The 114,177-nt window shown below is 71.5% G+C and carries 94 protein-coding genes and 1 pseudogene (2 of these 95 running past the window's edge); 34 read left to right on the forward strand and 61 right to left on the reverse strand.

What is annotated here, in order from left to right:
- On the forward strand, positions 1–404 hold the 3' portion of the coding sequence (locus JN22_RS07420) for a GntR family transcriptional regulator (RefSeq protein ID WP_085553273.1). It extends 613 nt beyond the left edge of the window; only the last 404 of its 1,017 coding nucleotides appear in the window; the start codon falls outside the window, past its left edge; its stop codon occupies positions 402–404.
- Positions 405–409: 5 nt separating this feature from the next.
- Here the strand turns inward: JN22_RS07420 and JN22_RS07425 are convergent, their stop codons facing one another.
- The 5 genes from JN22_RS07425 to JN22_RS07445 all read right to left on the reverse strand — a co-directional run bounded on the left by JN22_RS07425 (position 410) and on the right by JN22_RS07445 (position 5,420).
- On the reverse strand, positions 410–1,258 hold the full coding sequence (locus JN22_RS07425) for a fumarylacetoacetate hydrolase family protein (protein ID WP_085553475.1): 849 nt from the start codon (positions 1,256–1,258) through the stop codon (positions 410–412).
- Positions 1,259–1,346: 88 nt separating this feature from the next.
- Positions 1,347–2,084, reverse strand: coding sequence for an SDR family NAD(P)-dependent oxidoreductase (locus tag JN22_RS07430; protein WP_085553274.1), 738 nt, complete (start codon positions 2,082–2,084; stop codon positions 1,347–1,349).
- On the reverse strand, positions 2,081–3,343 hold the full coding sequence (locus tag JN22_RS07435) for an ABC transporter substrate-binding protein (RefSeq protein ID WP_223677609.1): 1,263 nt from the start codon (positions 3,341–3,343) through the stop codon (positions 2,081–2,083). Before JN22_RS07435 ends, JN22_RS07430 begins: the two co-directional genes overlap by 4 nt.
- A 79-nt stretch (positions 3,344–3,422) precedes the next feature.
- A complete protein-coding gene (locus tag JN22_RS07440; protein WP_085553275.1) occupies positions 3,423–4,187 on the reverse strand; it encodes an acetoacetate decarboxylase family protein in 765 nt (254 codons plus the stop codon).
- A gap of 66 nt (positions 4,188–4,253) precedes the next feature.
- Positions 4,254–5,420 carry an alpha-hydroxy acid oxidase gene (locus JN22_RS07445; RefSeq protein WP_085553276.1) on the reverse strand — a complete coding sequence of 389 codons (1,167 nt, stop codon included), beginning with the start codon at positions 5,418–5,420 and terminating at the stop codon, positions 4,254–4,256.
- 201 nt (positions 5,421–5,621) lie between these two features.
- Between JN22_RS07445 and JN22_RS07450 the strand changes: the two genes are divergently transcribed.
- The 8 genes from JN22_RS07450 to JN22_RS07485 all read left to right on the forward strand — a co-directional run bounded on the left by JN22_RS07450 (position 5,622) and on the right by JN22_RS07485 (position 16,685).
- Positions 5,622–7,130 carry an ABC transporter substrate-binding protein gene (locus JN22_RS07450; protein ID WP_223677610.1) on the forward strand — a complete coding sequence of 503 codons (1,509 nt, stop codon included), beginning with the start codon at positions 5,622–5,624 and terminating at the stop codon, positions 7,128–7,130.
- A complete protein-coding gene (locus JN22_RS07455; protein WP_223677611.1) occupies positions 7,127–9,619 on the forward strand; it encodes an ATP-binding protein in 2,493 nt (830 codons plus the stop codon). The genes JN22_RS07450 and JN22_RS07455 overlap by 4 nt, the downstream gene beginning before the upstream one ends.
- An 11-nt stretch (positions 9,620–9,630) precedes the next feature.
- Entirely contained in the window at positions 9,631–10,968 is a 1,338-nt protein-coding gene (locus tag JN22_RS07460; protein WP_085553278.1) for a sigma-54-dependent transcriptional regulator, read from the forward strand.
- 165 nt (positions 10,969–11,133) lie between these two features.
- Positions 11,134–12,489: an extracellular solute-binding protein gene (locus tag JN22_RS07465; RefSeq protein ID WP_085553279.1), complete on the forward strand. Its 1,356-nt coding sequence runs from the start codon at positions 11,134–11,136 to the stop codon at positions 12,487–12,489.
- Between the two features lie 100 nt (positions 12,490–12,589).
- The gene (locus tag JN22_RS07470; protein ID WP_085553280.1) at positions 12,590–14,302 is read left to right on the forward strand and encodes an ABC transporter permease; all 1,713 of its coding nucleotides are present in this window, start codon (positions 12,590–12,592) and stop codon (positions 14,300–14,302) included.
- 14 nt (positions 14,303–14,316) lie between these two features.
- Complete coding sequence (locus JN22_RS07475) at positions 14,317–15,444, forward strand: ABC transporter ATP-binding protein (RefSeq protein WP_085553281.1); 1,128 nt, start codon at positions 14,317–14,319, stop codon at positions 15,442–15,444.
- A 12-nt stretch (positions 15,445–15,456) separates the two neighbouring features.
- The gene (gene gph, locus JN22_RS07480) at positions 15,457–16,140 is read left to right on the forward strand and encodes a phosphoglycolate phosphatase (protein WP_085553478.1); all 684 of its coding nucleotides are present in this window, start codon (positions 15,457–15,459) and stop codon (positions 16,138–16,140) included.
- Entirely contained in the window at positions 16,134–16,685 is a 552-nt protein-coding gene (locus JN22_RS07485; RefSeq protein WP_085553282.1) for a histidine phosphatase family protein, read from the forward strand. Before gph ends, JN22_RS07485 begins: the two co-directional genes overlap by 7 nt.
- A 40-nt stretch (positions 16,686–16,725) precedes the next feature.
- On the opposite strand, the gene JN22_RS07490 is transcribed toward JN22_RS07485, so the two are convergent.
- Positions 16,726–17,535 (reverse strand): aldo/keto reductase, encoded by an 810-nt coding sequence (locus tag JN22_RS07490; protein WP_085553283.1) that lies wholly within the window; start codon positions 17,533–17,535, stop codon positions 16,726–16,728.
- Positions 17,536–17,539: 4 nt separating this feature from the next.
- The gene (locus JN22_RS07495) at positions 17,540–18,184 is read right to left on the reverse strand and encodes a hypothetical protein (RefSeq protein WP_143268175.1); all 645 of its coding nucleotides are present in this window, start codon (positions 18,182–18,184) and stop codon (positions 17,540–17,542) included.
- 324 nt (positions 18,185–18,508) lie between these two features.
- On the opposite strand from JN22_RS07495, the gene JN22_RS07500 reads away from it, so the two are divergent.
- Positions 18,509–19,525, forward strand: coding sequence for an ABC transporter substrate-binding protein (locus JN22_RS07500; RefSeq protein ID WP_085553284.1), 1,017 nt, complete (start codon positions 18,509–18,511; stop codon positions 19,523–19,525).
- Between the two features lie 175 nt (positions 19,526–19,700).
- On the opposite strand, the gene JN22_RS07505 is transcribed toward JN22_RS07500, so the two are convergent.
- From JN22_RS07505 to JN22_RS07540, 8 genes are all read right to left on the reverse strand, one after another.
- Positions 19,701–20,420 (reverse strand): helix-turn-helix domain-containing protein, encoded by a 720-nt coding sequence (locus JN22_RS07505; RefSeq protein ID WP_085553285.1) that lies wholly within the window; start codon positions 20,418–20,420, stop codon positions 19,701–19,703.
- Positions 20,421–20,849: 429 nt separating this feature from the next.
- Positions 20,850–23,591, reverse strand: coding sequence for a PAS-domain containing protein (locus JN22_RS07510; RefSeq protein WP_179166073.1), 2,742 nt, complete (start codon positions 23,589–23,591; stop codon positions 20,850–20,852).
- Positions 23,592–23,687: 96 nt separating this feature from the next.
- A complete protein-coding gene (locus tag JN22_RS07515) occupies positions 23,688–24,776 on the reverse strand; it encodes an ABC transporter ATP-binding protein (protein WP_085553287.1) in 1,089 nt (362 codons plus the stop codon).
- Complete coding sequence (locus JN22_RS07520) at positions 24,773–26,962, reverse strand: ABC transporter permease (RefSeq protein ID WP_085553288.1); 2,190 nt, start codon at positions 26,960–26,962, stop codon at positions 24,773–24,775. The genes JN22_RS07515 and JN22_RS07520 overlap by 4 nt, the downstream gene beginning before the upstream one ends.
- Positions 26,963–27,317: 355 nt before the next feature.
- A complete protein-coding gene (locus tag JN22_RS07525) occupies positions 27,318–28,388 on the reverse strand; it encodes an ABC transporter substrate-binding protein (protein WP_223677612.1) in 1,071 nt (356 codons plus the stop codon).
- A gap of 164 nt (positions 28,389–28,552) precedes the next feature.
- Positions 28,553–29,302 carry a response regulator gene (locus JN22_RS07530; RefSeq protein WP_085553289.1) on the reverse strand — a complete coding sequence of 250 codons (750 nt, stop codon included), beginning with the start codon at positions 29,300–29,302 and terminating at the stop codon, positions 28,553–28,555.
- Positions 29,303–29,402: 100 nt separating this feature from the next.
- Positions 29,403–29,861, reverse strand: a complete 459-nt coding sequence (locus JN22_RS07535; protein WP_085553290.1) for an acetyltransferase — start codon at positions 29,859–29,861, stop codon at positions 29,403–29,405.
- Positions 29,858–30,457: an NUDIX domain-containing protein gene (locus tag JN22_RS07540; protein ID WP_085553291.1), complete on the reverse strand. Its 600-nt coding sequence runs from the start codon at positions 30,455–30,457 to the stop codon at positions 29,858–29,860. The genes JN22_RS07535 and JN22_RS07540 overlap by 4 nt, the downstream gene beginning before the upstream one ends.
- Positions 30,458–30,545: 88 nt before the next feature.
- Here JN22_RS07540 and JN22_RS07545 point away from each other — a divergent pair, with 88 nt between their 5' ends.
- Positions 30,546–31,307 (forward strand): DeoR/GlpR family DNA-binding transcription regulator, encoded by a 762-nt coding sequence (locus JN22_RS07545; protein WP_085553292.1) that lies wholly within the window; start codon positions 30,546–30,548, stop codon positions 31,305–31,307.
- A gap of 91 nt (positions 31,308–31,398) precedes the next feature.
- On the opposite strand, the gene JN22_RS07550 is transcribed toward JN22_RS07545, so the two are convergent.
- From JN22_RS07550 to JN22_RS07565, 4 genes are all read right to left on the reverse strand, one after another.
- On the reverse strand, positions 31,399–33,207 hold the full coding sequence (locus tag JN22_RS07550) for an acyl-CoA dehydrogenase C-terminal domain-containing protein (protein ID WP_085553293.1): 1,809 nt from the start codon (positions 33,205–33,207) through the stop codon (positions 31,399–31,401).
- A 43-nt stretch (positions 33,208–33,250) separates the two neighbouring features.
- Positions 33,251–34,180, reverse strand: coding sequence for an electron transfer flavoprotein subunit alpha/FixB family protein (locus tag JN22_RS07555; protein WP_085553294.1), 930 nt, complete (start codon positions 34,178–34,180; stop codon positions 33,251–33,253).
- Between the two features lie 17 nt (positions 34,181–34,197).
- Positions 34,198–34,947 carry an electron transfer flavoprotein subunit beta/FixA family protein gene (locus tag JN22_RS07560; RefSeq protein WP_085553295.1) on the reverse strand — a complete coding sequence of 250 codons (750 nt, stop codon included), beginning with the start codon at positions 34,945–34,947 and terminating at the stop codon, positions 34,198–34,200.
- A 104-nt stretch (positions 34,948–35,051) separates the two neighbouring features.
- Positions 35,052–36,692, reverse strand: a complete 1,641-nt coding sequence (locus JN22_RS07565; protein ID WP_085553296.1) for an acyl-CoA synthetase — start codon at positions 36,690–36,692, stop codon at positions 35,052–35,054.
- A gap of 292 nt (positions 36,693–36,984) precedes the next feature.
- Between JN22_RS07565 and JN22_RS07570 the strand changes: the two genes are divergently transcribed.
- A complete protein-coding gene (locus JN22_RS07570; protein WP_085553297.1) occupies positions 36,985–38,568 on the forward strand; it encodes an eCIS core domain-containing protein in 1,584 nt (527 codons plus the stop codon).
- Between the two features lie 267 nt (positions 38,569–38,835).
- Here the strand turns inward: JN22_RS07570 and JN22_RS07575 are convergent, their stop codons facing one another.
- The gene (locus JN22_RS07575; RefSeq protein WP_085553298.1) at positions 38,836–39,693 is read right to left on the reverse strand and encodes a LysR family transcriptional regulator; all 858 of its coding nucleotides are present in this window, start codon (positions 39,691–39,693) and stop codon (positions 38,836–38,838) included.
- A gap of 94 nt (positions 39,694–39,787) precedes the next feature.
- On the opposite strand from JN22_RS07575, the gene JN22_RS07580 reads away from it, so the two are divergent.
- Together JN22_RS07580 and JN22_RS07585 are read left to right on the forward strand one after the other, a co-directional pair.
- Positions 39,788–40,168, forward strand: a complete 381-nt coding sequence (locus JN22_RS07580; RefSeq protein WP_085553299.1) for a tautomerase family protein — start codon at positions 39,788–39,790, stop codon at positions 40,166–40,168.
- Positions 40,169–40,245: 77 nt separating this feature from the next.
- Positions 40,246–40,470: pseudogene (locus tag JN22_RS07585) on the forward strand (transposase); the annotation flags it as partial.
- Between the two features lie 42 nt (positions 40,471–40,512).
- Here JN22_RS07585 and JN22_RS07590 read toward each other — a convergent pair.
- Together JN22_RS07590 and JN22_RS07595 are read right to left on the reverse strand one after the other, a co-directional pair.
- Entirely contained in the window at positions 40,513–41,235 is a 723-nt protein-coding gene (locus JN22_RS07590; protein ID WP_085553300.1) for a response regulator transcription factor, read from the reverse strand.
- 24 nt (positions 41,236–41,259) lie between these two features.
- Complete coding sequence (locus JN22_RS07595; protein ID WP_085553301.1) at positions 41,260–44,133, reverse strand: cache domain-containing protein; 2,874 nt, start codon at positions 44,131–44,133, stop codon at positions 41,260–41,262.
- Between the two features lie 213 nt (positions 44,134–44,346).
- Here JN22_RS07595 and JN22_RS07600 point away from each other — a divergent pair, with 213 nt between their 5' ends.
- Together JN22_RS07600 and JN22_RS07605 are read left to right on the forward strand one after the other, a co-directional pair.
- Entirely contained in the window at positions 44,347–44,658 is a 312-nt protein-coding gene (locus JN22_RS07600) for a DUF485 domain-containing protein (RefSeq protein ID WP_085553302.1), read from the forward strand.
- A complete protein-coding gene (locus tag JN22_RS07605; protein WP_085553303.1) occupies positions 44,655–46,337 on the forward strand; it encodes a cation acetate symporter in 1,683 nt (560 codons plus the stop codon). Before JN22_RS07600 ends, JN22_RS07605 begins: the two co-directional genes overlap by 4 nt.
- 73 nt (positions 46,338–46,410) lie before the next feature.
- Here JN22_RS07605 and JN22_RS07610 read toward each other — a convergent pair whose 3' ends face one another.
- The 9 genes from JN22_RS07610 to JN22_RS07650 all read right to left on the reverse strand — a co-directional run bounded on the left by JN22_RS07610 (position 46,411) and on the right by JN22_RS07650 (position 57,048).
- The gene (locus tag JN22_RS07610) at positions 46,411–47,613 is read right to left on the reverse strand and encodes a glutathionylspermidine synthase family protein (RefSeq protein ID WP_085553304.1); all 1,203 of its coding nucleotides are present in this window, start codon (positions 47,611–47,613) and stop codon (positions 46,411–46,413) included.
- Positions 47,614–47,617: 4 nt separating this feature from the next.
- Positions 47,618–48,238 carry a DUF1190 domain-containing protein gene (locus JN22_RS07615; protein WP_085553305.1) on the reverse strand — a complete coding sequence of 207 codons (621 nt, stop codon included), beginning with the start codon at positions 48,236–48,238 and terminating at the stop codon, positions 47,618–47,620.
- A 31-nt stretch (positions 48,239–48,269) separates the two neighbouring features.
- Complete coding sequence (locus JN22_RS07620) at positions 48,270–48,683, reverse strand: DUF350 domain-containing protein (RefSeq protein ID WP_085553306.1); 414 nt, start codon at positions 48,681–48,683, stop codon at positions 48,270–48,272.
- A 148-nt stretch (positions 48,684–48,831) separates the two neighbouring features.
- Positions 48,832–49,620: an SDR family NAD(P)-dependent oxidoreductase gene (locus JN22_RS07625; RefSeq protein ID WP_085553307.1), complete on the reverse strand. Its 789-nt coding sequence runs from the start codon at positions 49,618–49,620 to the stop codon at positions 48,832–48,834.
- Complete coding sequence (locus JN22_RS07630) at positions 49,605–51,368, reverse strand: FAD-dependent oxidoreductase (protein WP_085553308.1); 1,764 nt, start codon at positions 51,366–51,368, stop codon at positions 49,605–49,607. Before JN22_RS07630 ends, JN22_RS07625 begins: the two co-directional genes overlap by 16 nt.
- Positions 51,369–51,421: 53 nt before the next feature.
- On the reverse strand, positions 51,422–52,219 hold the full coding sequence (locus JN22_RS07635) for a shikimate dehydrogenase family protein (RefSeq protein ID WP_085553309.1): 798 nt from the start codon (positions 52,217–52,219) through the stop codon (positions 51,422–51,424).
- A 33-nt stretch (positions 52,220–52,252) separates the two neighbouring features.
- Positions 52,253–54,811: a branched-chain amino acid ABC transporter ATP-binding protein/permease gene (locus tag JN22_RS07640; RefSeq protein WP_085553310.1), complete on the reverse strand. Its 2,559-nt coding sequence runs from the start codon at positions 54,809–54,811 to the stop codon at positions 52,253–52,255.
- Positions 54,808–55,677: a branched-chain amino acid ABC transporter permease gene (locus tag JN22_RS07645; RefSeq protein WP_085553311.1), complete on the reverse strand. Its 870-nt coding sequence runs from the start codon at positions 55,675–55,677 to the stop codon at positions 54,808–54,810. Before JN22_RS07645 ends, JN22_RS07640 begins: the two co-directional genes overlap by 4 nt.
- Positions 55,678–55,758: 81 nt before the next feature.
- Positions 55,759–57,048: an ABC transporter substrate-binding protein gene (locus tag JN22_RS07650; RefSeq protein ID WP_143268176.1), complete on the reverse strand. Its 1,290-nt coding sequence runs from the start codon at positions 57,046–57,048 to the stop codon at positions 55,759–55,761.
- Between the two features lie 368 nt (positions 57,049–57,416).
- Between JN22_RS07650 and JN22_RS07655 the strand changes: the two genes are divergently transcribed.
- Genes JN22_RS07655 through JN22_RS07670 form a run of 4 tightly spaced genes read left to right on the forward strand, consistent with a single transcriptional unit; the run spans position 57,417 to position 61,655 of the window.
- Positions 57,417–58,328, forward strand: coding sequence for an IclR family transcriptional regulator (locus tag JN22_RS07655; protein ID WP_085553312.1), 912 nt, complete (start codon positions 57,417–57,419; stop codon positions 58,326–58,328).
- A complete protein-coding gene (locus JN22_RS07660) occupies positions 58,325–60,097 on the forward strand; it encodes an FAD-dependent oxidoreductase (RefSeq protein WP_085553313.1) in 1,773 nt (590 codons plus the stop codon). The genes JN22_RS07655 and JN22_RS07660 overlap by 4 nt, the downstream gene beginning before the upstream one ends.
- A gap of 39 nt (positions 60,098–60,136) precedes the next feature.
- A complete protein-coding gene (locus tag JN22_RS07665) occupies positions 60,137–60,751 on the forward strand; it encodes an NIPSNAP family protein (RefSeq protein WP_085553314.1) in 615 nt (204 codons plus the stop codon).
- Between the two features lie 25 nt (positions 60,752–60,776).
- Complete coding sequence (locus tag JN22_RS07670) at positions 60,777–61,655, forward strand: sugar phosphate isomerase/epimerase family protein (RefSeq protein ID WP_211099596.1); 879 nt, start codon at positions 60,777–60,779, stop codon at positions 61,653–61,655.
- A 15-nt stretch (positions 61,656–61,670) separates the two neighbouring features.
- Here JN22_RS07670 and JN22_RS07675 read toward each other — a convergent pair whose 3' ends face one another.
- The 6 genes from JN22_RS07675 to JN22_RS07700 all read right to left on the reverse strand — a co-directional run bounded on the left by JN22_RS07675 (position 61,671) and on the right by JN22_RS07700 (position 70,419).
- The gene (locus JN22_RS07675; RefSeq protein WP_085553315.1) at positions 61,671–64,496 is read right to left on the reverse strand and encodes a bifunctional diguanylate cyclase/phosphodiesterase; all 2,826 of its coding nucleotides are present in this window, start codon (positions 64,494–64,496) and stop codon (positions 61,671–61,673) included.
- Positions 64,496–65,002, reverse strand: a complete 507-nt coding sequence (locus JN22_RS07680) for a hypothetical protein (protein ID WP_085553316.1) — start codon at positions 65,000–65,002, stop codon at positions 64,496–64,498. Before JN22_RS07680 ends, JN22_RS07675 begins: the two co-directional genes overlap by 1 nt.
- Positions 65,003–65,197: 195 nt before the next feature.
- Positions 65,198–66,103, reverse strand: coding sequence for a ribose-phosphate diphosphokinase (prs, locus tag JN22_RS07685; protein ID WP_085553317.1), 906 nt, complete (start codon positions 66,101–66,103; stop codon positions 65,198–65,200).
- Between the two features lie 154 nt (positions 66,104–66,257).
- Positions 66,258–68,780: a TonB-dependent siderophore receptor gene (locus tag JN22_RS07690; protein ID WP_223677613.1), complete on the reverse strand. Its 2,523-nt coding sequence runs from the start codon at positions 68,778–68,780 to the stop codon at positions 66,258–66,260.
- Positions 68,781–68,893: 113 nt separating this feature from the next.
- Entirely contained in the window at positions 68,894–69,913 is a 1,020-nt protein-coding gene (locus JN22_RS07695) for a FecR family protein (RefSeq protein WP_085553318.1), read from the reverse strand.
- Positions 69,913–70,419, reverse strand: coding sequence for a sigma-70 family RNA polymerase sigma factor (locus tag JN22_RS07700; RefSeq protein ID WP_085553319.1), 507 nt, complete (start codon positions 70,417–70,419; stop codon positions 69,913–69,915). The genes JN22_RS07695 and JN22_RS07700 overlap by 1 nt, the downstream gene beginning before the upstream one ends.
- Before the next feature lie 293 nt (positions 70,420–70,712).
- Between JN22_RS07700 and JN22_RS07705 the strand changes: the two genes are divergently transcribed.
- The 10 genes from JN22_RS07705 to JN22_RS07750 all read left to right on the forward strand — a co-directional run bounded on the left by JN22_RS07705 (position 70,713) and on the right by JN22_RS07750 (position 83,301).
- Entirely contained in the window at positions 70,713–71,921 is a 1,209-nt protein-coding gene (locus JN22_RS07705) for an efflux RND transporter periplasmic adaptor subunit (protein WP_085553320.1), read from the forward strand.
- An 11-nt stretch (positions 71,922–71,932) separates the two neighbouring features.
- Positions 71,933–73,879 (forward strand): MacB family efflux pump subunit, encoded by a 1,947-nt coding sequence (locus tag JN22_RS07710; protein ID WP_143268211.1) that lies wholly within the window; start codon positions 71,933–71,935, stop codon positions 73,877–73,879.
- A 171-nt stretch (positions 73,880–74,050) separates the two neighbouring features.
- Positions 74,051–75,031, forward strand: a complete 981-nt coding sequence (locus JN22_RS07715; RefSeq protein ID WP_085553321.1) for a ChuX/HutX family heme-like substrate-binding protein — start codon at positions 74,051–74,053, stop codon at positions 75,029–75,031.
- 43 nt (positions 75,032–75,074) lie between these two features.
- Positions 75,075–75,932, forward strand: a complete 858-nt coding sequence (locus JN22_RS07720; RefSeq protein WP_223677614.1) for a heme/hemin ABC transporter substrate-binding protein — start codon at positions 75,075–75,077, stop codon at positions 75,930–75,932.
- The gene (locus JN22_RS07725; RefSeq protein WP_085553323.1) at positions 75,929–77,014 is read left to right on the forward strand and encodes a FecCD family ABC transporter permease; all 1,086 of its coding nucleotides are present in this window, start codon (positions 75,929–75,931) and stop codon (positions 77,012–77,014) included. Before JN22_RS07720 ends, JN22_RS07725 begins: the two co-directional genes overlap by 4 nt.
- An 11-nt stretch (positions 77,015–77,025) precedes the next feature.
- Positions 77,026–77,829: an ATP-binding cassette domain-containing protein gene (locus JN22_RS07730; RefSeq protein WP_085553324.1), complete on the forward strand. Its 804-nt coding sequence runs from the start codon at positions 77,026–77,028 to the stop codon at positions 77,827–77,829.
- Positions 77,830–77,948: 119 nt separating this feature from the next.
- A complete protein-coding gene (locus tag JN22_RS07735; protein WP_085553325.1) occupies positions 77,949–78,617 on the forward strand; it encodes a response regulator transcription factor in 669 nt (222 codons plus the stop codon).
- Positions 78,604–80,163 carry a sensor histidine kinase gene (locus JN22_RS07740; RefSeq protein ID WP_085553326.1) on the forward strand — a complete coding sequence of 520 codons (1,560 nt, stop codon included), beginning with the start codon at positions 78,604–78,606 and terminating at the stop codon, positions 80,161–80,163. Before JN22_RS07735 ends, JN22_RS07740 begins: the two co-directional genes overlap by 14 nt.
- 59 nt (positions 80,164–80,222) lie before the next feature.
- Entirely contained in the window at positions 80,223–80,789 is a 567-nt protein-coding gene (gene hutX, locus JN22_RS07745) for a heme utilization cystosolic carrier protein HutX (protein WP_085553327.1), read from the forward strand.
- A gap of 160 nt (positions 80,790–80,949) precedes the next feature.
- On the forward strand, positions 80,950–83,301 hold the full coding sequence (locus tag JN22_RS07750) for a TonB-dependent hemoglobin/transferrin/lactoferrin family receptor (RefSeq protein WP_085553328.1): 2,352 nt from the start codon (positions 80,950–80,952) through the stop codon (positions 83,299–83,301).
- An 85-nt stretch (positions 83,302–83,386) separates the two neighbouring features.
- On the opposite strand, the gene JN22_RS07755 is transcribed toward JN22_RS07750, so the two are convergent.
- Positions 83,387–84,226 carry a 2-keto-4-pentenoate hydratase gene (locus JN22_RS07755; RefSeq protein ID WP_085553329.1) on the reverse strand — a complete coding sequence of 280 codons (840 nt, stop codon included), beginning with the start codon at positions 84,224–84,226 and terminating at the stop codon, positions 83,387–83,389.
- A 194-nt stretch (positions 84,227–84,420) separates the two neighbouring features.
- On the opposite strand from JN22_RS07755, the gene JN22_RS07760 reads away from it, so the two are divergent.
- Positions 84,421–85,710, forward strand: a complete 1,290-nt coding sequence (locus tag JN22_RS07760) for an acetylornithine deacetylase/succinyl-diaminopimelate desuccinylase family protein (protein WP_085553330.1) — start codon at positions 84,421–84,423, stop codon at positions 85,708–85,710.
- Positions 85,711–85,744: 34 nt separating this feature from the next.
- Here the strand turns inward: JN22_RS07760 and JN22_RS07765 are convergent, their stop codons facing one another.
- The 10 genes from JN22_RS07765 to JN22_RS07810 form a co-directional block, all read right to left on the reverse strand.
- Positions 85,745–86,428, reverse strand: coding sequence for a response regulator (locus tag JN22_RS07765; protein WP_085553331.1), 684 nt, complete (start codon positions 86,426–86,428; stop codon positions 85,745–85,747).
- Between the two features lie 11 nt (positions 86,429–86,439).
- Complete coding sequence (locus tag JN22_RS07770; protein ID WP_085553332.1) at positions 86,440–89,217, reverse strand: sensor histidine kinase; 2,778 nt, start codon at positions 89,215–89,217, stop codon at positions 86,440–86,442.
- A 106-nt stretch (positions 89,218–89,323) separates the two neighbouring features.
- Positions 89,324–89,932 carry a K(+)-transporting ATPase subunit C gene (locus tag JN22_RS07775; RefSeq protein WP_085553333.1) on the reverse strand — a complete coding sequence of 203 codons (609 nt, stop codon included), beginning with the start codon at positions 89,930–89,932 and terminating at the stop codon, positions 89,324–89,326.
- A 14-nt stretch (positions 89,933–89,946) separates the two neighbouring features.
- Positions 89,947–92,088, reverse strand: coding sequence for a potassium-transporting ATPase subunit KdpB (kdpB, locus tag JN22_RS07780; RefSeq protein ID WP_085553334.1), 2,142 nt, complete (start codon positions 92,086–92,088; stop codon positions 89,947–89,949).
- Positions 92,089–92,102: 14 nt separating this feature from the next.
- Positions 92,103–93,812: a potassium-transporting ATPase subunit KdpA gene (gene kdpA / locus JN22_RS07785; protein ID WP_085553335.1), complete on the reverse strand. Its 1,710-nt coding sequence runs from the start codon at positions 93,810–93,812 to the stop codon at positions 92,103–92,105.
- Positions 93,813–93,824: 12 nt separating this feature from the next.
- Positions 93,825–93,914 carry a K(+)-transporting ATPase subunit F gene (locus JN22_RS07790; RefSeq protein WP_085553336.1) on the reverse strand — a complete coding sequence of 30 codons (90 nt, stop codon included), beginning with the start codon at positions 93,912–93,914 and terminating at the stop codon, positions 93,825–93,827.
- Between the two features lie 376 nt (positions 93,915–94,290).
- On the reverse strand, positions 94,291–95,502 hold the full coding sequence (locus JN22_RS07795) for an ABC transporter substrate-binding protein (protein WP_085553337.1): 1,212 nt from the start codon (positions 95,500–95,502) through the stop codon (positions 94,291–94,293).
- A 62-nt stretch (positions 95,503–95,564) separates the two neighbouring features.
- A complete protein-coding gene (locus tag JN22_RS07800) occupies positions 95,565–96,344 on the reverse strand; it encodes a 3-hydroxybutyrate dehydrogenase (RefSeq protein WP_085553338.1) in 780 nt (259 codons plus the stop codon).
- 49 nt (positions 96,345–96,393) lie between these two features.
- Positions 96,394–97,332, reverse strand: coding sequence for a BKACE family enzyme (locus JN22_RS07805; RefSeq protein WP_085553339.1), 939 nt, complete (start codon positions 97,330–97,332; stop codon positions 96,394–96,396).
- Positions 97,333–97,401: 69 nt separating this feature from the next.
- Entirely contained in the window at positions 97,402–98,313 is a 912-nt protein-coding gene (locus JN22_RS07810; RefSeq protein ID WP_085553340.1) for a 3-hydroxyacyl-CoA dehydrogenase family protein, read from the reverse strand.
- Positions 98,314–98,552: 239 nt separating this feature from the next.
- Between JN22_RS07810 and JN22_RS07815 the strand changes: the two genes are divergently transcribed.
- A complete protein-coding gene (locus tag JN22_RS07815; protein WP_085553341.1) occupies positions 98,553–100,055 on the forward strand; it encodes a sigma-54 interaction domain-containing protein in 1,503 nt (500 codons plus the stop codon).
- 12 nt (positions 100,056–100,067) lie between these two features.
- Here JN22_RS07815 and JN22_RS07820 read toward each other — a convergent pair whose 3' ends face one another.
- From JN22_RS07820 to JN22_RS07840, 5 genes are read right to left on the reverse strand one after another with little or no spacing between them, the layout of a single operon-like run.
- On the reverse strand, positions 100,068–101,021 hold the full coding sequence (locus JN22_RS07820) for a phosphatidate cytidylyltransferase (RefSeq protein WP_085553342.1): 954 nt from the start codon (positions 101,019–101,021) through the stop codon (positions 100,068–100,070).
- The gene (locus tag JN22_RS07825) at positions 101,018–101,680 is read right to left on the reverse strand and encodes a lysophospholipid acyltransferase family protein (protein WP_085553343.1); all 663 of its coding nucleotides are present in this window, start codon (positions 101,678–101,680) and stop codon (positions 101,018–101,020) included. Before JN22_RS07825 ends, JN22_RS07820 begins: the two co-directional genes overlap by 4 nt.
- Positions 101,677–102,381 (reverse strand): CDP-alcohol phosphatidyltransferase family protein, encoded by a 705-nt coding sequence (locus JN22_RS07830; RefSeq protein WP_085553485.1) that lies wholly within the window; start codon positions 102,379–102,381, stop codon positions 101,677–101,679. Before JN22_RS07830 ends, JN22_RS07825 begins: the two co-directional genes overlap by 4 nt.
- A 26-nt stretch (positions 102,382–102,407) precedes the next feature.
- Entirely contained in the window at positions 102,408–105,830 is a 3,423-nt protein-coding gene (locus JN22_RS07835; RefSeq protein WP_085553344.1) for an acyl-[ACP]--phospholipid O-acyltransferase, read from the reverse strand.
- Positions 105,827–106,456 (reverse strand): TetR/AcrR family transcriptional regulator, encoded by a 630-nt coding sequence (locus JN22_RS07840; RefSeq protein ID WP_085553345.1) that lies wholly within the window; start codon positions 106,454–106,456, stop codon positions 105,827–105,829. The genes JN22_RS07835 and JN22_RS07840 overlap by 4 nt, the downstream gene beginning before the upstream one ends.
- A gap of 196 nt (positions 106,457–106,652) precedes the next feature.
- Between JN22_RS07840 and JN22_RS07845 the strand changes: the two genes are divergently transcribed.
- Complete coding sequence (locus JN22_RS07845) at positions 106,653–107,078, forward strand: NUDIX hydrolase (RefSeq protein ID WP_085553346.1); 426 nt, start codon at positions 106,653–106,655, stop codon at positions 107,076–107,078.
- Positions 107,079–107,278: 200 nt separating this feature from the next.
- The gene (locus JN22_RS07850; RefSeq protein ID WP_085553347.1) at positions 107,279–108,292 is read left to right on the forward strand and encodes an aldo/keto reductase; all 1,014 of its coding nucleotides are present in this window, start codon (positions 107,279–107,281) and stop codon (positions 108,290–108,292) included.
- Between the two features lie 50 nt (positions 108,293–108,342).
- Here the strand turns inward: JN22_RS07850 and JN22_RS07855 are convergent, their stop codons facing one another.
- The 8 genes in view from JN22_RS07855 to JN22_RS07890 are tightly spaced (at most 13 nt apart) and all read right to left on the reverse strand, a layout consistent with a single transcriptional unit that may run on beyond the window.
- Entirely contained in the window at positions 108,343–109,227 is an 885-nt protein-coding gene (locus JN22_RS07855) for a metal ABC transporter substrate-binding protein (protein WP_085553348.1), read from the reverse strand.
- Positions 109,224–110,114, reverse strand: coding sequence for a metal ABC transporter permease (locus tag JN22_RS07860; protein WP_085553349.1), 891 nt, complete (start codon positions 110,112–110,114; stop codon positions 109,224–109,226). The genes JN22_RS07855 and JN22_RS07860 overlap by 4 nt, the downstream gene beginning before the upstream one ends.
- Positions 110,111–110,890, reverse strand: a complete 780-nt coding sequence (locus tag JN22_RS07865; RefSeq protein WP_085553350.1) for a metal ABC transporter ATP-binding protein — start codon at positions 110,888–110,890, stop codon at positions 110,111–110,113. Before JN22_RS07865 ends, JN22_RS07860 begins: the two co-directional genes overlap by 4 nt.
- Entirely contained in the window at positions 110,887–111,828 is a 942-nt protein-coding gene (locus tag JN22_RS07870) for a metal ABC transporter solute-binding protein, Zn/Mn family (RefSeq protein ID WP_085553351.1), read from the reverse strand. The genes JN22_RS07865 and JN22_RS07870 overlap by 4 nt, the downstream gene beginning before the upstream one ends.
- Entirely contained in the window at positions 111,825–112,400 is a 576-nt protein-coding gene (locus JN22_RS07875) for a DUF6162 family protein (RefSeq protein WP_085553352.1), read from the reverse strand. Before JN22_RS07875 ends, JN22_RS07870 begins: the two co-directional genes overlap by 4 nt.
- A 13-nt stretch (positions 112,401–112,413) precedes the next feature.
- On the reverse strand, positions 112,414–112,761 hold the full coding sequence (locus JN22_RS07880) for a hypothetical protein (RefSeq protein ID WP_223677615.1): 348 nt from the start codon (positions 112,759–112,761) through the stop codon (positions 112,414–112,416).
- Complete coding sequence (locus tag JN22_RS07885; RefSeq protein WP_085553354.1) at positions 112,758–113,213, reverse strand: hypothetical protein; 456 nt, start codon at positions 113,211–113,213, stop codon at positions 112,758–112,760. Before JN22_RS07885 ends, JN22_RS07880 begins: the two co-directional genes overlap by 4 nt.
- Positions 113,206–114,177 carry the 3' portion of a PepSY-associated TM helix domain-containing protein gene (locus tag JN22_RS07890; protein WP_085553355.1) on the reverse strand. It continues 165 nt past the right edge of the window, so only the last 972 of its 1,137 coding nucleotides appear in the window; its start codon lies beyond the right edge, outside the window — the gene reads right to left on this strand; the stop codon is at positions 113,206–113,208. Before JN22_RS07890 ends, JN22_RS07885 begins: the two co-directional genes overlap by 8 nt.

Here is a 114,177-nt window from a genome sequence, read left to right on the forward strand (position 1 = left end):
GGGCGGTGCGCGACAATCTGGCTCTTGCCCTCGAAGGTCCGGTTCCGGACAGCGCCGCCTTCGATCAGGTCGAGCGGGACCTCCACATCGGCATCCTGTCCTTCTGCCCCAACAAGGAGATCCTGCGGGCGCTGGAACGGACCCACATGGTGTTCGGCCCGACGCGCTACCTGTTCCACCCCTTCCTGGGCGTTCCCGTCGAGATGATCCAGGCGGCCCTGACGGAGCATCTGGACATCGTCGACCGCCTGCTCCGCCGCGACGGCGGCGGGGCAGCGCAGGCGCTGCACGAGCATCTGAAGGTGGCGGACGATCGGTGGCTGAAGCGCTTCGAGATCATCGCGCGGACGACCCGGTTGCAGTTTCCCCCCTACCTCGCGCCCGCCGCCCCCGACCGTTCCTGAGCGGCTTATTCCGGCGCGCGGACCACCCGCTGCCGCTGCCGCCCAAGCGATTCGACGCCGAGCGTCACCGTGTCGCCGGGCTTGAGCCAGATGGGTTCCGGGCGCTTGCCCATGCCGACGCCGGGTGGCGTGCCGGTGGCGATGACGTCGCCGGGAAGCAGCGTCATGTAGGCGCTGCAATAGGACACCAGCTCCGCCACGCCGAAGATCATGGTGCGCGTGTTGCCGGTCTGCATGCGCTCGCCGTTCACGTCGAGCCACAGGTCGAGATTCTGCGGGTCGGGAACCTCGTCGGCGGTGACCAGCCAGGGGCCGAGGGGGGCGAAGCTGTCGCAGCCCTTGCCCTTGTCCCATTGCGACGACTGCATCTGGAACGCGCGCTCCGACACGTCGTTCACGACGCAGTAGCCGGCCACATGGTCGAGGGCCCGCTCCTCCGGCACGCGCCGCGCTTTGCGGCCGATGACGACGCCCAGTTCGACCTCCCAATCCAGCCGGGTCGAGTGGGGCGGCTGGATGGTGTCGTCGTTCGGCCCGCAGATCGCCGTCGTCGGTTTCAGGAAGATGATCGGCTCGGTGGGAACCGGCAGCCCGGTCTCCGCCGCGTGGTCGGAATAGTTCAGGCCGATGCAGACGATCTTGGAGGTGCCGTGGAACGGCACCCCGATGCGGGGATTGCCGGACACGAAGGGAAGACGCTCGGGGGCGATGGCGGCCAGCCGGGCCAGCCCCTCGGGCGACAGGTCTTCGGGCCGGAAGGGGCCCCGCAGGCCGGACAGGTCGCGCAGCCGGCCCTCGCGGTCGACGAGGCCGGGCTTCTCGCTGTTCAGATCGCCGAATTGGCACAGTTTCATCGTGGTCGGGTCCTGTTGGGTCGCCATGCCGGAATCCGGTTCCGGCGCGAAGGATGGAGAACGGGTTGCGGAGGATGGGGACGGGAGATCAGGCGACCGTCGCGCCGTCGTCCACGGTCCAGGCGGCGCCGTTGACGTGGGCGGCCTGGTCCGACAGCAGGAAGGCGATGACGCCGGCGACGTCTCCCGGCTGGCCGTAGGCGGTGCCTCCGGCGCGCCGGATGCCGCCCGAACGTTGCGCCTGCTCGTCGAGCGAGCGGATCATCCGGGTCTCGACCGGGCCGGGCAGCACGGCGTTGACCCGCACCCCCGTGCCCGCCACGTCGAGCGCCGCGACGCGGGTCAGCCCGAGCACCGCGTGCTTGGTGGCGACGTAGCCGGCCAGCCCCGCCCGGCCGCGGATGGCCGAGGTCGAGGCGGTGTTGACGATGGCGCCCGTCCCGCGCGGGATCATGCGGGCGAGGACATGCTTCAGGCCGAGGAAGACGCCCTTCGCGTTGACCTGGAACAGCCGGTCGAAAACCTCGTCCGGGTAGAGGTGGATCGGCGCGACGACGCCCTCGATCCCGGCGTTGTTGGCGAAGGCGGTGATCGGGCCGAGCCGCCGTTCCACCGCATCCACGCAGGCGGCGACCTGCGCGCCGTCCGAGACGTCGGCGCGGACGAACAGAGCCCGGCGACCGGCGGCCTCGACGAGGCGCGCGGTTTCGTTCCCCAGCCCCTCATCGACATCCGCCACGGCGACGTCGGCGCCGCCCTCGGCGAGCCGGACGGCGGTCGCCCGGCCGATGCCGCCGCCTCCGCCGGTCACCAGGGCGACGCTCACGACTTCACCAGCGGGCAGCCGCCCTCCGCCAGCGGCCGCCACACCTGATCGGCGGGGATGACCTTGCGGACATGGTAGTAGTCCCAGGGATACTTGGATTCGTCGGGCTTCTTGACCTCGAACAGGTACATGTCGTGCAGCTTGCGGCCGTCGACGCGGATCGAGCCCTTGCCGAAGAGTGGGTCGTCGGTGGGGGTGGCCTTCATCTTGTCGACGACGGCCTTGCCGTCGGCGGACCCGCCCGCCGCCTCGGCGGCGCGCAGATAATGCAGCACCGAGGCGTAGGCGCCGGCCTGGAGCGCGCTGGGGTGGCGACCGCCGTTGCGTTCGGCGAAGCGCTTGCTCCAGGCGCGGGTCTGCTCGTTCAGATCCCAGTAGAAGGCTTCGGTGAATTGCAGCCCCTGCACCACCGGCAGCCCGAGCGCGTGGACGTCGTTGATGTACAGCACGGTGGCGACGAGCCGCTGGCCGCCGCCGGTGACGCCGAACTCGACCGCCTGCTTGATCGAGTTGATGGTGTCGCCGCCGGCGTTGATCAGCCCGATGACCTGCGCCTTCGACGCCTGGGCCTGGAGCAGGAAGGAGGCGAAATCCTGCGTGTTGAGCGGCGTCCGCACGCCGCCCAGCACCTGCCCGCCGCTCTTGGCGACGACGTTCTTGACGTCCTGCTCCATCGCGTGACCAAAGGCGTAATCGGCGGTCAGGGTGAACCAGGTCTTCCCGCCCGACCCGACGACGGCGGTCGCCGTGCCGGTGGCCAGCGAGTAGGTGTCGTAGGTCCAATGGATGGTGTTGGGCGAGCAGCTCTTGCCGGTGAGGTCGGAGGAGGATGGGCCCGACGCCAGCATCACCTTGTTCTTGTCGCGGACGATGTTGCCGACGGCCAGCGCCACCGCGGAGTTGGGCACGTCGACGATGACGTCGACGCCGTTGCGGTCGATCCACTCCCGCGCGGTCGACGCCGCGATGTCGGCCTTGTTCAGATGGTCGGCGCTGATCACCTCGATGGGCCGGGTCTTGCGGCCGGCGGTGAAATCCTCGATCGCCATCTGCACCGCGCTGATCGATCCGTTGCCCGTCACGTCGGCGTAGAGGCTGGACATGTCGGTCAGCACGCCGATCCTCAGCGGCCCCGTTTGCTGCGGCGCCGTCTGTTGCGCCTGCGCGCCGAAGGCGGCGAGGCAGGCCGCGCCGAAGGCGGAGGCCAGGATGGTCCGGCGCGGCATCGTCATGCGTCCTGTCAGGCGTTTCCTGGTCATTGTCGACCTCCCGATGGTGCGGCGCCGCGTTGGAACCGAGCGCCGCGAGCGTTGATTCTGGGTGGGCGGGCGCGGCGGCTCAGGGAATGAGGCGCTTGAGCAGGCGCCGGTCCTCGACGGCGAAGCCGCCGCCGTAGACGTCCGACACCATGAAATGCGCGCCGAGGATCTCCGGTTCGAGCGCGGCGATGGGATCGAACTCCGAGGGGTGGAGCGTCATCGACACCCGCCCCGGCCGTGGCGCGGAATATTCCAGCGGCGTGCGGCGGTAGACGACGTCGGCGTAGACCGGCTCCGGCCGTTCGGGATGGGGAACGCGGCGGACGTGGATCTCGCCGGCCGGCTGCTCGTCCCCGTCGACCAGCCGGACGAGCGGGGCGCCGTCGTCGGGGGTGAAGCGGAAATCGGCCAGCGGGGTGCCGCGCCGCCGGACCCAGCCCTCGACCGAGCCGTCGGCGCCCTCCTCGAAGCGGTGGGTGGCGTCCTTCTTGGTGTAGCCGAAGATCTCGCGGCCCGCCGCGATGCCCATGGGGTCGGTGCAGTACATGAAGATGTGGGTCTGGGTGAACAGACCCTCGCAGCGGACCGGCACCGTGACCATCAGGTCGAACATGGCGCCGGCGTGCAGCGCCAGCGTGTGGCCCGGCGACAGCATGAAGCGGAAGGCGACGCGGTCGTTGACCAGCTCGAACGGCGTGTCGGCAAGCAGCGCCTCCACCTTCGACCGCTCCACCCGCGTCACCACCTCCAGCGTGCGCAGCGGGCATTCCCACTCCAGCGGGTAGGCCGGGGCGTAGGGCGGGTTGACCCCGCTGTTCGGGTGCATCTTGTACTTGCCAAACATCTCGCTTCCTTCCTTCGGGCCCCCCTTGGCGGGGCAGCCGTGACGTATGTGATGAAGTGATCGGGCTCAGGCCGCCGGCCGGTCGCGGCGCATCAGGATGGCGCCGTCGACGGCCTGGATGTCGGTGACGCCGCACAGCCCCATGGTGAGGTCGAGCTCGCGGTGGAGGATCTCCAGGCAGCGGGTCACGCCGGCCTCGCCCATGGCGCCAAGCCCGTACAGGAACGAGCGACCGATCAGCACGCCCTTCGCCCCGAGGGCCACCGCCTTGAGGACGTCCTGGCCGGAGCGGACGCCGCTGTCGAACAGCACCTCGACGCGCCGGCCGACCGCCTCGGCGATGTCGGGCAGGACGGCGATGGTCGAGGGCGCGCCGTCGAGCTGCCGGCCGCCGTGGTTGGACACCACCACGGCGTCGGCGCCGCTTTCGACGGCCGCCCGCGCGTCGTCGGAATCCATGATGCCTTTCACGATCAGCTTTCCCGTCCAGATCGTCCGCAGCCAGCGCACGTCCTCCCAGCTCAGCGTCGGGTCGAATTGCTGGCTGACCCAGCCGGCGAGCGAGGAGACGTCGGTGACCCCGTCGACATGGCCGACGATGTTGCCGAAGCTGCGCCGCTTGGTCCGCAACATGCCCAGGCACCAGCGGGGCTTGGTCGCCAGATCGAGGAGGTTGCGCAGGGTCGGCTTGGGCGGCGTCGACAGCCCGTTCTTCAAATCCTTGTGCCGCTGCCCCTGGATCTGGAGGTCGAGGGTGAGCACCAGCGCCGAGCATCCCGCGTCCCGTGCGCGGGCGACGAGACGCTCGATGAAGGCGCGGTCCTTCATCACGTAGAGCTGGAACCAGAAGGGCCGGCTCGTGTGCGCCGCCACGTCCTCGATCGAGCAGATGCTCATGGTCGACAGGGTGAAGGGCACGCCGAAGCGCTCGGCCGCCCGCGCTGCCAGGATCTCGCCGTCGGCGTGCTGCATGCCGGTCAGCCCGGTGGGGGCGATGGCGACCGGCATCGACACCGGCTCGCCCAGCATCCGGCTGGCCAGGGACCGTCCGGAGATGGGGACGCCGACGCGCTGGCGCAGCGGGATTTCGGACAGCGCCTCGCTGTTGGCGCGGTAGGTGCGCTCGGTCCAGGACCCGCAATCCACATAGTCGTAGAACATGCGGGGCACCCGTCGCCGCGCCAGAAGGCGCAGGTCCTCGATGCATGTGATGACCGGTTCGGATGACGCCATGTCCTCATCCTGCAAGTTGCGCGAAGCCACGCGCCGAGGGCGGTGCCGGACACCGGCGACGGCGGCCGTGGAGGTTCGGTCGTTGGATCGGGCCGTCGTTTCGCGAGGCGGCGCGCTCGTGCGTACATTGCATCCAAAGTACGTTTCTAAAATGCAGCGTCCTTCCGCCGCTGTCAATCGATTCCGTTGGGATAGCGGACGATGCGGCGTGCCGCCTTTACAGGCCCGGCCCGATGGCCTTATCTGCGGGGCATGGACCGCCGCCGGCTTCAGTCTTCCAGGACGCTCCGCGAGGAGCCGCCCTTCCACCGCGCCGAGCGGTGCCGCGGATGGCTGCGCGGGGTTGCGGCCGTTGCGGCGGCGCTGCTGCTGTCCGCTCCGCCAGCCCTCGGCCAGGAGGGGCCCGCTGCGGTCACGGTGCTCACCTCCTATCCGGCCAGCTTCTACGAGCCGGTGCGCAAGGCGTTCGAGCAGGCGCATCCCGACCGTCGCCTGCGCGTCGTCAACACCAAGACCACGGCGGCCATCACCCAGTTGCAGGACCGCGCGGGCGAGGAGGTCGACGTCTTCTGGGCGTCCGCTCCCGACGCCTTCGAGGTGCTGAAGGCGGCGGGGCTGCTGGCGACCGTCGCGCCGCGTCCGACCGGCGCGCCGGCGACCGTCGGCAACCAGCCGATCGACGATCCGGACGGCACCTATCTCGGCTTCGCGCTGTCGGGCTACGGGCTGGTCTGGGATCAACCCTATCTCGACCGGCACGGGATCGCCGCCCCGCGCGGCTGGGAGGACCTGCGGCGGTCCGGCTACGCCCGCCATCTCGGCATCACGGCGCCCTCGCGGTCCGGCACCATGCATCTGATGGTGGAGACGGTGCTGCAACTCCATGGCTGGGAGCGTGGATGGGCGACGTGGCTGGAGATCGCCGGCAACCTCGCCACGGTGACGGCGCGCAGCTACGGCGTGGTGGAGGGGGTCGCCAGGGGCCGCTTCGGCATCGGGTTGGCCATCGACTTCCTGGGTCAGGGGACGGGCCAGGGGACGGAGCCGGGGGAGGCGGCGGCCGGCGGCGGCCTGCGCTTCGCCTATCCGGCCGACAGCGTGTTCCTGCCCGCCAACGTGGCGGTCCTGCGTGGCGCCCCCAACCCGGACGGAGCCGGCGCCTTCATCGATTTCCTGCTGTCGCCGGCCGGGCAGGCGCTGATGCTGCGCCCCGACATCGGGCGCCTGCCGGTGAGCCCCGCCGCCTACGCCGCCGCGCCGGCGGGCTACCCCAACCCCTACGCGCGGGAGACCGGCGACGACCTCTTCCTCTTCGACCGCGCCTTGTCCAGCCGCCGCTACGAACTGGTCAACCGGCTGTTCGACGAGCTGATCACCTTCCGGGTGAGGACGCTCAACCGGGTCTGGCAACTGATCCACGAGGGCGAGAGCCGGCTGTCCACCGACCCCGACCCGGTGGCGCGTGACCTGCTGCGCGCGGCCCGCGCGGCGGCCACCGCGGTTCCGGTCAGCGCCGCGCAGGCCGTCGATCCGGCCTTCTCCGCGCCGTTGCGCCGGCCGTCGCGCGGGGTGCCCGTTTCGGCCCGCCAGGGCGAGTTGGAGGCCGAATGGCGGGCCTTCTCCAAGACCCGGCTGGACACGGCGCTGTCGGCCGCCGAACGCGCGCTGGTGATCCTGCGCGTGGCGGCCGGCGAGGGGGGCTGGCCGTGAGCGTCCCGGCGGCTGCGCCGGCGGCTGCGTCGGGGCCTGATGGCGGGGTGGTGCCGGTGCGTTTCGGCATCCGGGTCCGCCTGTTCCTGGCCTTCGTCGCGGTGGCGGTGCTGTCGGTGGCGGCCTGCGCGCTCGGCTGGCTGTCCTACGACCGGCTGGGCGGCACGCTGGACGAGTTCGCGGAAAGCCATCTGCCGGCGCTGGGCCTCGCGGCGAGGCTGGCGGAGGAGGGCGGCGCCATCATCGCCACCGCTCCCATCCTGGCCGGCAGCCGGACCGAGGCCGAGATGGACGCGATCCGCGACGCGCTCGGCCGCAGGCTGACCACGCTGCGGGCGTTGACGGACGCCATCGAGGGCGGGGTGCCCGGCCTGCGCCCGGTGGTGGATGCGCTCGGCCGCAACCTGTCGGCGCTGGACGGCACGGTGCGGCACCGGCTGGCGCTCGCCCGCCGCAACCAGGAGGCCGTCGAACGGCTGCGCTGGCTGCACGCCGACTTCCTCGACGAGATCGAGCCACTGGTGGCCGACGCTCGCTTCAACATCCAGAGCGCGCTGGCGACGGTCGCAAGCGGGAAGCCCTCCGACGTCGCGGTCCGCACGCTCCGCGAGGAGAACCGGCGCAGCGAGGCGGTCCTCCAGATCGGCGCCAACGGCAACCTCGCGGTCGGGCTGATCGCGCGGGCGGCGACGCTCGCCACCGCCGAGACGCTGGACGACAACGCCGGCTTCCTCGACGAGACCGCCGACCGGCTTCAGCGCGACCTCGCGGCGCTGGCCGACTGGGCGGACGGGGTGACGCTGGGGCAGCTGGTGGCGCAGCTTCTCGACCTCGCGCGCGGGGCCGACGGCGGCGTGCCGGCGCTGCGCCGGGAGGAACTGGAAACCGCCGCGCGCGGGCAGTCCCTGCTGGCCGAGAACCGGGACATCGTGGCGCAACTGAACGGGCTGATCGCCCGGCAGGTCCAGGCGGTGGAGAGCGATTCCCGCGCCGCCGCCGCGCGCTCCGCCCAGGCCATCGCCTTTGGCCGCTCCGCCCTGCTGGCCAGCGCCGTGGTCAGCCTGCTGGTGGCGGTGCTGGTGGCGTGGCTCTACGTCAACCGCAACCTGATCTCGCGCCTGACCCGGCTGGGCGACGCCGCCCGCGCCATCGCCGCCGGGGATCTGAAGGCCGACATCCCGCTGGGCGGCCGCGACGAACTGTCGGAGATGGCGGCGGCCCTGCTGGTCTTCCGTGACACCGCCGTCGCGGTGGAGGAGGCGAACGCCCAGGCGATCATCGACAACGCCCAGGCCGGGCTGGCGATCACCGACGGGGAGGGCGTCATCGAGTTCGTCAACCCGCTCGCCGCCGCCCTGATCGCGCCGCCGCCCGGCGCCCGGAACGGGGAGGGCGGAGGCACCGCCCGCCTTGCCGACCAGCTGGACGCGGAGGGGGCGGCCCGCGTCGCGGCCTTCTTCGCCGCCCAGGCGTCCCTCCAGGCCTCCGCCGGTTCCGAGGGGGTGGCGCCCGCCCTGTCCATCCTGGCCAGCGGGCGGCGTCCGGACGGCGGGGCGGTGCCGGTGCAGGTCGGCGTCCGCCCCTTCTGGCGCCGCCAGCGGCAGCGCTTCATCGTCACGCTGACCGACATGACCGAACGGTTGGAGGCCGAGCACATCCTGGAACGCACGGTGCGGGAGCGCACCACCGACCTCCAGGCCACCAACGACCGGCTGGAGCGCGCCATCGCCGAGCACCAGCGCACCGAGCGCGAACTGCGCGAGGCGCAGGCGGAGCTGGTGCAGGCTGGCAAGCTGGCGGCGCTCGGCCAGCTCGCCGCCGGGGTCGGGCACGAGCTGAACCAGCCGCTCGCCGCCATCCGCTCCTACGCCCACAACGGGCGCAAGCTGATCGGGCTGGGCCGGGTGGAGGAGGCCGACGGCAATCTCGGCAAGATCGCCGACCTGACGGCCCGCATGGCGAATATCACCAACCACCTGAAGCGCTTCGCCCGCCGCCCCGACAGCCGGCTGGGCGCGGTGGAGCTGGAGCCGGTGATCCGGGGCGCCCTGTCGCTGTTCGGCAACCGGCTGCGCGAGGAGGCGGTCGGCTTCGAGTTGGCTCTGCCCGACCCGGAATCCGGCGCCCCCCTGCGGGTCCGCGCCGAGGAGGTGCGGCTGGAGCAGGTGCTGGTCAATCTGCTGAGCAACGCGCTCGACGCCGTGGCCGGCGCGCCGGTCCGCCGCATCCTGGTCCGCGCCGAGGCGGTGGAGGACGGGGAGGAGGGCGGCGCCGTCCGCATCGAGGTGCGCGACAGCGGCCCCGGCATCGCCGCCGATCCGGTCGGGCAGATCTTCGATCCCTTCTTCACCACCAAGCCGGTGGGGACGGGGCTGGGGCTCGGCCTGTCGATCTCGTACAACATCGTCCGCGACTTCGGCGGCGTGCTGTCGGTGGCCGAGAGCGGCCCCGATGGAACCGCCTTCGTCCTCACCCTGACCCGCGTGTGAAAGCCTCTGCCATGACCGTCCTGCTGATCGACGACGATCCCGAAGTGCTCGATTCCAGCCGCCAGACGCTGGAGCTGGAGGGCTTCGCGGTGCAGGCGGTGACGGAGCCGGAGGCGGGGCTGGCCCGGCTCGGCGCCTCCTGGCCCGGCGTGGTGGTGACCGACGTGCGCATGCCGGGGATGGACGGCTTCGCCCTGCTGGAGCGGGTGCGCGCGGCGGATGCCGAGGTGCCGGTGGTGCTGGTCACCGGGCATGGCGACATCGCCATGGCGATGCGCGCGGTCCGCGAGGGCGCCTACGACTTCATCGAGAAGCCGGCCGAGCCCGACCATCTGGTGGAGGTGGTGCGGCGCGCGCTCGCCCACCGCGGGCTGGTGCTGGAGAACCGGCGCCTGCGGGCGCAGCTGGCGGAGGGCGGGCCGGAGGGACGGATCATCGGCCGTTCGCCGGCCATCGAACGCCTGCGCGCCGCCGTGGCGAACCTCGCCGACGCCGAGGTCGACGTGCTGCTGTTCGGCGAGACCGGCACCGGCAAGGAGCTGGTCGCGCGCAGCCTGCACGAGGCCGGGCGGCGGCGGGCCGGCAATTTCGTGGCGCTGAACTGCGGCGCCATGCCCGACACCATCATCGAGAGCGAGCTGTTCGGCCACGAGCCGGGCGCCTTCACCGGCGCGCAGGGCCGGCGCATCGGCAAGCTGGAATACGCGGCCGGCGGCACTCTGTTCCTCGACGAGATCGAGAGCATGCCGATGCATCTCCAGGTCAAGCTGCTGCGCGTGTTGCAGGAGCGAGTGATCGAGCGCATCGGCGCCAACCGGACGATCCCGCTCGATCTGCGGGTGGTGGCGGCGACCAAGGTGGACCTGCTGCGGCTGGCGGCGGAGGGGAGGTTCCGCGAGGATCTCTACTACCGCCTCAACGTCGTCACCGTGCCGCTGCCCCCCTTGCGGGAGCGGCGCGAGGACGTGCCGCTGCTGTTCCGCCATTTCCTCGACGCCGCCGTCGCCCGCTCGCGCCGGACGGCCCCGCCGCTGGATGCCGGGACTCTCGCCCGCCTCGCCGCCCATGGCTGGCCCGGCAACGTCCGCGAGCTGCGCAACGTCGCCGAGCGGGTGGCGCTCGGTCTGGGCGACGGCCTCGCCCCAGCCGCCACTGGAGGGGCGACGGCGGAGATCGAACCGCTGGCCGACCAGCTCGACCGCGTCGAGAAGCAGCTGATCGAGGACGCGCTGGCCCGCTGCGGCGGCCGGGTCGGCGAGACGGCGGAGCGGCTGGGGATCACCCGCAAGACCCTGTACCTGAAGATGCGCCACCACGGCCTGAACCGCGACGACTTCACGGAGGAGTGAGAAGACCGGGCGCGGGGATGTTCCCCGCGTTACCCAGCCGCCCCCGCCGATGTTCCCGTCCTGACCCATCGACGCCGCCCGAAGCCCGTCTGCGCAAGGGGTGATCGTCTGGCATGCCGATTGCTGAATGGGCGAGCATAAGACATCGAGGGGAGGACAACACCCATGCTTCGCACCACGCGCGCCCTGCGCAACGCCACCGCCGCCCTGGCCGTCCTGCTGCTGTCCGGTACCGCCGCCTTCGCTGAAGATCCCAGCGGCAAGCTGGTCATCGTCACTTCCTTTCCCAAGGACATGACGACCGCCTTCCAGCAGGCCTACCAGAAGGCCAACCCCAAGGTCACCGTCGAGATCCTGAACCGCAACACCAACGCGGGCGTGAAGTATCTCCAGGAAACCGCGTCGAACAACGGCGTCGATCTGTTCTGGGCGTCCGCCCCCGACGCCTTCGAGGTGCTGAAGGGCGCCGGGCTGCTCCAGCCCTACAAGCCGCAGGTGAAGGGCATTCCGGACATCGTCGGCACCTATCCGGTCAACGATCCCGACGGCATGTACGCCGGCTTCGCCGCCTCGGGCTACGGCATCATGTGGAACAGCCGCTATATGAAGGCCAACGACCTGCCGGTTCCCAAGGAATGGGCCGACCTGACCAAGGCGGTCTATTACGACCATGTCGCGATCTCCGCCCCGTCGCGCTCCGGCACGACGCACCTGACCATCGAGACGATCCTCCAGGGCGAGGGCTGGGAGAAGGGCTGGCGCACCAACAAGGAGATGGCCGGCAACTACCGCACCATCACCGAGCGCAGCTTCGGCGTGCCCGACGGCGTGAATTCCGGCGCCTTCGGCATCGGCATCGTCATCGACTTCTTCGCGCTGTCGTCGCAGGCCTCGGGCTTCCCGGTGGAGTTCGCCTACCCCACCATCACCACCATCGTCCCGGCCAACGTCGGCGTCGTGAAGAACGCCCCCAACAAGGCCGCCGCCGAGGGCTTCGTCGATTTCCTGCTGTCGCCCAAGGGGCAGGAGGTCCTGCTGGAACCGGCGATCCGCCGCCTGCCGGTCAACCCGGTCACCTACGAGAAGGCGCCGGCCGGCTACCCCAACCCGTTCAAGGACACCTCGCTCGGCGCCCAGGTGAACTTCGACGTCAACATGTCGCAGGCCCGCTACAACGTGGTGGACGCGCTGTTCGACCAGCTCGTCACCTTCCAGCTCGACGACCTCAAGGCAGCGACCCAGGCCATCCACAAGGCCGAGGCGGCGCTCGCCAAGAAGCCGAACGACAAGGCCAAGGCCCTGCTGGCCGAGGCCCGCAACCTCGTCGCCGCCATGCCGGTGACGGCGGAGCAGGCCGCCGACCCGCAGCTGGCTGGCGCCTTCACGGTCGAGCGCAAGTCGGCCAAGGACGCGGTGCCGGAACGCCAGGCGCAGGTCGAGCAGAAGTGGGCCGCCTTCGCCAAGGAGAACTACGCCAGCGCCCGCAAGAAGGCCGACGAGGCCCTGGCCCTGGCGCGCTGACCTGTTGCGCTGACGCCAATGCGCTGACGCTGGTGCGTCGAGCCTCGGGGGGCGTCCTTCGGGCGTCCCCTCCTTTCTCCCCAGCCCACGGGCACACTCCATGACGTCACTTGCGCTCACGCGCGACCGCATCGCGCGCGTGCGGCCGGGGCCGGCGCTCGCCGCGCTGCTGATCGCCGCCTTCCTGCTGCTGTTCCTGGTCGTTCCGGTGGTCCAGGTCATCTTCGTCGCCTTCCAGGACAAGACGACGGGGGCCTTCACCCTGGTGAACTTCGCCGACTTCTTCCAGAACGACCTGTTCATGCGGTCGTTCGGCAACTCCTTCTACGTCTCGGCGATGTCGGTGGTGGTGGCGAGCCTGCTGGCGCTGCCGCTCGCCTACCTGACCACGCGCTTCGAGTTCCGCGGCGCGGTATTGATCCAGAGCCTGGGCATCATCCCGCTGATCATGCCGCCCTTCATCGGCGCGGTGGCGATGCAGCTGCTGTTCGGGCGCAACGGGTCGGTCAACCTGCTGCTGCGCGACCATTTCGGCTTCTCGATCCCCTTCATGGAGGGGCTGAACGGCGTCATCTTCGTCCAGAGCATCCATTATTTCCCCTTCATCCTGATCAACCTGTCGGCCAGCCTGAGGAACATCGACCGGGCGATGGAGGAATCCGCGCAGAATCTCGGCTGCCACGGCTTCCGCCTGTTCCGCCGCATCGTCTTCCCGCTGGCGATGCCGGGCTACGTCGCCGGCGCCTCGCTGGTCTTCATCAAGGTGTTCGACGATCTCGGCACGCCGCTGCTGCTGAACGTCAACGACATGCTGGCGCCGCAGGCCTACCTGCGCATCTCCTCGATCGGCATCGCCGACCCGATGGGCTACGTCATCTCCGTCGTGCTGATCGCCTGCTCGCTGCTGGCGCTGTGGGTGTCGGCGCTGGCGATGCGCGGCAAGGACTACGCCACCGTGCAGCGCGGCGGCGGCGGCCTGGCCAAGCGGCGCCTGAAGCCGCTGGAGATGGTGGCGGCCTACGGCATCGTGCTGCTGATCCTGGTGCTGGTGCTGGCGCCGCATGTCGGGCTCGGCCTGCTGTCCTTCGCGACCATCTGGTCCTTCAGCCCGGTTCCCGACGCCTTCACGCTGAAGCACTACCAGACCGTCTTCACCGAGAGCGGGCAGTACATCACCAACACGCTGCTGTACGCCTCGCTGGCGGCGCTGCTCGACGTGGTGATCGGCACCGCCATCGCCTATCTGGTCCTGCGCACCAAGCTGCCGGGCCGGCAATGGCTCGACTACATCGCGATGGCGGCGCTGGCGGTGCCGGGCGTCGTGCTGGGCATCGGCTACCTGCGCAGCTTCTACGACGTGCCGATGCCCTTCACCGGCCAGCCGCTGTCGAACTTCTGGCTGATCCTGGTCTTCGCGCTGGCGATCCGCCGGCTGCCCTACGCGCTGCGCGCCTGCACCGCCGCCTTGCAGCAGGTCAGCTCCTCGCTGGAGGAGGCGGCCGAGAATCTCGGCGCCACCAAGCTGCGCACGGTCGGCCGCATTGTCGTGCCGCTGATGTCGGGCGGCATCCTGGCCGGCTTCGTCACCAGCTTCGCCACCGCGGCGGTGGAGCTGTCGGCGACCATCATGCTGGTGCATTCGCAGAGCGACGCGCCGCTGGCCTATGGCCTCTACGTCTACATGCAGTCGGCGGCCGGGCGCGGTCCGGGGGCGGCGCTGGGCATCTTCGCCGTCATCATCGTCGGGCTCGGCACCTACCTGTCGCATGTCGTCATCGAGCGCGGCCGCCGCGAACGCGGCCAGGACCACTGAGGGAAACCATCATCATGAACCACCAGTTTTCCCCGGCCGCGCTCGCCGCCCAAATCCAGAGCGTCGGCGTCGACATCGAGGGCGTCAACCTGTCCTACGGCAGCAACCATGTGCTGAAGGACGTCAACCTCGCCATCAAGCCGGGCGAGTTCTTCGCCTTCCTCGGCCCGTCGGGCTGCGGCAAGACCACGCTGCTGCGGCTGATCGCCGGCTTCAACACCGCCCAGCGCGGCGAGGTCCGCATCGGCGGGCGCGACATCTCGACCCTGCCGCCGCACCGGCGCGACGTCGGCATGGTGTTCCAGAGCTACGCCCTGTGGCCGCACATGACCGTGCGCCGCAACGTCGCCTTCGGGCTGGAGGAGCGCCGCGTCCCCCGTGCCGAGATCGAGCGGCGGGTGGACGCCGCCCTCGATCTGGTCGGGCTCAGGCATCTGGCCGACCGCCGGCCGTCGCAGCTCTCGGGCGGCCAGCAACAGCGCGTGGCGCTGGCCCGCACCATCGTGATCGAGCCGAAGGTGCTGCTGCTCGACGAGCCGCTGTCGAACCTCGACGCCAAGCTGCGCGTGCAGATGCGCCAGGAGCTGCTGAGCCTCCAGCGCAAGCTCGGCCTGACCACCATCTTCGTCACCCACGACCAGGAGGAGGCCAACACCATCTGCGACCGCATCGCGGTGATGGAGGACGGCAAGGTCCAGCAGGTCGGCACCCCGCAGGATCTCTACGACCATCCGGCGAACCTGTTCGTCGCCGGCTTCCTCGGCACCGCCAACGTGCTGGACGGCGCGATCCGGAGCGATGGCGCCGGGAACAGCGTCTTCGTCGGCGCCGGCGTCACGCCGGTGGCGCTGCCGCCGTCGGTCGGGGCGGGTGGGGCCGGGGCGGGCGGCAAGCTGATGTTCCGCCCGCAGAACCTGATCATCCGCGCCGACGGCGGGCCGCCGGCCCCCGGCCACGCCCGGCTGACCGGAACCATCCGCCACCGGGAGTTCCTCGGCGCCTCCATCCGCTACGCGGTGGACGTCGGCGGGCAGCTGGTGCAGGTGGACGCGCCGCACCAGGCGGGCGATGCCCTGCTCGCCCCGGATGCCCCGATCGTCCTCGACCTCGCGGCCGACAAGGCCCGCCTCCTTCGCCAATAAGGTGCCGTGACCGTGACCGATCCCGTGAACCGCCGCCCCATCCGCGCCGTCGCCTTCGACCTCGACGGCACGCTGGTGGACAGCGCCGCCGACCTGATGCACGCCTCCAACGCCCTGCTCGCCGAGCTGGGCCGTCCGCCGGTCGATCTGCCGGCGGTGCGCTCCTTCATCGGCGACGGCGCGCCCAAGCTGGTGAAGCGCGTGCTGGCCGCCACCGGCGGCCGGCCGGCCCCGGCGGAGGAGGCCCGCTGCCTCCAGCGCTTCCTGGCGATCTACGAGGCCGACCCCAGCGCCCACAGCGCGCTCTACCCCGGCGTCGCCGACACGCTGGAGGCGTTGGCGGGCGCCGGGCTGCGGCTCGGCGTCTGCACCAACAAGCCGATGGGGGCGACGGTGCGGCTGCTCGACGATCTGGGCATCGCCGGCCGCTTCGCCGCCGTGGTCGGCGGCGACAGCTACCCGACCCGCAAGCCCTCGCCGGAGCCGGTGCTGGGGCTGCTGGAGCGGCTGGGCGTCGCCCCGGCGGAGGCCGTCTTCGTCGGCGACAACGAGCACGATGTGGCGGCGGCCCGCGCGGCCGGGGTGGCGCGGGTGCTGCTGGTGCCCTACGGCTACGCCCGCGTGCCGCTGGATGGCCTGCCGCACGACGGCATCCTCGACGGTTTCGCCGATCTGGCGGGACGGCTGTCATGCTGACGTCGGTGATCTTCTGCCGGCATGGCGAGACGGAGAGCAACCTCGGCGGCTGGCTCGCCGGCTCGCGCGACGTGTCGCTGACCGAACGGGGCCGGGCGCAGGCGCGCGAGGCCGCCGCGACGCTGGTCGCCATGGGTCGCCAAGAGGGGCGCTCGGTGCCGGTCATCCACAGCAGCCCGCAGCGCCGGGCGCTGGAGACGGCCGGCATCCTGGCCGAGGCGCTCGGCGTCGCGGTCGTCCCGGTTCCCGGGCTGGAGGAGCGGCGCTGGGGCGATCTGGAAGGCGGCGCCATCCCGGCCGACCTGCTGCGCGAGGAGGTGCCGAACGGGGAAAGCCTGACGGCCTTCCGCGCCCGCGTCACGGCGGCGCTCGACGGGCTGTTTGGCGGGCTGCCGGTGCCCGTGGACGGCCGGCCGCCGCTGATCGTCGCGCACGCCGGGACATGGCCGGTGCTCTGCCGCTGGATGGGCGTGGAGTCCGCGCTGCTGTGGCCGCCCAACGCGGCGCCGGTCACCCTGACGCGGGAGGCCGCCGCCGCCCGGTGAGGCGGCGTGGGTGGTGGCCGGCGCCGCGCCGGGCGGGGATTCACGGCAGCGCGGCGGCGAAGCTGGCGACGTTCGCCTCCAGATGGGCGACCTTGCCGGTTCCGGTGAGGACGATGCCGTCGGCGAGATGCCGGCCGATGAAGGCGAAGGCGGCGCGGGCGGCGTCCCCCTCCGCCGCCCCCTCCGTCGCCGAGCCGACCAGCGAGCCGACCAGCGAGCCCATGGCGAAGGGCCGGTTGACGATCGCCCGCAGCCCCGCCCGCGCCATCGGGGGCAACAGCGGCAGCATCCGGTCGTCGGTGCTGTTGAGGGGGAATTGCAGGAAGGAGTAGAGCCCCGTTTCGATCGCCCTTTCCCCGGCCTCGACCGTGGCGACGCTGGCCCCGAAGCGCGTCACGCCCGCCGCCCTGGCGTGCTCGATCGCCGCGACGACGTCGGGGCTGTCCACCAGATCGGCCGTCGCCTTGTGGATTTGCAGCACGTCGATGCCGTGCAGGAGCGTCAGGCTGCGGTCGATGCTGCGCCGCAGGGCGTCCCGGCCGTGATCGACGAAGGTCGTGGCGCCGTCCGCGTCCCAATGCTCGCCCGCCTTGGTCATCACCGTCAGGGCCGAGCGTCGCGGGCCGTCGAGCCCGGCGAGGAAGCGGCCCAGCACGGCCTCGCTGCCTCCATAGGCCGGGGCGGTGTCGAGGCTGCGGATGCCGAGGTCGAGCGCGCGGCGGAGCAGGGCGCGCGCCTCCTCCTCGGCCGGCACCTCGGTCGGGCGCACGCCCCAGCTCCGGCCGATGGACAGCAGGCCGAGGCCCAGTTCAAGCCGCCGATCGGTGGCCCGTGTTTCAACAGTCGTCATCGCGTCACGCCCGTGGTTTCGGGTGGAAGAAGGATTGCGGGCGCAGGGGGGCCTCGCCGAACAGGCCGAAGGCCTGGATCACCATGCCGGTCGGCACGGTGAGGCCGCGGGCGACGCCGCCGCCCTTGAGGACGCCGCCGCGCCGGTCCGGGTCCGGCTCGCGGTGGCTGCCGCCGCCCTGGAGCCGGCAGCTCTGCATCCGGATCGGGCCGAGCACCTGCGCGCCGTCGCCGATGTGGTTGCCGAGGGCGAGCGACCCGCCGCCGAGCAGCCGCGCGTGGCTGCCGATCTCGATCACATGGTCGGGATGGTCGGCCCTGATGGTGAAGCCGCCCTCCTCGCCGATCTCGGTGTCGGCGCCGATGCCGACCCGCCCGCCGGCGGCGACGATGCGCGTGCCGGGAAAGAGCCGGGTGCCGCCGCCGACGCTCACCGCGCCGCCCTCCGTCGCCTGGACGGTGGTGCCGGGCCACAGCGTGACGCCGGCCGCCAGGGCGACGCCCGGCGAAACCAGCGTCGAGAACGGGTCGAGGACCAGAACCCCGCCGTCGGCGAGCGCCGCCACGGCCTCGACGGACAGGAAACCGGCGCGTTCGCGCGCCCGGTTGGCGGCGCCGACGAGCGCCTCAACGGCGAGCGCCTCAACCATGATCGGGGCCCCCCGCGCGCGGTGCGCCGGACGGCGCCGGACGGCTTCCGTTAACAGTGTTTCGTTGCTTTCCCCTCATGGTGACATCCGCCATTCATTCGTTCCTTGTATGAACAATCGGAAAGAAAGACGCCGGGAAACGATGCCGCGCGGACGAACGAAGGGAGGAAGAAGGAAAATGGAAGTCGTTCTTGCACTCCCTTCATCCTTGATACCGATTTTTCTCCAAAATGCAAAGCGTCTTGGATGAATTGGTATCGTCATAGGAAACAAAAACGGAAATTTGACCGGAGGATTCTTCCCATGGTTTGTGCGGTTACCAAGATGAAGTCTGTCGGTGCCGGCATCGGCGCGCTGGTTGCGCTTGCCGTGAGCCCGGCCCATGCGCAGGGAAGCGTCACCGTCATGTGCGGCGTGCAGGAGGAATGGTGCAAGGTCATGGCCGTCGCCTTCGAGAAGAAGACCGGCATCGGCGTCGCCATGACCCGCAAGAGCGCCGGCGAGGCGCTGGCCCAGATCCGCGCCGAGGCGGCCAACCCGAAGATCGACATCTGGTGGGGCAGCTCGGGCGACCCGCACCTCCAGGCCGCCGAGGAGGGCTTGAGCGTCGCCTACGAGAGCGCGCAGCTCAAGGATCTGCATGGCTGGGCGCAGAGCCAGTACAAGCAGTCGCAGGGGCGCAGCGTCGGCATCTACGCCGGGGCGCTCGGCTTCGTCTACAACACCGAGATGCTCGCCAAGCGGGGCATCCAGCCGCCGAAATGCTGGGCCGACCTGCTGCGTCCGGAGTTCAAGGGCGAGGTGCAGATGCCCAACCCGAACTCGTCCGGGGCGGCCTACACGGCGCTGGCGACCCTGGTGCAGATCTTCGGCGAGGACGCCGGCTTCGACTATCTGAAGAAGCTGAACGAGAGCGTCAACCAGTACACCAAGTCCGGCGCGGCGCCGGCGGCGGCCGTGGCGCGCGGCGAGACGCTGGTCGGCATCTCCTGGGTCAACGACAGCGTCATCCAGAAGGTGAACAAGTTCCCGGTCGACATCTCGACCCCCTGCGAGGGAACCGGCTACGAGATCGGCTCGATGAGCATCCTCAAGGGCGCCAAGAATCTCGAATCGGCCAAGAAATTCTACGACTTCGCCCTGACGCCGGAGGCGCAGGACTATGGCGCGCTCAACATGCAGATGACGCCGTCCAACAAGCAGTCGGTGTCGCCGCCCGACGCGCCGAAGTTCGAGGACGTCCGGCTGATCGACTACAATTTCCAGAAATACGGCATGGTCGAGGAGCGCAAGCGGCTGCTGGGCCGCTGGGATTCGGAGATCAAGTCCGTCGCCAACTGACGGGCGGCCTTGAGGCGGCGGCCCCGCACCCGCACGGGCCGCGCCGGGGACGGCGGGCGGTTTGGAACGTTTGAAACAGCGTGGAACGCTTTTCCCGTCCCGTTCCATGGTTCGTTCCGGCGCAAGGCGGCTCATCGGTGGCTTGGCGGCGGCTTGGCGGCGGCTTGGCGGCGGCTCATCCGCCGTGCCCGCCGCCGCGCCGCCCGCAGGGCCCCTTGCCGCGCCGCTCCTCCGCCGAGCCGAGGCTGGGGTAGGCGTCGTCGGGGTTGAGGGTCCAGGGATAGACGCCCTTGGGGCCGTCCGCTTCCGGCTGCGCCAGGATGGCGGCGGTGATGGAGGGATCGGGCAGGGTCCGTTCGCGGAAGGCGCCGGGAACCGCGTCGTCGTCGTCGAAGGCGGTCGGCGGGGCCGCCGCCGCACCGAAACCTTCTTCCGGGGCGGGAGAGGGAGCCAAATGCTCGGCGCCGGATTGGAGGGGAAGCCCGGCGTCCGGTGCGCCGAACAGGCCGAGCCGGTCGGCGGCCCAGCGCACCGTTGCCGGATCGCCCATCGCCACCAGCCGTTCCACCTGCTGCGCCACCAGATCGCGCAGCGACGACAGCCGCAGTTCCGCCTCGCGGTTCAGCGCCTGACGCTCCCACCAGACACGGGCGCGCAGGGCCTGCGAGCCGTAATAGGCCCGCCACAGCGTGGTGCGGCTGCACCCCATGGCGCGCGCGACGTGCAGGAAGGACGCCCCGCGCGCCAGCATGGCGGCGGCCATCACCCATTGCTCCTCGGCGAAGCGCGATCCGGGAACCAGGGAGCCGTCGGGCGCCGCCGGAGGGTCCTCGGCCCAGCGGGGGAGGGTGGCGGCAGGGTAGACGGCGGGGGTGGCGGGTGCGTCGAGGGGCATGGCGGGGCTCCAGGGATGGGGGACGGAGCGCCAGGATATAGGTAAATTTTCCTTTTCTGGAGGGCTTTTGGGAAAAAGCGGTTTTCGGGAGGTCCGCCCCATGCCAACGGCTTCGACCTTCGACCGCTCTGCCCGCCATCCCCGCAACGGCACTGCGGCCTGCGCGCACACGCATATCTCGCATTTGCGAGAAAAAACGCCTTTCTGTTGAAAGAAGCCCCTCTCCCCTTGCGGGAGAGGGGGCGCACGCTTTCTTCCGCCTGTGGCGGAATCCCCCTCATCCCAACCCTTCTCCCACAAGGGGAGAAGGGCTATTCGCTGCTGAAAGTTGAATGTTCTTCGCCAACGCGAGATCTGTGCAAACCGCAGCCATGGCTGGGGGAGAGGGGGATTCCACGGTGCTTCGAGAGATCGGCGCCGGCCGCCGTTTCAGAGGCGTTCCGGCAGGGCCGACGGTTCCGGCCGGCCGCGCGCCGGGCCGGGCTGGGCGCCGCTTCCGCCGCCGAGGGCGATGCGGATCTGCGCGGCGAGCGCCGGCTTCTGGTAGGGCTTCTGGATGAAGTGGAGGTCGAGCGGCAGGCTGGCGCTCTCCACCAGGAAATCCCGCGCGTAGCCCGAGCAGAACAGAACCTGCAAGGCCGGCTGGCGGGCCTTGGCGACGGCGGCCAGGGCCGGGCCGTTCATGCCGCCCGTCAAAATGACGTCGGTGAACAGCAGGTCGAAGGCCGCCCCCTCCAGCAGCGCCAGCGCCTCCTCCGCCGAGGCCGCCGGCACCGCCCGGTAGCCCAGCGCCGTCAGCATGTCGACCGCCGTCAGGCGGACGGCGGGGTCGTCCTCCACCACCAGGACGCGCTCCCGCCCGCCCTCGACCGGGCCGGCGTCGCGCGGCAGGGCCAGCGTCTCCGGCAGCATGCGGGCGCGCGGGAAGGCCATCGCCACCAGCGTGCCGATTCCGGGCTCGCTGCGGATGTCGACCTTGCCGCCCGACTGGCGGACGAAGCCGTAGACCATCGACAGGCCGAGCCCGCTGCCCCGCCCGAAACGCTTGGTGGTGAAGAAGGGCTCGAAGACGCGCGACAGCACGGCGGGCGGCATGCCGCCGCCGTCGTCGCGCACCGACAGGACGATGGCGTCGCCGTCCTCCGGCGCCGCGGCCTCCGTGGCGATGACGATGGTGCCGCCGTCGTCCAGCGCGTCGCGGGCGTTGACGACGAGGTTGAGCAGGGCGTTCTCCAACTGGCCGGGATCGACCAGCGCGGGGGCCAGCCCCGGCGTCAGCGCCGTCGTCAGGACGATGCCGTTGCCCAGCCCGTAGGCCAGCAGGTCGAGCATCCCCTCGACCAGCTCGTTGAGGTCGACGGCCTGCGGCTGCAACGCCTGCTGCCGCGAGAAGGCGAGCAGGCGCTGGATCGTCGTCGCCCCCCGCTCGGCGGCGTCGAGCGCGCGCAGCGCCTTGCCGCGCACCGGATCCTGCTCGGCCGTCTCGTCGTGGATCATCTGGAGGTTGCCCATGATCGCGGCAAGCAGGTTGTTGAAGTCGTGGGCGATGCCGCCGGTCAGCTGGCCGACCGCCTCCATCTTCTGGGCGTGGCGCAGCTGCTTCTCGATGTCCTTGCGTTCGGTCAGGTCGGAGTAGGTGGTGATGAAGCCGCCGGACGGCATCGGGCTGCTGTGCAGCTCGACCACCCGGCCGTCGGGGAAATGGTGCTCGCAGCGGACCGCCTGCTCGGCGCGCCGCCGGGTCAGCGCGTCGAGATCGACGCTGCTGCCGTCGAGCATGCGGATGCCGACCCCGCGCCGCAGCAGGTTGCGCTGAAGCTCCGCCAGATCGCGCCCGGCGACGTCGGCCGGGGTGAAGCCGTTGAGCTCAAGGAAGCGCGGATTCCAGGTGACCAGCCGGCCGTTCTCGTCGAACACCGACAGCCCGTCGTTCATGTTGTCGAAGACGGCCTCCAGCATGCGGGAGTTCTCGCCCAGCTTGCGGGCCAGCGCGTCGCGTTCGGCGACATTCTCCTTGAAGACGCTGAAGGCGCGGGCGAGGTCGCCGATCTCGTCCGGGCGGCCGGTGGCCGGGACGCTGACCAGCCGGTCGCCGCCGGCCAGCGCCGACATCGCCCGCGTCACCGCCCGCAAATTGCCGGCGACGTCGCGCATGACGTAGACCGCCGCCGCGATGGCCGCCAGCGCGCACAGCGCGCCCAGCGCCAGGATGCCGGCCTTGCCCGAGGACAAAGCGGAGAAGGTGGCGTCGCCCCGGCTGCGCGCCGCCGTCTGCATCGCGCTGGTGACGCTCTCGACCTCGCGGTTCAACTGAACCGACAGGGTGTTGGCGGCGGCGACCAGGAAGCGGCTGCGCTGCTCGATGCCGAGCTGGCGGTTGCGGATGTCGAAGACCGCCCCTTGCGCGTCGAGCACGGCCAGGAGCTGGTCGAGGGAGGGGGCCAGGAGCGCCAGCGCCGGGGCGGCGGTGTCGATCGCCCGCAGATCCCGCCGGTCGGCGTCGAAGCCACCGCGCCAGCGGGCGAGGTCGGCCGGGCTGGTCGTGGTCAGGGCGGCTGAGACGGTGTCGCGCGTGCGGTCGGCCAGCCGCAGGACCGAGAAGGGCAGGGGCGGGGTTCCGGCGGCCGCCCCCTCCAGGCCGGGAAATCCCGGATGCTCGAAGGTCCGCGCCGCCGCCCCGGCCAGCGTCTCGCCGAGGATGCGCTGGCGCTCCAGCCCGAGGCGGATCGCCGCCGCCTCCGCCCGCACCGCGATGGCCTCGCCGGTGACGTCCATCAGGTTGCGCAGCGTGCCGTCGAGCCGGCCGGCGAGCCGGACCAGCGACGGCACGTCGGACGGGACGTGCGGCGAGGCGCGCTCCAGCCCCGGCAGCCGGTTGACCAGGACCGTCAGGTCGGCGAGCTTGAGTTCGAGCTGGCCGCGCTCCTCGTCGAGGCCGGGCGTCGCCTCGATGGCGGCGATGAAGGGGGCGCGGGCGGCCAGCCCGGTGCTCAGCTCCGCCATCCGCATCGCCAGCGCGATGTTGCCGAGCCCCTCGCGCTGGAGGGACAGCAGGGCGCGCTCCGTCTCCCCCAGCCCGAACCAGCCGACCCCGCCGACCGCCGTCGTCAGGACCACCATGGCTCCGAAGGCGGCGAGCAGCCGGCCGCGAACGCTAACGGGGGACAGCATGCGTCTGACCATCGGGTTGGAGGCTACCGCCGGCCGCCCCGCCGGCGCCAGCGGGAAACGCGCCGATTGGCGCGCGATGGGGCGGGGCGTGGCGGGTCAGCGCGCGACGGCGGCGATGCCGTCGCCGGTGAAGGTCGCCAGCGCGCTGGCGCCCGCCGGCACCGGGTTGGCGACGTTGGGATCGACCACGAACAGGTCGCCGAACTCGCTGACCAGCCCGTACTCCATGTGCGAGCCGAGATAGGTCGCCTTGCGGACGGTGACGGGGATGCCGTCGCCGCTCTCGTCGATACCCCCGCCCGCGCCCACCGGCCGCAGGCGGATCGCGTTCGGCCGGACGGCGAGCAGGATCTCCCCGGCCGGCAGGCCCGGATCGGGCACCGACAGCGTCAGCCGGCCGAGCGCCACCGTCGCCGTCCCGCCGCCGCGCGCGACCAGCTCGCCGTCGATCAGATTGGCGCCGCCGATGAAGTCGGCGACGAAGCGGCTGTTCGGCCGGCGGTACAGCTCGTCCGGCGTGCCGGTCTGGGCGATCACCGACCGGTTCATCACGATGATGCGGTCGGAGACGGCCAGCGCCTCCTCCTGGTCGTGGGTGACGTAGACGGAGGTCAGGCCGAGCTTCTGCTGAAGCTCGCGGATGTCGTCGCGCATCTTGCGGCGCAGCTTGGCGTCGAGGTTGGACAGCGGCTCGTCGAACAGCAGCACCTCCGGTTCCAGCACCAGGGCGCGGGCGACGGCGACGCGCTGCTGCTGGCCGCCCGACAGCTCGCTCGGCAGGCGCTGGCCGTAGCCGCCGAGCCCGACCAGCTCCAGCCCCTCGGCCGCGCGGGCGGCGGCGTCGCGCTTGCGCACGCCGCTGACCACCAGCCCGTAGGCGACGTTGTCGGCCACGCTCATGTGCGGGAACAGCGCGTAGGACTGGAACACCATGGTGACGTTGCGGTCGGTGGCCGGCAGCCGGGTGACGTCCTTGCCGCCGATCAGGATCGTCCCGCTGCTCGCCATCTCCAGCCCGGCGATCATGCGCAGCGTGGTGGTCTTGCCGCAGCCCGAGGGCCCGAGCAGTGTGACCAGCGTGCCCGCCTCGATGCTGAAGCTGACGTCGTCGACGGCGGCGGTGTTGCCGTAGCGGCGGCTGACGTTGCGGAACTCGACGCCCGCGGCCTTGCTGGCGATGCTCATACCGGCTTCTCCTGAAGCGTGACGGGGGTGGCGGTGCGGCGGCCGATGCGGCGCTCGCCGACGGCGAACTGGATCAGCGCGATGACGACCGACATCAGGACGATCAGCGCCGAGCTGTAGGCGATGGCGAGGCCGAAATCGCCCTGCTCGACGCGGCCGACGATGTAGGCGGTCGCCAGCTCGTATTTCGGGCTGACCAGGAAGATCACCGCGCTGATCGAGGTGATGGCGCGCACGAAGCTGTAGACCAGCGAGGCGACGATGGCCGGGCGCAGCAGCGGCAGGATGACCCGGCGGATCGTCTGCACGCTGCCCGCCCCCAGCGTCAGCGAGCATTCGTCGAGGCTGCGGTCGATCTGCGACATGGCGGCGACGCCGGCCCGGATGCTGACCGGCATGTTGCGGAAGACGAAGCAGACGATGAGGATGGTGACGGTGCCGGTCAGCTCGATCGGCGGCTGGTTGAAGGCGAGGATGTAGCTGATGCCGATCACCGTGCCGGGGATGGCGAAGCTCAGCATCGTCAGGAACTCGAAGGCGCCGCGGCCCTTGAAGCTCTGGCGCACCAGCAGGTAGGCGGTCAGCAGGCCGACGGCGGCGGTCAGCGGCGCCGACAAAGCGGCGACCTCGATCGTCGTGAACAGCGAGCCCCAGGCGCGGCCCGACCAGATCAGCCCGCCCGGCCCCCAGCTGAGGTCGAAGGCCGCCAGGTAATGGCGCAGGGTCAGGCTGTTGTTGCGGCCCCAGTTCTCGGTGAAGCCGCCGAACAGGATCAGGCCGTACAGCACGAAGGTGAAGGCGGCCCAGGGCAGGGCGGTGGCGTAGGCGGCGATCTTGACGCCGCGCGGAAGCTGCGAGGGGATGCCGTTGTCGCCCTTGCCGCCGACCGTCGCGTAGGATTTCTTGCCGAGCCACTGCCGCTGCACCCAGAAGGCGCCCAGGCACAGGCAGAGCAGGATGATGCCGAGCGCCGCCGCCCGGCCGGGGTCGTTCTGGGCGCCGACGACGGCGAAGTAGATCTTGGTCGACAGCACCTCGTAATTGCCGCCGAGGATCAGCGGGTTGCCGAAATCGGCGAGGCTCTCGATGAAGCTGATGAGGAAGGCGTTGGCGACGCCGGGGCGCATCAAGGGCCAGGTGACGGTGCGGAAGGTGACCCAGCGGCTGGCCCGCAGCGTCTGCGCGGCCTCCTCCAGCGACGGGCCGATGCCCTGCACGACGCCGATCATCACCAGGAAGGAGATCGGGGTGAAGGCCAGCGTCTGGGTCAGCAGCACGCCGGGCAGCCCGTAGATCCAGCGCGAGACCGGGATGCCGAACCAGTCGGCCATCGCGAGCGTGACGGTGCCGTTGCGCCCGAACAGCAGGATGACCGCGAGGCTGATGACGAAGGGCGGCGTGATGATCGGCAGCACGGTCAGCACGCGCAGCAGCTTCTTCGCGCGGAAGCCGGTGCGCACGGCGACCAGCGCGAAGGCCAGCCCGAGCAGGGTGGTGGCGATGCCGGTCATCACCGCCAGGAAGACGCTGTTCCAGACGACGCCGCAGGACTTCGCCTCGGTCAGGCAGGACAGGCGCCAGACGTCGGGGGCGGCGAGGCGGGTCCACAGCGCCGCCGCCGAGAAGCCGCCGGTTCCGGTGTCGCCGGCCCCGCTCAGCACATAGCCGACCGGCAGGAAGACGAAGGCGGCGATGGCCGCCAGCACCAGCCCGATGGCGCCGGCCGTGAAGCGGTCGCCCTTCATGAAGCCCAAGCCGGCGAAGCCGTTGGTCATCAGGAACAGGAAGGACAGCGCGGTCAGCGCCGCCCCGGCGCCGAAGCCGCCCTGGCCGAGCGGCAGCGGCCCGAAGAGGGCGCCGAGCCAGCCCCAGGCCCAGCCGTCGAGGCCGATGGCGAAGCCCTGCGCCGCGACCCAGGCCAGCCCGAAGGCGCCGCCGGCCAGCAGCGCCGCCGGCTGGCGGGCGCGCAGGCTTGGCAGCGCCGTGACGGCCAGCGCCAGCAGCAGCGGCAGGGCGACGGGCAGGAGCCACCAGCGCCCGCTGGTCAGCCCGTCGATCAGGGCGGAGCCGGCCGGACCGGGGGCGGGCGGCGCGAGTGTGGGTTGGGTGCCGCTGCCGGCGAACCAGGGCAGCAGGGCGAAGCCCACCCACCCCAGCGCCAGCCATATTGCCGAGCGTGGACGCATCACATCACCTGCGGATTTTGACGGACCGGGCGCGGCCGGTCCCTTTCTGTGGGCGGGGCGATCGCCTTATGGCTCCCTCTCCCACCCCGGGAGAGGGCATGGAGCCGACGGCCGCAGGCCGGACGATCGCCGAAGGCGATCGTAGGCGGAATGCGGTCGCGAGACTTGCGAGCGACCTCGGGGCCCATGCGAGAGCATGGGAAGGGTGAGGGGCTATCGGGCGTGGAACGAAATCCATGTTCCGCCAGCCCCTCACCCTCCCCGCTTCGCGGGTCCCCTCCCTCTCCCGGGACGGGAGAGGGCTTCGGCCGCCGGATACGATTGCCCTGCCCGGAGGAGAAGGGCCGGAAAGCCGTTACTTGGCGACGGCCTTGATGTCGGCGTCCCAGCGCGACAGCAGGCGCTTGCGCTCCTCGGCGGTGCCGTATTTCTGGAAGTTGTAGTCGATCATCCGGATCGCCTCCAGCTTCGGCGCCTCCGGCGGAATCGCCGCCTTGCGGTTGGACGGCATCTGGAACTGCTTGGTCTCGGCGCCGGTGGCCTGCCCTTCCGGCGACAGGGCGAACTCGTAGAAGGCCTTGGCGGCGTCGGGGTTCTTCGTGCCCTTGAGGATGCTCATCGAGCCGATCTCGTAGCCGGTGCCCTCGCAGGGGGCGGCGACGTCCACCGGGAAGCCGTTGATCTTCTGGTTGATGCCGTCATGCATGAAGACGATGCCGACCAGCGTTTCGCTGCGCGCGGCGGCGGCGGCCGGCGCGCTGCCCGACTTGGTGTACTGGTTGACGTTGTCGTTCAGCTTCCTCAGGTAATCGAACGCCCCATCCTCCCCCAGGATCTGCACCAGGGTGGCGAGCGCGGTGTAGGCGGTGCCCGACGCGTTGGGGTTCGCCATCTGGATCTCGTCCTTGAACTCCGGACGCAGCAGGTCGGCCCAGCATTTCGGCGCGCCGATCTTGCGCTTGCCCAGAAGCTCGGTGTTGTAGACGAAGCCGAGCGCCCCGGCGTAGACGCCGACGCTGCGCCCCTGCGACTGCTTGTACTGGCTCTGCGCCCAGGGCTGGAGGTCCGCCTGCTGCGGGCTCTCGTAGGCGAGGGTCAGCCCTTCCTCGGCGGCCTGGAGATGCGGGTCGCCGGGGCCGCCCCACCAGACGTCGGTCTTCGGGTTGGCGGATTCGGCGCGGATCTGGGCCAGCGCCTCGCCGGCGCTCTTGCGGCTCATGGCGACGGCGGTGCCGGTCTTCTTCTCGAAGGCGACGGCGATCGCCTTGCACCATTCCTCCTGCACGCCGCACAGGACGGTGAGCGCGCCCTGGGCCTGGGCCGGCTGCGCGGCAAGCGCGACCAGCGCGCCAAGGCCGAGACCGGCGGATTTGACCCAGTTGGACTTGATCCAGTTGGACTTGATCCAGTTGTCTGCGGATGTCACGGGAACACTCCTCCCTGGAGTTCGACTTGGCTTCTTGCGGACGCGCCTGTTCGTCCGGCCAGTGTAAGCGGCCAGGGTGAACGGCGGATGTCACGCTTTCAGGGAGCGGCTGTAATCCTGTTAACGGAACGCCCGCCAACGAACGGGGATGCGCCCGGCGCCGGTCAGTGGCCGAACGCCTCGATGTCGCAGTCGAAGACGTAGCCGAGCCCGCGCTCGGTGCGGATCAGCCAGGGCTGCTGCGGGTTGCGCTCGATCTTGCGGCGCAGCCGCAGGATCAGCACGTCGATGGTCCGGTCGAACACGTCGTCGCGGTCGTGGTGGGTCAGGTCGAGGATCTGGTTGCGGCTGAGCACCCGCCCGTGGGCGCGGACCAGCGCCACCAGCAGGTCGAACTCGGCCACCGTCAGGGCCACCGGCTTGCCGGCCGGGTCGAACAGCCGCCGCCCGTCCTCGTCCAGCGTGAAGCCGGCGAAGCGGTAGCCGCGCTTGCAGGGCGCCGGGACCGGAACGCTCTCGCGGGCGGTGCGGCGCAGCACCGCCTTCACCCGCGCGATGAACTCCCGGTTGTTGAACGGCTTGACGATGTAGTCGTCGGCGCCGACCTCCAGCCCCATGATGCGGTCGATGTCGTCGCCGCGCCCGGTCAGCATGATGATCGGCACGTCCATCGTGCCCCGAAGCTGGGCGGCGATGGAGATGCCGTCGCGGTCCGGCAGGCGCAGGTCGAGCACGATCAGGTCGAGCCGGCCGGACGCCAGCACCGCCATCAGCGACGCCGCGTCGGGGCAGAGCGCCGTCCCGTAGCCTTCGCCGGCCAGCAGGTCGGCGACCATCCGGAGCACCGCCGGATCATCGTCGACGACCCCGATCGTCAGGCGCTTGCCGCCATTCGGTGACGCGTTCGATGACATCCTGCCCGCCCGGTGATGAGGGCGCAGGATCGCATTCCTTCCCGCCGGGATCAACAGATCTGGCCGGGACCGGCGGAGCGGTGTTCGGATCGGTCGCGGTTTACGGCGTTGCGGCGCCGGCACGCCTCCATCGCAAGCGGAGCAGCGGGTAGGGCCGGCCGTCGTCGTCGGTCTCCGAGCGGCCGACTACCGCAAAGCCGAGGCGTTCGTAGAAGCCCCGGCCGGACGGGTTCTGTTCGTTCACGTCCACGGTGACGGTGTCCCGGTCCCGGCGGACATGCTCGACCAGCTTGCGGCCGAACCCGACGCCCCGGCTGTCGGCGTGGACGAAGAGCGCGTCGATGTGGCCGCCGGACGCTCCCAGGAAGGCCTGCGGGACATCCTGCCCGTCCACGGCGACCAGAAGCCCGGCGGCCGGCAGATAGGCGGTCCGCACCAGATCGGCGATCTCGGCGAAATGCTCCGGCGTCAGGAAATGGTGCGTCGCCAGGACGGAGGTCCGCCAAATCTCGACGTTGCGGGCGAGGTCGTCGGCGCGCGCGGCGCGGATGTCGGTCATCGGACGGTCCCGCCGTCCTTGAAGAGATGCAGGGCGGCGTGTTGCAGCAGCATGATGGTCTTGCCGTCGCGGATGCGGCCGTCCGCGATCATCCGCAGCGCCTCGTCGATCGTCGGCTCCAGGCGCTCGATGTCCTCGCCCTCGTCGGCGTTGCCGCCGCCGTCGGACACCCGGTCGGCCGCCGAATAGGCGCCGACGAAGAAGTGAAGGCGCTCCGTCACCGACCCCGGACTCATGAAGGCGTCGAAGATCGGGCGGACGTCGGTGACGCGGTAGCCGGTTTCCTCCTCGACCTCGGCCTTGATGCGCTCCTCGGGGCTGGCGTTGTCCAGCAGGCCCGCCGGGGCTTCGATCAGCAGGTCGTCATGGCCGTTGACGAAGGCCGGGTAGCGGAACTGCCGGGTCAGCAGCACCGTGCGCCGGTCCGGGTCGTACAGAAGGATGGTGGCGCCGTTGCCACGGTCGTAGGTCTCCCGGCTCTGCCGCTGCCAGGAACCGTCCCCCCTCAGGAAGCTGAAGGTCGTCTTCTTCAGGACGTACCAGTCGTCCGACAGGGTGGTCACGTCCTCGACCCGAACCCGGCTGGATATCGCCATGCCCGCCTCCCGATGCGCAAGTCTGCACGATGTTGCATGATTTCTGGGAAACGTGCAATATGCCGCGAAGACCGGAGCGGGGCCCCTCATGCTGACGACCGAACGGAAGGCGCTCATCCTCGACACGCTGGCTCGGGAGGGCCGCGTGGTGGCGAAAGGCCTCAGCCGGGCGCTCGGGCTGTCGGAGGACACGATCCGCCGCGATCTGCGCGAGCTGGCGGCCGAGGGCCTGCTTCAGCGCGTCCATGGCGGGGCGCTTCCCGCTTCGAAGGCGCTCGCCGACCTTCCCACCCGCCGAAAGGTCTCGGTCGAGGGCAAGGCGGCGATCGCCAGGGCCGCGGCCGGGATGGTCAGGAACGGCCAGATCGTGTTTCTCGACGGCGGCACCAGCGCCGTGGCGCTCGCCCGTGCCCTGCCCCTGGATTTGCGGGCGACGGTGGCGACCCACAGCCCGGATGTCGCGGTGGCGCTGCTCGACCATCCGGGCGTCGAGGTCGAACTCATCGGCGGCCGCGTCTACAAGCATTCGAACGTCGCCGTGGGGGCGGTGGCGATCGAAGGCATCTCCCGCATCCGCGCCGACGTCTATTTCATGGGCGTCGCCGGCATCCATCCGGAGCATGGGCTGACGACCGGCGACCGGGAGGAGGCGGCGATCAAGCGCGCGATCAGCCGGCGGTCGGCCGAGACCATCGTGCTGGCCTCGCGGGAGAAGCTCGGCGCGGTGTCCGCCTGCGATGTCGTCGGCCTGGACGAGATCGACGGGCTGATCGTGGAAAGGGGCTGCCCGGCCGATGTCCTGGACGCCTATGAAGGGCGTGGAATCCCGATCGTCCGCGCCTCCGCCTGAAGGGCCGTGACCGACGGGGGCCGCTGGCGCGATCCGGGCCGGCCGGCGGCGGAGGACGCCCCCGACCCGGATGGGGCGGGGGCGTGCGCGCTCATGCGAAAAGCTGCTCTTCCGTCAACGCCATCACGCTGGAGGAGCCGGCGACGATCGTCGCGCGCAGCGCGTCGACGCGGGGAAGGAAATGCTCGGCGAAGAAACGGGCCGTCAGCGGCTTGGCCGACAGGAAGGCCGTGTCGGGATCGCCCGCCTCCAGCCGCGCCGACGCCACGCGGGCGGCGCGGGCCAATTGCCAGCCGCCGGCCACCAGCCCCAGCAGTTCCAGGAGATTGACCGAGGCCGCCGAAGGGGCGCGGGCGTCGCCGGCGCCGGCGGTCAGCAGCCACGCCACCGCCTCGCCGGCCTGGGCGCAGCTTTCCGCCAGGGCCGCGCCGGTGACGCGCAGGGAATCGTCGGGGCTGCCGGCCAGCTCGCGGCCGAGGGCGGCGATCTCCTCCAGCAGGGCGCGCAGGGACGCCCCGCCGTCGCGCAGGATCTTGCGGCCGATCAGGTCGTTGGCCTGGATCGCCGTGGTCCCCTCGTAGATCGTGGTGATGCGGGCGTCGCGCAGATGCTGGGCGGCGCCGGTCTCCTCGATGAAGCCCATGCCGCCATGCACCTGCACCCCGTGCGAGGCGATCTCCTGCCCCGTCTCGGTGCACCAGCCCTTGGCGATGGGGGTCAGCAGATCGACCAGCAGCCCGGCCCGCTGCCGCGTCCCGGCGTCGGCGTGGTGGTGGGCGGTGTCCACGGCGGCGGCGGCGGTGTAGAGCAGGCCGCGCATCGCCTCGATCCGGCTCTTCATGCCCATCAGCAGGCGGCGCACGTCGGGGTGGTGGAGGATGCCGGCGCTCCCCTGGCCGCCGGTCCAGCCCACCGGCCTGCCTTGCACGCGCTCGCGGGCGTAGGCCAGGGCCTGCTGGTAGGCCCGCTCGGCGATCGACAGCCCTTGCAGGGCGACGGCCAGCCGGGCGTGGTTCATCATGGTGAACATGTATTCCAGGCCACGGTTCGGCTCGCCGACCAGCCAGCCGGTGGCGCCGCCCTCGTCGCCGAAGGACAGCACGGCGGTCGGGCTGCCGTGGATGCCCAGCTTGTGCTCCAGCGACACGCAGTTCACCTGGTTGCGGGCGCCGGGGTTGCCGTCGGCGTCGGGCAGGAACTTCGGCACGACGAACAGGCTGATGCCCTTCACGCCGGCCGGGGCGTCGGGCAGCCGGGCCAGCACCAGATGGACGATGTTCTCCGTCAGGTCGTGGTCGCCGTAGGTGATGAAGATCTTCTGCCCGGTGACGCGGTGGGTCCCGTCGCCGGCCGGCACCGCGCGCGAGCGGGTCGCGGCGAGGTCGGATCCCGCCTGCGGCTCGGTGATGTTCATGGTCCCGGTCCATTCGCCCGAAACCATCCTCGGCAGATAGAGCGCCTTCAGCGCGTCGGAGCCGTAGAGCCGCACCGCGTTGACCGCGCCCTGCGTCAGCATCGGGCACAGCGCGAAGGCCATGTTGGCGGAATGCCACATCTCCTGCACGGCGGTGTTCAGCAGGTTCGGCAGCCCCATGCCGCCATGCTCCGGCTCGAAGGGCAGGCCGTTCCAGCCGCCCTCCACCAGCGTCCGCCACGCGGCGTTCCAGCCCTCCGTGGTGCGGGCGGTTCCGCTTTCGTCGAGCCTGGCGCCCTGGGTGTCGCCGGCGCGGTTCAGGGGGGCCAGCGTGTTCCCGGCGATCCTGGCGGCCTCGTCCAGGATGCTGTCCACCAGATCGGGCGTGGCGTCGCCGAAGCCCGGCAGGGCCGCCACCTCGGCCATGCCGGCGAGATGGTCGAGGACGAAGCGGATCTCTTTCAGCGGGGGGGCGTAGCCGGTCATCGGGGCGCCTTTCGGACAAGGGGGAGTGGGGGAGGGGCGCGCCTTACAGCGAGGCGGAGAGGTCGGGCACCGCCTTGAAGAGGTCGGCGACGAGGCCGTAATCGGCGACCTGGAAGATGGGCGCCTCCTCGTCCTTGTTGATGGCGACGATGACCTTGCTGTCCTTCATGCCGGCGAGGTGCTGGATGGCGCCGGAAATGCCGACGGCGATGTACAGCTCGGGCGCCACGATCTTGCCGGTCTGGCCGACCTGGTAGTCGTTGGGCACGAAGCCGGCGTCCACGGCGGCGCGCGAGGCGCCGACGGCGGCGCCCAGCTTGTCGGCGATGGCCTCCAGCAGGGCGAAATTCTCGCCCGACTGCATGCCGCGACCGCCGGAGACGATGACGCGGGCCGAGGTCAGCTCCGGACGCTCGGACTTGGACAGCTCGGCCGAGACGAAGCGCGACAGGCCGGGGTTGCCGGCGGCGGCGATCGTCTCGACGGCGGCCGAACCGCCTTCGCCCGCCGCCTCGAAGGCGGTGGTCCGCACGGTGACGACCTTGATCGGGTCCTTCGACTGGACGGTGGCGACGGCGTTGCCGGCGTAGATCGGCCGCTCGAAAATGTCGGCCGAGACGACGCCGGTGATGTCCGAGATCGCGGCGACGTCGAGCAGCGCGGCGACGCGCGGCAGCAGATTCTTGCCGACCGAGGTCGCCGGGGCGAGGATGTGGCCGTAGCCACGGCCGATCCCGACCAGCAGCGCCGCCAGCGGCTCGGCCAGCGCGTGCTCGTAAGCCGAATCGTCGGCCAGCAGGACCTTCGACACGCCGGCGACCTTGGAGGCGGCCTCGGCGACAGCCTGGGCGCCCTTGCCGGCGACCAGGAGATGGACGTCGCCGCCAATTTGGGCGGCGGCGGTGACGGCGTTCAGCGTGGCGGGCTTGAGCGTCGCGTTGTCGTGCTCGGCGACGACGAGAATGTTGGCCATGGTCAGTTCATCCCCTCTCAGATCACCCGCGCTTCGGTCTTCAGCTTGTCGACCAGGGTCGCCACGTCGGCCACCTTGACGCCGGCCTTGCGCTTGGCCGGCTCGACCACCTTCAGCGTCGTCAGGCGCGGGGCGACATCGACGCCCAGGCTGTCCGGGGTGACGGTCTCCAGCGGCTTCTTCTTCGCCTTCATGATGTTGGGCAGCGAGGCGTAGCGCGGCTCGTTGAGGCGCAGGTCGGCGGTCACGATGGCGGGAAGCGTCAACTCCACCGTCTCCAGCCCGCCGTCGATCTCGCGGGCCACGGTGATGGAGCCCTCGCCCGCCACGACCTTCGAGGCGAAGGTGCCCTGGCCCCAGCCGAGCAATGCTGCGAGCATCTGGCCGGTCTGGTTGCAATCGTCGTCGATGGCCTGCTTGCCGAGGATGACCAGCGTCGGGCCTTCCTTGTCCACCAGCGCCTTCAGCACCTTGGCGACGGCCAGCGGCTGGGTCTCGGCGTCGGTCTGCACCAGGATGGCGCGGTCGGCCCCCATGGCGAGCGCGGTGCGCAGCGTCTCCTGCGCCTGGGCCGGGCCGACCGACACGGCGACGATCTCGCTCGCCTTGCCGGCCTCCTTGAGGCGAACCGCTTCCTCGACGGCGATCTCGTCGAAGGGGTTCATCGAGAATTTGATGTTGGCCGTCTCGACGCCGGTGTTGTCGGTCTTCACCCGGATCTTGACGTTGTAGTCCACGACGCGCTTCACGGCGCAGAGGATTTTCATGGTGCGAGTCCTCGGGAGCGATGCGGGAGCGATGGTGTTTGGGCGTCGCGCGTCACCGCCCCTCCCCGCGCGCCCACGGGCGGGGAGGGGCGGTGACGCGCGGCTTACAGCGCCTCGGTCTGCTTGCGCAGGACGAACTTCTGAATCTTTCCGGTGGAGGTCTTTGGCAGGGGGCCGAAGACGACGGTGCGCGGGCACTTGAAATGGGCCATGTGGGCGCGGCAGAAGGCGATGATGTCGGCCTCCGTCGCCGCCGCGCCGTCCTTGAGGGTGACGAAGGCGCAGGGCGTCTCGCCCCATTTCTCGTCGTGGCGGGCGACCACGGCGGCCTCCAGCACCTCGGGGTGCCGGTAGAGCACGTCCTCCACCTCGATCGACGAGATGTTCTCGCCGCCCGAGATGATGATGTCCTTCGAGCGGTCCTTGATCTCGACATAGCCGTCGGCGTGCCACACCGCCAGGTCGCCGGTGTGGAACCAGCCGCCGGAGAACGCCTCCGCCGTCGCCTTCGGGTTCTTCAGGTAGCCCTTCATCACGTTGTTGCCGCGCATCAGGATCTCGCCCATCGAGCGGCCGTCCTTCGGCATCGGCTCCAGCGTGCCGGGATCGGCGACGATCACCTCCTCCAGCATCGGGCCGCGCACCCCCTGGCGGGCCTTGATCGCCGCCTTGTCGTCGAGCGGCAGATCGTTCCAGCGGTCGTGCCAGACGTTGACCACCGTCGGGCCGTAGCATTCGGTCAGGCCGTAGACGTGCGTCACCTCCCAGCCCATGCGCTCCATCCCGGCGATGACGGCGGCCGGCGGCGCGGCGCCGGCGGTCATCGCCTTGACCGGCTGCGTGATGCCGCCTTTCAGCTCGGCCGGGGCGTTGTTCAGCATGTTCAGCACGATCGGCGCGCCGCAGAAATGCGTCACCTTCTCCTCGCGGATCAGGCGCAGCACGGCGTCGGGGCGGACCTGGCGCAGGCAGACGCTGGTGCCGGCGGTCACCGCGATGGTCCAGGGGAAGCACCAGCCGTTGCAGTGGAACATCGGCAGCGTCCACAGATAGACCGGCGCGTCGCCCATGTTCCAGGACAGCGCGTTCGACACCGCGTTCAGGTAGGCGCCGCGGTGGTGGTAGACGACGCCCTTGGGGTTGCCGGTGGTGCCCGAGGTGTAGTTCAGCGCGATGGCCTGCCACTCGTCGGCCGGCAGGACCCAGGGATGCTCGGTGCCGACGTCGGTGAGGAAGGATTCGTAGTCGCGGTCGCCGATCAGCTCGCCGCCGCCGTAGGCCGGGTCGTCGATGTCGATGACCGGGATCGGCGCGTCGAGGCTGGCGAGCGCCTTTTTGGCGACGGCGGAGAACTCGCGATCGACGATGAGGAGCTTCGCCTCGCCGTGCTTGAGGATGAAGGCGATGGCGTCGGCGTCGAGGCGGGTGTTGATGGCGTTCAGCACGGCGCCGGCGAGCGGCACGCCGAAATGCGCCTCGAACAGTTCCGGGGTGTTGGCGGCGAGCATGGCGACGGTGTCGCCCGTGCCGATGCCGGCGTTCGCCAACGCGGCGGCCAGCCGGCGGACGCGGACGAAGGTCTCCGCCCAACTGCGGCGGATCGCGCCGTGGACGACGGCGGTGCGCTCGGGCCAGACGGCGGCGGCGCGCTCCAGATAGGTCAGCGGCGTCAGCGCCACGAAGTTCGCGGCGGTGCGCTCGAGATCGCGTTCGTACACGTTCGGCTGGGCGCAGGCTTCACTCATCGGACCGTTCTCCCTCAATGATTCTTGTCGGCTTCTTGGACCGACGCTGTAGCAGGCCAGCGTTGCCCAACTTTCTCAGGATTATGACCAATTGTTACCCGGCGCGTCGCCAGCGGCGGCCGAGGCGCATCCGCCCGGCGCGCGGGAGCCGGCGGCGAGACTGATTCGGTGAACGACGCATCCGCCGCCGGACGTGGCGCAGGGGTTGAGAATGTGATCGTTCGCTTACCGATTATAAAGAAATTGCCCGGACAGTGATCCTCGTTCCACGAATTCGGGGAAGGGCTGGTCGATGTCGGGGAAAGCCTCGCGGATCATTCAAGGGAAGTTCGCCGCCAGCCATGGTTTCGGCCGGCCGGCGGGGCCGGCGGCGCGCAACGGCGGTCCGCGCGTCACGGCGGTCCCGCCCAACCGGCTTTTCCTCCCGGCCACCCCCGGAAAGCCGCTGCCCGAGGCGTTGCAGCGCAAGATGGGGGCGGCTCTGGGGGGCGACTTCTCCAACGTCCGCGTCCATGTCGGGCCGCAGGCATCGTCCATCGGCGCCCTCGCCTTCACCACGGGCTCCGACATCTATTTCGCGCCCGGCCAATACCGGCCCGACACCCCGCAGGGCCAGCAGTTGCTCGGCCATGAACTCGCCCATGTGTTGCAGCAGAAGGCCGGCCGGGTGCGGGTGGCGGTTCCGGACGGCCTGTCGATCGTTCAGGATGACGCGCTGGAGGCCGAAGCCGACCGGCTCGGCCAGCGGGCCGCCGCCGCCATGGCCTCGCCGGCCCCGCAGGCGACCCCGTTTTCCGCACACCCATTTTCCGGCCCCCCGTTTTCCGGCCGGCCCTTCGGGGTCGCGGAAGCGAACCGCGGCGCGTTGCAGCGCAAGGCGGCGCCGATGCCCCGCCCGAACCCGCCGCCGGTGCCGGCGGGGGGGCCGATGGGAAGGGCGGGCGCGCCGTCCTTCCGGCCGCCGGCGCGCGTCCTCCAGCGCATGCAGCAGGTGACCCTGGCGAACAAGACGATAACCGCGCCGAAGAATTCGACGGACTACAAGAACTCGAACACCTTCTTCACCGAGTTCCAGAATTCGACCCAGCAAGCCTACAATTTCATCCTCAGCGCCCCGCAGCTCGGCCCCTACAAGGACCTCGACGGGCACACGAAGAAATGGGTCAGCGACTGGAACGACTACAACAGCGGCAAGGTCGTCAAAACCCTTGCCACCTCCTTCGGCTATGCGATCGAAAGCCTGGCGACCAGCACGGACTCACAATTCTATCCGACCAACCTGCCCAAGCAGACGACGGTGTACGAACAGCTTCCCGTCGGCTCGACACGGCCGGATCTGGTTCTCAGCAACACGAAGACGGGCAATTTCATCGCCTTCGGCGATCTGACAGCTTCGAAAAGCGCGGACCATATCTTCCTCAAGGACAACTGGAAGGCCAAGGTGGCCAACTTCACCGAGATCGTCTATCCGTCCTTGGAACCCGCCAATTACATGACGATGTCCGCCAACCACAACAACACGGGCATGTTGAGCACAACAAAAATCATCAAGAAACTGAATGCGGCGAGGAAGAAATATGAAAAGCAGCGTGCAAGATGGAAGGCGGCTGGCAAGAGATTCTGGTTTTCGATCCTCAGGGACGAGGTGCGGCAGGAGGTTGGCGACCTGTCGTTGAACGATGACAAGATTCGGGATTTCATAAGAAGAAGGCTTCAGCAGTATTTCGATGCAAAAGGAAGGGGCGTCGTCGTGCCGGACAAGCTCGTTCCGAGCATTTTGAAGGCCATGGGCGTTCCCTCCACGCCATGGCGATACACGCTGGGTTACGGCGAGAGCCTGAAGGCCGGGGAAAAGTTCCTGATGAACAATTTCTAGGCTCCGCCGACGGCCGGGCGAGGCCGGGGCGTTCCCGAGCGCCTTACCCGCCGAGGTTGATCTTCCCCGTCCACTCCCCCGCTTGCCATTGACCCGCGGAACGTCTGTGGCGGTTCGTTTCGATGGTAACCGCATGTCGTCGGACTGAGGCGTTCTACTCTGGGCGGAAGTGGAGCGCCGGTCGAAGGGAGCCCGTCACGAAACGGGAGCAATCGCACCGGCAATAGCTCAGCCGAGTCTCAGTCACCCCGTCTTGTGACGGACGCATCACCCTCGGACCGCACTCCTGAAGGCGGCCGAAAGTGCCGCGAGCGCCTCGCGCGGTCTTCCGTCCTTGACCCTCGTGTGCAAGAGCACGGGTAGGCGCGGCAGGGCTGGAAGCCCGAGCCTTGGGCCGACGTCGACAGTGCCGAACGGCACCATGCGCGGAGACAATGCCGCGACGCCGAGCCCGGCCATGACGGCCGCCGCCACCGCAGTCACGCCGCCGCCAACGAAAATCTCTGTCCACGGCACGCCTGCCGCGTCGAGAATCTGCCCGGCCAACGCCCGCACCCCACAGGGCTCGGCCATGGTGGCGATTGGCAAAGGTTCGTCCGCCCGATGTTGCCAGCTTGGCGCCGCGAACCAGCCAAACTGTTCTTCAGTGAGGAGTTCGCCGTCTTTACGCCCCGCGTGCAAGCGGACGATCACCGTGTCGAGTTCCCGTCGGTCGAAGCTCTGAAGCAGATCACCCGACGATCCGATCCGGATTTCGATCACCAGCTGCGGGTCCTGTGCGTTCATCCGTGCGATCAGGGCGGGAAGCTCCGGTCCCGCCACATGGTCGCTGATGCCGATGGCGATGCGCTGGCGCCCCCGCGCAAGCGAGGCGAGCGTGCGATCATGCACCTCCAACAATTCGCGGGCGTGATCGAGGAAGGCGGCGCCGCGTGCCGATAATTGCACATACCGCGGCGTTCGCTCGAAGAGGCGGCACCCGAGCCTCTCTTCGAGACGCTTCAGCTTCAGGCTGACCGCAGCTTGCGTCGTCCGCATGGCCTCGGCCGCGCGCGTGAAGCTCTCGAGTTCGGCGATCCGCACGAAGGCTCGAACCGAATCGAGGTCGAGAGGTTGGTCTATCATTTCCGATCGTTATCTTAGATATCCAGTTCCATACCATATGAAAATGACGAACCCCCGTTTATTGTCAAGGAGGACGTAATGGAAAGGACCTACGATGCCACTTGTTCATATCTCGCTGCGCGCTGGAAAGCCGGAAATGTACCGGCAGGCCATCTTCGATGGCCTATACCGCGCGATGCACGAAACGTTCAACGTGCCCGAAGACGATCAGTTCATGATCATCACCGAGTATGATGCTGCAAACTTCCGCTACAGTGCGTCTTATCTTGGAATCGATCGGGGCGACGACCTCGTGTACATCCAGATTACCGCAAACAACACCCGCACCGTAGAGCAGAAGAAGATGCTGTTCCGGCGGATTGTGGAACTGCTCGGCGAAACCCCTGGCATCCGGCCACAGGATGTGTTCGTGAACATCGTCGAGGTGGCGAAGGAGAACTGGTCCCTCGGCAATGGCCTTGCGCAATACGCTTGAGGAAAAGAGCCTGTTGCTGAAATGTTTTTACTAACCGGGGAAAACTCATGAGGAGTGGCGGGTGTAGCGGCATCCGGCCGCACACCGAAATCCTGTTGCGCGCCGATGGCCATTACGCCTGCCCGGAGGTGCTGGACTGGTGTGAGGCCAACGGCCTCGACTACGTACAGGGCCTACCGACCAGCCGCACGCCACGCCGTCCCGTCACCACGCTGGAGGCCAGCACCGCGGCGCGTTTCCAGGCCGCGCCCGGAGCCGACGAGGTGCGCCGCTTCAAGGAGTTCTACGACGGCGCCGGCACCTCCTGCACGAAGGCGATGCCCCGGCCCGGTGAACAAAGGCGGCTAGCGCAGCCAGTCCACCTCGCCCGCGAACAGGTAGCCGGCGCCGTAGACCGTCTTGATGAGGCGGGGGCTGCGCGGGTCGTCCTCGATCTTCTTGCGGATGCGCGACACGCGGACGTCGATGCTGCGGTCGTAGGGGTAGTCGTCGCGGTCGAGGTCGGGGCCTTGCAGATGCTCGCGCGACAGCACGCGCCTGGGCGCCTTCAGCAGGGTCAGCAGCAGGGCGGCCTCCGCCGCCGTCAGGCTGTCCTGGCGGCCGTCGTCGGCGGTCAGCGTCAGGTCGCCGAGGTCGAAGACCCAGCCGGCGAAGCGCGCCCGCCCGCCGTCCGCCGTGGTGGCGGCGGCCGTCAGCTGCTCGCGCCGCCGGATGGCGCTGTTGACGCGGGCGACCAGCTCGCGCGGCTCGAAGGGCTTCACCACGTAATCGTCGGCGCCCAGCTCCAGCCCCAGCACGCGGTCCGAGGTGCCGCCGCGCCCGGACAGGATGATGACGCCGAAGCGCACGTCCTCCCACAGCTCGCGCACCAGGGTCAGCCCGTCCATGTCGGGCAGCCCGAGATCGACGATGCAGAGGTCCGGCGCCTGCCGCTGGATCGCCTGCCGGGCCTCCCGCCCGCTGGGCCAGGACGACACCGCGTAGCCGTAGCCCTCCAGCACGCCGGTCACCAGGCTGCGGATGTCGGCCTCGTCCTCGACCAGATAGATGCGCTTCTTGTGTGCCACGCGCGTTTCCCCCGTGCCGTGCCCTTACGCGGGTGCGGGTGCAGGTGCGGCTTCGGCGCTGCGGCCGATGGCCGCCACCAGGTCCCGCTTGTCCCACGGCTTGCGCAGTATGACCGCGTCGGCGGCCAGCTCGCCATACTCGACTGAGAAACCGCTGACAAGAATCACCCGCATGGCGGGCCGCAGGGCGCGGGTGCGCCGCGCCAGCTCGATTCCCGACAGGCCGGGCATCACGATGTCGGACACCAGCAGGGTCAGCCCGTCGATCCGCTCGACCAGCTCCGCCGCCTCGTCGCCGCCGGACGCCTCGACGACCGAGAAGCCGAGTTCGACCAGCTGCTGCCGCATCACCTGGCGGACGTCGTCGTTGTCCTCCGCCACCAGGGCGAGCTGCCCGTGCCAGCCGCCGTCGGGCCGGTCGGACGGCGGGGCGGCGGCGGCCGGCACGGGCAGGGGGGCGACCGGCTCGGCGCGGGGCAGCAGCAGGGTGACGCTGGTGCCCGCGCCGGGGGCGCTGTCGATCTGGAAATAGCCGCGCGACTGCTTCACGAAGCCGTAGACCATCGACAGGCCGAGCCCCGACCCCAGCGCCTTGGTGGTGAAGAAGGGCTCCACCGCGCGGGCCAGCGCCTCGGCCGTGAAGCCGGTGCCGCCGTCGGTCACGCGGATTTCGAGATAGTCGTCGGGCCGCACCGGCTCGTCGAAGGCGAGCGGCTCGCTCACGCGGCGGACGTCGACCGCGATGTCCAGCCGGCCGCCGCCGGGCATGGCGTCGCGGGCGTTGAGCGCCAGATTGACCAGCGCGTTCTCCAGCTGCGTCTGGTCGGCGATGGTCCAGCATTCGCGCCCCTCCTCCGGCACGCCGATGGCGATGGAGCTGGGGAAGGAGCGCCGCAGCAGCACCGCCATGTCGCGCAGCAGCCCGCACAGCTCGATGGGCCGCGGCTTCAGCGGCTGCTGGCGCGAGAAGGCGAGCAGCCGCGCGGTGATGTCGGCGCCGCGCCGCCCGGCGCGCTGGGCCGGCTCCAGATAGGCATCCAGCCCGGCCACCCCGGCGTAGCGGTCGCGCGCCGCCGACAAATTGCCGATGATGATCGACAGCAGGTTGTTGAAGTCGTGCGCCAGCCCGCCGGAGAGCTGGCCGACCGCCTTCAGCCGCTGCGCCTCGATCAGCTGGCGCTCGGTCTGCTTCTCGTCGGTGACGTCGAGCGTCAGCACGAACAGGCCGGACACGGAGCCATCCCCGCCGCCATTCTCGCCGCCGCGATGCGGGATCAGCGTCGTCTTGGTGACCAGCGTGCCGCCGCCGCGCGGCAGGCTGTACTCGAAGGTCACCGGCTCGCCGGCCCGGCAGCGGTCGAGATGCGGGGCCAGCGCCTCGCGCGCGCGGCGGCCGACGACGGCGACCAGCTCGCGGCCGATCACCTCCTCCTTCGACCGCCCGACCAGCTCGGCCCAGCGGCGGTTGGCGAAGGTCAGCCGTTCGTCGCGGTCCAGCCCGGCGATGCAGGCCGGGATGGCGTCGAGGATGACGCGCTGGCGCTCCTCCGCCTCGGCCAGGGCGCGGCGGGCGGCGTCCTGGCTGGCCATGGCGTCGCGCAGGCGGGCGTTGGCGTCCTCCAGGGCGGCGGTGCGGTCGCGCACGCGGCTGTCCAGCGTCGCGATGTCGTCGCGCACCCGGCCGACCATGCCGTCGAAGGCGGTGGCGAGCAGGCCGATCTCGTCGTCGCGCCGGATGCCGCTGGCGGCGTCGAGGTCGCCGGCCCGCACCTGCGCCGCCGTCTCGGCCAGACGGTGCAGCGGGCGGACCAGCCGCCGCACCGCGACGTAGCCGAGCAGCCCGCCGGCCAGCATCAGCGTCACCGCGATGGCCAGGATGCGGTTGCCGAGCACCACCGACGAGCGCCGCAGCTCCTCGACATAGACCGACGAGGCGATGTACCAGTCGAAGCCGTCGAAATGGCGGACCCAGCTGATCTTCTCGTAGGCGTAGTTGCCGGGGTCGTCGGGCTTGTCCCACAGGTAGGTCAGCGGCTCCCCCCGCGCCGACGCGGCCTTCAGCTCCTCGGCGATGCCGTTGCCGGTCGCCGCGTTGGGCAGGTCGCCGAAGGGGGTGCCCTCGATGTTGGCGTTGGGGTGGATGATCATCCGGTTCGCCGAATCGAAGATGTAGAGATAGCCGGTGCGGGCGATGCGCAGCTTGCGCAGGGCCTGGCGCAGATCCTCGATGGCCTCGGCCTTGCGGCGCTCGACCTCGGCGTCGACGTCCTCCAGATAGGCGCCGGTGCCGACGACGATGCCGCGCTCCGGCAGGTCGCGGAAATAGCTGAGCTTGGGCGCCCGCTCGTCGCCGTTGGGGCGCCACCAGGGGTAGGTGTGGAACCCCTCGCCCGACCGGCGCGCGGTGGCGATGATGGTGGGCAGGATGTTGCGGCCCATGTTGTCCTGCAACATCGAGGCGTTGCGGCCGAGATAGTCGGGCGACGGGTGCGAGACGATCACGGAATCGTAGTCGGTCGCCCAGATGTAGCCCTCGTTGCCGTAGCGCAGGGCCTGCAACCCCTCGGCCACCAGCCGTTTCGCCTCCTCCCGCGTGATCTCGCCCCGGTCGGCGCGGGCGTGGACGTGGTCGATGAAGCCGACGGCGGCCGTCACCATGTCGCGCAGGCGGGTCTTGTAGGACTCCACCGTGATCGCCCGCTGCTCCTCCAGCCCGGCGCGGATGCGGCTGACCAGCTCGAACACGTTGTCGAGGATGGTCCGGCTGGCGTCGCGCTCGATCTCGTAGGCCTTCTCCTCGATCAGCGGGACCGAGAAGACGTAGACCGCCGTCGAGAACAGCCCCAGCGTCAGCAGGATCGCCGAGAACAGCCGGAGGAACAGGCGCGAGCGGACCATGGAACGCGGAATCTTCGGAAAAGAGCGGAAAGGCCGCCAGTGTTCCAGCTTCCGGCCCGCCGCTCAATCGCAAAGCGGAGGAAAGTTGCCGAAATCGACCGGCAACAATTCGTCATAGTTCCGGGAAATTTGGGCAAAACTGTGCTGCTAGCCGATGCCTCCAGAGCCCCGAGAGGGGTCAACGACAAGAGACGGCCACCGTCTGGAGGAAACATGTCGAACCCCGTGTACGAACGGGTCCGCCGGAACCCGAAATTCCATGAACTGGTCCGCAAGCGCAGCCGGCTGGCGCTCGGGCTGTCGGCCATCGTGCTGGTGGCCTACTACGCCTTCATGATGGTGGTCGCCTTCGCGCCGCAGACGCTGCACGCCCCGCTGGGCGAGGGATCGGCCCTGAGCGTCGGCTTCCCCATCGGGGCGGCGATCATCGTGGTGTCCTGGCTGCTGACCGGCGTCTACTCGCACTTCGCCAACGGCGAGTTCGAGGATCTCAACCAGGACATCACGCGGGAGACCCTGCGATGAGAGGGGCGACGATCGCGCGCGCCGCGGGGGCGGCGGCGCTGCTCGCCGCCTGCGCCCTTCCGGCGCTGGCCGCTCCCGGCGACCTCGGGCCGGTGGACAAGCAGCCGGTCAACCTGTCGGCCATCGGCATGTTCCTGGCCTTCGTGCTGCTGACGCTGGGCATCACGTACTGGGCGGCGAACCGCACCAAATCCACGTCGGACTTCTACACGGCCGGCGGCGGCATCAGCGGCTTCCAGAACGGGCTGGCCATCGCCGGCGACTACATGTCGGCGGCGACCCTGCTGGGCTTGTCCAGCATGGTGTTCGCCAAGGGCTACGACGGCTTCGTCTACACCATCAGCTTCTTCGTCGGCTGGCCGATCATCCTGTTCCTGCTGGCCGAGCGGCTGCGCAACCTCGGCCACTTCACCTTCGCCGACATCGCCTCCTACCGGCTGGACCAGGGCAAGATCCGCACCTTCGCGGCCATCGGCTCGCTGACGGTGGTGTGCTTCTACCTGATCGTCCAGATGGTCGGGGCGGGGCAGCTCATCAAGCTGCTGTTCGGGCTGGACTACAACGTCGCCGTGGTGGTGGTCGGCGTGCTGATGGTGGTCTACGTCACCTTCGGCGGCATGATCGCGACGACCTGGGTGCAGATCATCAAGGCGGTGCTGCTGCTGGGCGGCGGCACGGCGCTGACCCTGCTCGCCCTGTCGCATTTCGGCTTCAGCCTGGAGGCCATCGCCAGGAGCGCCGTCGCCTCGCACAAGGACGGCGTCAGGATCATGGGGCCGGGCACGCTGCTGGCCGACCCGGTGTCGGCGGTGTCGCTGTCGCTCGGCCTGCTGTTCGGCACGGCGGCGCTGCCGCACATCATGATGCGCTTCTTCACCGTCCCCAACGCCAAGGAGGCGCGCAAGAGCGTGTTCGTGGCCTCGGGCTTCATCGGCTTCTTCTTCCTGCTGGTCTGCATCCTCGGCATGGCGGCGATCACCATCGTCGGCACCGACCCGCAGTTCTTCGAGGGCGGCGTGGTCGGCGGCAAGCTGATCGGCGGCGGCAACATGCCGGTGATGCATCTGGCCAAGGCGCTGGGCGGCGACCTGTTCCTGGGCTTCCTGTCGGCGGTGGCCTTCGCCACCATCCTGGCGGTGGTGTCGGGGCTGGCGCTGGCCGGGGCCTCGGCCATCGCCCACGACCTCTACGCCCGCGTCATCCGCAAGGGCGAGGCGACCGAGCGCGAGGAGATGCGCGTGTCCAAGCTCGCCTCGCTGGTGCTGGGCGTGCTGGCCGTGGTGCTGGGCATCGCCTTCGAGAAGCAGAACGTCGCCTTCCTGGTCGGGCTGACCTTCGGCATCGCCGCCTCGGTCAACTTCCCGGTGCTGATCCTGTCGATGTACTGGAAGGGGCTGACCACGCGCGGCGCGCTGGCCGGCGGCCTCGCCGGCCTGGTGTCGGCGGTGGCGATGGTGGTGCTGTCCAACGCCGTCTGGGTGGTGGTGCTGAACAACCCGGCGCCCATCTTCCCCTACGAGCATCCGGCGCTGTTCTCGATGACGCTGGCCTTCCTGGTGACCATCGTCGTGTCGAAGCTCGACCGCAGCGCCTCGGCGGCGGCGGAGCGCGACGCCTACGACGACCAGTTCGTGCGCTCGCAGACCGGCATCGGCGCGGCGGCGGCGTCGAACCACTGACGGCGCGGCGGCGGGGCCGGAGGGACGCTCCCCCGGCCCCGCCCCGTCGACCTCTCCGCCGCCCGGCCCGCCCTCATCCGATCCGGTGCGGGACGAAGCGGCTGGTGTTTCCGGTGATCAGGGCGCGGTCCTCGCGGATGCCGAGGCCGCAGGGGGTGCCGCCGGCCATCCAGACGCCGAGGACGGCGTGGTTGCCGTCCGCCTCGGCCAGCGGCGTGAAGGCCTGGTAGACCCAGCCCTCGTCCACGTAGGGGCCCTCCGTCTGGGCGAGCGGCCGGCCGGCCGGCAGCCCGTCGGCGCCCAGGGTGGCGATGCTGACATTGCTGCCCTCGCGGCCGAGCAGCGGCTTGGCCACCACCGTGCTGCCGGCGGGAAACGCGTTGCGGTCGAGCGTGGTCGGCAGCAGGTTCGGGTGGCCGGGGTTCAGCTCCCACAGCAGGGCGAACAGCCCCTTCGAGGCCATCACCATCTTCCAGGCCGGCTCGATCACCCGGATCCGCGTTTCCGCGGCGGCGGCCACCAGCTCGCGGCCGGTCGTCTCCCGGATCATCCAGTCCCAGGGGTAGAGCTTCATCAGGTGCCGGATCGGCAGGCCGGAATCGTCCAGGAAGCGCTGGGTGGAATCGTCGTAGCGGATCGCCTGGATCGGCATCGCCTTGGTGGTCATGCCCGCCCGCAGAGCCAGGGTCTGGAGATAGGCGATGGTCGCCTCGTCCTCCGGGTGCGGCGTCAGGCAGGCGAAATGGACGGCCTCCCCCTGCGACGCGAGACCCGGAAAGGCCCGCATCCGCGCCCGCCAGCGCTCGACCAGCGCCTCCTCCAGGCTGTTGAACTGGTCGTCGTCGGGGTGGGTGTCCTGGAGCCAGCACCATTGCGCGACCGCCGTCTCGTAGAGCGAGGTCGGCGTCTCGGCGTTCAGCTCCAGCGCCTTGGGCGGTCCGCCCCGGCCGTCCCAGGCGAAGTCGAAGCGGGCGTAGAGCGCCATGTCCAGCGTGTCGCGTCCGGCCCAGCTCGCCTCGATCGCCGGGGCGGCCCAGCGGGGCAGGCCGACCGCCTCGTACAGCCCGTGCGTCACCACATGACCGACCGCCGCCTCGCACAGCCGGTAGACCTCCTCGGCGGCGGTTTCGAGCGTTTCGATTTCGGCGAGGGAGAAGCGCCAATGGGCGCTCTCGTCCCAATAGGGCGTGCCGTCGGCCTCGGTGTGGAAGGGGAAGCCGATCTCGTCGAGCCTGGCCTGCCAGTGCGGGCGGGGCGTGGTGCGGATGCGCTCCATGGCCTCAGCTTCCCGAGAAGCCGCGCGACGAGCCGGTCGAGCCGAACCCGGCGCTGCGTCCGGGCGCGGGGACCGTGAAGGACCGGCCGGCGTTGCCGGCGCCGGGCCGGTAGTAGGAGCCGGAGCTGGAGGCCACGCCGCCGGCCGGCGCCGTGCCCTGGGGTGGCGCGCCCTGGGGCGGCCGGACCGGCGCCTGCCCGATCTGGGTCCGGCCGCTGCGGGCGTAGCCCTGGCGGTCGAAATAGACCGGCTGCGCGAAGCTGCCCGACAGGCTGCGGCCGACCATGAAGCCGACCAGCGCCGGGACGAAGACGTTGCCCATGCCGCTGCCCTGGCCGCCGCCTTGGCCGCCGCCGCCGCCCTGGGCCTCGGCCTCCGGGGTGCAGGCGCCGTCGCCCATCTCCGCCTCGCAGGCCTCGCGGCTGGCGAAGCGGGGGGCGCTGGCCTGATGCTCGCTGCGGGCGGCGGTGAAGGCGGCCACGCAGTCATCCGCCGGCATGTCGGCGGCACAGGCCTCGATGGACGGGTAGACGGTCGCCGTGTCGGGCTGGTCCTCGCCGCAGGCGACCAGGATCGGGCTGATGCCGCCCATCAGCAGGGCGGCCACGGTGCGGGAGCGTTTCATCGGAGCCTCCTCTCGGAATCGGCGGGCGGGATCAGTAGGTCAGCGAGCCGTAGTTCAGCAGGCCGACGGCGATCGACAGGCTGCCGAGAAGAACGCCGTAGGCGGTGCGGTCGGCCTCGACGCCCGCGCGGAAATCGGGCAGCAGCACCCGCGAGCCGATCAGGTAGGCGACGATCTGCGACACCAGCGCGATCACCCCCCAGACCGCCAGATCGACGAGGCTGGAGGTGTGGGAGGCGACGCTCATCAGCGGCAGGGCGAAGCCGATCATCGCGCCGCCCAGCGTCAGCGCGGCGGTGGTGTTGCCCTGGCGGACCAGCGCCAGGTCGCGGTACGGCGTGACGGCGGTGTAGGCCGCGATGAACAGCATCAGGAAGCCCAGCATCACCGCCGCGAACAGCAGATAGGACGGCAGGGTTTGCAGGGATTGGAAAACGGACCCCATGGGATCATCCGACGTTGCTTTGCCCGCCCGCAGCCTTGCACCTTTTGCGGGTGGGCGGCAAGGGCTGATCGGAATGGTCGTGGGGGGTGCCCCGGTCGGCCTATGATCCCGGCGCGGGCCCGGCGCCGGGCCGCTCCGGGATCGTTCGTCACGGCCGTTCCGGCAGCCCCGGCAGATGGCCGAGGATCGAGCTGGCGTAGCCGCCGTCGACGGTGATGTTCTCGCCGGTGACGTGGGCGGCGTCCGGCCCGGCGAGGAAGCCGACCACCCCGGCGACGTCCTCCGGCCGCGCCACCCGGCCGAGCGGCACCAGCGAATCGCGCCGCGCGGCGACCCCGGCGTCGGCGTAGATCCGCGCGGTCAGCGGCGTGCGGGTCATGCCGGGCGACACCGCGTTGGCGCGGATGCCTTGCGGCCCCCACTCCTGGGCGATCTGGCGGACCAGCATGATCAGCGCCGCCTTGCTCGCCGAATAGGCGCCGCCGCCGGCGTGGGGCTGCACCCCCGACATCGAGGCGACGGCGACCAGCGAGCCCCGGCTTTCGGCCAGCGCGTCGCGCGCCGCCTTCGCCAGCAGCCAGGTCGCCCGCGTGTTGACGGCGAACAGCCGGTCCCAGCCCTCCACCGTCAGGCCGGTCAGCGGCGCGACGCCCATCATCCCGGCGTTGGACACCACGGCGTCGAGCCCGCCGCACAGATCCAGGGCGTGGTCGACGAGGCGCCCCGGCGTCTCGGGGTCGGCCAGATCGCCGTACGCGATCCCGGCGCGGACGCCCTGGCCGCGCAGCTCGGCGGCCAGCGCCTCGACCTCCGGGCGCGGGTTGCGGACGGTCAGCAGGATCGCCGCCTCCTCGCCGCGCCGGATGGCGTCGGCCGCCAGCTTGCGGCAGACCGCCCCGCCGATTCCCTCGCTGGCTCCGGTCACAAGGGCGCGCATGTTTCCATCTCCTTCACGGTGCGTGGGCGGTGGGCGTGGGCCGCGTGGCGGGCGGCGAGGTAGGCGAAGGCGAGGCCGGGGCCGACCGTGATGCCCGGCGCCGGATAGACCCCGCCCATGATCGAGTTCATGTCGTTGCCGCAGGCGTAGAGACCCTGGATCGGCCGGTCGTCGGGGCCGAGCACGCGGGCGTCGGTGTCGGTGACGAAGCCGGTCGCCGCCCCGATGTCGCCGGGGTAGAGCTTCACCGCGTAGAAGGGCGCCGTGCCGATCGGGCCGAGATTCGGGTTGGGCGTCTGGTTGGGGTCGCCGTTCGCCCGGTTGTAGGCGGTGGTGCCGCGCCCGAACTCCGGATCGACGCCGGTCCAGGCGTATTCGTTCATCCTCGCCACCGTCTCGCGCAGCCCGATGGCGTCGATGTCGAGCTTGCCGGCCAGCTCGTCCAGCGTCGCGCCCATGGTGAGGTAGCCGTCCCTGAGGAAGGGCTCCAGCTTCTTGCCGCCGGGATGCACCATGCCCAGGCCGTATTTGCGCAAACCCTCGGAATCGGTGATCAGGAAGGCCGGGATGGTCGGCACCGTCTTGTGGGATTCGAACATCGCCCGGCCGAACAGATGGTAGGAGGTGGATTCGTCGACGAAGCGCTTGCCCGCCTTGTTGACCGTCACCATGCCCGGCTTGCAGCGGTCGAGGATGAAGTGCGGGAACACCGCCGTCGAGCGGTCGGGCCGGCGGCGCACCGACACCGGCGCCCAGAAGGCGTTGTCGAGGTTGCCGGTGCCGTAGCGCGCCCCGGCCGCCAGGGCGAGGTCGTGCATCGCGCCGGTGTTGCCGGGGGCGATCGGGCTGTGCTCCGGGGTGGGCTGGTGCAGCATGGCGGCGCGCAGCGTCCCGTGCCGGCTGAAGCCGCCGGACGCCAGGACGACGCCGCGCCGCGCCGCGATGCGGCGGCTGTCGCCGGCCTGGGAGGCGACGACGCCGGTGATGGCGCCGCCGTCGGCGCCGCCGTCGCGGACCAGCTCCCCGACCGTGGTGTCCACCAGGATGTCGACGCCGCGCTGGAGCAGCGAATGCAGCAGCCGGCCGATCAGCGCGTTGCCCATCACCAGCCGGGTGCCGCGCGGGTGGCGGGCGCGGTCCATGGCGTGGCGCAGGACCAGCTTCAGCCCGTGCTTGAAGGAGGGCCAGGATTTGGTCAGCTTCAGCAGGTGGCCGATGTCGTCGCGGTCGATCATCATGCCGCCGAGCACGGTGAATTCCGGGATCGGCGGGCGGATCAGCGCGAAGTGCCGGCCCAGCTTGCGACCGTCGAAGGGCAGCGGCTCCAGCGCCCGGCCGCAGAGCGTCGACCCCTCAAGCTCGGAGATGTAGTCGGGGTGGAAGGGACGGGCGCGGAACTTGACCTCGGACTGCGCCTCGATGGTCTCGACCGCCTTGGGGCCGGCCTCCAGGAAGGCGCGGCGCAGCGCGGCGGAGGACCGGTCGCCGACCGCGAGGTCGAGGTAGCGGGCAGCGGTCTCCGGGCTGTCCGGCGCGCCGGTGGCGGCGCGGTGGTGGGAGTTGGGGATCCAGGTCGTCGCGGCGGAGAAAGCGGTGGTGCCGCCGACATGCGCGGTGCGCTCGATCAGCAGGACGCTCTGGCCCTCGATGGCGGCGAACAGGGCGGCGGCCATTCCGGCGCCGCCGGCCCCGACGACGATGACGTCGTAGGCGGGCTTGTCCGGCATCCGGCGGAGGTCGATGGTCATGGCGGGGATTCCGGTGTCTTTGTGACGGGTTGGGTGTTGCTGCGCCGTGCCTCTCAGCGTTTCCCGGCCAGCAGGAAATCCACCATCAGCCCCAGCAGGTTGGCGAACATGCCGCCGCCGACCTGGGTGCGGCAGCCGAGGCCGCGCGCCGCCACCACCAGCGGCGAGGCGGCCGGCGCGGTGATGACGCAGCCGACGAAGGTGGTGCGCTCAAGCCGCTCGACCGGGACCGGCAGCGGGTCGCCCGGCCGCATCCCGGCCGGGGTGGCGTTGGCGACGAGGTCGTAGCCGGCCGGGTCCGGCTCGCCCGCCCGCACCGCGCCGCCGAAGCGTTCGCGCAGGCGGCCGACCAGCGTGTCGCGCCGCGCCGTGTCCTCGTCGTGGATGGCGAGGTCGCGGACGCCGGCCTCCAGCAGCGACAGGGCGATGGCGGTGCCCGCACCCCCGGCGCCGACCAGCAGGGCGCTCTTGCCCTCCGGCTCGAACCCCTCGGCGCGGATGCCGCCGACGAAGCCCAGCCCGTCCACCATGTCGCCGGCCCAGCCGTCCGCCGTGCGGCGCATGACGTTGACCGCGCCGAGGAAGCGCGCCCGGTCGGTGACCTCGGTGCAGTGGCGGAAGCAGGCGAACTTGTGTGGCACGGTGACGATGATGCCGTCGACGTTGCGCGCCCTGGCGATGCCGGCCAGGAAAGCGTCGAGGTCGGCCGGCGTGACGTGGGCGGGCACCAGGATGGCGTTCTCGCCGCGCTCGGCGAAGGCCCGCGTGACGTGGGCCGGCGACTGCACCTGGGCGATGGGGTCGCCGACGATGGCGAAGACGCGGGTGGCGCCGTTCAGCATGGGCTGCATGGATTGGAAACTCCAGGATCGGGAATGCCGGGTTCAGGAATGGTCGGCGGCGATGGCCGCCGCCTCGGTCTCGCTGGGGTGGACGACGCCGAGCAGGCGGTGCTGGAGGGCGGTGTCGCGCTCCAGATCCTCGGCCTTGCCCTCGTAGGCGACCTTGCCGTTGACCAGCACATAGGCGCGGTCGACCAGCGACAGCACGGTTTCGGCGTGGTGCTCGACGATCACCAGGGCGACGCGGCCGCGCAGCTTGGCCACCGCCTCCATCACCTCCTTGACGACGGCGGGGGCGAGGCCCTCGAAGGGCTCGTCGAGCAGGATGACGCGGCTCGGCACCATCAGGGCGCGGGCGATGGCGACCATCTGGCGCTCGCCGCCCGACAGGTTCTCCGCCTTGGCGCGCTGGCGGGTGTGCAGGCGGGGGAACAGCGCGAAGACCTCCTCCACCGACAGGCCGCCGGGCCGCGCGGCGAGCCGCAGATTCTCCACCACCGTCAGGTTGGGGAACAGCCGCCGCCCCTCGGGCACCAGGGAGACGCCCTTGCGGTTGATCTCGTAGGGCTTGGCCCCCGTCAGGTCGGCGCCGTCCAGCGTGATCCGCCCGGCGCTGAGCGGGCAGCCGCCCATGATGGTGCGCAGCGTGGTGGTCTTGCCGACGCCGTTGCGCCCGAGCAGGGCCACCGCCTCGCCCTCGCGCACCACGAGGTCGAGCCCGTCGAGGATGCGGCTGCCGGCGTAGCCCGACGACACCCCCTCCAGCCGCAGCAGCGGCTTGCCGATGGCGGTGGTGGTGGCGGCGCGCGCCGGGGCGGTGAACCCGGTTTCCCCGTCCTTGGCGGCGCCGAGATAGGCGGCGATCACGTCGGGGTGGGCGGCGACGTCGGCCGGCTTGCCGTCGGCGATCAGCCGGCCCTGGTGCAGCACGGTGACGCGGTCGGACAGGCTCAGCACGCGGTCGATGTCGTGCTCGATCAGCAGCACCGCGTGGCGGGTGGCGAGCTGGCGGATCAGCGCGGCGACGACCTGCCGGTCGGCCTCGCCCAGCCCGGCCAGCGGCTCGTCGAGCAGCAGCAGCTTGGCCTCGGTCGCCAGTGTGATGGCGATCTCCAGCAGCCGCTGCTCGCCGTGCGACAGGTTGGTGCAGGGCTCCGCCGCGCGCTCGACCAGCCCGACCGAGGCGAGCAGCGACCAGGTGCGGGCGTTGACGGAATCGATGGAATGGGCGTCGCGCCACAGGCCGAAGCGCAGCGGGCTGCGCGCCTGGACGGCGATGCGGACATTCTCGAAGACCGTCAGGTTGCGGAAGACGCTGAGGATCTGGAAGGACCGCCCGATGCCGAGCCGGATGCGCTGGTGCATGGCCAGCCGGGTGATGTCGGTGCCGTCGAAGACGATGGTCCCGCGGTCGCTCGGCAGCACGCCGGTCAGCATGTTGAAGAAGGTCGTCTTGCCGGCGCCGTTGGGGCCGATGAAGCTGTGGAGCCGGTGCGGGTGGACCTCCAGGTCGATGTTGCTGGCGGTGACCAGCGAGCCGAAGCTCTTGCTCAGCCCCTTGACGGTCAGGATCGGCGTGCCGGCGTCGGCGTCCAGTTCGGTGCTGCGGTAGGGGGCGATGACGTCGGGGCGGCGCGGGATGCCGGCGCGGGTCAGGGTCCAGCGCTCCCGCCGCAGCACGCGCTGGGCGAGGCCGTGGATGCCCTCCGGCGACAGCAGCGCGAAGGCCATGATGATCGGGGCGAAGATCAGCCACCAATGCTCGGTCAGGCCGCTGAGCTTGTCCTCCAGCAGGATGAAGGCGATGGCGCCCCACAGCGGCCCGAGGAAATGATGCACGCCGCCCAGCACCGTCATCAGCAGGCTGTCGCCGGCGTGCTGCCAGCTCAGGTTGTTGGCGTAGGCGCCCTGCAGCAGGAAGGCCAGCAGCCCGCCGGCGTAGCCGATCAGCGCCGCCGAGATGACGAAGGCCGCCAGCTTCACCCGGTAGGTGTCGTAGCCCAGGCTCGCCACCCGCTGCTCGTTGTCGCGCAGCGCCTGGAGCACCCGGCCGAACGGTGCGTGGGCCAGCCGCCACAGGAACCACATGGCGGCGGTGACGGTGACGAGCGCGAAGACATGGAAGGACAGGAAGGAGGGGAACAGCCCGCGCGGCACGTTCTGCAACCCGTTCTCGCCGCCGGTCAGGTCGGTCCACTTGAAGGCGATCTCGAAGGCGATCTGCGAGCAGGCCAGCGTCAGCAGCGAGAAGTACAGGCCGCGCCGCTTCAGCACCACCGCCCCCAGCAGCGCCGCCAGCACCACCGAGACGGCGACGGTGACGGCCAGCCCGACGATCTCGTTGCCGACCAGATGCAGGGCGGCGAGCGCCGCCGCGTAGCTGGCCGTCCCGAAGAAGACCGAGGCGCCGAAGGGCACCAGCCCGGTGTAGCCGAGCAGCAGGTTCACCCCGGCGCCATAGAGCACGTAGATGGCGATCTGGGTGACGCGGCTGAGCGGCGTCCCGGTCATCTGCACGGCGACCGACAGGGCAACCAGGACGAGGACCAGCAGGACCAGCGGGTTCGACGCGAGGGTGGGGATCGAGGTGCGGCGGCTCATTCGAAGCGCTCCCAGCGTTCGCCGAACAGCCCGCGCGGCCGGACCAGCAGGATGGCGGCCATCAGCACGTACATCGCGGCGGCGGACGCCTCCGGCATGAATTGAATGGTCAGGGCGGTGACGACGCCGACCAGCAGGCCGGCGACGATGGCGCCCAGGTAGGAGCCCAGCCCGCCGATGGTGACGATGACGAAGGCCGGCATGATGGCGCCGGCCGCCATCGACGGCGTGACGGTCCACAGCGGCGCCGCCAGCACCCCGGCGATCCCGGCCAGCAGGCAGCCCAGCCCGAACACCCCGGTCAGCACGCGCGGCAGGTTGATGCCCAGCATCCCGACCATCTCGGCGTCGCGGCTGCCGGCGCGCAGGATGCGGCCGAAGGGCGTGAAGTTCAGGAAGGCCCACAGCCCGGCCAGGATCGCGACGGTCGCCGCCAGCACGGCCAGACGGTATTTGGTGATCAGCAGCGGGCCGTACTCGACGATGCCGGCCAGGAAGGGCGGCGGGCTGAAGGGATGGCCGCCGGCCCCCCAGGCCAGCCGGACCAGCGCCTCGATCAGCAGGCCGAGCGCGAAGGTCAGGATCAGCCCGATCAGCGGCTCCTTGCCGTAGAGCCGGCGGATCAGCAGCAGCTCGACCGCCATGCCGAGCAGCCCGACCAGCAGCGGCGCCAGCGGCACCGCCCACCAGCCGAACCATTTGTACAGCGTCAGCGCGAAATAGGCGCCGAGCGCGAAGAAGGCGCCGTGGGCGAAGTTCACGACTCCGAGAAGACCGAAGATGATGGAAAGCCCGACCGCTATGAGGACATAGAGAAAGCCGAGAACCAGTCCATTCACGATCTGAGGGATGAGCGTCTCGATCATGATGTGCGTCCTTGATGCATGCGAGGCAGGGGCGCGTGTGTTTCCCTCTCCCGTCCCGGAGGGCGGGAGAGGGCCTTGCGGTTACGCCCTGTTCATGGCGCAGGCGATCTCCTCGCGGGTGCCGAACTGCTTGTCCAGGTCCAGCGGGTTCTCCGGCGTGACCTTCACCACGTCCAGCCAGTCCCACTTGTCGGTGATCCTGTCCTTCACCTTCAGCACCAGCGACCGCCGCAGCATCTGGTGGTCCCAGTCGCGGTAATAGGCGGGGATGGCGCCGTCCTCGAAGCGGGCGGTCTCCAGCCCGCGCAGCAGGGCGGCGGCCTCCACCGACCCGGCCTGCTCGATGCCGCCCAGCAGGCTGCGCATGCTGAACCAGCCGAGCCACGCCTTGTCGGCCGGCGGCTTGCCGTATTTGCCCTGGTAGGCGGCGATGAACTCCATGTCGGCGGCGGTGTTGTTGGGGTCGCTGAAATGCCAGGGCTTGCCGTAGATGCCGGTCGCCGCCTCCGGCCCGATCGACCACAGGTCGGAATCGCCGATGATCGGGCAGGCCACCGGGATCCTGCCCTTCATCCCCATGTCGGCGAACTGCTTGAGGAAGGCCGACAAATCGCCGCCCGGCAGGCCGGCGACGATCACGTCGGGCTTGGCCTGCCGGATCTTCAGCAGGAAGGAGCTGAAATCCGTGGTGCCGAGCGGCGTCTTGTCGAAGCCGGCCTCGGTGCCGCCGAACTCGTCGAGCTGCTTCCTCATCTCGGCGTAGACGTCCATGCCGTAGGCGTAGGACGCGCAGATGAAATACCATTTCTTGCCGATGGCGGCGAGCTGCGGCCCGATCGCCCGGCTGGCGACCGGCGTCGTCGTCAGGACGCGGAAGGTGTAGGGGTTGCACTCCTTCCCGGTGATCTCGCGCGCCGCCGCGTTGGGCGTGATGAAGGGCACCTTCGCCCGTTTGGCGGCGGCGCTCATGGCCAGCGCGGTGCCGCTGTTGGTGCCGCCCAGGATGGCGGCGACCTTCTCCTCCTCCGCCAGCTTCTGGAAATTCTGCTGGGCCGCCTGCGGGCTCGGCTCGTCGTACCAGACCAGCTGGACGGGACGGCCGAGCGCCTGCGATTTGGCCTGTTCCAGCGCGATGGTGGCGCCGTTCACCAGCAGCTCGCCCTGCTCGGTCCAGGTGCCCTGCTTGGCGAAGACGAGGCCGACCTTCAGCGGCACCTCGCCGCGCGCCGACAGGATGAAGGGGCCGCCGGCGGCCAGCGCGGCGCCGCCGATCACGGCGCGCCCGGCGCCGGTCAGCAGGCCGCGCCGGCTGACGCCCCGCGCGGTTCCCGGCGCGGTCCCCGGCGTGTTGGTGAACTTCATGTCCGTCATCTGCGCTCCCTCCATGTGTGCGGCCCCGTGTCCGGCCGCGTGGACGGCCGGTGCTTGGCTTCGGCGATTGTTGGTGGGGCGGTTATAGCTTGAAACCGGAACTCTATTCCAGTATGAATTTCAGAAATTGGAATTGTGTCCCATTATAGCGATGCAAACCGGAACAGAATGGAAAGCGGCCGACGATGCCAGCCATGGCTCACCCAGACCTTCACGCCCCGGCGACGCGCGCGGCTTCGGCCCTCGCCACGGGCGGTTCCGCTTCCCATGAATTCCGGTCCGGCCACGGCGCGGTGGAATCGGGTTCCGGCAAGGGCGTACACTCGCCGCCCTCCGGCACTCCCCCACCCGACGACAGGACACGGACGATGGCGCGCACGCCCTCCACCACTCCGGCTTCCGAACAGGCACTCTCCGAGCAGGCGGTCTCCGGCCAGCCGGCGGCCCGCGACCGCACCGGCATCCTCGACCGGGTGCTGGCGATCCTGGAGCTGCTGGCGGTCCACACCGAGGGGCTGCCGCTGCACGAGATCGCCGCGCGGCTCGACATTCCGCGCAGCGCCTCGCACCGGCTGCTGACCGACCTGATCGGCCATGGCTATGTCCGGCAGGACGGCGAGCGCGGCGGCTACATGCTGACCGCCAAGCTGGTGTCGCTGGGATTCACCTATCTGTCGGGCAGCGGCGTCGTCGACCTCGCCCAGCCGGTGCTCGACCGGCTGGCGCTGCGGACCGGGGAACTGGTGCGCCTGTCGGTCGTCGACACCGACCGGCTGACCTGGGTCGCCAAGGCGCAGGGCGCGCGCACCGGCCTGCGCTACGACCCCGACATGGGCATGGAGGCGCCGCTCGCCTGCACCTCGGCCGGCTTCGCCTGGCTGTCCTGCCTGGGCGACGACGAGGCGCTGGCGCTGATCGCCAGGCAGCGCGCCCGCATGCCGGAGCAGCCGCTGGGCCCGCGGGGGCCGCGCGGCGACGAGGAGATCCTGGAGCACATCCACCTCGCCCGCCGCCGTGGCTACAGCATCGCCATCGAGACCTTCACCGCCGGCATGGCCGCCATCGCCGCCCCGATCCGCACCCGCGAGGGGCGGCCGGTCAAGGGCTGCGTCAGCGTCGCCGGCCCCTATGTGCGCGTGACCGAGCCGCGCCTGCACGAGATGGCGCAGGATCTGCTCGCCGCCGCCGCCGAACTCGCCGCCACCGGCCTGGGTTCGCCGGCCTTCCACCGGCTCCGCCGCGACCGCGACGGGGACATCTTCAGCGGTTCGGGACCATGACGGACATTGTTCAGGGAACATCGGCTCGGGAAGCACCGGCTTCGCGAGCACCGGCTTCGGACGCATCGGCCAGAACGGCGCCCGTCTGCGACGTCCTGGTGGTCGGGTCGGGGGCCGGCGGCCTGTCGGTCGCCGTGACGGCGGCGTGGCACGGGCTGGACGTGCTGGTCGCCGAGAAGGCGCCGCAACTGGGCGGCACCACGGCGTGGTCGGGCGGCTGGCTGTGGATCCCGCGCAACCCGCTGGCCGAGGCCGCCGGCATCCGCGAGGACGCCGAGGAGCCCCGGCGCTATCTGCGCGCCATCCTCGGCAACCAGTACGACGCCGGGCGGATCGACGCCTTCCTGGAAAACGGGCCGCGCATGGTGTCCTTCTTCGAGGAGCACACCGCCGTTCGTTTCGTCGCCGGCAACGCGGTGCCCGATTTCGACGGCGACGCGCCGGGGGCGGCCACCGGCGGCCGGTCGGTCTGCGGCGCGCCCTATGACGGGCGGGAGCTGGGGGAGGCGGTGGCGCTGCTGCGCCGCCCCCCGGCCGAGATGACCCTGCTGGGCATGGGCATCGCGTCGGGCGCCGACCTCTGGCATTTCCTCAACGCGCGGCGCTCGCTGCGCTCGGCCCTGCACGCCGGGCGGCGGCTGGCCCGCCACGCCGTCGATCTGGTCCGCCACGGCCGCGCCATGCAGCTCGTCAACGGCGAGGCGCTGGCCGGCCGGCTGCTGAAATCGGCGCTGGATCTGAAGGTGCGCTTCCGCACCGGCTCCCCCGTCCTGCGGCTGATCGTCGAGGAGGGCGCCGTGCGCGGCGCCGTGCTGCGCACGCCCGACGGCGAGGTCGCGGTGCGCGCCCGGCGCGGCGTCGTGCTGGCGGCCGGCGGCTTTCCCCACGACCCGGAGCGCCGCAGGGAGCTGTTCGGCCACGCGCCGACCGGGGCGGAGCATTGGTCCGCCGCCCCACCGGACAACAGCGGCGACGGGCTGCGTCTGGGCGAATCGGCGGGGGCGGAGGTCGAGCGCGGCCTGCGCGACGCCGGGGCCTGGGCGCCGGTGTCGCGGCTGGTCCAGCGCGACGGCTCGGTGCTGCATTTCCCGCACCTGATCGACCGCGGCAAGCCCGGACTCATCGCCGTCACCGCCGCCGGCCGGCGCTTCGCCAACGAGGCGAACTCCTACCACGCCTTCATGCGCGACCTCCTGGCCGCCGTGGGGCCGGGGGAGGAGGCCGCCGCCTGGCTGGTCTGCGACCATCGCTTCCAGCGCCGCTACGGGCTGGGCGCGTCGAAGCCCTTCCCGGTGCCGCTGGGGCGCTACCGGCGCAACGGTTATCTGGTCAGCGCGCCGACCCTGGAGGAGCTGGCGCGGCGCTGCGGCATCGACCCGGCCGGGCTGGCGGCGACGGTCGAGGCCTTCAACCGCGACGCCCGCGCCGGCCGCGACCCGGCCTTCGGGCGCGGCGGCACACCCTACAACCGGGTGTCGGGCGATCCCGGCCACGGCCCCAACCCGACGCTCGGCCCCATCGAGCGCGCCCCCTTCCACGCGGTGAGGATCGTGCCGGGCAGCCTGGGCACCTTCGCCGGCCTGAAGACCGACGCGGCGGCCCGCGTGCTCGGCCGCGACGGCCGGCCGATCGCCGGGCTCTACGCCACCGGCAACGACATGGCCAGCGTGATGGGCGGCCATTACCCCAGCGGCGGCATCACGCTCGGCCCCGCGATGACCTTCGGCTATCTGGCCGGACTCGATCTGGCGCGAAAGGCGGCCGGCTGACCGGCTCATTCTTCTTCACGACTCATTCCGGAGACCATTATGGAACGCTACGAACTGGCGACGCTGTCCACCACGATGGGGGCGGCGGCGAAGCTGGGCGCGCGCCTGCGCGACTTCTGCGCGGCGGACGGCGCGCGCGGCCGTCTTCTCGGCGCCTGGGCGTCGGACATCGGCCCGTTGAACCGCGTCCTCGTGCTGCGCGGCTTCGACAGCGCCGCCGACGCGGCGGCCGAGCGCGCGCGCACGCTGGCCAGCGCCGACCCCTTCGGCGCCGGGGAGGTCCTGACCGGCCTGTCGCTCGACACGCTGGCGCCCTTTCCCGGACTGCCTCCGGTCGAGCCCGGCGCCTTCGGGCCGATCTACGAGATCCGCTCCTACGTGCTGAAGACCGGCGGGCTGGCCCCGACGCTGGAGGGCTGGGCGGAGGCGCTGCCCGGCCGCACCAAGCTGTCGAAGCTGCTGCTGGCGACCCACGCCGTGGACGGCCCGCCGCGCATCGTCCACATCTGGCCCTACGCCAGCCTGGAGGAACGGTCGCGCCTGCGCGCGGAATCGGTGCGCGTCGGGGTCTGGCCGCCCAGGAGCGCGGTCTGGCTGACCCCCGCCATGGAGTCGACCATCGGCCTGCCGCTCGACGTCTCGCCGCTGACCTGAGCCCGTTTCCACCTTCGAGGATCCCATGACCATGGGCCACAGCTTCTCACTCGCCCATCTCACGGTGCTGGACGTGGCGCCGCCGGAGATGGTGGCGCTGGCCGCCCGCGCCGGCTACGACCGCATCGGCGTCCGCCTGCTGCCGGCCACCCCCGGCGGGCCGGCCTATCTGATGGACGACCCGCCCATGCTGCGGGACACGCTGGCCGCCATCGCCGACACCGGCGTCACCGTCTTCGACCTGGAGATCATCCGGCTGGAGCCGCACACCGACCTCGCCGCCTTCACGCCCTTCCTGGAGGTCGGGCAGGCGCTGGGCGCCAGGGCGATCCTGGTCGCCGGCAACGACCCCGACGAGGCCCGCCTGACCGCGCGCTTCGCCGGGCTGTGCGAGGCGGCGGCCCCCTACGGCCTGACGGCGGATCTGGAGTTCATGCCGTGGACCGACGTGCCCGACCTGTCCAAGGCGGCGCGCGTCGTCCGCGCCGCCGCCCAGCCCAACGGCGGCGTGCTGGTGGACGCGCTGCATTTCGACCGGTCCGGCAGCCGCATCGCGGAGCTGGCCGCCCTGCCGCGCGAGTGGCTGCACTACGTCCAGCTCTGCGACGCCCCGGCCGAGCGGCCGGCCACCACCGAGGGGCTGATCCACGCCGCCCGCGCCGAGCGGCTGTTTCCCGGCGAGGGCGGCATCGACCTGCTCTCCATCCTGCGGCCGCTGCCGCGCGACGTGCCGCTGAGCCTGGAAATCCCGACCGACAGGCTGGCCCGCAGCGTCGGTCCCGAGGAGCGCGCCCGCCGCGCGCTGGCCGCCGCCAAGGCCGTGCTCGCCCGTTTGGATGAGGCCGGGGAGGGGCAGGGGGAAGGACAGGGGGAGGGGCGTCCGCTCGCGGGCGTCGCGCGCTGAGCGTCCGGCGGCGCGTCACCCCGCCGGAGTCGCGTCCCGCGCCGCCAGCCCGGCCAGCAGGGCCTCCATCTGGTCGGGCGGCAGCGGGCGGCTGAACAGGTAGCCCTGGTAGCTCTCGCAGGCGAGGTCGCGCAGAAGCTGCAACTGGGCCTCGTTCTCGACCCCCTCGGCGATCACCGACAGGCCGAGGCTGCGGCCCAGACCGACGATGGCGCGCGGCACCGAGGCGTCGCTCGCCCCGCTCGACAGATCCTGGATGAAGGAGCGGTCGATCTTCACCTTGTCGATCGGCAGCCGGTGCAGGTAGCTGAGCGAGGAATAGCCGGTGCCGAAATCGTCCAGCGCGATCAGCACGCCGCGTTCCTTCAGCCCGGCCAGCGTCGCGGCGGCGGTGTCGATGTCCTCGATCAGGGTGCTTTCGGTGACCTCGATCTCCAGCTCCGGCCCGGCCAGCCCGTTGGCGTCGAGCGCCTGGGCGACCTTGACCGGCAGCAGCCCGTCGCGGAACTGGGCGCCGGACAGGTTGACGGCCACCGGCACCGACAGGCCGAAGCGGTCGCGCCAGCGGCGGATCTGCGCGCAGGCCTCCGTCAGCACCCAATCGCCCATGGCGATGATCAGGCCGGTTTCCTCGGCCACCGGCAGGAAGCGGCCGGGCATGACCAGCCCGTCCTGCGGGTGGCGCCAGCGGACCAGCGCCTCCAGCCCGACGATGCGGCCGTCGGCGGTGGCGACCTGCGGCTGGTAGACCAGGAACAGCTCGCCGTCGCGGATCGCCCGGCGCAGGCTGGCCTCCAGATCCATGCGCTCGCGCGACTTGGCGCCCATCTCGCGGGTGACGAAGCGGTAGGCGTTCCGGCCGGTCTCCTTGGCGTTGTACATGGCGATGTCGGCGCAGCGGATCAGCCCCTCGACGTCGTCGGCGTCGTCGGGGTAGAGGCTGATGCCGACGCTGGGGGTGACGACGAAGCTCTGCCCGCCGACCTGGAAGGGGCTGGCGAGCTGGGCCACCACCGTTTCGGCGACCGCCGCCGCGTCGGCGGGGTCGGCCACCTGGCGGACGACGATCAGGAACTCGTCGCCGCCCAGCCGGCCGACCGTGCCGGTGTCGCGCAGCCCCGCCTGGAGCCGCCGGGCGACCGAGCGCAGCACCTCGTCGCCGAAGGAATGGCCCAGGCTGTCGTTGATCACCTTGAAACGGTCGAGGTCGATGAACAGCACGCCGACCTTGCCGCCGTCGCGCCTGGCCTCGTGCAGCGCCTGGGCGATGCGGTCGAACAGCAGCACCCGGTTGGGCAGCCCCGTCAGCGCGTCGAAATGGGCGAGATACTGGATGTGCTGCTCGGCCCGCCGCTTCTCGCCGATGTCCTCGGCGAAGGCCAGCACGAACATCAGCTCTCCGTCCGCCGTCACCGGCTGGAAATGCAGGCTGAAATGGCTGCGCCGCCCGCCGGTCAGCAGCGGCTGGTCGGTTTCCAGCTTGCCGCTCTCGCCCTGGAGGGCGGCGTCGAGCGCGAAGACGACCGCCGGGTCGCCGGCGCGCAGCCGCAGATCGACCCCGACCACCGCGTCGCGCCCGCGCCCGGCGGCCCGCGCGAAGGCCGGATTGCACTCGACGACCAGCCCGTCGCCGCCGATCACCGCGATGCCGAGCGGCGCCTGGGTGAAGAGCTGGGTGCGTTCCGCCTCCTGGCGGCGCAGCGAGGCGGTCATCCGTTCCGCCAGCACCAGCGCGCGGGCGCGGGTGGCGGTCATCGTCCGCAGCAGCAGGAACAGCGCGGCGCTCAGCGTCAGCCCGCCGGCCAGGACCGCCGGCGGCCCCCATTCCTCGACGCCGATCCCGCCGGCGGGCTGGCTTTCGTAGCGCACCGTCCAGACCCGCCCGCCCAGCGGCAGCTCGCGGACCACCGAGATCGGCGCCGGCGCGGCGGGCAGGAGGGAGGGCGGCAGGAGGGCGAAGGGCAGCAGGGGCGGCGGCGCCGTCGTCGGGCCGCCGTTCCGGTAGAGCGGGAAGTCGGCCTCGCCGGCCGGCGTGTCGAAGACCTCGACCAGCACGTCGTGGCGGCCGCTGCCGAACAGCCCGTCGATCAGCGGCATGACCCGGACCGGGGTCAGCACCACCCCGGTGAAGGAGGCGCGCCGCGCCTCGGGCGTGGGCGGCGGCGGGTCGTCGCGGTAGGTGGCCTGGAACAGGATGAAGGCCGGCTGCGCGCCGCCGGCCTCGTCGACCTTCAGGGTGATGGCGCGCGTCGCCGTCGGCTGGCCGCTGTCGCGCGCGCGCTCGATGGCGTCGCGGCGGATGCCCTCCGACAGCAGGTCGAAGCCGAGCGCGCGGATGCTGGTCTCGTTGGCCGGGGCGGAGAAGATGTTGATCGCCCGCTCGGCCCCGCCGCGCTCGGGCCAGACGCGGAAGCCGGGGGCGTCGTCGGCGCGCATCGCGGCGGCGAGGTCGTCGGCCCGCCCGGCGCCGACGGCGCGGGCGTAGGCCACCGCCAGGATGCCGGGATAGCGTTCGGGAATGCGCAGCGCCTCGACGAAGCGGTTCCATTCGGCGCGGCGGAGCTGGGGAAAGGCGGTGACGACCGACGCGGCGCTGCGCGCCACCTGCTCGTACACCCGCAGACGGTCGCCGAGCTGGCTGTGCAGCTCCTCCACCCGGATGGAGAAGCGGTGCTGCGCCTGCTCGTGCAGGGAGAGCGCCGAGCGGTCCCAGGCCAGCACCGACAGCAGGATCCCGCCGGCCAGCACCAGCCACGGAACGCCGCGGACGGCGGGCGGGCGCGGCGGATCGGAGGGCGGCGGATCGGGCCGGCCGGCGTCCGGTTCCGGGACCGGCTCCATCAGAATTCCTTCAGAATCTTCGGGCTGTTCACCAGAAGCCGTTCGATCATGCCCAGGATGTGCTCGATCTTGGTGCGGGTGGCGTCCAGCTCGTCGGCGGTCTTGTCGTCGATGCCGGCCTCCATCAGCATGGTGTCGAAGCTGTGCAGGGTCTCGTTGAAGGCCTTCTGTTCGGCCTCCAGCACGTCGAAGGCGCCGAGCGAGCTGGTCAGCGCCAGCGGCGGGTCGCTGATGAAGGCGTGGCTGATGTCGGTGAAGATGGCGATGGCGGTCAGCTTCTGCCGGATCACCCATTGCGGGAAGTTGGCGGGCAGCTCCTTCCCGGCCTCCGCCAGCCGCTCCTGGATGGAGAAGACCAGCCCCTGGATGTCGAGGTAGGCGTTGCGGATTTCGCGGAAGCGCGGAAAGGTCTTGGGCTTTCCCGCCGCGCGCAGCCGGCCCAGCGCCACGACATCCTCCGACAGCTTGCGGGCCATCCGGAGAACGACGTCCGTCACCTTCGCCACAGTCCGCCTCCGCTCACGCCCGCCGCTCCGATCGCCGATGGATTCGCGGCAGAGCCTACACCAAACCGGACGGAATCGTTAGCGTCGCGAAACCCCGAGGCGGTGTTGCGGCGTTCTGCATCAGGTCCTTGGCGCCGGGCCGGGCGGCGCCGGCCGTGGTTGGCTTTCGGCGCCGGCCGTGGTTGGCTTTCGGCGTCAGCCGCCGTCGGTCTCGAAGCCGCGGATGGCCTCGGCGATCAGCCCGGCGAGCGGCAGCGCGTTGGTCGGGTGGGGCACCCCGTCGCAGGACAGCGGCAGCCCCAGCCCCTCCGCCTGGAAGCGGGCGGCGACGGCCTCGCCGAACAGGGCGTGGACGCCGAACACCCGCAGCGACGCCGCCCCCAGGCCGCGCGCGGCGCGCGCGCAGGAGAAGATCGTCTCGCCGGAGCTGATCACGTCGTCGACGATCACCGCCGGGCGGCCGGCGAGCGGGGCGTCGGCCGGCAGGACGACCGTCACGTCGCGGTCGCCGCGCCGTTCCTTGCGCCCGACGACGCCGGCGAGGCCGAGCGGGCCGGCCACCGCCTCGACCAGCGGGGCGGCCTCCTCGTCGGGGCCGACGATCACGGCGTCGGCGGGAACGCCCTCGGCGCGCAGCCGCTCGGCGATCGGGCCGGCGCCGGTCAGCGCGCGGGACGGGCAGCCGACGAAGACCTCGTCGAGCGTGTGGGTGCGGTGGAGGTGCGGCTCGACGCAGACGAAGCGGTCGAAGCAGCGCCCCAGCCAATCGCCGATCACCGTCTGGCTGACCGGCTCGCCCGGCCTGAAGATGGCGTCCTGGCGCATGTAGGCCATGTAGGGCGCCACCAGGCACAGCTCCGTGGCGCCCTGGCGGCGCAGCACCGAGGCGGCGAGCGTCAGCTCGACCAGCTTGTCGTTCGGCTGGTCGAGCGAGCGGTAGACGATGGCGCGCTCCACCGGCTGCGGCAGCCGGACGAGGCTTTCCCCGTCGGGGAAGCGGTGCAGTTCGGCGATGTGGCAGGGGATGCCGAGCGCCTCGCCCAACTCCCGCGCCGCCTGCGCCGATTCCGGAAACCCGTAAACGCCCGTATAGCGGGCCATGCCCCGTCTCCCCGTCACCCTGTTCCGGTCAAGGTGGGGTAGCTTGGCCCAGGAGGTTGCGGGCGGTCAACCGTCACCAATGGACGAGAACGGGCGGCCGAGAACGGGCGGACGAGAACCGGCGGCCGCGTCGCGACGCCGCCGGTTCGGACTATCACCAGTTGGCTTTCAGGGTGAACAGCACGTTGCGCGGCTCGCCGTAGAAGCCGTTGCTCTGGATGCTGGTCAGGTACTTCTTGTCGAACAGGTTGTTGAGGTTGACCGCCGCCGACACCTTCTCGGTGATCTGGTAGCGCGCCATCAGGTCGACCACCGCGTAGCCGTCCTGGTCGTAGCGGCTGCGGCCGGTGCCGTTGTAAATTCCGCCCTGCCATTTGACGTTGCCGCCGACGGTCAGGCGGTCCCAGGCGCCCGGCAGCCGGTAGGTGGTGAACAGCTTGAAGCTGTCCTTGGGGACGTAGGTCATCAGCTGCTGGCCGCCGGCGTCCTTGATACTGGTGTGGCTGTAGCCGCCGCCGACCTGCCAGCCCTCCAGCACCTCGCCGGACAGCTCCAGCTCGAAGCCCTTGCTCTTGGCGCCCTTGGCCGCCTTGTAGGCCTGCCCGCCGTCGGGGGTGAAGCGGCCGGAATCGACGACCGCCAGATTGTCCTGCTGGATCAGGAACACCGCCGCGCTGGCGTTGAGCCGGCCGCCGAGGAACTCGGCCTTGACGCCGGCCTCGTAGGCGTCGCCTTCCAGAGGGTCGAGGGTCTGGCCGGCGGCGTCCTTGCTGTCCTGCGGCTTGAAGATGCTGGTGTAGCTGCCATAGACCGACCAGATGTCGGTCAGGTCGTAGACGATGCCGGCGTAGGGTGTGAAGACGCCGTTCTCCGACCGCTTGCCGTAGGTGCCCGCCGCGCCGTTCGGGTGGCCTTCCTCGCTCTGCTCCCAGCGGCTGAGCCGGCTGCCGAGGATGACCGACAGATCGTCGGTCGGCCGCAGCCGGGTCGCGGCGTAGACGGCCGTCTGCCGCTCGTTGGTCTGCGACCAGCCGGTCGGGGTCAGCGTCGGCTGGGCGATGTTGCCGTTCCAGGTGAAGTAGTTGGGGATGTCGGTGTTGTAGCCGTTGATGTACCAGAGCGGGTAGCTGAGGCCGCTGCGCTTGGCGTAATAGCCGCTGATGCCGGCCATCAGCTCGTGGCGCCGTCCGAACAGCTCGAACGGGCCGCTGACGTCGGCGTTGACCGAGGTCTGCTGGAGGTTGGATTGCCAGCGGCCCGGCCAGACGCCCATGCCGGTGCCGTCGCGGTTCAGGCTGCCGCGCACGCCATAGCCGAGCAGCCCGTCATAGCTGCGGTTGTTGTGCTCGACGTTCAGCGTCGCGGTCCAGCCGTCGGCGAAACGGTGCTTCACCTCGCTGAAGACCGTCAGGTTGTCGTGCATGAAGTACGCCCAGTTGGCGCCGCTGTTGTAGGAGCGGGAAAAGTCGGTTCTCGTCCCGTCGGCGTAGAACAGCGGAAAGCCGGCGCGCGACGCGTTGTCGGACTTGTGCTTCTGGTACTCGACCCCGACGGTCCAGGTCGTGTCCTCGGTGACGTCGGCCTCCAGGACGCCGTAGAGCACCCTCTTGCGCTCGTGCAGGCGGTCGATGAAGGTGTCGTTGTCCTGGTAGGCGCCGACGACGCGGCCGCGCAGCCGGCCGTTCCCGACCAGCGGGCCGGACAGGTCGGCCTCGCCCCGGTAGCGGTCCCAGGAGCCGACCTGCCCCTGGAGATAGCCCTGGACGGTGGCGGTCGGCCGCTTGCGGACCAGATTGACCGCCGCCGACGGGTCGCCGACGCCGTTCAGCAGGCCGGTCGCCCCGCGCACCACCTCGACGCGGTCGAAGATCGCCATGTCGGAGATGGAATCGTCGAAGCCGTAGACGGTCGAGCGCGGGATGCCGTCGACCTGGAAGTTCTTCACGGCGAAGCCGCGCGCGAAGATCTCGGAGCCGTCGCTTCCCAGCGACGCGTTCTGCATGCGCGTCACGCCGACCGTCTGGTCGAGCACCTCGCGGATTTCGGTCCGCCCCTGGTCCTCGATGCGCTGGCGGGTGATGACGCTGACCGACTGCGGCGTCTCGCGCGGCGACAGCGGCAGCTTGGTGGCGGTGGCGGTCGAGCCGGTGGCGTAGGAGCCGGTCCCCTCGGTGCGGCCCCGGTCGGTCAGGCTGGCGCCCTGCACCGTCACCGGGTCGAGCACCATCGCCCCGCCGGCGCCGGCGGCGGCCTTCTCCAGCGTCACCGTCTCGGCATCGACGAAGCGCGCGGTCAGGCCGGTGCCCGACAGCAGGCGGATCAGCGCCTCGCGCGGCGACAGGCTGCCCGACACGCCGGGCGAGGAGAGCCCTTGCGCGATCCCGGTCGGGTACAGAAGCTGGAAGCCGGTGGCCTGACCGTAGGCGGCCAGCGCGCCCGGCAGCGGGCCGGCGGCGATGGCGAAGGTCACGGTCCGGCCCTGCTGGGCCACCTGAGGCGCGGCCGCCGCCCCAGCCGCCCCACCAGCCGCCGCCCCAGCCGCCGCGATGGTCGCCGGGCCGGTCGCGGCCAGGGCGCCGTGCAGGGCGGTCGTGGCCAGCAGCATCCCCATCGCCGCCGGCTTCCAGCCGATCCGCGCCCTGTTCTCCCGCGCCGAGCGCGCCCCAGATCCGATCATCGCCAAGACCCCCGTCATTATGCGAATGAGTTGCATTTACCTTTTGGCGAGTCAGGACGCTGGCCGAAGGGGGGATCCTCACCTCGTTTCGAAGAAAAATTCGGACGAACCGGCTAGGCGGAACGAATGATCACCAATCCGGGAACGGGATGCAGCGTGCGCACGGGCAGGATGCGGGTGATGGCGTTCAGCGCGGCGTCCGGCCGGGTGACGTCGACGCTGCCGTCGACCCGCAGCTCGGCGAGCGGACGGTCCCACAGCAGGATGCGGGCGGGGTGGTAGCGGTTGAGGTCGGCGATCACCGCGTCGAGCGGCTGCCCCTGGAAGACCAGCCGGCCCTGCCGCCACGCGGTCTCGGCCGCGACCCCGTCCGGCATCAGCGGGCCGGGGCCGCCGGGGCCGCCGAGGCCGCCAAGGCCGCCAAGGCCGTAGGAGCGGCAGTGCCCGGCGAGAAGCTGGACCGGCGGCGCCGTGCCGACGGTCAGGACGGCCGTGCCCTCCTCGACCGCCGCGACGGCGGACTCCGGCTGGCGGTGCAGGATCAGGGTGGCGCCCGACGTCGCCAGTTCGCCGCCGGCGCAGGCGACGACGAATGGGCGGCCGGGATCCGGGGCGGCGACGAAGCGCGCCCGCCCGTCGATCAGGCGGACCCGGCGCTCCGCCGGAGAGAAGTCCACGGCCAGCGCGCTGCCGGCGTCGAGGTTGACCACCGATCCGTCGTCGAGCGTCGCCGTCCGGCGCTCGCCGGTCGCGGTGCGGATGTCGCCGGCCCAGGCGGTCATCGCGACGGTGCCGCCCAGCCCGGCGGCGCAGGCCGCCGCCCCGCCGGCCATGCCGTAGGCGAGGAAGCGGCGGCGGGTCGGCGCGGCGCGCGGCGCGCGCGTGATCCGGCGCGGCCCCTGGCGCGGCTCCCGGCGCGGCCCCTGGCGTGGGTCGGGCACCCGGTCGAGGTCGTCCCACACCCCGGCCAGCCGGTCGTATTCGCGCCGGTGGGCGGGGTCGCGCGCCAGCCAGTCGGCGAAGGCCCGGCGGTCGGCCGGATCGGCGTCGCCGGATTCCAGGCGCACGAACCATGCCAGGGCGTCCTCGCGCGGGTCGCCGGTTAACGCCGGCCGCTCGCCGTTCCCCTCCATCACAGAGCCAGCCGGTCGCGGCAGTGGGCCAGAGCCTTCATCACGTGCTTCTCCACCATGCTGCGCGAGATGCCCAGGCGCGCGGCGATCTCGGCATGGCTCAAACCGTCGAATTTGTGAAGCAGAAACACCTCGCGGCAGCGCGGCGGCAGCTCGTCGAGCGCCTGGCTCAGCCGCTCGAAGCGCTGCTTGTGCTCCAGGGCGGCCTCGGCGTCCGGCTCCTCCAGCGGGCGGTCGAGCCCGAGTTCGGCCGGGGCGAAGCGCCGCCCCCGGCGGGTTTCCGCCCGCATCCGGTCGAGCGCGATGTTGTCGGCCATGCGGAACAGGTAGGAGCGCGGGTTGTCGATCTCCGGCAGGGCGGTCAGGCTGCGCAGGCGCAGGTAGGTGTCCTGCACGACGTCCTCCGCCAGGCACAGCGAGCCGAGGCGCCGGGCCAGATGGCCCGTCATCTCCTCGTAATGCACGAGCAGCAGGCCCAGCAGGGAAGACCGGTCTCTTTCAGCCATGACCTCGGCGACATCCGTTCAACGATCCATCATGAGCCAGTCCTAAACCATGAATGCGAATCATTCGCAATCTATGGATCGGCCGTCGGGAAAATTTTTGCGGAACCGGGGTGAGGGGGTGGGCGGCGCCGGTCGTCCTCGTGTCAGGCCGGTTTTGCGCCCGCCGCCGGACGCGTGCCGGATTCGCTTTTCCGGTGAGGCTGCGGCCTCCGTCAAACGTCCTTGGTGAGAACGATCCGCATTCTCGCGCTCCGTCGCCCTTCCCGTCGCCACCAGGGACTTCGACCGCCGCCATGACCAGACCATCCCCGCCCGCCCGCCGCCGGTACCGGGTCGTCCTCGCCATCGGGGTGGTTCTCGCCGGATTCGCCTCGGCCGCGCTGCTGGGGCGGAGCGATCCCGCCCAATCCGCCGACCAGACGGCGATCGGGCGCGGCACGGTCGAGGACACGGTGACGGCGCTCGGCAAGATCCAGCCGCGCGCCTACGTCGACGTCGGCGCCCAGGTGTCGGGCCAGCTCATGCGGCTGCATGTGAAGGTCGGGCAGATGGTGCGCGAGGGCGACCTGCTGGCCGAGATCGATCCGGCCCTGCAACAGGCCAAGGTCGAGGCCGGCCGCGCCGAGCGCGCCCGCCTGACCGCCCTGCTCGACGAGCTGCGGGCGCGCGCCGACTTCGCCCAGGCCCAGCTCGCCCGCCAGACGGCGCTGCGCCGGGTCGAGGCCGGGCGCGGCGAGGCCTACGACCAGGCGCGGATGGAGGCGCGCACCGCCGCCGCCCAGGTCGACGCCACGCTGGCCCAGATCCGCCAGACCGATTCCACCCTCCAGGCCGACGAGGCGCAGCTCGGCTACACCCGCATCTACGCGCCGATGAGCGGCACGCTGATCGCGGTGGATGCCCGCCAGGGCCAGACCATCAACTCGACCTACGAGGCGCCGGTGCTGATGCGCATCGCCGATTTGTCGGCGATGACCGTGTGGACCCAGGTGTCGGAGGCCGACGTCACCCGCCTGACCGACGGGATGCCGCTCTACTTCACCACGCTCGGCCATCCCGGCCGGCGCTGGACGGCGCGGTTGCAGCAGATCCTGCCGGCCCCGCCGAAGCCGGCGACCAGCGGCGGTTCCAACGGCGGCGCGTCGTCCGGCGGCGGGACCGGGGCCAGCACCGTCGTGCTCTACACCGCGCTGTTCGAGGTCGCCAACGAGCGCGGCGAGCTGCGCCCGGAGATGACCGCCCAGGTCTTCTTCGTCGCCGCCGAGGCGCGGGACGCGCTCACCGTCCCGGTCGCCGCCCTGACCGCGAAGGACGAGGCCGCCGGGCTGCACACCGTCGCGATGATCGGACCGGACGGCGCCGTCGAGACGCGCGAGGTGCGCGTCGGCGTGCGCGACCGCTTCAACGCCCAGGTCCTGCACGGGCTGGCCGAGGGCGAGCGGATCGTCACCGGCTGGCGGACCGACGACGGCCGCCCGCCCCGCGTCGGGTTCCGGCTGTGACCGGGGTGGCCGTGGGCGCGCCGCTTCTCGTCCTGGAGGACATCCGCAAGACCTACGCCAGCGGCGGCGGCGTCGCGGTGGAGGTGCTGCGCGGCGTCTCGCTGACCGTCGAGGCGGGGGAGTTCGTCGCCATCGTCGGCAGCTCCGGCTCGGGCAAATCGACGCTGATGAACATCCTCGGCGGGCTCGACCGCCCGACCTCTGGCAGCTACCGGGTCGGCGGGCGCGACGTGTCGGAGCTGGAGGGCGACGAGCGGGCGGCGCTGCGGCGCGACGGCTTCGGCTTCGTCTTCCAGCACTACCACCTGATCCCCGGCACCTCGGCGCAGGAGAATGTCGAGATGCCGGGCCGCTACGCCGGGCTGCCCGCCGCGCTGCGGGAAAGCCGCGCCGCCGCGCTGCTCGGACGGCTCGGGCTGGGGGAGCGGCGCCACCACCGGCCGAACCAGCTCTCCGGCGGCCAGCAGCAGCGCGTCTCGATCGCGCGGGCGCTGATGAACGGCGCCCCGGTCATCCTCGCCGACGAGCCGACCGGCGCGCTCGACAGCGCCAGCGGCGCCGAGGTGGTCGCCCTGCTGCGCGAGCTGGCGGCCGAGGGCCGCACCATCATCCTGATCACCCACGACCGCAAGGTGGCCGAGGCCGCCGACCGGGTGGTCGAGATGCGCGACGGCCGCATCGTCGCCGACAGCGGCCGGCGGTCCATTCCCGTTTCCGCTCCCGCCGGGGGACCGAAGGCCGGGCCGGCGGAGCCCCACGCCGCCGCCTCCGTCCGGACCAGCGCCGGGGAGGCGTTCTCGGCGGCGCTGCGCTCGCTGGGGGCGAACGGCTTCCGCACGGCGCTGACGCTGCTCGGCATCGTCATCGGGGTGGCGTCGGTGATCGCGCTGCTCGCCATCGGCGAGGGCGCCAAGCGGTCGGTGATGGCGCGGGTCGGCGCGCTGGGGGTGAACCTGATCTACGTGCTGGCCGGCAGCGGCGATCCCCGCCTGCCGACCACGCCGCTGACCGAGGCGGACGGGGAGGCCGTCCTGCGGCTGCCCAACGTCGAGAGCGTCATGCCCTACCTCGACATGCCGGTGATGGTGCGTTACGGCAACATCGACCACCGGACCAGCGGGCTGGCGACCTCGGCGTCGCTGCCGCTGACCCACCGCTGGCCGGTCGCGCAGGGCGCCTTCTTCACCACCGCCGACGAGCGGGCCGGGGCGGCGGTCGCCGTGCTCGGCCACAACGTCGCGAGGAAGCTGTTTCCCAACGGGGAATCGCCGCTCGGCCGGCATGTGCAGGTCAACAACATTCCCTTCCAGATCATTGGCGTGATGGGGAAGAAGGGCGACCTCACCGGCAGCCAGGACACCGACGACTGGGTGTTCGTGCCGCTGTCAACCGGCGTGCAGCGGCTGGTCGGCAAGCCCGACCTCCAGCTCATCCTGGTGTCGGTCCACGACGTCGGGCGCATCGCCCGGACCCGCGACGCGATCAGCAAGCTGCTGGGCGAACGCCACGGGCAGGAGGATTTCCAGATCCGCGACGTCACCGCGCGGATCAAGGCGGCGACCGAGACGCAGGACACCATGACGCTGCTGCTGGGCAGCGCCGCCGTGGTGACGCTGCTGGTCGGCGGCATCGGGGTGATGAACATCATGCTGGTCAGCGTGACCGAGCGGACCCGCGAGATCGGCATCCGCATGGCCGCCGGGGCGCGGGCCGGCGACATCGAGCGGCAGTTCCTGATGGAGGCGGCGCTGGTCGCCGGTCTGGGCGGGCTGGTCGGGGTGGCGCTGGGTCTGGCGAGCGGGGCGCTGGTCGGGCTGTTCGTGATGCCGGTGCTGTTCACGGCGACCGCCATCGCCGGGGCGGTGACATCGGCCGTGGTGACGGGGCTGGTGTTCGGCCTGATCCCCGCCCGCCGCGCCGCCCGTCTCGACCCGGTGGCGGCCCTGTCGAGCGAGTAGGGCGCGGCCCTTCCGCGTGGGTGGTGGATGACCCCACGGCGGGGGCGATTAAAGCCCGTTAATGAACCGCGGCTTGTCAATGATAATGAGTATCATGATCATTTGGGGGAGTTCACGCCGGCCCCCCGCGGCACCCGGCCGGCCCCGATCCACACGCCAAGGATTCCCCCGATGCCCGATACCCGTCCGACGCCCGCCCCTTCCGCAACGGATTACGTCCGCCTCGCCGTCGACTGGAGCGAGGCGCTGCCGCGCCTGGAGGCGCTGGGGCCGGTCCGCGTGGTCACCACCAACGCCGCCATGGTCCACGAGAAGCAGGGGACGTTCGGCAACGTGTCGGTCATGGGTCACGCGATCATCGTGCTGAACCGCGACATCGATCTGCGCGTCTTCCCCAGGCATTGGGAACAGACCGTCCACGACGTCGCCGCCGACGCGATCCGCGTCCATGACCGGCTGGGCCGCCCGGTTCACGCCATCCACCGCACCGCCGGGACCGACGCCGACGCCTGGAACGCCTTCCTGGCGGAGCATCGCGCGGCGGAGCAGGGCCCGCTGGCCACCGGCGGCGAGCCGGCGGCGGTTCCCGCCTCCGGGGCCGCCCCCGAGGTTGCCCCCGAGGTTGCCTCCGGGGCGACCGACGACGCGGCGATCGACGTGCCCGGCCTGCGCTCGGCCTGGGCGGCGATGACCGACGTCCACGAGTTCCACGGCATGCTCAAGCGCTTCGGCGCCGGCCGCCTCCAGGCGATGCGGCTGGCCGGGGGCGAGTTCGCCCGCGAGCTGCCGCTGACGGCGGTGGCGGAGTTGCTGGACGCCGCGCGCGACCGGAAGCTCGACATCATGGTCTTCGCCGGCAACGCCGGCTGCATCCAGATCCACACCGGCACGGTCGCCAATCTGGTGGGTGAAGGGAACGAGCTGCGCATCGAGGATCCGAACTTCCGCCTGCGCTGCGACCTGACGCGGCTGGCGAGCGCCTGGGTCGTCCACAAGCCGACCGACAAGGGCGGCATCACCACGGTCGAGCTGTACGACGACCGGGGCGACAACGCCGCCATCCTGTGCGGGCAGCGCGACGAGGACAAGCCGGAGCGGGCCGAGTGGCGGGCGCTGGCGCGTTCGCTGCCCGCCGTCGCGGCGGCGGCCTGACGGGCCGGCCGTCATGACGGTGACGACAGGGCTCCTTCGCCCCTTGGGCCGCCTCGTCCTCCTGACCGCCGTCGCCGGGGGGCTTCTCCCCGGCGCGGCGGCGGCGGAGGCGATGCGGCTGATCACCATCGGCGCGCCGGTGACCGAACTGGCCTTCGCGCTCGGCGCCGGCGATTCGGTGGTCGGGCGGGACACGGTCAGCCGCTACCCGGCCGAGGCCGCCGCCCGGCCCGACGCCGGATACATGCGCACCCTGTCGGCGGAGGGGATGATCTCCCTGTCGCCGACCCATGTGGTGGCGGTCGAGGGGGCCGGGCCGCAGACCGCCTTCGACCAGCTCCGCGCGATGGGCGTGACGGTGACGATGATCCCGGAGGCGGCCGACCGCGCCGGCCTGTCCGGCAAGATCGCCGCCGTCGCCCGCGCGCTCGGCCGCGAGGCGGAGGGCGCGCGGCTGGCGGCGGCGGTCGAGGCGCGGCTCTCCGCCCTCGCCGCCGCCGTCGAGACGGCGCGCGCGCAGCGGAAGGGCGCTCCCCCCGCGCGCGTGCTGTGCCTGGTCGGCGGCGGGCCGGGCGGCATGCTGGCGGCCGGGCGCGGCACCGTGCCCGACACGCTGATCGCCATGGCCGGCGCCGGCAACGCGATGGCGGGCGAGCGCGACTATGTTCCCCTGTCGGCCGAGGGCGCCCTGGCGGCGGAACCCGACGTGCTGCTGGTCAGCCGCTCGCTGATCGACCGGTCGGGCGGGGTGGACGGCCTGCTCGGCCTGCCGCAGCTCGCCCTGACTCCGGTGGCGAGGACGCGCCGGGTGGTGGTGGTGGATGGCACGATCCTGGTCGGGCTCGGTCCCCGCACCGGCGACGCGGTGGCCGCGCTGGTCGGCGAGCAGGGGGTGAAATGAGCCTGAGCCTGCCGGCCGGCGCCGCCCTGGGGCCGGGACGGCGCGCGCTGATGCCCGCCCTCGCCCTGCTGGCGGTCGCGGCGGCCGTCGCGACGCTGGTGGCGCTGTCCACCGGCAGCGTCGCGCTGCCGCTCGACCGCACGCTGTCGCACCTCGCCCAGGCCGTCGGCCTGCCGGGCACGCCGCTGCCGGCCCGCGACGTGGCGGTGCTGACCACGCTGCGCCTGCCGCGCGTCCTGCTGGCGGCGGCGGTCGGCGTGACGCTCGCCGTGGCGGGGGCCTCGCTCCAGGCGATCTTCCGCAACCCGCTGGCCGATCCGGGGCTGGTCGGGGTGTCGAGCGGCGCCGCCTGCGCCGGCTCGGCGACGATGATCCTCGGGGTGTCGGGCCTCGGCCTCGCCGCCACCGGGCTGTCGCTCGCCGCCCTGCTGCCGGCGATGGCCTTTCTCGGCGCGCTGGTGGCGACCCTGCTGATCCTCGGGCTGGCGCGGAGCGACGGGCGCTGCTCGGCCACCGGCATGCTGCTGGCCGGCATCGCCGTCAACGCGCTGGGCGCCACCGGCATCGGGCTGTGCAGCTATCTCGGCGACGACCAGGCGCTGCGCCAGATGACCTTCTGGATGATGGGCGGCTTCGGCGGCGCCGCCTGGGGCCAGATCGGGCCGGCGCTGGTCCTGATGGCCGGGGCGACGGCGGCGCTGATGGCCAACGCCCGGCGGCTCGACCTCTACGCGCTGGGCGAGCGCGACGCCTTCCTGCTCGGGCTGGATCCCCACCGCTTCGCCACGCGCACGGTGCTGCTGGTGGCGCTGGGCGTCGGGGCGGCGGTCGCCGTCTCCGGCCTGATCGGCTTCGTCGGTCTGGTGGTGCCGCACATGGTCCGGCTGTGGCTGGGGCCGGTCCACCGCCGGCTGCTGCCGGCCGTGGCGCTGGCCGGGGCGACCCTGCTGATCCTGGCCGACACCGCCGCGCGCAGCATCGCCGCCCCGGCCGAGGTGCCGGTCGGGCTGCTGCTGGGGGCCGTCGGCGCCCCGGTCTTCCTGTGGCTGCTGCGGTCGCGGGCCGGTCGGGCGATCCTATGAGGGAATCGGACATGCTGCACGCCGAGGAGGTTTCCGTCACCGCCGGACGCGCCCGCCTGGTCGAGGGGCTGTCGGTCGCGCTGCGGCCGGGCCGGATGCTGGCGATCCTCGGCCCCAACGGCGCCGGCAAATCGACGCTGCTGTCCCTGCTGTCGGGCGAGCGGCGGCCGACCCTCGGCCGGGTCCGGCTGGACGGGCGCGACCTGCACGCGCTGCCGCCCGGCCGGCTCGCCCGCCGCCGGGCGCTGGTGACGCAGCACCCGGCCGCCGGTTTCGCCTTCTCCGTCGATGAGGCGATGGCGCTGGCCACCGAGATCGTTCCGGCGAGCGCGGCGGAGCGGCGGCGGCTGATCGACGAGAGCCTGCGGGCGGCCGACGCCGAGGGACTGCGCGACCGCCTGCTGCCCCAGCTTTCGGGCGGCGAGCGCCAGCGCGTCGCCTTCGCCCGCGCGCTCGCCCAGCTCGCCGCCGGACGGCGGACCGTCGAGGTCGGCGGCGCGCCCTACCTGCTGCTCGACGAGCCGACCGCCAGCCTCGACCCGGCGCACCAGCATCACCTGCTGGGCGCGGCGCGGTCCTGGGTGGAGCGGGTGGGGGGCGGCTGCGCCGTCGTGCTGCACGACCTGTCGCTGGCCGCCCGCTACTGCGACGACGGCCTGCTGCTGGCCGGCGGACGCGAGGCCTGGAGCGGCGCCATGGCCGATCTGCCCGTGCCGGTGCTGGAGCGGGTGTTCGGCACGCGCTTCGTCCGGCTGCCGCTGCCGGACGCGGGCGGCTGGATCTTCGCCGCCACCGGGCAGGGGGTGGGGGGCTGACCCGGCAAGGGTCCGGCGCCGGCAAGGGTCCGGTGCCTCGCGCCAGCCGAGCGGACTGGACGGCAGACATGCGATTAATTATCAATAGCGATTGATTTCCCAAGGCAAGGAGAAGCGCGTTGCGCGTTCTGGTCGTCGAGGACGATGCGGCCGTCAGTTACTGGATCGGGGCGAAGCTCAACGGGTCCGGCCACGCCTGCCGCTTCGCCGGGGACGGCGAGGGCGCCCTGCGCCTGCTGGCCGAGGAGGCCTTCGACGTCGTGGTGCTCGACCGCATGCTGCCGAAGCTGGACGGCATGGAGGTGCTGAAGCGCCTCCACGGCACCCGCCACCCGCCGGTGCTGGTGCTGTCGGCGCTCGACGAGACGTCCGACCGGGTGGCCGGGCTGCGCGCCGGGGCCGACGATTACCTGGGCAAGCCCTTCGACTTCGCCGAGCTGCTGGTTCGGCTGGAGCATCTGGCCCGCCGCCACGGCCGCGCGGCGGCCCCCGGCGACGTGCTGACGGTGAGCGATCTGGTGATGGATGTGCCCGAGCGGCGCGTGACCCGGCGCGGCGTGCCGATCGAGCTGACCGACAAGGAGTTCAAGCTGCTCCACATCCTGATGAGCAATCCGGGGCAGACCGTCACCCGCAACATGCTGCTGGAGAAGGCCTGGGGCTACGGATTCAACCCGCAGACCAATCTGGTCGAGGTGCATGTCTTCAAGCTGCGCGGCAAGATCGACAAGGATTTCGACCCGCCGCTGCTGCGCACGATCCGGGCCATCGGCTATGCGCTGGGGTAGGGGGCCGGTCGGCGACGGGCCGGTCGGCAACGGGCCGGTCGGCAATCGGCCGGGCAGGCGGCGGCGCTGGCGGACGCGGGTCCGCACCCTGCTCGACACCCGCAGCTTCCGCCAGACGATGACGGTCGGCGCGGTGTTCGTCGTCGTCACCGCCGGGGCGGTGCTGTGGAGCCGCACCCTGCTGGTCGATCTGGTCAAGGACCACGTCACCGAGCTGCTCCAGCGCGACGTCGAGACCCAGCGCCAGTTCGGCGGCCTCGCCGCCGCCCCCGCGCTGGCCGATCAGGTCCGCTACCGCGAGCGGCTCGAACCGGAGACGCCGCGCAAGCGGCTGGTCCTCGACGGCCAGGGCCGCCTGCTGCACGGCGAGGCGGCGGAGGCGGCACGGCTGCTGACCGCCTTGTCCTGCGACCCGGCCCGCCTGCCCGCCTGCGCGACCGGCCGGATCGACCGGCGGGGCGACGGCGGGACGCTCCAGGCGCTGGTGGTGCCGCTGGGCGACGGCGGGCGCTTCGTCAGCGCCTACGACATCCAGCCCATGCTGGAGCAGATGAAGGCCGTGCCGCTGGTGGCCGGCGTCGGCGTGCTGGTGTTCCTGCTGACCAGCGTGTCGTTCGGCGTCCATTTCAGCTCCGGCACGCTGCGGCGGGTGGACGCCATCGCCGAGGCGCTGGCCTCCTACGCCGGCGGCGACCGCAACCGGCGCATCGTCATCGGCCCGGCCGACGACGAGTTCGCCAGCCTGGGCCGCGAGATCAACCGCACGCTGGACCGCGTGAACCGGCTGGTCGAGGAGGTGTCGAGCGTGTCGAGCAGCATCGCGCACGAGCTGCGCACGCCGCTGACCCACCTGCACAACCGGCTGGCGACCATCGCCGAGGGCTGCGCCGACGAGCCCTTGCGCCGCGAGCTGGAGGAGGGGATCGAGGAGACGCGCCGCATCCAGCACCTCTTCCGCGCCATCATGCGGCTCGGCGAGATCGAGACGGCCCGCTGCTCGATGAGCATGGAGCCGCTGGACGCGGCGGCGCTGCTCGACGAGATCCGCGAATCCTACCTGCCGCTGGCGGAGGAGGGCGGGGTCGTTCTGACCGTCGCCGCGCACCCGCTCCCGCGCCTGCGCGGCGACCGCACCCTGCTGTTCCAGGCCGTCGCCAATCTGGTGGACAACGCCCTGAAATACGCGGCCGACGGCGGGGCGGTCACGCTGAGCGCCCGGATCCGCGACGGGTGGGAGGAGCTGTGCGTCGCCGACCGGGGGCGGGGCCTGTCGCCGGGGCAGCGGGCGCTGGCCGTCCAGCGCTTCTTCCGGTTCGACCCGTCCGGCACGGTGCCGGGGCATGGGCTGGGCCTCGCCATCGTGCGCGCCATCGCCACGCTGCACGGCGGCGGGCTGCTGCTGGAGGACAACGGGCCGGGCCTGCTCGCGGTGATCCGGCTGGGGCGCCACGCCGACCGTCCGCCGCCGCCGCTTCATGACGCAAAATTAAGCGGCCTTAAGGGAAGCGGCGTTGAAGTCAAACGCGATTGCGACTTAATCTCATAAAAGCCATGGGTGAGCCGGCCGCTCCCCTTCGCCTCTCCCTTCCCATTCCGGATCCTTCCATGACCGACGCCCAGACCGACGCCGTTGCCGCCGCCGCCGTGACCGACGACGGGGGAGGCGACAGCCTCGCCGCCCTGCGCGCCCGCCTCGCCGCCGAGCCCGGCGGCGTGCTGGAGGCCGTGGCGGCGGACAGCGGCGTCAGCCTGCGCACCGTGGTCGAGTGCCTGCCCGAGGATTTCCGCGCCTTCGCCCCCGGCTCGCAAGCCGAGGCGGCGATGACCGACATCGCCGACTGGGGCGTCGTCACCGTGCTGGTCCACAGCGCCGATCTGGTGCTGGAGTGCAAGGGGCCGCTGCCGCGCGGCAGCTTCGGGCGCGGCTTCTACAATCTGGCCGGCGGCAGCCCGATCGGCGGCCACATCCGGCTCGACCGCTGCGCCGCCGTCGCCTTCGTCCGCCGCCCCTTCATGGGCAGCGGCGACAGCTGCGCCGTGATCTTCTTCAACGGCGACGGCGAGGCGATGTTCAAGATCTTCGTCGGCCGCGACGGGAAGCGGCAATTGCTGGCCGATCAGGTGGAGCGCTTCGCCGCGCTGAAGACCCGGCTGTGCGCGCCCGCCGCCTGAGGCGGTCCGGGGCTGGACGATATGCCGGAGAGGCACGCCGTCGCGGCGTGCCTCTCCGGTCCTGAGTTGCGAATAATAATCAATATCGACATTGGCGCCGTCGTGCCGACGGTCTTCCAACGCTCGGCACGACCCAGAAAAAAAAGGCGAAGGAGAGACCATGACGACCGAATCCCTCATTCCCCCGCGCCGCCACGCCCAGGCGTCGGCGTCGGCGCGGGCCGGTTCCGGCTGGCCGCGCCGGGCGCTGTGGCTGTCGGCGTCGGCGCTGACGCTGGCGGCGCCGCAGGCGATGGCCCAGAGCGCGCCCGTTCAGAGCGCGCCCGTCCAGGCGGCTCCCGTGCAGACCGCCCAGAAGCCGGCGCCGGTGACGATCCTCGACGCGGTGACCGTCTACAGCGACCGTGGCGAGCGGCGGGTCGACGAGTCCACGGCGACGATCTCCGTCATCGGGGAGGAGGAGATCGAGAGGCGCGGCCTGCACCGTCTCCAGGATCTGCCGCGCTACGAGCCGGGCGTCACGGTCAGCAACTCCCCGGTCCGCGCCGGCGCCGGCGGCTTCGCCATCCGCGGCATCACCAACAACCGCATCCTGATGCAGGTCGATGGCACGCGCCTGCCCGAAAGCCCGGCGTCGGCCGGGCCGTCGGCGGGCTACAACCGCGACATCGTCGATTTCGACGCGCTCAAGCAGGTCGAGATCGTGCGCGGCCCGTCCTCGGCGCTGCACGGCTCCGACGCGCTGGGCGGCGTCGTCAGCTACGTCACCAAGGATCCGGCCGACTATCTGCGTCCCGGCAAGGATTACTTCGCCTCGCTGAAGGGCGCCTACGACAGCGTCGACTCGTCCTTCTCCGAGACGGGGACGGCGGCGATGCGGTCGGGCGACTTCTCGATCCTCGGCGTCTTCACCCGGCGCGACGGCAAGGAGTACAAGTCCAAGGACAGCGGCTTCCGCAACCCGCAGGACTATGAGGGCAACAACGCGCTTGCCAAGCTGGTCTGGGACCACGGCCCCGACAAGATCACGATCACCGGCGAGTATTTCCAGCGCGACACCGACACCACCCTGCGCAACGACGTGGGCGGCGCGGCCAGCTACATCTTCTCAATGGCCCCGCCGCGCATCACGCGCGGGACCATCGCGGGATCCAGCAGCGACGACGAGGCGCGGCGCTGGCGCATCAGCCTCGACCATTCCCACGACGCGCCCGTCGGCTTCATCGACCACATCGACTGGCGCGCCTACGCCACCGGCTTCGACCGCCGGGAGAACCGCACCCGCAACAGCGCCGTGGCGACCTCGACCAACACGCTGTTCCCGGCCCGCTCGACCCTGCGCGAGGAGACGCGCAACGAATCCGAGCAGGTCATCCTCGGCGCCGCCGTCAATTTCCGGTCGGACGCGACGCTGTTCGGGCTGCCGAACCGCGTCTCCTACGGGCTGAGCACCGACTACATCCAGACCGAGCGCCTGCGCGACGTCACGCTGACCAACGGCGCGACCGGCGCCACCGCCAAGAGCTACAACGGCGACAGCTACCCCAGCCGCACCTTCCCCAACACCGGCACGCTGATGGTCGGCGGCTATGTCCAGGACGAGATCACCATCGACCGGCTGCGTCTGGTGCCGGCCCTGCGGCTCGACTATTACCGGATGAACCCGGAGGTGGACGCCGCCTATCTGGCCGCCAACAGCTCGTCCGCCCCGGCCAAGCTCGACAAGCTGGCGCTGTCGCCCAAGTTCGGCGTCACCTACGAGCTGACCGGCGAATATGCGCTGTTCGGCCAGTACGCCCACGGCTTCCGCGCGCCGCCCTACGACGACGCCAACCTCGGCTTCTCCAACCCGACCTACGGCTACGAGGTGCTGCCCAACCCCAACCTCCAGCCGGAAACCAGCAACGGCGTCGAGGCGGGCCTGCGCGGCAAGTTCGCCGACCAATCGAGCTTCCAGGTCTCGGGCTACTACAACCGCTACAAGAACTTCATCGCGCAGCGGTCGGTCGGCACCAGCGGCGGCGGCCTGCTGCGCTACCAGTCGCAGAACGTCGCCAACGTCGAGATCTTCGGCGTCGAGGGCAAGGGCGAGTGGCGCTTCCAGCCGGGCTGGGCGCTGTTCGGCGCGGCGGCCTTCGCGCGCGGCTTCGACATCGACGGCGGCACCGCGATCGACGAGGTGGCGCCGCTCACCGTCAACGCCGGCCTGTCCTACAGCGCGCCGGAGGATCTGTGGGGCGCCCGGATCGTCGCCACCCACGCGATGGCGAAGAAGGACGACGACGTCAGCAGCTCGACCTACCTGAAGGCGCCCTCCGCCACCACGGTCGATCTGGCGGCCTACGTCAACCCGACCGAGCACCTGTCGCTCGGCGCCTCGGTCAACAACCTGTTCGACAAGGAATATTACAATTACATCAACGTCGTCGGCGTGTCGCAGACCGCCGCCGACCGCCGCCGCTACCTGGAGGCCGGGCGCTCCTTCCTGGTCCACGCCACCGTGAAGTGGTGAGGACCCCGGCCACTGCGTCAGGCCGGGGATGAAGGGAAGTCCCGCCCGCCACGCGCTTCCGGGGCGCGCGGGACTTCCCTGCCGGTCAGGCCACCACGGAGGCGGCGACGGCGGTGCCGGTCATCGGCTCCTGGCCGGTGAAGGTGACGCGGGCCTGCTGGCCGATGGCGATGGCGTGCACGCCGCTCAGCGCGCCGGTCGACACCCATTGCCCGGCCTTCAGCGGACGGCCGAGCCGGGCCGCCATGCCGAGCGCGAAGGCGACCGCCGAGGCGACGCCGCCGGGAATGTTGGCGGCGCTGCCGACGCCGACGCTCTGGCCGTCGATCACGACCTCCGAGCGCAGGGCGTCGAGCCCGTCGACGCCGCCCGGAAGCTCGGGACCGACGACGAGGCCGAGGTTGTTGCCGAAGGTCGAGGCGGCGGCGGTCGGCCCCAGCCTGGTGACGGTCGACAGCGGGCTGCCGGCCACCTCGATCCCGGCGTGGACGGCGGCGATGAAGGCGCCGGCCTCGGTCGCCGTGTAGTCCAGCTTGTCGGCCGGGGCGTCGGCGGCGACGCGGACGACGAACTCGGCCTCGACCGCGCCGAAGCCGCCGGGGATCAGCGCGAAGGACAGCTCGCCCTCGCCGGCGCGGGCGACCGTGCCGGCGAAGACCGGGCCGATGAAGCGGCGGGCGCCCAGCGTCTCCTCCAGCGCCGGCGGCACGAGGGCGACCTTCCAGCCGGCCAGCCGGTCGTTCCAGGCGGCGGTGGCCGCCATCTGGATGGCGTAGGCGGACGACAGATCCTCCGGCAGCGGGCCGGGGAAATCGTCGAATCCGACCGCCGAGCGGCGTCCGGCGACGAAACGGGCGGCGGCGTCGGCGATGGCCGACGCGTCGAGCGCCGGACGGTCGAGTCCGGCGGGATGCGTCACGGTCATCTTCTGTGCTCCAGGAATGAGGGTCGGAGAATCATGATCGGCGGACTGTAGCGGCGCCGGCCGCCGGGCGGAAGCCTTCGCCGCCCTCCCATGACCGGAAGGATGGAGTCACCGAAAGGTTGGACTGGCCGGAAGGCTGGACGCGCGGGCGGGGAGGGTGGACACTTGGCGGGACCGATCGTTTGGGAGACGTCATGCCGCCCCGTACCCCTTCCGCCAGCACCGACGCCCTGTTCCGCCGCATCGAGGACCGCCGCGACGATCTGGTGGCGCTGACCCGCGACCTCATCCGCGTGCCCACCATCAACCCGCCGGGCGACGTCTACACCGACTGCGCCGAGCTGATCGGCCGGCGGCTCGCCGCGCGCGGATTCGCGGTGGAGTATGTGCGGGCGGTGGGTGCCGCCGGCGACAGCGACCGCTACCCGCGCACCAACGTCGTCGCCCGCATCGAGGGCGGGCGGCCCGGGCCCTGCGTGCATTTCAACGGCCACATCGACGTGGTGCCGCCCGGCCAGGGCTGGACGGTCGATCCCTTCGAGGGGGTGGTGCGCGACGGCCGGGTCTACGGGCGCGGCGCCTGCGACATGAAGGGCGGCATCGCCGCCTCCATCGTCGCGGTCGAGGCGCTGCTCGACGAGGGGCTGCTGCCGGCGGGAGCCATCGAGATCTCCGGGACGGTGGACGAGGAGTCCGGCGGCTTCGGCGGGGTCGGGCATCTGGCGACGCTCGGCTATTTCTCCAAGCCGCGCGTCGACCACGTCATCATCCCGGAGCCGCTGAACGTCGACCGCGTCTGCGTCGGCCATCGCGGCGTCTGGTGGGCGGAGATCGAGACCAGGGGACGCGTCGCCCACGGCTCCATGCCCTTCCTCGGCAACTGCGCGGTGCGCCACATGGGCGCCGTCCTGCACCGCATCGAGGAGGAGCTGATCCCCCGCCTCGCCGGCCGGCAGACCGCCATGCCGGTGGTGCCGGAGGGGGCGCGGCGATCGACCATCAACATCAACGCCATCCATGGCGGCCAGCGCGACGACCATGACGGGCTGCCGAGCCCGATGGTGCCCGACCGCTGCCGCATGGTGATCGACCGCCGCTATCTGATCGAGGAGGATCCCGACGCGGTGCGCGGCGAGATCGTCGCCATCCTGGAGGATCTGCGCGCCCGCCGTCCTGGCTTCGACTACGGCCTGCGCGAGGTGCTGGCCTTCCTGCCGACGATGACCGACGCCGACGCGCCGGTGGTGCGGGCGGTGGCCGGCGCCATCGAGACGGTGCTCGGCCGCCCGGCCGAACGGGTGGTGTCGCCCGGCACCTACGACCAGAAGCACGTCGTGCGGATCGGCCACCTGAAGGACTGCATCGCCTACGGCCCCGGCATCCTCGACCTTGCGCACCAGCCCGACGAGTATGTCGGCATCGACGACATGGAGCGCTCGGCCAAGGTGATGGCGCTGGCGACGCTGGAGCTGCTGCGCGGGTAGGGGCGGGATCCGTTGGAGCGGCCGGCCGGCGCTCTCAGTCCGGCGCGCGCAGGCGGTAGCCGACCCCGGTCTCGGTCAGGATGTGGTGGGGGCGCTCCGGATCGGGCTCGATCTTCTGGCGGAGCTGGCGGATGTAGATGCGCAGATACTGGACGTCGGTGTCGGCGCCCCAGACCTCCTTGAGGATGAAGCGGTGGGTCAGCACCTTGCCGGCGTGCGCCACCAGGAGGCGCAGCAGGTCGTACTCGCGCGGCGACAGCTTCACCTCCGCCCCTTGCACCGTCACGATCCGCCGCACCAGATCGACCGCCAGGGCGCCGCCGCGGAACAGCGGCCGCTCGCCCTGCCGTTGCAGCCGGTGGCGCAGGGCGGCGCGGATGCGCGCCAGCAGCTCGTCCATCCCGAAGGGCTTGGTCACGTAGTCGTCGGCGCCGAGGTCGAGCGCCTCGACCTTGCCGGCCTCGTCCGCCCGGCTCGACAGCACGATGACCGGCAGGGAGGCGCCGCCGTCGCGCAGCCGCCGGATCACCTCCAGCCCGTCGAGGCCGGGCAGCCCGAGGTCGAGGACCAGCACGTCGGGGGGCCTCCGCCGCACCTCCTCCAGCGCCGCGCCGCCGTCCGCGGCCTCGGCGACCTCGTAGCCCTGGGCGGTCAGGCTGGTGCGCAGGAAGCGCCGGATCGGCGGCTCGTCGTCGACGACCAGGACACGCAGCGGCATGCTTTCCGACCTCACGGCTCGATCTCCCCCTCCAGGCCCGACTCCAGCCCCGGCATCGCGGCGGCTTCGGGAAGGAGCAGCGTGAAGACGGCGCCCGCGCGGTCCGCGCGGTTGCCGGCGGTGACGCGTCCCCCCATCGCCTCGACGAAGCCCCGGCAGATCGACAGGCCGAGCCCGGTGCCGGCCCGCTGCCGGTCCTGGGCGTGGACACGGTAGAACTTGTCGAAGATGCGGTCGAGATCCTGTTCGGGAATCCCGTTCCCCGCGTCGAGCACCTCGATGCGCACGCGCCCCTCCCCCTCCCGCCGCGCCCGTACCGTGATCAGCGACCCGGCCGGGGCGTATTTGCCGGCGTTGTCCAGCAGGTTGAACAGCGCCTGCTCGAACAGCACGGCGTCGACCTCGACCATCGGCAGATCGGCGGCGAGATCGAGCGCCACCCGATGCCCGGCCAGGATGCGCCGCGCCCGCTCCAGCGCGCTGCCGACCAGCTCGGCGAGGTCGACCGCGCCGGTGCGCGGCCGGACCGCGCCGGATTCCAGCCGGGTCATGTCCAGCAGGTTGGCGATGAAGCGGTTCAGCCGCTCCGCCTCCTCCTGGATCGTCGCGGTCAGCTCCGCGCGGGCGGCCTCGTCCAGCATCGGGCCGTAGCTGTTGAGGCTGGTGGCCGAGCCGAGGATGGAGGCGAGCGGAGTCCGCAGATCGTGCGAGATCGAGGTCAGCAGCGCCGAGCGCAGCCGCTCGGTCTCCGCCGCCAGTTTCGCCCGGTCGACGGCCTCGGCCAGCGTCACCCGCTCGATCGCCAGGGCGGCCTGGTCGATCAGCGCGTCGAGCAGGCGGCGCTGGTCGGGGGTCAGGAGACCGCCGCCCTTCCCGCCGCCCTTTCCGCCCCCGGTGTCGATGCCGACGACGGCGACCGGGCCGCGCCCGGTGCGCATCGGCAGGAACAGCCATTGGGCGCCGGGCAGCGTGTCGGCGCCGCGCCCGGTCGCCCGGTTGTTCTCCCAGGCCCAGACCGCCGCCCCCAGATCGGCCTCCGCGAGGACGTCCTCCGGCGGGTAGCCGGCGCGCACCGCCAGACCGCCGCCCTCCTCCGGCAGCAGCAGCACGACATGCACCTTCAGCATCGCGGCGATCTGATAGGCGGTGGCCCACAGCAGATCGTCCATGGTGACGACGCCGGCCAGCTTGCGGCTGAACAGGTAGAGATCCTCCGTCGTCCTGGCGCGCGCCCGCGCCGTCACCGCCTGGGCGCGCACGCGGGCGGTCAGGTTGCTGGCGATGGCCGCCACCACCGCGAAGAAGAACAGCGCGACGATGTTCTCCGGATCGGAGACGTCGAGGGTGTAGAGCGGCGGCAGGAAGAAATAGTTGAAGGCCAGCACGCTGACGACGCTGGCGTAGAGCGACGGCCCCAGCCCGCCGGTGACGGCGCTCGCCAGCACGGCGGTGAGGAAGACCAGCGCCATGTTGTTCAGCGCCATCGCCCGTTGCAGCAGCTCGCCGGCCCCCAGCGCCGCCGCCACGTAGCCGGTGCTGGCGGCGTAGGGCCACCACGCGAAGGGGCGCCGCCGCGCCTCGGCGGTCCGGACGGTCCTGGGCGGAATCGGCCCGGCGGCGTCGCCGGCGATGACGTGGACGCTGATGTCGCCGGCCTTGCGGATCAGGCTGTGCGCCACCGACCCGCGCAGCCGCTCCGACCAGCGCGGGCGCTCCGATCTGGCGATGACGATGTGGGTGACGTTGTTGGCGAGCGCGTGCTCGATGACGGTGTCGGCGACGTCGCGTCCCGGCACCGTCACCGCCTCGCCGCCCAGCCGCTCGACCAGCCGCAGCGTGTCGGCGATGCGGTCGCGCTCGGCCTCGGTCAGGCGCAGCGCGCGGCTCGTCTCGACATGGATGGCGCCCCAGCGGGCGCGCAGCCGCTCGGCCTGCCGGCGGGCGTAGCGGACCAGCGCTGCGCCGGCGGCGTCCTCGTTGACGCAGACCAGCAGCCGTTCGCCGGCGGCCCAGGGGCCGGCGATGGCGTGCGCCTGCATGTGGGTGAGCAGCTGCTCGTCGACGCGCTCGGCGGTGCGGCGCAGGGCGAGTTCGCGCAGCGCCGTCAGGTTGCCGGGGGAGAAGTAATGGCGGATCGCCCGTTCCGCCGTGCGCGGGACGTAGATCTTGCCCTGTTGCAGGCGCTGGATCAGGTCGTCGGGGGCGATGTCGACGACCTCGATGTCGTCGGCGCGGTCGAGGATCGAATCGGGCACCGTCTCGCGCACGCGGACGCGGGTGATCTTGGCGACGACGTCGTTCAGGCTTTCGACATGCTGGATGTTCAGCGTGCTGTAGACGTCGATGCCGGCGGCCAGCAGCTCCTCGACGTCGAGGTAGCGCTTGGCGTGCCGGCTGCCGGGGGCGTTGGTGTGGGCCAGCTCGTCCACCAGGACGACCGCCGGCCGGCGGGCGAGGATGGCGTCGAGATCCATCTCGTCCAGCGCGTGGCCCTTGTGCTCGACGCGGCGGCGCGGGACGACCTCCAGCCCGGCGAGCAGCGCCCCGGTCTCGCGGCGCCCGTGGGTCTCGACCACGCCGACGACGATGTCGATGCCCTCGGCGGCCTTGGCGCGGGCGGTTTGCAGCATCTCGAAGGTCTTGCCGACGCCGGGGGCGGCGCCGAGGAAGATCTTGAGCCGGCCGCGCTCCTCCCGCGCCGCCTGACGCAGCAGGGCGTCCGGCGACGGCCGGCCGCCGCGCCGGTCGGGCCGGGGGACTGGGCGAGGGGCTGGGCGATCCTCGGTCATCGCGTCCTTCTCATCCGGTCCCTTCCATCGGTGCCGACATCGGACCTTTCCAATCCGGGACGCCGCCCCCTCTCCCCAGGGAGAGGGGGAGCCTCCCGTTGCCCTGCTACCGCCCCGGCGCGGCCTTGTCGAGCGCAAGGTTGAGCGCCAGGACGTTGACCGTCGGCTCGCCCAGGAAGCCCAGCGCGCGGGGCGCCGTGTTGGCGGCGACCAGGGCGCGCACCGCCGCCTCGGTCATGCCGCGCGCCCGCGCGACGCGCGGCACCTGGAAGTCGGCGGCGGCCGGCGACAGATCGGGATCCAGCCCGCTGGCCGAGGCCGTCACCAGCTCGACCGGCACCGGAACGCCGGGATTCTCCGCCCTCAGCCGTTCGGCCTCGGCCTGGACCCGCTCGGCCAGCGCCCTGGAGGTGGGGCCGAGGTTGGAGCCGCCGGAATTCGCGGCGTTGTAGGGCTGCGGCACGGTCCTCGACGGATCCGCCGGGTCGGGGCCGCCGGTCGCCGACGGGCGCGGCCGGAAGTAGCGCTCGCCCGTGAAGGGCTGGCCGATCAGTTCCGACCCGACCACGGCGCCGCCGCGCTCGATCAGGCTGCCCTTCGCCTGATGGGGGAAGACGGCTTGCGCGACGCCGGTGACGGCCAGCGGGTAGGCGAGGCCGGTGAGGACCGTCAGGGCGGCGGTCATGACCAGGGCCGGACGCAGTTCCTTCAGCATGATGATGCTTTCCCTCACACGAGACCGACGGCGGTGACGAGCAGGTCGATCGCCTTGATGCCGGCGAACGGCACCACCAGACCGCCCAGCCCGTAGATCAGCAGGTTGCGGCGCAGCAGGGACGCCGCCCCGACCGCGCGGTAGCGCACGCCGCGCAGCGCCAGCGGAATCAGCGCGACGATGACCAGCGCGTTGAAGATGATCGCCGACAGGATGGCGCTCTCCGGGCTCGCCAGCCCCATGACGTTCAGCGCGCCGAGCTGCGGGTAGAAGGCGAGGAACATCGCCGGGATGATGGCGAAATACTTCGCCACGTCGTTGGCGATGGAGAAGGTGGTCAGGGCGCCGCGCGTCATCAGCAGCTGCTTGCCGATCTCGACGATCTCGATCAGCTTGGTCGGGTCGCTGTCGAGGTCCACCATGTTGCCGGCCTCGCGCGCCGCCATGGTGCCGCTGTTCATCGCCACCCCGACGTCGGCCTGGGCGAGCGCGGGGGCGTCGTTGGTGCCGTCGCCGCACATGGCGACCAGCTTGCCACGGGCCTGCTCGTCGCGGATGAGCTGGAGCTTGGCCTCCGGCGTCGCCTGCGCCAGGAAATCGTCGACCCCGGCCTCGGCGGCGATGGCGGCGGCGGTCATCGGGTTGTCGCCGGTGATCATCACCGTGCGGATGCCCATCTGGCGCAGCGCCGCGAAGCGCTCGCGGATGCCGCCCTTCACGATGTCCTTCAGGTGGATGACGCCGAGAAGCCGGCCGTCCTGGGCGACCGCCAGCGGCGTGCCGCCGGCCTTGGCGACCCGCTCGGCGATGGCGAGCAGCTCGCGCTCGGCCGGGTCGGCGGCGGTCGCCGTCCGCGCCGCCGTCCCCCAGCCGGCGACGGCCAGCCGGCCGGTCTCCTGGCTTTGCGCCCGCACATGGGCCAGCACCGCGTCCACCGCGCCCTTGCGGATCACCGTCCCGTCGGTGTCGATGCCGCTGAGCCGGGTCTGGGCGGTGAAGGGGACGAAGCGCGCGTGCATCTCGGCCATGTCGCGGGCGCGGATGCCGTAGGTCTCCTTGGCCAGCACAACGATGGAGCGGCCCTCCGGCGTCTCGTCGGCCAGCGAGGCGAGCTGGGCGGAATCGGCGAGGTCGCGCTCGGTGACGCCGGCCAGCGGCAGGAACTCGGTCGCCTGACGGTTGCCGAGCGTGATGGTGCCGGTCTTGTCGAGCAGCAGCGTGTCGACGTCGCCCGCCGCCTCCACCGCGCGGCCCGACATGGCCAGCACGTTGAAGCGGACCAGCCGGTCCATGCCGGCGATGCCGATCGCCGACAGCAGCGCGCCGATGGTGGTCGGGATCAGCGTGACGAACAGCGCCACCAGCACCAGCACCCCGACCGAGCCGCCGGCGTAGGCCGCGAAGCTGGGGATGGTCGCCACCGCGATGACGAAGATGATCGTCATGCCGGCCAGCAGGATGTTCAGCGCGATCTCGTTCGGCGTCTTCTGGCGCCGGGCGCCCTCGACCAGGGAAATCATGCGGTCGAGGAAGGTCGAGCCGGGGGCCGCCGTGATCCGCACCTTGATGCGGTCGGAGATCACCTGGGTGCCGCCGGTGACGGCCGAGCGGTCGCCGCCGCTCTCGCGGATGACGGGCGCGGATTCGCCGGTGATGGCGGCCTCGTTGACCGAGGCGACGCCCTCCACCACCTCGCCGTCGGACGGGATGAGGTCGCCGGCCTCGACCAGCACCACGTCGCCCGGTTTCAGGCGGGTGGCGGGAACGAACTGGGCCACCGCGCCGTCGGGGCCGAGCAGGCGGGCGTTGGTCTCGGTCCTGCTCTTGCGCAGGCTGGCGGCCTGGGCCTTGCCGCGCCCCTCGGCCACCGCCTCGGCGAAGTTGGCGAACAGCAGGGTGAACCACAGCCACAGGACGATCTGCGCGCCGAAGCCGACGCTGCCGGCCCCGGTCGCCACGTCGCGCAGCAGCAGCAGGGTGGTCAGGGCGGCGACCGCCTCGACGCAGAACATCACCGGGTTGCGCGCCATCAGGCGCGGGTCGAGCTTGCGGAAGGACTGGCCCACCGCCGGGCCGAGGATGGCCGGGTCGAGCAGCGTGCCCGCCTGCGCCCGGCCGGCTTTCCCGGTTCCGGTTTTCTTAGCAATGGCTTCCATGGGAATGGTCCCGATCAGAAGAGGGTGCCGGCGGTCATCGCGAGATGCTCGACGATGGGGCCGAGGGCGAGCGCCGGGAAGAAGGTGAGGCCGCCGACGATCAGGATGACGCCGACCAGCAGCCCGACGAACAGCCCGTCGTGGGTGGGGAAGGTGCCGGCCGAGGCGGGGGCCCGCGTCTTGGCCGCCAGCGATCCGGCGATGGCCAGCATCGGCACGATCACCAGGAAGCGCCCGACCAGCATCCCGACGGCCAGCGTCAGGTTGTACCAGAGCGTGTTGGCGCTCAGCCCCGCGAAGGCGCTGCCGTTGTTGGCGGCGGCCGAGACGTAGGCGTAGAGCGCCTCCGAATAGCCGTGCGGTCCGGCGTTGGCCATCGAGGCGGCGCCGGTGTCGGTCGCGACCGCGACGGCGGTGAAGCCCAGCATCATCGCCGGCAGGCAGAGCACGGCGAGCATGGTCATCTTGACCTCCTTCGCCTCCAGCTTCTTGCCGAGATACTCGGGCGTGCGGCCGACCATCAGCCCGGCGACGAAGAGCGCTATGATGGCGAACAGCAGCATCCCGTAGAGGCCGGCGCCGACGCCGCCGACGATGATCTCGCCCAGCATCATGTTGACCATCGGCACCATGCCGCCCAGCGGCATGAAGCTGTCGTGCATGGCGTTGACCGCGCCGCAGGAGGCCGCCGTGGTCACCACCGCGAACAGCGCCGAGGCGGCGACGCCGAAGCGGGTTTCCTTGCCCTCCATGTTGCCGGCGGCGGTGTCGACGCCGAAGGCGGCCAGGGCGGGGTTGCCCTGGGCCTCGGCCCAGTAGCAGACGGCGATGCCGGTGGCGAACAGCAGGCCCATCGCGGCGAGGATCGCCCAGCCCTGGCGCTCGTCGCCGACCATGCGGCCGAAGACGTTGGTCAGGCCGGCGCCGATGGCGAAGATCGCCAGCGTCTGCACGAGGTTGGTCAGCGCGTTCGGATTCTCGAAGGGATGCGCCGAGTTGGCGTTGAAGAAGCCGCCGCCGTTGGTGCCCAGCATCTTGATCGCCTCCTGCGAGGCGACGGGACCGAGGGCGATGGTCTGCCGCGCCCCTTCCAGCGTGGTGGCGTCCACGGCGCCGGCCAGCGTCTGCGGCACGCCCTGCCAGACCAGGAACAGCGCGATCGGGAGCGCCAGCGGCAGCAGGACGTGGAGGGTGGCGCGGGTCAGGTCGACCCAGAAATTGCCGACCGTGCGGGCGGACGCGCGGGCGAAGCCGCGCACCAGCGCCATGGCGAGCGCGATGCCGGTGGCGGCGGAGACGAAGTTCTGCACCGTCAGCCCGGCCATCTGCACGAGATGGCCCATCGTGCTCTCGCCGCCGTAGCTCTGCCAGTTGGTGTTGGTGGCGAAGCTGGCGGCGGTGTTGAAGGCGAGGTCGGCGGGCACCGCCGCCATGCCCTGCGGGTTCAGCGGCAGCACCGCCTGGACCCGTTGCAGGGCGTAGAGCAGCAGCATCCCGGCCGCGCTGAACAGCAGCATGGAGACGGCGTAGGTCGTCCAATGCTGCTCGGCCCTGGCGTCGACGCCGGCCAGACGGTAGAGGCCGCGCTCGACCGGGCCGAGCAGGGGCGAGAGGAACGTGCGCTCGCCGTTGAAGGTCTTGGTCATGAAGCCGCCGAGCGGGCGCGCCATGGCGGCCACCAGCGCGATGAAGACGAGGATCTGAATCCAGCCGTTGACGGTCATCGGGGTCCCTCCTCAGAACCGTTCGGGGCGGATCAGGGCGTAGACCAGATAGGCCAGCAGGCCGGCGGTCACGAGACCGGCCAGCGCGTAGTCGAGGATCATGGCCGTCTCCTCACAGCCGGTCGCAGGCGTGGACATAGGCGATCGACCCGGCGAAGAAGCCGGCGGTCAGCGCCAGGACGAGGATGTCGAGCATGGTTCGTCTCCGGTATGCGCGTTCCCACGCGGTCGCGCGCGGAATCGCGAGGCAGGCCGGACCGGCCCCCGCGCCCCGTGGTCACGGAGCGGGAGATCGGTCCGGCCCGCCGACGATGCGCCGGAGGTGCGTATAGATTCGAGGAGGGGCGGAAGGCCGCCAGCGTATAAATGTCATATACGCGGCGGGTGGAAGGCTTTGGGGATCAAGGGTTTGTCCGGGGCCGTCCGGAGAGGTCCGAAGCGGCCCCTCCGGCGGTCCCGGACGGGAGGCGCCCGGCGGTCACTTCACGAGGGGGCAGCCGCTGTCCTTGGGGGCGATGTAGGCCTGGTCGCCGGGGACCGTCTTGAGGATCTTGAAATAGTCCCAGGCGCTCCTGGTTTCCGCGGGCGTCTTCACCTGCGCCAGATACATGTTGTTGAAGACCCGGCCGTTGCCGGCGATCCGGACGTCCTTCATCATCATGTCGTTGACGGGCGTGGCGCGCATCCTGGCGGCCACCGTGTCGGCGGCGTCGGTGCCGGCCTCCTGCACGGCCTTGAGGTAATGCTTGACCGACGAATAGACGCCGGCCTGGTTCATCGACGGCTTGCGGCCGGTCCGTTCCTCGAACCTCTTCGCCCAGGCGCGGGTGTCGTCGGTCATGTCCCAGTAGAAGGAGTTCGCCAGCATCAGCCCCTGCGCGGTTTCCAGGCCGAGCGCGTGGACGTCGTTGATGTTCAGCAGCAGCCCCGCCAGCGTCTGGCCGCCCTGCGGAATGCCGAATTCGGCGGCCTGCTTGACGGCGTTGATGGTGTCGCCGCCCGCGTTGGCGAAGGCGACGACCTCGGCCCCCGACGCCTGCGCCTGCAACAGGTAGGACGAGAAGTCGGACGCGCCCAGCGGATGGCGCACGCTGCCCTTGATGGTGCCGCCGAGCTGCTTGACGGTGTTGGCCGCCTCGGCTTCCAGCGAATGGCCGAAGGCGTAGTCGGCGGTGACGAAGAACCAGCTCTTCCGCCCCTGCTCGACCAGCGCGCGGGCGGTGGCGGAGGCCACGGCGTGGTTGTCCCAGGTCCAGTGGAAGCCGTAGGGGCTGCACTCCTTGCCGGTCAGGTCGGTCGAGCCGGGGCCGGACATCAGGAAGAGGCGCTTCTTGTCGCGGGTGATGACCTGGACGGCGAGCGCCGCGGCCGAGTTCGGCACGTCGGCGACGACGTCGACCTTCTCGGTGTCGATCCACTGGCGCGCCAGATTGGCGGCGACGTCCGCCTTGTTCTGGTGGTCGCCGACGATGATCTCGATCTTCGTGCCGTTGATGGCGTTGCCGAACTCCTCGGCGGCCATCCGCGCGGCGATGGCCGAGCCCTCGCCGTTGATGTCGGCGTAGATGCCGGAACGGTCGGACAGCATGCCGATCTTGACGACGCCGTCCGACATCTGCGCCTGGGCGGCCAGCGGGGACAGGGCGGCGATCGACAGGGCGGCGGTGCCGGCGAGCAGAAGATTGCGCATGGTTTCACTCCCTGGGGATGTTGGTTCTTGATGCCTGAAAGGCCGCCGTTGCGGCCGGCGCGTCAATGCGTGGTGTAGCCGCCGTCCACGGGCAGGGCGGTGCCGGTGACCGAGGCGGCGGCGTCGGAGCACAGGAAGGCGATGGCGGCGGCGACCTCGTCGGGCGGGATCAGCCGGCCGGTCGGCATCTTGCCGAGGAACACCGCCTTGAGCACCTGGTCTTCCGGCAGGCCGGTGACCTGGGCCTGCTGGGCGATCTGCTTCTCGATGATCGGGGTCAGCACCGTGCCGGGGCACACCGCGTTGCAGGTGATGCCGTGCTCGGCCACCTCCAGCGCCACCGCCTTGGTCAGGCCGATGATGCCGTGCTTGGCCGCGACGTAGGCCGGCTTGTGCGGGGCGCCGACCATGCCCAGCACCGAGGCGGTGTTGACGATGCGGCCCCAGCGCCGCTCGCGCATCGCCGGAAGCGCCGCCTTGATGGCGTGGAAGGCGGCGCTGAGGTTGACCGCCAGCAGCAGATCCCACTTGTCCTCGGGAAACTCGTGCAGCGCCGCGACGTGCTGGACCCCGGCGTTGTTCACCAGGATGTCGATCGGCCCCAGCGCCTCGGCCGCCCGCGCCATCATGGCGCGCACCGCGTCGGGCCGGCTGAGGTCGGCGTCCGAATAGACGATGGTCGTGCCGCTGCGCGCCGCGATCCCGGCGCAGGTCGCCTCGATCTCCGCGCGGTCGCCGAAGCCGTTCAGCATCACATGGCAGCCGCGTTCCGCCAGCGCGCGGGCGGTCGCCAGACCGATGCCGCTGGTCGAGCCGGTGACGACGGCGTTTCTGTTCCGCATCTCTTTTTGTCCCTCGAAGGTTTTTGAAAGCCCGTGTCCGCCGCGCGGCTCAGAACCCGACCTGATCGGCGCCCTTGAGGGCGAGCATGGCGCGCGCCTCGGCCGGGGTGGCGACCTCCAGCGACAGCTCCTCCAGGATGCGGCGGATCTTCGCCACCTGCTCGGCGCTGTTCCTGGCGAGCCGGCCACGGGCGAGATACAGGCTGTCCTCCAACCCGACCCGGACGTTGCCGCCCATGACGGCGGCCATGGTGGTGAAGGGGATCTGGTGGCGGCCGGCGGCCAGCACCGACCAGGCGTAGTCGCCGCCGAACAGGCGGTCGGCGGTCTCGCGCATGAAGGCGAGGTTGCGCTCCTCCGCGCCGATGCCGCCGAGGATCCCGAAGATGGTCTGGACGAACAGCGGCGGCTTCACCAGCCCGCGGTCGAGGAAATGCGCGAGGTTGTAGAGGTGCCCGACGTCGTAGCACTCGAACTCGAACCGGGTGCCGCAGCCCTGGCCCAGATGCTCCAGGATGTAGGCGATGTCGCGGAAGGTGTTGCGGAAGATGAAATCGTCGGTGCCGCGCAGATAGGGCTCCTCCCAGTCGTGCTTCCAGTCCTTGTAGCGGTCGGCCAGCGGGAAGATGCCGAAATTCATCGAGCCCATGTTGAGCGAGCACATCTCCGGCCTGGCCAGGAGGGGGGCGGCGAGGCGCTCCCGCACCGTCATGTCGAGCGAGCCGCCGGTGGTGATGTTGAGCACCGCGTCGGTGGACTGCTTGAGGCGGGGCAGGAACTCCATGAAGACCGCCGGGTCGGGGGTCGGCTGCCCGGTGCGGGGATCGCGGGCGTGCAGGTGCAGGATCGCAGCCCCGGCCTCGGCGGCGCCGAGCCCCTGCTCGACGATCTCGTCCGGCGTGACCGGCAGCGCGTCGGACATGGTCGGGGTGTGGATCGATCCGGTCAGCGCGCAGCTGATGATGACTTTCTTCGCGGGTGCGGCCATGCGAGGCCCTCCTGTGTGTCCGGCGCGAGAGGCCGTGGAAGAGTGGGGATGCGGGCGCGGTCGTGGCGTTCAGCCGTGCCCGGTCGCGTCGAAGCGTTGAAGATGGGCGGCCAGCCGGCTGTGGACCTCGGCCCGCTGCGCCTCGGTCCAGTTCCGGAACCCGCCGCCGGCCTTCATGCCGAGCCGTCCCGACGCGACCAGCTCGCGCAGCAGGGGCGAGGGGCCGGGCCGGCGGTCGAGATCCGGCAGGACATGCTCATGCACGGCCAGCGTCAGGTCGGTGCCGACGAGGTCGGCGTTCTCCAGCGGCCCGAGCACGGCGAGGCGGCGGCCGAAGCTGGCCTTGACCACGGCGTCGACCGTCGCGGCGTCGCAGACGCCGGTCTCGACCAGCGCGATCGCCTCGCGCCACAGCGCGTGCTGAAGGCGGTTGCCGATGAAGCCGGGGACGTCCTTGCGGACATGCACCGGCGTCTTGCCGATGGCGGTCAGCAGGCCGATCATCGCGGCCACCGCCGCGTCGGCGGTGTCCGCCGTCTGGATGACCTCGACGAGCGGGATCAGGTGGGGCGGATTCCACCAATGGGCGCCCAGCGCGCGGGACTTGTCGCGCAGCGGCTCCATGATCCGGGTTATCGGGATCACCGAGGTGTTGCTGGCGAGCAGCGCGTGGGGCGGGGCGGCGGCCTCGACCGCCGCGAAGATCCGTTGCTTGAGCGCCAGATCCTCCGGCACCGCCTCGATGACGACGTCGGCCTGCCCGACGGCCTCCTCCAGCGCCGCGCAGGGCCGGATGCGGTCGGCGGCGGCGGCGTCCTGGCCAAGCTCCCGCAGGTTGCGGCGGACATGGTCGAGGATTTCGGCCCGGCGGGCGGGATCGGGTTCCTGGATGTCGACGCGGTGGCCGGCGGCGGCGAAGGCCTGGGCGATCCCGTGCCCCATCAGCCCGGCGCCGATGATGCCGATGCGCTGCTGTGTCATGCCCGGCGCGTTTCCTTCCCTCTGGTGGAGCGGACGGCGGATCAAGGGCCGTTTGGCTGACCGTCCGTCTCGCAAGTCTTCCGGGGAACGGATTAGCAAGAGCCGCGCCACATTTCGGATGCGTGCGTTTTCAACGGATTGTGCGGAGAGCGGAAAATCGGCGCTGGCGGTCTGTGCCGGATTTTGACAGTATATGTTCAGAATATTGACAAGAATGACCGGGAGAGGGGGAAACGGCCATGCCGACGGGTCCGGACGAGCGGTTCGCCGCCGCGCGCGCGCTGATGGTGATGATAGACGAAATGATCGAGGGCGCCATCCTGGTCGACCGGGAGGCCCGCATCGTCTGGTCCAACGACAAGCATGTCTGGTTCGACAGCCGGCTGATGGCGTCGCTGGGGCTGCGGTCGGTGGCGGACATGGTGGGCCAGCCGGTCGAGCGGGTCATCCCGCACAGCCGGATGCGCGAGGTGGTGGACAGCGGCCGCTCCCTGCCGCTCGACATCATGCGCTACGGGGAGCACACGCTGCTGGTCAGCCGCCTGCCCCTGCGCGACGAGCGGGGCGAGGTCATCGGCGCCCTGGCCTTCGCGCTGAAGAACAGCCTGACCTACCTGCGGCCGATCGCCGACCGCTTCAACAAGCTGCAATCGCGCCTCGCCCGCGTCGAGCAGGAGCTTGCCGCCAGCCGGGCGTCGAAGCACACCGTCGAGAGCCTGATCGGCTTCAGCCCCCCGATGCTGGAGGTGAAGCGGCTGGTGCGCCGGGCGGGCCAGATCGGCTCGACGGTGCTGCTGCTGGGCGAGACGGGCACCGGCAAGGAGCTGGTGGCGCACGCGATCCACGCGGCGTCGGACCGGGTGGACCGTCCCTTCGTCGGCGTCAACGTCGCGGCCATCCCGGAAAATCTGCTGGAGGCGGAGTTCTTCGGCGTCGCCCCCGGCGCCTACACCGGCGCCGGCCGCCAGCCGCGCCCCGGCAAGTTCGAGCTGGCGGACGGCGGCACGCTGTTCCTGGACGAGATCGGCGACATGCCGCTGCCCTTGCAGGCCAAGCTGCTGCGCGCGTTGCAGGAGCGCGAGGTCGAGCCGCTGGGATCCAACCGCATCGTCAGGGTCGATGTCCGCATCATCGCCGCGACCAGCCGGGCGCTGCCGGAGATGGTGCGGGCCGGCGCCTTCCGGCCCGACCTCTACTACCGGCTGAACGTCTTTCCAATCCAGCTTCCGGCGCTGCGCGACCGCAAGGAGGATCTGGAGATCCTCGCCTCCCTGTTTTCGGAGAGGACGGCGGTCAGCCTCGACCAGCCGATGCGCGACCTGACGCCCCCGGCGCTCGACCGGCTGCGCGGGTACGACTGGCCCGGCAACGTGCGCGAACTCGCCAACATCCTCGAACAGCTCTATGTGCGGACCGAGGGGGACCGCATCACGGCCGAGGATCTCGCGGGCATCCTGCCCGGAGCCGCCGCTCCCAGCGCCGTCCTTCCGGGCGCCATCCTTCCGGGCGGCGTGCCGTCTTCCCCCGCCTGGCTCCCTTCCGCCCCGCCCCCTCCCGCCTCGCCGGACCGCAAGCGCCCGCTCGCCGAGGCGGTCGACGAGCTGGAGCGTTCCCTCATCCTCGCCGCGCTCGACGAGGCGCGGGGCAACAAGCTGGAGGCGGCGCGGAACCTCGGCCTGTCGCGGACCAACCTCTACGCGAAGCTGCGCAAGCACGGGCTCATGCCGGACGCGGAGGGCTGACGCCGCCGGCCGTCAGGTGAACCAGTAGCGGGTGAGGTGGAAGAACAGCGGCGCCGAGAAGACCACGGAATCGAGGCGGTCGAGGATCCCGCCATGCCCCTCGATCATGGTGCCCCAATCCTTGACGCCGAGGTCGCGCTTCATCGCCGACAGGACGAAGCCGCCGAAGAAGCCGGCCGTCACGATGGCCAGCGACATCCCCGCCGCCTGAAGCGGCGAGAAGGGCGTGATGACGTGCAGCCCGGTGCCGACGGCGACGGCGGTCAGCCCGCCGCCCAGCAGCCCCTCCACCGTCTTGGACGGGCTGATGCCGGGCGACAGGCGGGTGCGCCCCCACAGCTTGCCGAAGACGTACTGGAAGACGTCGCTCAGTTGCGCCACCGTCATCAGGTACAGCAGCAGCAGGGCCGCGGGCAGTTCGTAACCGGGGATGTCCAGCCACAGCAGGGCCGGCGCGTGGCTGAGGCAGTAGACCGCCACCATCACCCCCCATTGCGCCTTGGCGGTGCGGGTGAGGAAGTCGGACGGATCGGCGCCCAGCACCGCCAGCGAGGGCAGCGCCATGAACACGTAGACCGGGATGAAGATCGAGAACAGCCCGTACCAGCCGAAGCCGATCAGCCAGTATTGCAGCGGCACGACCACGAAGAAGGACAGGAACAGCCCGAGATGGTCGCCGCGCCGCGTCGGCGTCAGGGTGATGAACTCGCGCAGCGCCAGATAGGAGAGCAGGGCGAACAGCACCAGCGTCACCGTGCCGCCCAGCAGCATGGCCGCCGCGAACAGCGCCACCATCACCCACCAGGACCGGATGCGGGCGTTCAGGTTGCGCACCGTGTCCCGCCCGGCCGGGCTTCGCACCCGGTGGGCCAGGACGGCGCCGATCAGCGTGGCGACGGTCAGCAGCCCCAGGGCCGCGCCCGCCAGCCAGAGAAAGAGCGGTTGGAACAGCGGTTCGGCGGTCATTGGGCGGTCCGTTGGCTGGAGTCGTGTCGGGACGGGGACGGGGAGGGAGAGGGGTGCGACAGGGCGACCAGCGCGTCGCGCGCCCGCTCCAGGAAGGCGGCCTTGCCCTCGCCGTCGAGGGGTGGCGGCAGCGGCGCGCCGAAGCGCATGGTGCAGATCAGCGGCACCGGCAGCGGCATCCCCTTGGGCATCACGCGGTTCAGGTTCTCGATGAAGACGGGCACCAGCTCGGCCCCCGGCACCCGGCGGGCGAGGTGGTAGAGGCCGCTCTTGAACGGCTGCACGGCGCCGTCGCCGCGCGTCCCCTCGGGGAAGAGGATCAGCGAGCGCCCGTCCTCCAGCACTCCCGCCATGGCGTCCATCACCTCGGCCGTCGCCTTGCCGGTGCGGTCGACCAGCAGCGCGTTCAGGCAGCCGACCGCCACGCTCCGCCGCAGGGCGGACCCGCCCCAGTAATCGAGCGCCGCCACCGGGTGCGTCCGCGCCCGCAGCTCGCGCGGCAGCGCCGCCATCATCACCAGCGTGTCGAGGTGGCTGCTGTGGTTGGCGAAGTAGATGCGCGGCACGTCGGCGGGGGCGCAGCCCTCCCAGCTCGCGCGGGCGCCGACCAGCAGGCGGGTGAGGCCCAGCAGGGCCGGACGGAGAAGGGGGATCATCATGACCGGGCCTCCAGCCCCTGATTGTCCAGACCTTGATTGTCCAAGCGGCGGGCGATGCCGGCGGTGCGGGTCGCGGCGGTCAGCAGGCTTCCGGCCAGGATGACCCAGCCGGCGGCGAGCAGGCTGAAGCGGGTTCCCCACAGGGCGTGCTCGGCCGCCTGGGCCAGCAGGGCCACGGTGAGGGCGGCCATGCGGCGCTGCTTGGCCATCACCCCGCCGAAATCCTGCGCCAGCCCCAGCGCCCCGCCGAAGACCCGGACATAGGCGGTCAGCATCGCCGCCAGCGCCGCCGCCCAGCCGAGCCAGGGGAGGCCGACGGCGTAGCCCAGCGGCACCAGGAAGGCGGTGTCGGCGAAGCGGTCGGGGATCTCGTTGTAGAGCGCGCCGACGCGCGACCCCTTGCCGCCCTCCACCGCGACCATGCCGTCGAGCAGGTTGCAGATCAGGCGAAGCTGGACGCAGAGCGCGGCGCCGATCCAGGCGGCGATCCCGCCATGCAGCAGCAGCGCCCCGCCGATCGCGGCCCAGACGACGGAGACCACGGAGATCTGGTTGGGCGTCACCGGCGTCGTGCTCAGCCACGCCGCCAGCCGCCGCGCCCAGCGGGCCTGGCGGGTGGCGATGGGGCGGCGGTCGGCGGCCGGGGCGGCGGCGGATGCGTCGGGTGCGGCGGGTGTGGCGGGTGTGGCGGGGTCCATCATGGGCTCTCCCATCATGCGGTTTCCCATCATGCGGTTTCCTTGGCGGCCTCGGCGGCGAAGCGCGCGACGGCCGGATAATCGGTCTTGCCGGTGCCCAGCAGCGGGATGGCGTCGAGGCGCAGGACGTCGCGCGGGACGGCGATCTCCGGCGCGCCCTTGCCGCGCGCGGCGGCGGCCAGCGCGTCGCGGGTCAGCGCGGCGCTGGTCGTCACCAGGATGATCCGCTCGCCGCGCCGGGCGTCGGGCAGGGCGACGGCGGCGTGGCTGGCGCCGGCGTCGGCGAGGCCGGCGATCTCCTCGACCACGCCCAGCGCGATCATCTCGCCGGCCACCTTGGCGAAGCGCTTGACCCGGCCGACGATGCGGATGAAGCCCTCGGCGTCGATGGTCACGATGTCGCCGGTGTCGTGCCAGCCGCCCTCGGGCGGCTGGATCACGCCGGGGCGGTCGGCGTGCAGGTAGCCCTTCATCACGTTCGGCCCGCGCACGCGCAGCCGTCCGCCGGCCTCCACGCCCGGCACCGGCACCAGCTCGGTCTCGATGCCGGGCAGGGCCTGCCCGACGGTTCCGGGGCGGAAGCGGGCCGGCGTGTTGACGGCGATCACCGGCGCGGTCTCGGTGGTGCCGTAGCCCTCCAGCAGATGGACGCGCAGGCGTTCGGTGTAGACGCGCCGCGTCTCGTCCTGGAGCCGCTCGGCCCCGGCGAAGACGAGGCGCAGCGAGCGGTAGTCGTACGGGTCGGCCGTCCGCGCCCAGGCGTTCAGGAAGAAGTCGGTGCCGAACAGCACGGTGGCGTTGGTCTGGTAGACCAGCTCCGGGATCAGCCGGACATGGCGCGGGTTGGGGTAGAGCACCGTCTTCACGCCGTTGAGGATCGGCAGCAGCATCCCCCCCGTCAGCCCGAAGGAATGGAAGACGGGCAGGCAGTTGAACACCACGTCCCGCCGGGTGAAATCGACCACGGAGGCCACCTGCGTCAGGTTGGCGAGCAGGTTGCCGTGGCTGAGCGCCACGCCCTTGGGCGGCCCCTCCGACCCGGAGGTGAAGAGGATGGCGGCCACGTCGTCCGGCGTTCCCTGTTCCGGCAGCAGCCGGTCGGGCATGACCAGCGCCGCCAGGGCGCGCAGCCTTTCGCCGAGCGTGAGTCCGCGCTTCACGTCCTCCAGCTGGATGATCGCGTGGTCGGCGGCGAGCGCCTCGACCAGCGCGCCCAGCCGGGCCTTCTCGATGAACCGGGCCGAGGTGACGATGCGGCGCACCCCGGCGGCGCGGCAGGCGGCCTTGACCGAGTCCGGCCCGGCGGTGAAGTTCAGCATGGCGGCGGGACGGCCATGGGCGGCGAGGCCGAAGAACACCGCCGCCGTCGGCGACGCGGTGGGCAGCAGCACGCCGACCGCCTCGCCGGGCTCCGTCCCGCGCGCCAGGATGCGGCCGAGCACCAGGGCGCGCGCCGCCAGCGCCCGGTAGGACACGGTCGAGAAGTCGCCGTCCTGCACCGCCGCCTCCCGCGCGCCGGTCTTGCGGCGGGCGTCGAGCAGGGCCAGCATCAGCGTGTCGGGCTGGCTGCGGGCGGCGCAGACGGTCTCCGTCATCACGCGCGACAGCCAGGACTTCAGCGCGGCGCGGCGCGTCTTGCCGACCAGACCGCCGACGTCCGGGGTCATGACCGGCGGCATGACGGTGATGGTGATGCGCGGGAACAGGCCCAGCCGCAGCCGTCCCCGCATCCGCGACAGGATCGAGCGCTGCGCCCCCTCGATGCAGACCGGCACCACCGGGCAGCGCGCCTTGTCGGCCAGCATGCCGGGGCCGCCGTTGATCTTCATCAGCGAGCCGGTGACGGTGATCCGCCCCTCGGGGAAGACGCAGACCTTGTCGCCGTCGGCCAGCGCGCGGGCCAGCGCGCGGGTGCCCAGCGGGTTGGTCGGGTCGATGGTGACGTGGTCGGCCATCGCCAGGAAGGGCCTGACCAGGGCCAGCCGGGCGATGTGGGTGTCGACCGCGAAGCGCATCCCCGGCAGGAAGGCGGCCAGCAGGGCGCCGTCCAGGAAGGACTGGTGGTTCGGCGTCACCACGGCGGCGCCCTCCAGCCCGGTCAGATGCTCCGCCCCGCGGACCTCGACGCGGAAGGCCAGCCGGAAGACGGCGCGGAAGATCGCCCGCAGCAGCCCCCGCCCATCGACGGCCAGCGCCATGACGACGGCGGCCAGCATGCTCGCCCCGCCCCAGGCGGCGACGGCCAGCGGCGACAGGCCGAGCGCCAGCATCCCCGCCGCGACGGCCGAACCGGCGACCATGTAGAGCGCGTTGACCACGTTGGCGGCGGCGATGACGCGGGCGCGGACCGAGGCTGCGGCCCGGTGCTGGATCAGCGCGTAGAGCGGCACGGCGAAGGCGCCGCCCGCCGCCGCGATCACGAACAGGTCGGCCAGCAGCGGCAGCGCCCAGGGCTGGGCCAGCAGCGCCATCGGCGACAGCGGCTCGGCCGGGGGAACCGCCGGGGTCAGCAGCGGCAGGGCGGCGCCGGCCGCTGCCGCGACCAGCCCGGCCAGCGCCGCCTTGCCGGCGTCGGCGGTGGATGGCGTATGGTGGCTCAGACCCGCCAGGATCGAGCCGGCGGCGACGCCGATGGCGAAGACGGCGAGCAGCAGCGTGGCGCCGTTGGCGTCCGCGCCCAGCGTCTCGCGGGCGATGGAGGGGAACTGCGCCATCACCACCGCGCCGACTCCCCAGAACACCGAGATTCCATGGATCGCCCGCATCGACGGCCTGTCCCCGGCGACCGAGCGCAGCACCCGCGCCGTCACCGACAGCGGGTTCAGCCCGACGCGCACCGCCGGGTCGGCGTTGCCGGCGCGCGGGATGAACAGCGAGGCGGCCAGCCCCAGCACCGCCGAGGCGCCGAGCAGCCCCGGAACCGCCCAGGGATGCACCAGCGCCAGCGAGCCGCCGGCGATGGTGCCGAGCAGGATGGCGACGAAGGTCCCGGCCTCTACCAGCCCGTTGGCGGCGGTCAGCTCCGACGGGGCCAGCAGGTCGGGCAGCAGCCCGTACTTGACCGGCCCGAACAGGGTCGAATGCGCGCCCATGCCGACCAGCGCGATGATCAGCACGGGCAGGTCGGCGGCGACGATGCCCCAGGAGGCGACGCCCATCAGCCCGATCTCCGCCAGCTTGACGGCGCGGGCGACCAGCGTGCGGTCGTGGCGGTCGGCGAGCTGCCCGGCGGTGGCCGACAGCAGCAGGAAGGGCAGGGTGAAGGCGCCGGCCGCCAGCGTCGAGATCATCGCCCCGTTCAACATTCCATCCGGGGGGCCGCCGGCGGCGAGGCCGTAGACCGCGATCACCGCGATGGCGCCGCGCAGCACGTTGTCGCCGAAGGCGCCGAGGAACTGGGTCAGGAACAGCGGCAGGAAGCGGCGGGAGGCGAGCAGGGCGGGGGCGCTCATGGCTTGGCTCCGGAAACGGCGATGCCGGACGTGGCGATGCCATCGAGGATCGCGTCGGCGATGGTGCCGGCCAGCGTGGAGAGCGCGGCGGTCTGCCGGCCGTAGACGTGCGACTGCACGTTCAGGACGATGGCGCCGATGACGATGTGGGCCAGCGCGTCCGTGTCGGCCCGGACGACGCTGCCCTCCGCGATGCCGTCGGCGACGATGCCGCAGATCACGTCCACCGGCGTCTCCTGCCCCTGCGGCACCAGCGGCAGCGAATCATGCTGCGACAGCAGCAGGAAGCGGGCGCGGTCGGGGGCCGCCTCGGCGAGGTCGAAGGCGTGGTGGATGACCCGCCGCAGCCGCTCGGGCGCCGGGCCGTCGCCGGCCGCCTCCCGCAGGGTCCGCGACATGGCGGTGTATTCCGTCGCGAACAGCTCGGCCGCCAGCTCCTCCTTGCTCGGCCAGTGGCGGTAGAGCGCCCCCTCCGACACCCTGGCGGCGCGGGCGATGTTCTTGACCGTCGTCGCCCTCACCCCCTTCTGGGCGAACAGCGCAATGGCGGCGTCGCGGACCTTGTGGCGGACATCGGGGGGGCGGCTGTCGGGCGGGCGGCTGTCGGGGGGACGGGCGGCGGACACGGCGCACCTGTGCGTGAGTGAATGTTCACTCGCATGGTGGCGAAGCCATTCGCGACGCGCAACGGGATTTACCGGCCTACCTCTTCCGGATAGGGCGGGCGCCCCGGCCTCCGGATGGTCGCCGGGCGGCTGGGAAAAACGGCCCGCCCACGCGCGGCGGGTTGAAATCGGGCGGCGAACGGGGAACATACAGTGCATGAGAACCTCGTCCCCCCGCACCCAGTATGCCGCCTTGCCGTACCGGCTCTCCGGGACGATTCCCCAGGTGCTGCTCGTCACGTCGCGCGAGACGCGGCGTTGGATCATCCCGAAGGGCTGGGCGGAGAAGGGCATCAAGCCGCGCGCGATGGCGGCCCGCGAGGCCTTCGAGGAAGCCGGGGTGACGGGCAAGGTCAGGAAGCGTCCCTACGGCTCCTACCGCTACGAGAAACGCCTGGCGGCCGGCCGCTCGGTCGAATGCGAGGTCACCGTCTTTCTGCTGGAGGTGCGCGAGGAACTCGACGAGTGGCCCGAACGGCACGAGCGGGACCGCCGCTGGCTGAGCCCCGGACAGGCCGCCATGGCCATCAGCGACAGCGGGCTGGTCGCCATGCTGCTGGGGCTGGCAACGCCGTCGAATTGAGCGTCTCCCCGGCCCGCCGGGCGCCTCACCGGACCGGGCCGGCCTTCCGCCGGGAGGCTTTGCCGAGAGCCTCCGCCGAGACCTCGCGCGCGACATCGCCGGCCGGGGACCGCAGCCGGCGATGGGCCGGAGCCCGCCAGATCCGCCGCCTGCCGTCCGTTCCCATTCCGCGTTCCCCCTCTTCCGCGAAGGACAAGACAATGGCACTGAAGGACATCCTGCCCGGCCGCCTCGGCTTCGGCACCGCGCCGCTCGGCAACATGTTCCGCGCGATCCCCGAGGAGGAGGCGCGGGCCACCGTGGACGCCGCCTGGAACGACGGCATCCGGTACTTCGACAACGCGCCCTTCTACGGCGCCGGCCTCGCGGAGATCCGCATGGGCGAGGCGCTGGCCGGGCGGCCGCGCGGCGATTACGTCGTCAGCACCAAGGTCGGCCGCGTGATCCTCGACGAGGTCGAGGACGTCGCCGCCCGCGACCAGGGCGAGAAGGGCGACGTCTTCAGGCATGGCCGCCCCAACCGGGTCGTGAACGACTATTCGGCGGACGCGACGCTGCGCTCGATCGAGGACAGCCTGAAGCGGCTGAAGACCGACCATGTCGAGATCGTCTGGGTGCACGACGTGGCGCAGGATTTCTACGGCGACGACTGGCTCGGCGTGTTCGAGAGCGCGCGCAAGGGCGCCTTCAAGACGCTCGACCGCCTGCGCGACGAGGGCGTGATCAAGGCCTGGGGCCTGGGCGTCAACCGGGTGGAGCCGATCGAGCTGCTGCTCGGGCTGGAGGGCAACCGGCCCGACGGCTTCCTGCTCGCCGGCCGCTACACCCTGCTGGACCATGGGCGCGCGTTGCAGCGGGTGATGCCGATGGTGGCGGAGCGCGGCCTGGGCATCGTCGTGGGCGGCCCCTACAGCTCGGGCGCGCTGGTCGGCGGGCCGAACTTCGAGTACGCGCCCGCCACGCCGGCGATCCTCGACAAGGTGGCGCGGATCAAGGGAATCGCCGACCGCCACGGCGTCGGGATGAAGGCCGCCGGCCTGCAATTCGCGCTGGCCAATCCGGCCGTCGCGGCGGTGATCCCCGGCGCGAGCCGGCCGGACCGCATCGCCGAGGACCGCGCCGCCCTGGAGGAGACGGTCCCGGCCGATTTCTGGCGCGAGCTGCGCGCCGCCGGTCTGGTCGATCCGGCGGCCCCGCTGCCCGACGCCGGCTGAGCGGTCCAGGGAAGGCGGTCCGGGCTGAGCGGTCCAGGGAGGGCGCCCGCTCAGCGCAGGCCGGCCTCCACCTGTTCGGCGATCCGCGCCAGCGCGGCGTCGATGGCGGCGGGCGGGCCGCTTTCCAGGCTGTCCAGCACGACCAGGCGGGCGCCGCCGTCGGCGACGGCCCTGGCGATCTCCGGGGCCGGCTGGCGGTGGTGCAGCACCGCCGGGATGCGCTCGGCCTTCAGGAAGGCGGTCAGTTCGGCCAGGCGCTCCGGCGTCCAGTCGCGGTCGTCGTGGGTCCACACCCGGCGCAGGTCGAGCCCGAAATCGGCGGCGAGCATGGCGAAGCGGTCGGACAGCGCCGCCACCGACGGGTCGGGCAGCGCGGCGAAGCTCCGCGCCGTCTGCGCGGACAGCGCCAGCAGCCCGCGCTTGACCGTGGCGAGGTTGGCGTCGATGGCGGGGGCGGAGGCCGGGTAGAGGCGCCGCAGGTCGGCCGCCAGGATGTCGGCCATCCGCCCGGCGTTGGCGACGCCGAGCCAGGGGAAGGCGGCGCCCTCGCGCAGCGCGATGCCGGGCAGGGCGCCGTCCACCGGCCGGGCGGCGTCGATCTCGACCAGCCGGATGTTGGCGCGCCGCGCCAGCGGGTAGAGCGGGTCGTCGGTCCAGACCGAGCGCAGCGTCAGCACCGCGTCGGCCTTGCGCGCCGCCTCGGCGAATTTGGCCTCGCCGCGCCCGCCGAGGAAGGAGAGCTGGCGGCCCATCGGGATGGCGGGCGGCACTACCGCCTCGACCGCGACGCCGGTGCCCTGGGTCAGCGCCTGGGCCAGCCCGGCGGTGACGGGGTGGCCGGCCAGCACCGTCTCGGCGAGGGCGCCCCGTGCCGTCAGCGGAGCGGCCGGGGCCGTCGCCAGCAACAGAAGCGCCGTGAGCGTGACGCGCTTCATCCCTCTTCCCCTCTCGTCATGAAACGCGCCAGCAGCGCCCCCAGGAACAGCAGCCCGGCCGCCAGGATGATGGCGCCGCCCGACGGCACCGGCAGGGCGAACTGCACCGGCAGCAGGATCCCGGCCACCGCCGCCACGCTGGCGAAGGCGACGGACAGCAGGAAGAATCCCCGCAGCGACGTGGCGACGACGCGGGCGGCGGCGGCCGGGATCACCAGCAGGGCGCCGACCAGGATGGCGCCGATGATCTTGACCGAGGCGACCGTGACGACCGTCACCAGCACGATGAACAGATAGTCGAGCCCCTTCACCGGCACGCCGCGCACCCGCGCCAGCGCCGGGTTGAAGCTGGCCAGCAGCAGCCGGTTGAACAGCGGCAGCATCAGCAACGTGACGCCCAGCGCGACGACCAGCAGCACCGTCAGGTCGCGGTCGTCCACCGTCAGAACCGAGCCGAACAGCACATTCTCCAGGATGTGGATGTTGACCCGGCTGGCCAGGATCAGCAGCAGGCTGGCGCCGAGCGCCAGCGACACCGACAGGAAGACGCCGATCAGCGTGTCGGAGGTCAGGTTGCTGCGGTTGCGCGTGTAGTTGACCAGCAGCGCGAACAGCAGGCAGTAGCCGAACAGGCTGGCGTAGGGGCCGGTGTAGGGCTCCCCCACCAGGATGCCGATGGCGACGCCGGTCAGCGCCGCGTGGCCGACGGCTTCCGAGAAGAAGGCCAGCCGCTTGGTCACCACCAGCGTGCCGAGCCCGCCCAGCACCGGGCCGATGACCAGACCGGACAGCAGGGCGTTGACCAGGAAGCCGTGGGTCAGCCCGGCGGGCAGCAGCCCGGCTTCCGCCCAGCCCTGGATCAGGGCGCGCAGGGTTTCGAAGCTCATGACGCCATCCTCCGGGCGGCGGGCTGGCTTGCTTCCGCCTCCGCCTCCGCCTCCGCCTTGCGGCGGGGGACGGCGGAGAACAGGTCGAGCACCTGTTCGGGCGACAGCATGTCCGCCGGCGGGCCGTCGAACAGCACGCGCCGGTTCAGCCCCGACACCCGCGTGGCGAGGCGGCGCACCTGGGCGAGGTCGTGCTCGACCCACAGGATGGTGGTGCCGGCGGCGGTCAGCCCGGCCAGCAGCGATTCGAAGATGGCGACGCCGGCCTCGTCGAGCGCGGTCATCGGCTCGTCGAGGATGATCAGGTCGGGCGCCGGGATCAGCGCCTGGGCGAGCAGGACGCGCTGGCGCTCGCCGCCCGACAGGGCGCCGAAGCGGCGGCGGCCCTTGCCGGCCATGCCGACGCGGGCCAGCGCCTCGCCGTAGCCCATGGACCGGTCCGGCCCCAGGAAGGCCGGGCGGCGCTGGCACAGCACGGCCAGGAAATCCTCCACCGTCAGCGGCAGGCCGCGGTCGAACTCGACCGCCTGCGGGACATAGGCGACGGTGCCGGGGCCGTCGCCCGGCCAGTCGAGCCGGATGGTGCCCCGGTGCGGCGCCTGCCCCAGCAGGGCGCGGATCAGCGACGACTTGCCGCCGCCGTTGGGGCCGACCACCGCGTGCACGGCGCCCGGCGCGACCGACAGCGACACCTGCTCCAGGATCGCGGTGCGGCCGAGCGTCAGGTCCACCCGGTCGAACAGGATGCCGGGGCCGTTCCCGTTGCGGGCGCTCACGGCCTGGCCTCCAGCATCGCCTGGACCAGCGTGTCCATGTTGCGGGTCATCTCGCGCTCGAACAGGTCGGCGGCGTAGTCGCCGTGCGAGATGTGGGAGAAGGCGTGGAGGCGGATGCCGGTCTCGCGGCGGATCGTCTCGACATAGGCGCTGGGGAAGTTCAGCTCCGAGAAGATCACCTGGACGTCGAGCTTGCGCATCGTCGCGATGGTCTCGGCGAGCTGCGCCGGGCTCGGCTCGATGCCGTGCGCCGGCTCGACGACGGCGGAGACCTCCAGCCCGAACTCGCGCAGCAGATAGTCGTAGGCGCCGTGGATGGTGGCGACGCGCAGCCGGGTGTCGCCGGCGCCCGCCAGCCTGGCGAGCGCGTCGGCGCGGAGCTGGCGCAGCCTGCGGGAATAGGCCCGCGCGTTGGCGGTGTAGGCCTCGGCGTTGGCCGGGTCGAGCTTTCCCAGCTCGCGGGCGATGGTGGCGACCTGGAGCACCGAGCCGGTGATCGACAGGAAGCTGTGCGGGTTGACCACCTTGCCCGACGCCCGCGCCGCCGACCCGGCGGCGGGCAGCAGCGGCACGTCGGCGTTGGCCTCGACCGCCGGCAGCTTGGGCCTGGACGAGGCGGCGATCATCCGCCCGGCGAAATCGTCGTGGCCGATGCCGTTCAGCACGATGGCGTCGAGGCCGCCGATGCGCTGGATGTCCTCCGGGCGCGGCTCGTAGGCGTGCGGGTTGAAGCCGGCGGGGATGATCGGCACCACCTCGGCCCGGTCGCCGACGATGTTGGCGACGTAGGAATAATAGGGGTGCAGGGTGACGCCGAAGCGCTTGCGATCGGCGGTGGGGGCGGCGGCGGGGGCGGCGGCACGGGCGATGCCTGCGGGCAGGACGCCGGCCGCCAGCGTGGCGGCGAGGAACCGGCGGCGGTTCGGGAAAAAGTTCATCGGGTCACACCGGCGGTGAAGGTGGAGGTGATCCGCTTCCAGCCGGCGGCGGCCAGCGACGCCTCGTCGAGGCGGGCGGGCGGCGCCTCGGCGGCGCGCTTCAGCCAGATCTCGGGGGCATGGTCGCCCTCATGGCCGTCGCCATGCCCGTCCAGCAGCAGGACCAGCGAGCCGGCCGTCTCGGGCGCGGCGGACAGGCCGGCGTAGGCGGCGTTGCCCCCGCCTTCCGTCAGGGTCCAGGCATGGCCGCCGCGCGCCGTGGCGCTGGCGTCGGCGGCGAAGGGCGGCAGGGCCTGGGCGGCCAGATCGGCCGGGGCCGGCGCCCGGCCGTCGGCCTTGCGCAGGGCGGCGATCTCGTCGGCCGCCACCTTGAGGTCGGCGTGCAGCCCCTGTTCGGCGGCGGTCAGGCCGGTGCGGGAGTCGATCTGGTGGGCGGCGGGCGGCGCGTCGGCCTCCGGCGCCGGCCGCAGCCCGACCGCCGCGCCGGCGGTGGCGAGGATCAGGCCGGCGGCGAGCAGGACCCACAGGGTCTCGCGCTCGGCCCCCGCGCGGCGGACGATCTGCTGATGCATGGGGTGGAGGACCCTACTTGATGGCGGTGTGCTCGATCTCGACCGTGTGGCCGGGGCCGGCGTCGAACAGGACGTAGAAATCCTGGGCCGGGCGCGCGAAGGACAGGGTGGAATCCTCGCCCAGCTTGCCCTTGACCAGCACCTGCTCGTCGTAGGCGATGACGTCGAGCACCACGCCCGGCGCCTTCGACCCGTCGGAGAAGCCGCCGGTGCAAACCACCGTCCGGCCGTCCGTCATCCTGCATTCGCAGATCGGGTAGTGGGCCTGGGCCGTGGAGGCCGCGCACAGGGCGGCCAGGGCGGCCAGGGCGGCCAGGGCAGCGGCGGCGGCGGCCGGAACGGAAAAGCGTGCGGTCATCATGTCCCTCCCAAGAAGCCGGCCAGCGGCGTCGATGCCTGATGGACCTGCCCGTTCCAGTCCTCGACCGTCACCCACAGCTCCTCGGTCCCGGTCGGATCGGCCGGCACCGTGACCTCGGCCTCGCGCTCGTACGGGTTGCCGAAACCGAGCGCCCCGGCGGCGCGCAGGCTGCGCGGCTTGCCGACGCGCAGGAAGACCCCGCGCACCTTGTCGATGTCGGCCGGGCGGAGGTGGATGTGGTACTCCTTCAGCCGCTCCCCCGTGACGCCCCGGTGCGGCGCCTCGTCGTGGGTGACCAGCGTGATCGGGAAGGGGCCGGCGCTGACGTCGCGCCGGATCTCGGGCGGCGCGAAGATCGGCTTCGGGCTGAAATAGTTGGGCAGGAAGGGAAGCGGCACCAGCATCATCAGCGCGCTGAGATGGAACTTGCCGCGCTGCCAGAGCTTACGCATTGGAGGAGGCCCTCGCCGTCTTGACCGCGCGGACCACCTCCATGGTGGCGCGCGCCGTCCGCTTCATCCAGATCAGCATGCCGCTGAAGATCAGGGTGCTCATCAGCGCGCCGAAGGCGAACCAGATCAGCTTGATCGGCAGGCCGCCGAAATCGCCGGTGTGGAGCGCCCGCATGATGGTGCGGGTCAGCTCGATGCCGGACGCGCCGTCCAGCCCGCCCTCGACGACGATCACCGAGGCGTCGAAGGGGTTGATGCGGATGAAGTCGGGCAGCAGCGGCACCTGCCCGCTGGTGCCGATCACCGTCGCCGGGTCGTAGGCGGTCCCCGGCAGCCCCAGGAAGCGCAGCCGCATGTCGGGCAGGGTGGCCATGGCGGTGGCGAGGATGGCGTCGGCGTCGGGCTTGGGGCTGGCCGCCGCCACCGGGATCTGGTCGCGCGCCAGCATCACCGGCGGCTTGCTGCCGCCCAGCCCCATGCCGAGATGGATCAGCGCCATGTAGATCAGGAACCACAGGCTGGTGACGGCGATGACGGCGATGAACCAGATCGACCAGGTGCCGGCGACGCGGTGCAGGTCGCCCCACATCACGCGCGGCGCCTGTTTCCAGCGGATGCGCGGCTGGTAGAAGGATTTCCAGAATTTCTTGTAGACCACCAGCCCGGTGACCAGCGACCCGACCAGCGGGACCGCCATCGCCGACACCAGATACCAGCCGACCGGGAAGGTCATCAGCCAGCCGTGCAGCGCGCGGAAGAACTGGCGGAACGAGTTGCCGGTGGACAGGCCCTGGACGACCCCGCTGACCGGGTTGATCCAGGCGGTGGTGAAGGTGCCGTCGGGCATCGCCATGCGGGCGCCCACCGCCATGTGGGATCCGCCCCAGCTCAGCGAGGTGACCCGGCCGTCCGGCGCCGCCTTCTCGGCGGCGGCGATCAGCGCGCTGGGCGGCAGCGGCTCGCC

It is taken from the genome of Azospirillum agricola, from assembly GCF_020005195.1.
Taxonomy (GTDB): Bacteria; Pseudomonadota; Alphaproteobacteria; order Azospirillales; family Azospirillaceae; genus Azospirillum; species Azospirillum agricola.

What these genes read in the sequence shown, in the direction of transcription:
- JN22_RS07870 (WP_085553351.1), bottom strand. Translation starts at nt 111,828, where the DNA reads ATGAACTTTTTCCCGAACCGCCGCCGGTTCCTCGCCGCCACGCTGGCG.
- JN22_RS07460 (WP_085553278.1), top strand. Translation starts at nt 9,631, where the DNA reads ATGACCGTCCTGCTGATCGACGACGATCCCGAAGTGCTCGATTCCAGC.
- JN22_RS07445 (WP_085553276.1), bottom strand. Translation starts at nt 5,420, where the DNA reads ATGGCGTCATCCGAACCGGTCATCACATGCATCGAGGACCTGCGCCTT.
- JN22_RS07635 (WP_085553309.1), bottom strand. Translation starts at nt 52,219, where the DNA reads ATGCAGCCCATGCTGAACGGCGCCACCCGCGTCTTCGCCATCGTCGGC.
- JN22_RS07535 (WP_085553290.1), bottom strand. Translation starts at nt 29,861, where the DNA reads ATGACCGACATCCGCGCCGCGCGCGCCGACGACCTCGCCCGCAACGTC.
- JN22_RS07470 (WP_085553280.1), top strand. Translation starts at nt 12,590, where the DNA reads ATGACGTCACTTGCGCTCACGCGCGACCGCATCGCGCGCGTGCGGCCG.
- kdpA (WP_085553335.1), bottom strand. Translation starts at nt 93,812, where the DNA reads ATGACCGTCAACGGCTGGATTCAGATCCTCGTCTTCATCGCGCTGGTG.
- JN22_RS07500 (WP_085553284.1), top strand. Translation starts at nt 18,509, where the DNA reads ATGAAGTCTGTCGGTGCCGGCATCGGCGCGCTGGTTGCGCTTGCCGTG.
- JN22_RS07730 (WP_085553324.1), top strand. Translation starts at nt 77,026, where the DNA reads ATGCTGCACGCCGAGGAGGTTTCCGTCACCGCCGGACGCGCCCGCCTG.
- JN22_RS07690 (WP_223677613.1), bottom strand. Translation starts at nt 68,780, where the DNA reads ATGATCGGATCTGGGGCGCGCTCGGCGCGGGAGAACAGGGCGCGGATC.
- JN22_RS07625 (WP_085553307.1), bottom strand. Translation starts at nt 49,620, where the DNA reads ATGCGCGCCCTTGTGACCGGAGCCAGCGAGGGAATCGGCGGGGCGGTC.
- JN22_RS07555 (WP_085553294.1), bottom strand. Translation starts at nt 34,180, where the DNA reads ATGGCCAACATTCTCGTCGTCGCCGAGCACGACAACGCGACGCTCAAG.
- JN22_RS07850 (WP_085553347.1), top strand. Translation starts at nt 107,279, where the DNA reads ATGGCACTGAAGGACATCCTGCCCGGCCGCCTCGGCTTCGGCACCGCG.
- JN22_RS07540 (WP_085553291.1), bottom strand. Translation starts at nt 30,457, where the DNA reads ATGGCGATATCCAGCCGGGTTCGGGTCGAGGACGTGACCACCCTGTCG.
- JN22_RS07545 (WP_085553292.1), top strand. Translation starts at nt 30,546, where the DNA reads ATGCTGACGACCGAACGGAAGGCGCTCATCCTCGACACGCTGGCTCGG.
- JN22_RS07565 (WP_085553296.1), bottom strand. Translation starts at nt 36,692, where the DNA reads ATGAGTGAAGCCTGCGCCCAGCCGAACGTGTACGAACGCGATCTCGAG.
- JN22_RS07695 (WP_085553318.1), bottom strand. Translation starts at nt 69,913, where the DNA reads ATGGAGGGGAACGGCGAGCGGCCGGCGTTAACCGGCGACCCGCGCGAG.
- JN22_RS07810 (WP_085553340.1), bottom strand. Translation starts at nt 98,313, where the DNA reads ATGACACAGCAGCGCATCGGCATCATCGGCGCCGGGCTGATGGGGCAC.
- JN22_RS07755 (WP_085553329.1), bottom strand. Translation starts at nt 84,226, where the DNA reads ATGACCGTGACGCATCCCGCCGGACTCGACCGTCCGGCGCTCGACGCG.
- JN22_RS07615 (WP_085553305.1), bottom strand. Translation starts at nt 48,238, where the DNA reads ATGAAACGCTCCCGCACCGTGGCCGCCCTGCTGATGGGCGGCATCAGC.
- kdpB (WP_085553334.1), bottom strand. Translation starts at nt 92,088, where the DNA reads ATGGAAGCCATTGCTAAGAAAACCGGAACCGGGAAAGCCGGCCGGGCG.
- JN22_RS07595 (WP_085553301.1), bottom strand. Translation starts at nt 44,133, where the DNA reads ATGGTCCGCTCGCGCCTGTTCCTCCGGCTGTTCTCGGCGATCCTGCTG.
- prs (WP_085553317.1), bottom strand. Translation starts at nt 66,103, where the DNA reads ATGGCCCGCTATACGGGCGTTTACGGGTTTCCGGAATCGGCGCAGGCG.
- JN22_RS07440 (WP_085553275.1), bottom strand. Translation starts at nt 4,187, where the DNA reads ATGTTTGGCAAGTACAAGATGCACCCGAACAGCGGGGTCAACCCGCCC.
- JN22_RS07435 (WP_223677609.1), bottom strand. Translation starts at nt 3,343, where the DNA reads ATGACCAGGAAACGCCTGACAGGACGCATGACGATGCCGCGCCGGACC.
- JN22_RS07820 (WP_085553342.1), bottom strand. Translation starts at nt 101,021, where the DNA reads ATGACCGCCGAACCGCTGTTCCAACCGCTCTTTCTCTGGCTGGCGGGC.
- JN22_RS07790 (WP_085553336.1), bottom strand. Translation starts at nt 93,914, where the DNA reads ATGATCCTCGACTACGCGCTGGCCGGTCTCGTGACCGCCGGCCTGCTG.
- JN22_RS07450 (WP_223677610.1), top strand. Translation starts at nt 5,622, where the DNA reads ATGCGGCGTGCCGCCTTTACAGGCCCGGCCCGATGGCCTTATCTGCGG.
- JN22_RS07510 (WP_179166073.1), bottom strand. Translation starts at nt 23,591, where the DNA reads ATGCTGTCCCCCGTTAGCGTTCGCGGCCGGCTGCTCGCCGCCTTCGGA.
- JN22_RS07495 (WP_143268175.1), bottom strand. Translation starts at nt 18,184, where the DNA reads ATGGTTGAGGCGCTCGCCGTTGAGGCGCTCGTCGGCGCCGCCAACCGG.
- JN22_RS07465 (WP_085553279.1), top strand. Translation starts at nt 11,134, where the DNA reads ATGCTTCGCACCACGCGCGCCCTGCGCAACGCCACCGCCGCCCTGGCC.
- JN22_RS07765 (WP_085553331.1), bottom strand. Translation starts at nt 86,428, where the DNA reads ATGCCGCTGCGTGTCCTGGTCGTCGACGACGAGCCGCCGATCCGGCGC.
- JN22_RS07660 (WP_085553313.1), top strand. Translation starts at nt 58,325, where the DNA reads ATGACGGACATTGTTCAGGGAACATCGGCTCGGGAAGCACCGGCTTCG.
- JN22_RS07800 (WP_085553338.1), bottom strand. Translation starts at nt 96,344, where the DNA reads ATGCGGAACAGAAACGCCGTCGTCACCGGCTCGACCAGCGGCATCGGT.
- JN22_RS07715 (WP_085553321.1), top strand. Translation starts at nt 74,051, where the DNA reads ATGCCCGATACCCGTCCGACGCCCGCCCCTTCCGCAACGGATTACGTC.
- JN22_RS07620 (WP_085553306.1), bottom strand. Translation starts at nt 48,683, where the DNA reads ATGGGGTCCGTTTTCCAATCCCTGCAAACCCTGCCGTCCTATCTGCTG.
- JN22_RS07725 (WP_085553323.1), top strand. Translation starts at nt 75,929, where the DNA reads ATGAGCCTGAGCCTGCCGGCCGGCGCCGCCCTGGGGCCGGGACGGCGC.
- JN22_RS07675 (WP_085553315.1), bottom strand. Translation starts at nt 64,496, where the DNA reads ATGGAGCCGGTCCCGGAACCGGACGCCGGCCGGCCCGATCCGCCGCCC.
- JN22_RS07665 (WP_085553314.1), top strand. Translation starts at nt 60,137, where the DNA reads ATGGAACGCTACGAACTGGCGACGCTGTCCACCACGATGGGGGCGGCG.
- JN22_RS07515 (WP_085553287.1), bottom strand. Translation starts at nt 24,776, where the DNA reads ATGAGCATCGCCAGCAAGGCCGCGGGCGTCGAGTTCCGCAACGTCAGC.
- JN22_RS07490 (WP_085553283.1), bottom strand. Translation starts at nt 17,535, where the DNA reads ATGACGACTGTTGAAACACGGGCCACCGATCGGCGGCTTGAACTGGGC.
- JN22_RS07610 (WP_085553304.1), bottom strand. Translation starts at nt 47,613, where the DNA reads ATGGAGCGCATCCGCACCACGCCCCGCCCGCACTGGCAGGCCAGGCTC.
- JN22_RS07485 (WP_085553282.1), top strand. Translation starts at nt 16,134, where the DNA reads ATGCTGACGTCGGTGATCTTCTGCCGGCATGGCGAGACGGAGAGCAAC.
- JN22_RS07835 (WP_085553344.1), bottom strand. Translation starts at nt 105,830, where the DNA reads ATGAGCGCCCCCGCCCTGCTCGCCTCCCGCCGCTTCCTGCCGCTGTTC.
- JN22_RS07815 (WP_085553341.1), top strand. Translation starts at nt 98,553, where the DNA reads ATGCCGACGGGTCCGGACGAGCGGTTCGCCGCCGCGCGCGCGCTGATG.
- JN22_RS07830 (WP_085553485.1), bottom strand. Translation starts at nt 102,381, where the DNA reads ATGATGGACCCCGCCACACCCGCCACACCCGCCGCACCCGACGCATCC.
- JN22_RS07580 (WP_085553299.1), top strand. Translation starts at nt 39,788, where the DNA reads ATGCCACTTGTTCATATCTCGCTGCGCGCTGGAAAGCCGGAAATGTAC.
- JN22_RS07645 (WP_085553311.1), bottom strand. Translation starts at nt 55,677, where the DNA reads ATGATCGAGACGCTCATCCCTCAGATCGTGAATGGACTGGTTCTCGGC.
- JN22_RS07650 (WP_143268176.1), bottom strand. Translation starts at nt 57,048, where the DNA reads ATGACGGACATGAAGTTCACCAACACGCCGGGGACCGCGCCGGGAACC.
- JN22_RS07705 (WP_085553320.1), top strand. Translation starts at nt 70,713, where the DNA reads ATGACCAGACCATCCCCGCCCGCCCGCCGCCGGTACCGGGTCGTCCTC.
- JN22_RS07855 (WP_085553348.1), bottom strand. Translation starts at nt 109,227, where the DNA reads ATGAAGCGCGTCACGCTCACGGCGCTTCTGTTGCTGGCGACGGCCCCG.
- JN22_RS07860 (WP_085553349.1), bottom strand. Translation starts at nt 110,114, where the DNA reads ATGAGCTTCGAAACCCTGCGCGCCCTGATCCAGGGCTGGGCGGAAGCC.
- JN22_RS07505 (WP_085553285.1), bottom strand. Translation starts at nt 20,420, where the DNA reads ATGCCCCTCGACGCACCCGCCACCCCCGCCGTCTACCCTGCCGCCACC.
- JN22_RS07770 (WP_085553332.1), bottom strand. Translation starts at nt 89,217, where the DNA reads ATGACCGAGGATCGCCCAGCCCCTCGCCCAGTCCCCCGGCCCGACCGG.
- JN22_RS07875 (WP_085553352.1), bottom strand. Translation starts at nt 112,400, where the DNA reads ATGCATCAGCAGATCGTCCGCCGCGCGGGGGCCGAGCGCGAGACCCTG.
- JN22_RS07560 (WP_085553295.1), bottom strand. Translation starts at nt 34,947, where the DNA reads ATGAAAATCCTCTGCGCCGTGAAGCGCGTCGTGGACTACAACGTCAAG.
- JN22_RS07775 (WP_085553333.1), bottom strand. Translation starts at nt 89,932, where the DNA reads ATGCTGAAGGAACTGCGTCCGGCCCTGGTCATGACCGCCGCCCTGACG.
- JN22_RS07605 (WP_085553303.1), top strand. Translation starts at nt 44,655, where the DNA reads ATGAGAGGGGCGACGATCGCGCGCGCCGCGGGGGCGGCGGCGCTGCTC.
- JN22_RS07520 (WP_085553288.1), bottom strand. Translation starts at nt 26,962, where the DNA reads ATGCGTCCACGCTCGGCAATATGGCTGGCGCTGGGGTGGGTGGGCTTC.
- JN22_RS07575 (WP_085553298.1), bottom strand. Translation starts at nt 39,693, where the DNA reads ATGATAGACCAACCTCTCGACCTCGATTCGGTTCGAGCCTTCGTGCGG.
- JN22_RS07825 (WP_085553343.1), bottom strand. Translation starts at nt 101,680, where the DNA reads ATGATGATCCCCCTTCTCCGTCCGGCCCTGCTGGGCCTCACCCGCCTG.
- JN22_RS07760 (WP_085553330.1), top strand. Translation starts at nt 84,421, where the DNA reads ATGCCGCCCCGTACCCCTTCCGCCAGCACCGACGCCCTGTTCCGCCGC.
- JN22_RS07845 (WP_085553346.1), top strand. Translation starts at nt 106,653, where the DNA reads ATGAGAACCTCGTCCCCCCGCACCCAGTATGCCGCCTTGCCGTACCGG.
- JN22_RS07805 (WP_085553339.1), bottom strand. Translation starts at nt 97,332, where the DNA reads ATGGCCGCACCCGCGAAGAAAGTCATCATCAGCTGCGCGCTGACCGGA.
- JN22_RS07655 (WP_085553312.1), top strand. Translation starts at nt 57,417, where the DNA reads ATGGCGCGCACGCCCTCCACCACTCCGGCTTCCGAACAGGCACTCTCC.
- JN22_RS07740 (WP_085553326.1), top strand. Translation starts at nt 78,604, where the DNA reads ATGCGCTGGGGTAGGGGGCCGGTCGGCGACGGGCCGGTCGGCAACGGG.
- JN22_RS07670 (WP_211099596.1), top strand. Translation starts at nt 60,777, where the DNA reads ATGACCATGGGCCACAGCTTCTCACTCGCCCATCTCACGGTGCTGGAC.
- JN22_RS07885 (WP_085553354.1), bottom strand. Translation starts at nt 113,213, where the DNA reads ATGCGTAAGCTCTGGCAGCGCGGCAAGTTCCATCTCAGCGCGCTGATG.
- JN22_RS07600 (WP_085553302.1), top strand. Translation starts at nt 44,347, where the DNA reads ATGTCGAACCCCGTGTACGAACGGGTCCGCCGGAACCCGAAATTCCAT.
- JN22_RS07700 (WP_085553319.1), bottom strand. Translation starts at nt 70,419, where the DNA reads ATGGCTGAAAGAGACCGGTCTTCCCTGCTGGGCCTGCTGCTCGTGCAT.
- JN22_RS07630 (WP_085553308.1), bottom strand. Translation starts at nt 51,368, where the DNA reads ATGACCATCGACCTCCGCCGGATGCCGGACAAGCCCGCCTACGACGTC.
- JN22_RS07425 (WP_085553475.1), bottom strand. Translation starts at nt 1,258, where the DNA reads ATGAAACTGTGCCAATTCGGCGATCTGAACAGCGAGAAGCCCGGCCTC.
- JN22_RS07750 (WP_085553328.1), top strand. Translation starts at nt 80,950, where the DNA reads ATGACGACCGAATCCCTCATTCCCCCGCGCCGCCACGCCCAGGCGTCG.
- JN22_RS07795 (WP_085553337.1), bottom strand. Translation starts at nt 95,502, where the DNA reads ATGCGCAATCTTCTGCTCGCCGGCACCGCCGCCCTGTCGATCGCCGCC.
- JN22_RS07550 (WP_085553293.1), bottom strand. Translation starts at nt 33,207, where the DNA reads ATGACCGGCTACGCCCCCCCGCTGAAAGAGATCCGCTTCGTCCTCGAC.
- JN22_RS07570 (WP_085553297.1), top strand. Translation starts at nt 36,985, where the DNA reads ATGTCGGGGAAAGCCTCGCGGATCATTCAAGGGAAGTTCGCCGCCAGC.
- JN22_RS07640 (WP_085553310.1), bottom strand. Translation starts at nt 54,811, where the DNA reads ATGAGCCGCCGCACCTCGATCCCCACCCTCGCGTCGAACCCGCTGGTC.
- JN22_RS07475 (WP_085553281.1), top strand. Translation starts at nt 14,317, where the DNA reads ATGAACCACCAGTTTTCCCCGGCCGCGCTCGCCGCCCAAATCCAGAGC.
- JN22_RS07530 (WP_085553289.1), bottom strand. Translation starts at nt 29,302, where the DNA reads ATGTCATCGAACGCGTCACCGAATGGCGGCAAGCGCCTGACGATCGGG.
- hutX (WP_085553327.1), top strand. Translation starts at nt 80,223, where the DNA reads ATGACCGACGCCCAGACCGACGCCGTTGCCGCCGCCGCCGTGACCGAC.
- JN22_RS07880 (WP_223677615.1), bottom strand. Translation starts at nt 112,761, where the DNA reads ATGATGACCGCACGCTTTTCCGTTCCGGCCGCCGCCGCCGCTGCCCTG.